The organism is Ligilactobacillus sp. JN-6 (Y).1 (assembly GCF_058111525.1).
Genome location: NZ_CM176599.1, coordinates 1,211,102 through 1,326,444 on the forward strand (window position 1 = coordinate 1,211,102; position 115,343 = coordinate 1,326,444).

A 115,343-nucleotide genomic window follows, 5' to 3' on the forward strand; every position below is an offset into this window, starting at 1 on the left:
CATTTCAAAATAATTGTGGGATGAACCTGGCCCGCCATGTAATAGTATCAACGGAGAAGTGTTATTTTTTGCCTCACCGATAATGCGATAGTAAGTCTGATAGCTATGAAATGGCATGTAGCCTTCCGTAATTTTCATTTGCGACCTTCACTCCTCGTGTTTTTATTCTATATATATAATTTTTATTCTAAATTAAAATGATCTCATTGCCCAGGCCATTTTATTATTTGCTGAAATTGTGGTAGTTATTCAGTGAGAGTATTAACTTGCCTCTAACAGCAAATTTTCTTTCAACTGTATATTTTTGAAGCCGGCCAGTATTTTTTAACTCTGTTGGTGTGAAGATCAACTCACTATCATGTCGAACTGAGCGGTAAATAGAATATAAAACCAATAAACAAACTATCGTTAAAGGTAAACCAGCCATCACAGACATAGTCTGAATGACTTCAAAACCGCCGACAAGAACTAAACTAAAGGCGAAAAACAAGAAGACAAAGACCCAACTCATTCGATTAAAACGACTGGGTTCTTTACCGTATAAAGGTGTGCTTGTAAAAGAGGAAAGCACATAAGCAGCACCAGAAATAGTAGTTGCTAAGAAAATAAAACAAGAAATAGCATAAAAGATCAGCATTATTTTTTTAAAAGGTAAAGTTGAGATCAAAGCAACGATCACGTCTGCTTGGCTTTTGTTATTTAAAACAGCAACCAGATCCAAGGTACCGTTTTTTTGCAACCATAAACCATAACCACCTAAGACTGCATGGAACAGCAGACATCCCGTGACACCGTAAGTCAACATACCAAATAGTATCTGGCGGATCGTTTTGCCACGAGAGATACGTGAAATAAAGGTTCCCATTAGCGGCATAAAAGTCAGCCACCAGCCCCAATAAAAAATAGTGTCCTGTTGTGTCGGACTAGGTTTCACATTAGTAGAAAGTGGTATAAATTTTTGTACCAGGACTCCAAGGCTTTTTGTCCAGTCCGTGATGAGATCGCGAGTCGGCCCCGCAAATAAAATAACGAGCAAAAACGCAATGGCTAAATAAATATGAGCCATACTTAGGCGGTCGATCCCACCATTTAACCCTTTGTAGACTGTCAGACCGAGAAGAACAAAAAGAACTGAAAATATCCCTAGCTGCAACCAAATGCTGTTTGGAATGTTAGTGATAGCAGAAAAGACCGTTGAAGTCCGAGGTACCTCCATGCCAATGGAAGACCCTAAGCCGCCAATAATTCCGATCACGACAAGGAAATCGATAATAGTACGACTTAATTTTTTAACCTTACTATTTCCCTGCAAGAAAGAAAAATTATCACTCAACTTTTGTGTTGGCTTGTTTTTTCTATAGGTAACGTAGCCGATCAAAATGGCTGCCGGGGCAAACATCATCCATGCCAAAGGTCCCCAATTAAATTGAGATAGTGCACTTGAAGCGATATAGGCGGGATCAGAGTATGGCTTTAAGCCAAAGGGAGGAGTTTGAATAAACTCTAAAGGGTCAGTAATACTTAACATCATGATACTTGCATCAATACCGGTTGCGAAGACCATGGAACCCCATTTGAAATTACTATACATAGGTTTGTCGTTGGGTTTACCTAGCTTAATGTTACCGTAACGGCTGAATGCCAGCCATAGTAGAAAAATAAAATTAACAATGAAAACTAAGAGATAAAGCCAACCAAACCTAATGTTGATCCAGCTTAAGATATGTGCCAATGGTTGTTGTAAGCGGTGGCCACCGAGCATTAAAAATAAAGCAGTTAGTCCAAATAAAGCAATAACGGGTAAAAAAATGTGTTTATCTATGGCTTTATGAGATAAAATAATAGATCCTCCTTAAGATAACAGGGTGAAGTGAAGCGTTTAGAAGGCGAGCATATCGTGCTTGGAACTGATAGTGCGCATTTTGCACTATAAGGCCCAAGTAGGAAAGATGGAGAATTTTAGTAATTTGTTGAATAATTAAACTTTCCTTCATACAGTTTTAGACACACAAATAGCGTTGTTGCATCCGTCCACTGACGACTTGCAACAACGCTATTGCAACAAATTGCCGAGCTTCATCCGTAAATGAATTTCGCTTTTATTATACATCGTTAAACGTTTTTGTTAAGAGATAATAAGAAAAAAGTGATGGGATATTTTAAAATACCGTTTTCTTTTTAGATTTGGTGGAATAATGAACAGAGTGGTTGCTTTTTTACCCGTATGTTTGTTACAACATACATAGAGGGAGAAAGATATGTAGCTCCTTCAGATCATCTAAGGAGGGCTTTTTATGCGTGAGGTAAGAGGATTACCAAATGAGGATGTTAGGACGAAAATCACTGAAAGTAATGTTAGTGAGTATTATGTGGCAGATATGCTAGGTTTGAGTTTTAGTGGTTTTGAAGATTTGATGGCTCGGCCATTAAGTCCGCAAGATCGAAAAGCTGTCTTGGATGCTGTTCGTGAAGCAGAAAAAACGACGATGATCGACGCTTAGAATAAAAAATAATAATAGTTTAGATTTTGAAAGTCCTTCTTTGCAAGCAGCAAGGGAGGACTTTTTTGGCCATACTTCGATCATACTTATTATAGTTGAGGACAGAAAATAAGATCATACAAGAATTGGTTTTTAGCATAGTTTCCTAGTAAAGAAAACTAATTATTGTTTTTTACCTATGTTCCATGATATTTTAAGCGAAATATTGTAAAGTAGAGTTAATTGGTAAAATCAGACAAGATAGGTGAATATTATGAGTGATTATATTAAAGATATCCGCAATAAGGTCGGGCACATGCCTATCATTTTAAATGCTGTCGCAGGTGTGATCGTTAATGATAAACATCAGATCTTATTACAGGAGCGGACTGATACACATAATTGGAGTCTCCCAGGCGGCTACGTGGAATATGGAGAAACCTTTTTAGAGACTCTAGGACGGGAAATGAAAGAAGATAGTGGGTTGGAAGTTGAAGTAGCTGATATGATCGGTACTTTTGAACAGGGATTTACTACATATCCAAATGGAGACCAGGCTCAAGTTATTAGTAGGTTGTATCTAGTAGAGCCGGCTGGCGGAGCACTTTTACAAGAACCAACCGATGAAACTTTGAGTTTGAAATATTTTTCTTTTAGTGACTTACCACCACTCTTGAATCAACAGAATATGGATATGATCAAAGCGGCAGCAAAGTATTTCCATGAAGAATTTTAGGGATGGTTTGAACTAAATAATAAACAGAAAGATAGGCGTATGAAATAAAAATGGTAAAAAAGAAGCATCTAGCTCAATGGCAGAAGAATATGTATATGTTATGGCTTGGGAATTTTGCGACCGGAGCAGGTTCTAGTATGAGTTTGCCTTTTTTGCCCTTGTTTGTCAGTACCTTAGGAAATTTTCCTAAATGGGAATTGACCTTATATGCGGGGCTGGCTTTTTCTAGCACTTTTTTAAGTCAGGCGATAGTTTCTCCTTTATGGGGGAAATTGGCCGATAAGACGGGACGTAAGCCGATGCTGCTGCGGGCGGCGATCGGAATGACGATCACTGCGACATTGACAGGTTTTTCGACTAATGTATGGATGTTGATCGCGTTACGATTGATCCAGGGAGCTTTTTCAGGGTACATAAATAATGCATATGCTTTGATCGCAAGTGAAGTTCCTCGTGAATATAACGGTAAAACGATGGGAACTCTAACAACTGGTGCCGTTGGCGGGCAATTGATCGGACCAATTTTTGGCGGGATAATTGCTGGTGTATTAGGTTATCGGATCCCATTCTTTCTTTTTGGCGCTTTGATGCTTGTTGCTACTTTGGTAACATTATTTGGTGTTAAAGAAGATTTTACTCCTGTTGAAAGTAACAGCCAGCAAGAAAAACATAGTGTCTTTGCAGATATCAAAAACATTCATATTGTGTGGGCAATGTTTATTTCGTCAATGTTGATCCAAGCCGCAACTAATTCTATCAATCCGATAATTAGTCTGTTTGTGCGGCAGCTGATGCATGGTCGTGGTAATGTGGCGTTTGCCAGCGGTGTTGTTGCCGCCTTGCCTGGGATCGCTACACTGTTAGCTGCTCCGAGGTTGGGACAATTGAGCGATCATATTGGTGCAAAAAAAGTTTTGCTTGCTGGTCTCTTCTTATCCGGAGCTTTATTTTTCCCGATGTATTTCGTACAAACCGTCATCGTCTTAGGCGTTTTACGGTTTTTCGTTGGGATTGCTGATGCAGCCTTGATGCCTGTTACTCAAACGGTCATGTCATTAAATACACCACCGACTTCAGTTAGCCGGATATTTAGTTATAACCAGTCCTTTCAAGCTATTGGATCAGTGGTCGGACCGATGCTGGCGTCTGGTGTTGCAGGTATTTTAGATTATCGTTACGTTTTTATTATGACGACATGTTTAGTTTTGATCAATTTAAGTGTAGTAACGTGGGCATATCATAAAGACAGTTAGTGACTTAGTAGTTAGGCATTTTCCAACTTGTTTCACTCTACTTTACGAAAGGATGGATATAAGTATGAAAAAGAAGCTGATTTTGTTCGATGTTGATGGGACTTTGGTGGATAGCTATCCGTATTATGAGAAGATAATGTTAGCTACTTTACCGAAATTTGATATAAACCCAAGCCAAGCACAGCTAAGCCGTGCGTTTACTATGACTGCTAAACAAGAGACTGAGTATTTTAATATTCCAGAAGACAGGATAAATGAATGGTTTGCGGAATATGATCATGCCGCTCAGAGGGTCGAACTACAACCAGAGGCTTACCCTGAAGTGGATGCTATGTTTGAGCATCTCCTATCTGAACCCGAAGTGAAATTGGGCATCGTTACATCGCGGTCCACAAAAGACGCACAAGAAAATTTACAGTCGTTTTGGTGGTTTAAAAAAATGACATTGGTCGTCACTTCAAGTGATACTAAGCATCCCAAACCGTCGGCAGAACCAATTCAGTTTGCTTTAAATAAATTAGGCTATAAAAAAGAAGATGCACTTTATATTGGTGACGCTGATACTGATGAAAGCTCAGCTTTGCAGGCGGATGTTTCGTTTGGCGGAGCTTTATGGGGAACAGGAACCAGGGAAAACTTTAAGTCTGAACCACTGCTGTTCGATTCTCCTACTGATGTAACGCTCATCGTTTAAGTAAACGAGATATATCCTGAATAATGAGATGCTTTCTTTGTGGTAGGTGCAAAAATGGACTTCTACTATGAGGAAAGTTTTTGTATGCGATAATGTTCGATATTGATATTTGGTTAGAGTTTAAGATTATATTGTAAATGGGATACTAAAAGGTTGTTTAGTGGATGTTGAGACGGAGGAGGGATTATAATGTAACAATATTGGAGTTGGGTCCGCAAGATAAGTGATATTGTTTTTCCAACTTCAAGACTACATTGAGAAAAACGCAGTAGGGGGGTTAAACGGGCTTGTTACGTTCTGTTTTCATAGTCAAGCCACGCAAGCCCGGACTTTCCGCCTAATAGCACCCACTATCATGGCGCGAAAACCACAAGCCATAACAGCAGGTCTTGTTAGTGCTCGCTTCTTCTCGCTTGTTTTCGCTCTGTTTATAGTCGAGCTACAGCAAGCAAGAAGTTCCGCCTATCCAGCTCTAGCATCACATCGCTGAAAAGCGCGCTATAATGCCAGAGCTCGATAGTGCTCGCTTCTTCCCGCTTGCTTTCGCTCTGTGTTTTAAATTGGAGGTTTTTTTATGAAGGCAATTGTGATCGATCATTATGGTGAACCTGAAGAGTTGCATGAAATGGAACTGCCGACTCCTGAGCTTGCTGAAGATGAAGTGTTGATAGAAACTAAGGCAACGAGTGTTAACCCGATCGATTGGAAGAGTCGGCGTGGTTACTTGCAGGAAAAATATCCGTGGAAATTTCCGGTCGTGCTTGGCTGGGATATCGCAGGAGCTATTACCCAACTTGGTTCGGAAGTCACAGGATTTCATGTCGGTGATGAAGTTTTTGCGCGGCCAGATATTTATACCGATGGTACCCGAGGAACATATGCAGAATTCGCAGCGGTAAAAGCTGATAAAGTAGTCTTAAAACCTCAAAATATCTCTTTTGATGAAGCAGCAGCAATTCCTTTAGCTGGTTTAACAGCTTGGCAAGTGATAGTCGATCGTTTGCAGGTGAAAAGCGGAGACAAGGTTTTGGTTGAGGCAGGAGCTGGCGGTGTAGGCATGTTTGCCATTCAAATTGCCAAACATGTTGGAGCTTACGTAGCCACGACTGCCAGTGCACAAAGCAAAGAACTCTTAGAAAAATTAGGTGCAGATGAAGTGATCGATTATCATAAGAACAAAATCACTGATGTTTTATCTAATTATGACGCAGTGTTTGATACTATTGGTAATCTATCTGAAGGGCTAGAAATTTTGAAGCCAACTGGTCAACTGGTTACGATCGACGGGGATCCAACTGAAGAACAACAAAGTGGTAAACCTTTTGCCTCAGACTGGTGGTTACAAACAAATGGTCCGGAGTTGGAAAAACTTGCTGAGTTAGTTAGAAATAACGACTTAAAAGTCGTCATCGACAGTGTCTTTCCATTAACAACAGAAGGTCTCAGAAGTGCGCATGAAAGAAGTGAAACAGGTCATGCTCATGGCAAGATAGTTATAGAAAATTAACTTGGCAAAAAGAAATAATTATGATTTGTTCAGTGAGCTGAATATATTGTAAAAATTGAAAGCAATGCTTAATTTAGCATGGATAGCATTTAGAAATTATCACAAAATTTCTAAATGCTATTTTTATGGAATTACTAGAAAATAGTTGACATGCAAGTTGGATTTATTAGAAAATAGTTGACATGCAAGTTGGATTTATTAGAAAATAGTTGTATGTAAATTAGGTTAAGATTAAAATCGTAATTTTTAGAATTTGAAGGGAATGTTATGAATGACAAAGGCGCAAGACTATGTTGCAACTGTTAAGAAAACTATCGAGCAACGTGATCCGGAACAAACAGAATTTCAAGAGGCCGTTTTTGTCGTATTGGATACATTGGTCCCAGTGATGGAAAAACATCCTGAATATATTCAGGAAAATTTGTTAGGAAGGATCGTTGAGCCAGAGAGAGTGATCGAATTTCGTGTCCCGTGGCAAGATGATGATGGAAATTTCCAAGTTAACCGTGGTTACAGGGTACAATTTAATTCGGCAATTGGGCCCTACAAAGGCGGCCTACGTTTCCACCCGAGTGTTAGTTTAAGTACAGTCAAATTTTTAGGGTTTGAACAAATTTTTAAAAACAGTTTGACTGGATTACCGATCGGTGGAGGTAAAGGCGGTAGTGATTTTGATCCTAAAGGCAAGTCTGATAGTGAAGTCATGCGCTTTTGTCAAAGCTTTATGACCGAATTAGCTCGTCATATTGGCCCAGATCTTGATGTGCCTGCAGGTGATATCGGTGTTGGCGGACGTGAAGTTGGTTATTTGTTTGGAGCTTACAAACGGTTGCGTGGATTTGAAAATGGTATTTTGACAGGTAAGGGCCTGACCTTTGGTGGTAGTGCCGCACGTGTCGAAGCCACTGGATTTGGATTGTTGTACTATACTCAGTCCATGCTGGATGCCCATAATGATAGTTTGAAAGGTAAGAAGATCAAAATTTCCGGCTCAGGTAACGTGGCTTTATATGCTTTGCAAAAGGCAAATGAATTGGGGGCCAAAGTTTTAACTGTTTCAGATTCTGATGGCTTTGTTTATGACCCAGTGGGGATCGACTTTTCGATCGTTAAGGAGATCAAAGAAGTTGAGCGCGGACGTATCAAGGAATACGCGCAGAAAATTTCTACCGCAAAATATATAGAAGGCTCTGTTTGGGACTATGATCTCGATTATGATATTGCTTTGCCATGCGCTACGCAAAATGAGATCGCTCCTAAGCAAGCAGAATTGATGGTAAAAGAGCACGTAAAGTATATTTGCGAAGGTGCCAATATGCCGAGTGAACCGGAAGCAATTAAGGTTTATAGTGCAAATGGGATTTATTATGGTCCGGCCAAGGCTGCTAATGCAGGCGGCGTGGCAGTTTCGGCACTTGAAATGAGTCAAAATAGTGAACGTTTGTCGTGGAGTTTTGAAGAGGTCAATAGAAAACTTGAAACCATTATGCATTATATCTTTAGTAAATCAGAAAATGCTGCCAAAGAATATGGTGTAGAAGGTAATTATCAAGCTGGAGCCAACATTGCTGGATTTGAAAAAGTCGCAACAGCGATGATGTCTCAAGGATTAGTTTAATAGAGTAAACAGGCTTTTATTACACTCATAGTGATAAATTCAAAAACCGTTAGCTACAGGAATGATCTGTAAACTAACGGTTTTTCTATAATTTTTTGAGTTCAGCGGCAACTATTTTTTGTAGAGCCTCTTTAGTTTCATTTGCACCGAATAAGGGACTACCCGGTTCTAAGCCCCTGCCTTTGGCGAGTTTAATGGCAAAAGATCAAAGCCAAAAAGTGGAAAAGATTCAGTATATGAATCACGTCCCAATATAATTTGGGCTCTACAGTCTAATAGTAGGATTGTGCATACTTTTTGTTGGCTTATTGCAACTCTAATTTACTGGATCTCCATGACTAAATTAAGCGATTTTTTAAGATAGATAAATTGTGCGCAATTTATTTTTTAAAAATTGAATCTCTTAGTTGATAGAATGGTACTAATTATAATATGATTAACTCAGTTTAGGATAATATACCATCGTAGCAAAAAAAGACTGTAATGCGCATCTCTTAAGCGGCTTGTTACGGCTCTGTATTTAGTCGAGCTACGAAACTCAGACAACTCTGCTTATCAACTTAGACCTCATAGTGCCAAGACCGCACTATAAGGTTTAAGTCCGATAATGCTCGTTGTCTTTCGAGTTTCTTCGCTCTGTGTTCATAGTTAAGCTCCAGCAAGCAAGAAGTTGCGTCTATCGAGCTTCTTCCCGCTTGCTTCCGTTCTGTGTTTTTTAGTTGAGCTCCGTGAAGCAGAAAGTTCCGCCTATCCCAGTCTAACCACACAGCGCCAAGATCGCTCTATAGGGTTAGACTACGATAGTGCTCACTTTCTCCCACTTCACTCTGCTCTGTTTTTAGTCGAGCTGCGCATGGCAGAAGGTTGCGTCTAACCAACTTTCACACTACAATGCTGAAAGGCGCATTATAGTGTGAAAGTCAGGTAGTGCTCGCCTTCTGGATGTCATGCTGCGCTTTGTGTTTTTAATTGGAGGAATTTTGATGAAAATTGTAGTTTTGGATGGGTATGCTTTAAATCCGGGTGATATTGATTGGTCGCCTTTAAAAAAAGTTGGTGAGTGTGAGATTTATGATCGAACTTCATTTACCGATCAGAAAGAAATCTTGAGCAGGATCGGTGATGCACGTATAGTTTTGACAAATAAAACTCCCATAAATGAAGAAATAATTAAAAGTGCTCCTAACTTGGAATATATCGGAGTATTGGCAACTGGCTATAATGTGATCGACGTGGCTGCCGCAGTTAAAGCTGGGATCTCCGTCACAAATATCCCATCGTATGGTACACAGGCTGTGGCACAGTTTACCTTCGCTTTACTGTTAGAGATCACAAGTCATGTCGGATTGCACGATCAATTGGTTCATGAAGGTAAATGGTCAAGTAACCCTGACTTTAGTTTCTTTGCTAAACCGTTGACTGAATTGCAAGGAAAGACACTTGGATTAGTCGGCTACGGTAGGATCGCCCAAAAGGTTGCTGAGATCGGCCATGTGTTTGGAATGCAAGTAATTTTTTACAACCACCGTACAAAAGAAATTAAAAAAGATTGGCTACAACAGGTAAGTTTAGACGCTCTATTAAAGAAGTCTGACGTTTTGAGCTTGCATGTCCCGCAAACTCCAGATACTACTGAAATGATCAATAGCTCTTCTTTGAAAAAAATGAAAGACACTGCTATTTTGCTCAATACTGCCAGAGGTGGGCTACTTAATGAACAAGATGTCGCAGATGCTTTGAATAGCGGGCAAATCGCTGCCGCTGCTGTTGACGTTGCACAGCACGAACCATTGAATGAAGACAGCCCTTTGTTAAAAGCAAGTAACTGTTATATTACTCCACATATTGCTTGGGCACCGCAAGAAACAAGAGCTCGTTTATTAGGGATCGCAGTTGATAATTTAACCGAATTTCTAGCGGGCCGGAAGAAAAATGTCATTAACAAATAAAAATTAGGTCAAAATGCCAAGGAACTTTCTTTATATTAAAGTTCACTTGGTTATTTTATTGCAAAAAGTCAAAAAATATTTGACTTTTATTGACTAAAATAAGTTAAATTTTACGGTTTGACCTCTTTAAGTGCTTATATGTCGGCATTTATGCGAATTATATAACATAAAACCCCAAGTTTGACTAACTTTGATCAATGGTGTATTATATAAAATGTAAAGAAGGAAAGGGGAACTAAATAATATGAATAACGAATTAGCAAATAACTTGAATCAATTGATGAACATCGGTGATAGCTTCTTTGGAGACTTTGGTGAACCATTCCTTACAATGGACTTAGCGAATAATATGAAGAGCGATGTCACTGAGACTGACAAAAGCTATCAAGTAACAGTTGATATACCTGGTGTCGATAAGGATGATGTTGATCTTTCATATGATAAGGATGTCTTGAGTATTAAGGCTAAAAGGGATTCTTCGCTTGATCGCAAAGACGAAAAAGATAATGTTATAGCAAGTGAACGTTCATATGGTGAATATGTACGGAATTATCGCTTGCCAAATGTCGATGCTGATGAGATCTCAGCTAAGTCCGACAATGGTGTATTAACGATAGATTTGCCAAAAGCAGAAAAGAAGGAAACCGGTCATAAGATTGAAATTGGGTAAAAGCAATTGCTTGATCGGAAGAACAGAATAGCACAAAAAAGCCAGCGAGATAATTCGCTGGCTTTTTTGTTTTGGATTGTTAAACTAAGTGAACTGACTAACAGGTTTGAAGGTGAGAACATTAAAATAAAGGTAATATCAGGGGCATTTTCTTTGTGATATTTGCCTCCTTTGGTAAAATTAAATTAAAGGGGGGAGGTTGTTTTGTTGATCAGGCCTTTAGAAAGACAAGACCCTAAGGATGTGCATGGTGTCCGTAACGAACAAGATACCATGGCTTATTGGTTTGAAGAGCCATATGAATCTTATGATGAGTTAGAAGAATTATATGATAAACATATACACGATACACATGAACGTCGCTTTGTGATCGAAGAAGCAGGCGAGTTTGCAGGAGTAGTAGAATTAATGAATATTGATTACATACCACGAACATGTGAGATCCAGGTCATCGTTTTGAGTAAATTTCGTGGTAGAAAACTAGCACAACAAGCAATGGAAAGTGCCTTGGAACATGCCTTTTATATTTTAAATATGCATAAGGTTTATTTATTCGTGGATACTGTAAACAAACCGGCGATCCATGTTTATAAGAAGCTGGGTTTTCAGTTGGAGGGAACTATGAGAGAGCAATTTTATGCTCGTGGTAGTTATCGCGACAGCTATTTTATGGGTATTTTAAAACATGATTTCATGAGAGATTGACAGCATTAGTAATGGCTTAGGCTGTGAAGCAAAGGAGTTGAGTAAATGACACATGACTTAGATAGTGATATTATGGGATATAAGTTATTGGTGGATTTTCCTGACTTTGCTCTTTATGCCGATGAACATGATAATGTAGTACAAAGATATAGTATGGATATGGTCGCAAAATATGGCTTCGAAGATAAGAAGTATAAATTTTCGCCCGAAATGATGGCATATCTAAAAAATTATATTAACCAGTACAAAAGCGCCGAGCTGGAAAAGAAACCAATTATCAAACGTTACATCAAACAACAGTTTTTGAATAGGTAGATAATTAGTTTAAGGACATTTGAGTTGATAGTAGAAGTGAAAGGGTATTAGTTGATGGCTAGTGCTTTATTTTGCTTTGTGAAAATTGACCGAATATTTTGAAAAGTTTCATTTAAAAGGACTATACTGGAGATAAAGGAGGGGATTTTTTGGCAAAAAATGATTTGATTGCAGAGTTTCAGGATTATGATCTATATGTAGGACCTAAACGTAAGATCTTGAAAAAGTATCATGCGGATCAGAAAACGGCAGATAGCTCTTATCAATTATCGTTATTAGATTTTAGTAATCTAATGGGGCAAATTCGGCGTTATAATGCTGACCAAGAAAAAGATAATGCTGAAGAAGAACTAAGTACGTTGCAAGATAAAATAGAAAGTCGCTTTTTACAAAAAAATAATCAAGTGTAAAAGCTATTATTAATTATGAGAATGAGAATTTTCGCCAAGGTATTTTAGTATAAAAAACAGCTAGCAGTCAGATCTTTCAAATAAGAATCTAGACTGCTAGCTGTTTTTATAGTTAGAGGAAAACTTTTGCTTCAACAAAATCTTTTTTGGCGAGGTTATCTGCCGCGATCATTCCTCTATATGAACGTTTTTATAGTTATACATAACACCAGCGGAGTTTACGATCAAACCTTTTACTTTTGGCCTGATCATTTCCGGTGAGTTTTGCTGGTACAATGGAGAAACTCCCATATCTTTACTTAAAATTTTGGAAGCCTGGACCATATCATCCCAACGTTTGTCAGGGTCAGCAGCATCAGTGGTTTTGGCTGCTTTGATCAACTGATCATATTGAGAATTGGACCATGAGCCATCATTATATTCATTGCCAGTAGTAAAGAGTTCCATAAATGAAATAGGGTCTGTGTAATCTGCAACCCAATTAGCTGCAACTACATCAAAGTTACCTGCACGCGAACGTGAAAGGCGAGTCTTCAAAGGAACATTCGAAACATCAACTCTGATATTATCAGAACCTAAATGCTGTTCAAGTTGGCTTTGAATATAGGCAGTGACATCTTTACTTTGGTCTGTATCAGCGCCTAAAAGCGTAAAGCGTAATTTTGATTGTCCGATCTCCTTTAATCCTTCACGGAACAAGCGCTTGGCTTCACTGCTGCTATAACGTAAATCGTTCGTCTTGGCCTCTTTTGAAAAATCTTTTCCTTTATTCTCAGCTAAACCATTTGGCACGATACCGGTTGGGATCTCTGTTCCTTCTCCCATGATCTTTCCTGCCAACTGTTTACGGTTGATCGCTAAAGAAATAGCTCGACGGATCTTAGCATTTTTAAAAGCAGCTTGCTTTTGGTTAAACTCGAGATAGGTCATTTGCCCACTCTTTTCAACTGTAAAGCCAGGCTTTTTGTTTAACTGCCGTGCTTGTTCCGTACTTAGCTGAGTCATATCGCTTTTACCAGACTGATAGAGATTATAGGCTGTTGACGGGCTCTTATTGACTTTGAAGTTGATCTCGGATAGCTTAACATTTTTCTTATCCCAGTAGTCTTTGTTTTTCTCAAATTTCCAACTTAAGTTAGAACCTGTCCAATTTTTCATGATAAATGGACCATTGTATACCATGTATTTAGATTCTGTGCCGTATTTATCACCGTATTTTTTAACCGCATTTTCATTTTGGGGGAAGAATACGGGGAAGCCCATTAATAACTTAAAATATGGTACTTGTTTATCTAAAGTGACGTCTAACTTGTATTTTCCGTCAGCTTTGATCCCTAATGTTGAGGGAGCTTTTTTACCGTTGATAATGTCGTTAGCGTTCGCTACGCCATCGAATAAGTATGAATAAGATGAACCTGTTTTAGGATCGATCGTTCTTTTCCAAGAGTAAACGAAATCTTTGGCAGTGACTTCATCCCCATTACTCCATTTAACTCCTTTACGGAGTGTAAATGCATAGTGCAATTTATTTTTACTGACTTTTGTCGAACGGGCAATACCAGGTCCTACTTTCGAATTCTTTCCTAGGCGGTACAGTCCTTCCATTGAATTACCCAGCATATCGAAACTTTCAGAATCAGTTGCCTTAGAAGGGTCGATCGATGAAAGCTCAGTTGCTTCACTCCAATTGAGGACTTGCTTATTGTCATTGCTGCCTGATTTTGAACCACACGCGGCCAGTGAAAGACTGAGCGCTATCAGAGTGGCTGCAATTGACACTGTTTTTTTAGCTGTCATAGCCATCTTCCTTTTCTTTAAAATAAAGCCATTATCTAATTATATTCTATATTAGAAAAAATGACAAAAGTTAAAACATAAATTAAAAAAATTAACTGGTTATCATTTGATTTTAAACTTGTTTTACAATGGCTCAATACTTTAAAAGACGATGCAAAAATATAGCTATTACATAAAAAAGACACTGGCCTTTTTAACAGATCAGTGTCCATAGAAGGTGGTAGTAAAACTTAGGCGATTTACGTCTCGCTACCTTCTGTTATTGATTATTTGGTTCAAATACTAAGTGTTGGTTAACGAATGCGTCGAGACCTAATTCACTCAATTCACGGCCGTAACCGGAATTTTTGACCCCACCAAACGGTAATTCGGGTAGTGATGTCCAACCTGAGTTGATAAATGACATACCTGTTTCGATCTTTTCAGCAACTTGTTGTGCATGTTCGCGGTTGCTTGAGAAGATGGTATTACCAAGGCCATAGCTAGAATCATTCGCAAGGTCGATCGCTTCTTGTTCAGAATTGACCTTATAAACAACAGCAACTGGGCCAAACATTTCTTGGTTATAAACAGGGTTGTCTTTAGTAATATCAGTTAAGATCGTAGGCTGGAAGAAGAAGCCTTCGCCATTGATCGGTTCGTTACCATAGACCAGCGTAGCACCGCCGGCGATAGCTGAATCAACTTGTTTCTGTAATTTCTCTTGTGCACTCTTTGAGGAGAGTGGTGCAACGACAGTTTCTGGGTCCATCGGATCCCCAATTTTTGCCTTAGAAAAGGCATCTTTGAGACTTTCTACGAATTCATCATACTTGTCGGCTACTACGATAAAACGTTTGGAAGATGTGCAGACTTGACCGGCGTTGGACAAACGAGCATTAGGAGATACTTTTTTGACTTTATCCATGTCAGCGTCATCTAAAACGATAAAGGCATCATTACCGCCAAGTTCCAAGGTCGATTTCTTCAAAGCAGCACCAGCTTCTTTAGCCACTGAAGCACCGCCACGTTCCGAACCTGTCAGGCAAACGCCAGCAACTCGTGGGTCATGAATAGCTTTAGTTACTAAGTCATAACTGACAAACAGGCTAGTCAAAGCGCCTTTAGGAGCTCCTGCATCGATCGTCAAGTCGGCAAACTTTTTTGCAGACGTCGGACAGATCGAAGCATGTTTTAAAATCATCGGATTTCCAACAATAAAGTTCGGGGCAAAAACACGAACTACTTGATAAAGAGGAAAGTTCCATGGTTCAACAGCGACGATCACACCGGTTGATTGCTTTGCATAGTAAGCACGGCCGGAAGGACTTTCTACCGGTACTGATTCCATGAATTTTTCACCATTTTTAGCATAGTATTCCATGATCGAAACACACAGGTCAACTTCAGCTTGAGATTCAGTCAAAAGCTTACCCATGTCATACGTCATAGCTTCGGCTAAGTCTTCTTTTCTTTCTTTCATTAAATCTGCAATTTTTTGTAAACTTTGTGCGCGTTCAGAAACGGCTGACTTACGCCAAGTTTTATAGAGCTGATGCCCAGTTTCTAGGGCTTGTTCTAGATCCGCCTCGGTGTTATTGTCATATTCCTTTAAAACTTCACCAGTGAATGGATAGGTTGTTTTGTAAGCCATAAATTTCGCACTCCTTATTTGTATTTGCAGTTATAAATAAACCGCTTTCTTACTCAATATAACACGATGCTCCCAAGATGCAAAAAAATAACCCTCAAAATTTACAATTTTAAAGGTTACGTAAATCGGGGAGTTTTATTCGTCTCAATGAAGTTGGCGGACCCTGCTGCTATTGTATTCAACGGGGGTTTGTTCTGAGCCTAAGAAATTAATATATTAGCTCTGTAATACTCTTAGTTGCTCTCAGTATTTGTGTTGAAACTGTTCAAGACGATCATTAAAGAACCTTGAACGTGCATCAAGTGTTGATTGATATCGCTGATCATATCATCTTGTTGGCGCGTTAGCTTAACTCTGGCATATCTTTGTAAGTGCATTAAGTGTGAGATTATCAAATCGATAAATTGATCGGTAAAAGTTAAGTCATTGATCGCAGTTGAATAGTCGCCTTGATCGATCAAACGAATATCATACTCTAAATCTAACATTGAATCTAAATCTGACGAGATCTTGGTTAAAGGAGCATTTAAAGAGTGTTGTTCAAATTTCAAAGAGTTTGTCAGTGTCTTTATCTTGTCTTCGATACTATTGAGTTCTTTTTGCATATTTTTAATACTTTGCATAGCTTTTCCCATGCTGAACACTCCTTTCCTTCATAATTTAAATAACAGCTACATATCATCTAGTCAGGTAAATTCGTACACAAAACTGGATATTCCTGCTCTTTTTGTATACGTTTACCACAATTAAATATATCATATTGTCCCGCATATATCTATGTTTAGGTATCAAAACTAAAACTTAATTTTTTTACTATATTCCTGAATTATTCATACTTTTCCCTTAAGGACTACTTTTTGTTGTTGTCATGCTAGTTCGCATCTTTTTCGTTTTTCACCTGTTGGGTGTACAAAAAGAGCACATCCTGTGCTATTGTAAAGTCGATGAAAACCACAAAGAACAGGAGTGCTCCTTATGTCAACTTTACATCATGAAAAACTTTTATTCAATGACCAGATCAACATTTCTAATGACGGTGGTGAGTTAGCGAACGATGCCGGAACTTTATTAATTGCTGAATTTCTGCACCAAATTCACTTTGACCAGCTCTTAGAAGATAACTTGCATTTTAAAGATGACCGTAAATATTGTACCTTTCCCTTGAACAATTTATTTAAGCAGTTGCTGTTGCAATTGCTGGCAGGATACTGCCAAGATCAGTCGGCTAATACCTTGTCACACGCCGTTGATTTTAAGCTGGTCTTGTCTCAAGCGGTCGCTTCCCAGCCGACACTTTCACGCTTTATCAATCACATTTCAGCGTCTGGGCTCTTTTCAGTCAAATCATTGCTCGGCTCGGTAGCTCACTTTGTTCTTGGGCAGCTAAATCAACATCAGCTGATCCTTGATCTAGATTCGACACATGCCGATACGTTTGGTGACCAAGAAAAGAGTGCTTATAACGGTCACTACCAGACCAACGGTTATCATCCTTTACTAGCCTTTGATGCTTTATCGGGCTGCTTGTTGAATGCTCAATTACGCCCCGGCAATCGCTATACTTCCCAAGGTGCGACTAAATTTTTATTACGGAGCTTACGGGCCTATGACGGATCTTCCCTGGATGTCTTAGTGCGGGGAGATTCTGGTTTCGCAGCTCCAGGGATCTACCATGCGTGTGATAAAAAGCAGGCTAAGTTCGTGATTCGTTTAAAAGCGAACTACCAGCTCCAAAGTCGGGCTGAAAACCTGATCCAAGTGGGTGACCAGGACTTCACCGAAGCTGAAGTCCAATGGCATGTCCTGCGAGACTATTGTCCTCAAAGTTGGTCACGACCTTATCGTGTGATTATTAAATCAACGCGGCCGGCGGGCAACTTTCTGTTTGACCATGAGTTTATCGTGACCAACTTGGAAGAATTAAGCGGTCCACAAGTCTTTGCCCTCTATCACCAACGCGGTTCCATGGAAGACTTGATCAAAGAAGTTAAACGTGGCTTTCACTTTGATAAAACGGACAGTTCTAGTTTTGAGGCCAATGAGTTCCGGATGCTGGTAGCTGGGGTCGCTTATAATATACTGCAAGCCATGAAGAACTTAGTTTTACCAACAAAGCTTAAACACGCTCAGGTCGGGACGATCCGTTTTAAATTACTCCATGTGGCAGCTAAGGTCACGCACCATGCGCGTCAAGTCTGGGTCCATTTATCTCAGACCAATGTGTTCGATAAATTATTTTGGCAGACACTGTTCAAGATTCAAAATCTAAAAATATATCCGCTGTGAACTCACAAAATAAAAAATGTTTTTCTTAGGGAAAGGGTGAAGTCTGTCCTTTTTTAAACAGTCCGACAACAAAACTAACAAAAAGCTGCTTTTTTTACACACTAAAGTAACTTTGCACAAAGTTTTAACTGCAACGAAAAGTATGAATAATTCAGGAGTATATTAAAAGAAGAATTGTTGTTAGATGAAAAGCAAGACTTTGTAAATTGAGTTGTTAACATTGAAGAGAAGGGAGTTTTGGTATAATCTAGAAAACAAAATTTACAGTAGGGAGTTGGAATGAATTGTGTCATTGATCATTGAAGCTTTACAAAGTGTGGTTGTTTTATTGATCATTATGATAGTTGGTTTTCTTTTGATGCGATTAGACTTAGTAACGAATTATTTTTCTATGGATGTGTCTAAGGTCATTACGCTGATCAGTTTACCTGCAATTATATTTTATTCGGTTTTGACAAACATTTCTCAGAACGGGCTATTGACGTTATTTCAAAAGGTATTGGTCCCGATAGCAGCAACATTGTTAAATTATTTGGTTAGTTGGATGATAGCACGCTTACCAATGTTCAAGGATGGGGATCGCGGCGTTTTCATTAATGGAAGTGTTAATCCTAATACGACGTTTATTGGCTTAGCTATCAATAACATTTTGTTTGGGCGAGCAGGATTGGCAAGTTTTCTCGTTTATTTTTTAACTAATAATATCTCTATTTGGGCATTTGGTCAGTATTTCATAGAGTCTGGTGCACATGATGAGAAGGAAGATCAAGAAGTTGAAAAATTTAATCTGTTGGCTTTACTTAAATCGCCACCGTTATTAGCTTTTTTAGTTAGTTTTGTCGTGGTGGCATTGGGAATTGGCATGCCACTGTTTGTCATGAATACTACTCAGTTGTTAGGGGCTTTGGTTACCCCGCTGGCATTATTATATAGTGGTATGATGCTTTATAGCGCCGGGTTGTTAAAGAGTTTAAAACTCAATAAAGCAAAGGTTCTTGGCATAATTGGAAGATTTATTTTAGGCCCTTTATTGATGTATGTCACTATAATAGTAACAAAACAACTTTTTCCGGGCCTGATAACTTCGATAGACAGCCAGGTTTGGCTGGTTCAATCAGCGACGCCAACAATGGCCATTCTACCAGTTTTAGCCACGCAAAAGAACGCTAATGCTAAACTAGGCAATGATTTAGTAGTACTGACAACAGTTTTGTTCATCTTTGTTTTACCGATTATTTATGTGATCGCAAAAGCTCTATTTTAAATAAAACAATTTCGATAATTTATTTAACAAAGAAGGCTGAATTCCTTATCGAACATTGATAAAACAGCGTTTTGTTTGACAATTTAGTGAGTTTATTGGAAACTTACTGTAGATAAAATTGATAGTTTTACCATTTAGATGTGGAAGCAGTGACGAATTTTCTATAAGTTAAAACAACTATTTTATATGTTTTATTGTATATGTGAGCAACAGTAAGCAAGAAATTTGTATATTCATTTTTCAAGTTTTATCATGTACTTGCGTTTTAAAGAAGAAGGGCAACAGTACTGCTTTTTACTGGCCTTCGCTCTGGTCTTTCAAAGGAGGAATTTTGAGTATGTCTAAGCAGTTTATTAATGGTAAATTTGTTGAAAGTAACTCAAACGAAACCATTGAAGTTTTAAATCCGGCTAATAATAAGCCAATTGGAGAAGTTGCTAAGGGCAATGAGCAAGATGTAAATGATGCTGTAACTGGTACGATCGAGGCACAAAAGTCTTGGGCAGCTGTTAATCGTGTAAAGCGTGCAGATATCGTTTTACAGCTGGCCGATCAATTAGAAGAAAATAAAGAAGAGATCGCTAAGATCTATCAACAAGAACAAGGTAAGGTATATTCAGCTGCTCTTGGTGAAGTTGAAACTTCAATTGACTATATTAAATATATGACAGGTCTAGCTCAGTCAGACAAGGGTGAGGTTTTACAAAATCAAGTTGACCATGAAACGATCATGCTGATCAAGAAGCCTGTCGGAGTAACTGCTGGCATTATTCCGTGGAATGCCCCGATTTTCATTTTAATGCGTAAGATGATCCCCGCTTTGGTCACTGGTTGTTCAATTATTGTTAAACCTAGTGGTGAAACACCATTTGGAACATTTAAGATCGCAGAATTGATTCAAAAGACTGATATACCTGCAGGCTTAGTTCAAATAATCACTGGCCCAGGTTCTTCAGTTGGTAATTTACTTGCTAAGAATGAAAAAATTGACTTAATTTCTATCACGGGTAGTACAGGAGCTGGTAAATCAGTGATGGAAGCCGCCGCAGCTAATGTTAAAAAGGTCAATTTAGAGCTTGGTGGTAAAGCGCCTGCAATTGTTACTAATAAAGCCGATGTTGAGAAGGCTGTAAAATATATTGTGATGGCTCGTATCAAGAATAGTGGCCAGGTATGTACTTGTCCTGAAAGGATCTATGTACAAAGTGGTATCTATGATGAGTTCGTAGAGAAAGTTACAGATGCAATGAGTAAAGTAGTAACTGGTGATCCAACTTCATCTGATACCGATATGGGTCCGATCATTAACAAAACACAATTAGAGTCCATCGATCAAAAAGTTAAGGATGCTGTTAGCGAAGGTGCTAAAGTCCTAACTGGTGGTCATATTATCGACAGTGCAGGTAACTTTTACGAACCAACAGTGCTTATTAACGTTGATGATGATTCTAAGATCATGAAGGATGAAATTTTTGGACCAGTGTTACCAATTGCTAAATTTGATACTATCGATGAAGTGATCGATAAGGCTAATGATTCTCCATACGGGCTTTCATCATATGTATATACGGATGACTTGAAAGAATCCATGGAATTTAGTAATCGTCTGAATATTGGCGAAGTTTACGTTAACTGTGAAGCTGAAGAGGCTCTTACTGGTTATCACGCTGGTTGGCGTCAATCCGGCTTAGGCGGTGCTGATGGACAACATGGTTTTGAAGAGTATCTAAATACAACTGTCAGCTACCTTCGTTACGAGTAAAAATAGCTGCAGTTAAGTGGAGCTTTCTGTTTTATGAGATCTGGTCAATAGAATAGTTAAGAAAAGATTGAATTGTAATTTTTACAATTCAATCTTTTTTTGTGAGTGATAGTGTGGCGGTAATGGGTAACTAGGAATTCAAATTTATGAAAGTTTATGAAAAAAGCGGTGCGAACAGTTGACATATTGTTAAGGTACCTGTATGATGTTCAAAGTAATTTTAAATAAGTTATTTGGCTTACTTAGTGAATTAAAGTCAATTTATGATAATTTTGTTTTATTAATAAGCTGAGTTTCATAGTCGAGCTGCGAAACTCGGGCAATTCCGCTTATCTAACATAGACCTCGCAGTGCTCAGGCCGCACTATAAGGCCTAAGTCCGATAGTGCTTGTTGTCTCCCGAGTTTCTCCGCTTTGTTTTGTAGTCGAGTTCCGCAAACTTGGACTTTTCGCCTAACGAGACCAACTATCATAGCACGAAAACCGTACGCCATAATAGTCGGTCTCGTTAATGCTCGAGTCCAAAGCGGCATGCTTCCGCTTTGTTTTTGTAGTCGAGCTACAGCAAGCAAGAAATTCCGCCTATCCACCACTGGCATCACGTCGCTGAAGCCCGCGACATAATGCCAGTGCCTGATAGTGCTCGCTTCTTTGCGCTTGCTTCCGCTCTGTTTTATAGTCGAGTTTCGTGAAGCAGAAAGTTCCGCCTATCCCAGTCTAGCCACACAGCGCCAAATCCGCGCTCTATGACTAGACTACGATAGTGCTCGCTTTCTGTTGTTTCACTCTACCCTGTTTTTAGGAGGACTTCCAATGGATGAGATCACCGAACGATTTTTAATTTTTGTTAAATTGTTCCAGAGATATACAAGCTACCATCATAAGGATCTTGGGAAATATGGCAATTTTTTACAGGGACAGGGACGTATTTTATCTGTACTTAAGATGAGGCCGGATATTTCTCAAAAAGATCTGACGTATTTATTAGCAATTAGGCCACAATCGTTGGGAGAATTACTAGCCAAGTTGGAAAAAAATCAGTTGATAAATCGCCATCCGGCTGAATCGGATCGAAGGATCATGATGATCCATTTGACATCTAAGGGGAAAGCAGTTTCTAAGAAGATGGATGAAGCACATAATATTGCCTTATTTGACAAATTGACCGAAGAAGAGCAAAAACAGTTTGGCCATATTTTAGTTAAGTTAAGTGAAACTATGCAAGATGAGTTACCTGAAAGTGACAAGAGTGAAGACTTCTATGAAGATCCAAAGAAGCATTTTGAAATTTTCAAACAATTTCAAGAAGCCCATGGAGATTTACCAGTAGATTTTTTTGAAACAGCAGATAAAAACAAATAATTTTAAAAGTATAAATAGCTAAATGAAAATAAACGGGCAAGATCCTATGTGTGCCTATAGGGTTTATGTTGAAAGGGGTAGTATGAATGTTTAAGCTCGCCAAAGGGCGAATGTCGATTTGGGCAGTTGTTGGTGCGGTACTTTTTATGATCGTTCAAGTAGCTGCTAACTTGAACCTTCCAAGTCTTACGTCCGACATTGTTAATAATGGGGTCGTTAATGGAGATATCGATTACATATGGAAGGTCGGATTAAAGATGATCGGCTTTTCATTACTAAGCATCGCTGCAGCCACGGGTAATGTCTTTATAGCTTCCAGGGCGTCGATGAAGCTTGGTTCTAGGTTGCGTAATGATGTTTACAGTAAAGTTATCAATATGTCTAATGATGAATACGATCAAATCGAAACATCGTCTATGATCACAAGAACAACTAATGACGTGATCCAGATTCAGAATGTTTATATCATGATGTTACGGATGATGTTGATGTCACCTGTGATGTTGATCGGGGCAAGTTTTTTGGCTTACAACAAAAACCATCGTTTGACCTTGGTTTTTTTGGTTGTTTTACCGATCATGCTAATTTTCGTGGCGGTCTTATTATACATGGCAGTTCCTAAATTTAAAGCTATGCAGACTAAGACAGACCGATTAAATCGTGTTTTCCGTGAAGGACTAACAGGGGTTCGTGTTATCCGTGCTTTTCGCCGTGACAAATTTGAACAAGATCGTTTTGAAGATGCCAACCAAGATTTCACACGAAATGCAATCAACGTTAACATCATTATGGCTTTTTCATTCCCAGTCATTCAGTTGATCATTAGTGGAACAAACGTTGCGATCGTTTGGTTTGGAGCTAAATTGATCGGCGCACAAGCCATGCCTGTTGGTAATTTGATTTCATTTATGGCATATGCAGCCCAGATACTAGTTAGTTTTATGATGCTGTCAATGGTCTTTATTATGATCCCTCGTGCGCAGGCTTCGGCTAAACGTATTCAAGAAGTCTTTGATCTACGTTCAACTCTGAAAGAGGCTCCGGCCCCTGTTCAGGCTGATAATACTCCTGGAGACCATTCTTTAGAATTTTCTCAGGTCGACTATCGTTATACTAATGCGGAAAAGCCAGTCCTTACGGATGTTGACTTTAAGGCGTTGAGCGGACAAACACTAGGTATTATTGGTGGGACTGGCTCTGGTAAGACATCCTTAGTCAATCTTATCCCTCGTTTTTACGATGTAGAAAAAGGACAAGTCTTGTTGGATGGTCAAAATTTACAACAGTATGCTTTGAATGATTTGCGTGATATGATCTCTTTTGTTCCTCAAAAAGCCGTCCTGTTTAGAGGAAGTTTACGTGAGAATATGAAATTTGGTAAATCAGACGCTACTGATGATGAAATTTGGCATGCGTTGGATATTGCTCAAGCAAGTGATTTTGTTAAAGAAGATCCTGAAGGACTGGACCAATATGTCGAGCAAAACGGTGATAATTATTCTGGTGGTCAAAGACAACGTTTGACGATCGCTCGTGCTTTGGTCAAACAAGCAGCAGTTTATGTTTTTGATGACTCATTTTCAGCGTTGGATTTCAAGACGGATTCAGTTTTGCGTCAGGCTTTAAAAGACGATGATCATATGAAACAAAGTATTATCATTATCGTTGCTGAACGGATCGCTACCGTTGCAGATGCTGATAATATTTTGGTATTAGATGAAGGACAGGTTGTTGGCCAAGGGACCCATGATCAATTAAAAGGCAGCAATGAGGTATATCAGGAAATTATCAATTCTCAGATCAAAAAGGGGGATGAAGATTAATGGCTCAAAATTCACATTCAATCGAACGTCGTCGTAAGCCGAAGAATTTTTGGAAAACGACACGTCGTCTATTGGGCTATATGTCCAATCGGATAATAGGCTTGATCTTTGTTATGATCTTTGCGATCGTCAGTGTTATTTTTCAGATCAGGACACCTAAGGTTTTAGGTCGAGCAACGACTGAGATTTATAAGGGTGTTATGAAGGGTACTTCGCAACAAAAAGCGGGGATCGACATTCATGGCTTACCGATCAATTACGAAAAAATAATTCACATTATTATTATTGTGATCTTGATGTATTTAACAGCAGCGTTTTTTGCTTTTATGCAACAATTGATCATGACTTACATTTCCCAAAATACTGTTTATAAAATGAGAAAAGATCTCAAGGGGAAAATGGAACGTTTGCCGATCAACTATTATGATACACATAGTAATGGTGACATTATGAGTCGTGCCGTAAATGATATGGATAACGTTGCGAATATCTTGCAGCAAAATTTAACACAGGCAGTGACAAGTATCGTCCAGTTTGTCGGCACTTTGTGGATGATGGTCACTATCAGCTGGAAATTGACACTGATCGCTTTGATCACGATCCCTGTTAGTCTACTTGTGGTCGGGTTCGTTGCACCTAAATCCCAGAAGTATTTTGCAGCACAACAAAAAAGTTTAGGCTTGATCAATGACCAAGTTGAAGAAAACTTTGCTGGACAACAAGTATTGAAAAGTTTTAATAAGCAAGCTGATACGATCAAGGCGTTCAAGAAGGAAAATGACAATTATTACCAGTCATCATGGAAAGCACAATTTGTTGCTGGTGTAGTTATGCCATTGATGATCTTCTTGAATAATATTGGTTATGTGTTTGTTGCTATTATTGGCGGGATCCAGGTTGCTAACGGGACAGTTACTTTGGGTAACATTCAGGCTTTCTTGCAGTATATGAACCAGTTCTCACAACCGATCTCACAAATGGCTAATTTGATGAATACCATTCAGATGACGATCGCATCTGCAGAACGGATCTTCGAAGTTATAGACGAAGAAGAAATGAAAGATACTAAAGATGATCGTCCTGTTGAATCAACTTCTAACTTGATAGAATTACAACACGTTAAATTTGGTTATGAAGGTAAAGATCTTTTGATGACCGATTACAATTTGCAAGTCAAGCAAGGTCAAGAGGTCGCGATCGTTGGACCAACCGGAGCTGGTAAAACGACGATCATTAATTTATTAGAGCGTTTCTATGATATTAAGGGTGGAAATATTCGTCTGAATGGTGTCGATACCAGGGATATTGATCGCGAAGATGTTCGTTCTCATTTTGCGATGGTCCTCCAAGATACTTGGTTATTCTCGGGCTCAATTTACGAAAATATTAGGTACGGTCGTGAAGATGCAACTGATGAAGAGATCATGGACGCCTCTAAAGCCGCTCACGTTGACAACTTTGTTCGTCGTTTGCCTGATGGCTATGATACTGTATTGAATGAATCTGGTTCCAATGTTTCCCAAGGACAGCGGCAGTTGATCACTATCGCTCGTGCCTTCTTGGCTGACCCTGAGATCTTGATCTTGGATGAAGCAACGAGTTCTGTTGATACCAGAACGGAACTGCATATTCAACATGCGATGGAGCGTTTGTTAAAGGGTCGGACTAGTTTCGTTGTTGCCCACCGTTTATCTACGATTCAAAATGCCGATAATATTATCGTTATGAATCATGGCTCTGTAGTTGAAACCGGGACCCATGATCAATTATTGAAATTGGGCGGATTCTACGCCGACTTGTATAATAGTCAGTTTACCAGCGGTTTATCATTTTAGTCAGGAGGCAATGTGAAATATGAAAAAACTTAGTAGGTTAGCTTTAGTGCTTGCATTTGCTGCATTGTTCCTGACAGGTTGTGGTCAAGATAAGCTCTCGGTTTCTGACCATCATTTGGAAGCAGACGGTTTAGCAGTCGTCATCAAAGGAAAAACAAACCAGGATCGTGTAAGTTATCAAATAGATAATGGTCCGAAAAAATCAGTTAAATCTGATAGTTCAGCGTATACGGTGATGGTACCAGTCCAAGAAAAAGAGCAAACAGTTCATTTAACAGCTGGTTCGCAAAAAGAAACTGTTAAAGTTGCCAAAACCAAGCCTTTGGGAAGTTATTCCCAGATAAAGCAGAAATATGATCAAGGACTGGTAATAACTAAATTATCTGCCAAGGATCAAAAAGCTGTAATGGCAATGCAAAAGCAAGGACAGCAATTAAAAGAACAACAAGCAAGGATTCAAAAAAAGGTAGCAGCTGATCAAAAAGCTGTTGCTCAAAGTCAAGACCAAAAAGCTGCTGCTGATTTGCAAAAACAGGCTCAAGCTGGAGCAAAGCTGAAACAAGAAGCTCGGGAGCTGCAACAACAGCAAAAAGATTTAAAACCAAAATTGGCTCAGGCCGAAAAAGCGGCTAAGAAAGATCAGCTTCCGGCAAAAGCAAAAGATGGGATCCATGATTTACAACAGCAAAAAGATTTTCGACTACGGGCTAACGTTACAGGAGACAAAGTCAATGCCTTAGCAGTGATCGTCCCTGTTAAAACTATGAAGAATAAAACACAAGCGCGTGACTTTATTTTGAAATTTTCTACACTTGCCTCGGTAGTTGGTGCTGACCCTAAGGAAGTTTTGAAACAATTTAAAAAGCAAATGAATACAGACAGATCTACGAAAACAACTACTAAGTCGATCCACTCTAAGGGAGTAGATTTTAGAATTGGTATTTCAGCTGATCACTTATATATCTATTTATTGAAAGTTAATTTCAACGTTTAAGTGATTATTGGATCCCAAAGGGTTTTTAAAAATAAACGTAAAAATATTAACTTTTTATATTTTATGTGTTACGTTGGGTGCGTAATCCAATATAAGGAGATGAATAATTATGACAACGTGGGCATTTTGGCTTTCGATCGTAGCAATTGTTCTTTCTGTATATGCTTGTTATGCTGCAAGTAAAAAGGATTAGTGCAATTTCGTTTGCGTGACCAGTAAGAAGACGTGGTTTTCCGTGTCTGTTTGGTCAGGGGTGTGAGGGATCATTCAATTCCCTTGCACCTTTTTGTCTATGTGTTGTCTGAAGGAGCAACTCTTGCTTCCCTATGAGCGGACTTAAATTTTGAAATATAAAAAAGTGAAAGAAATTATTTAAGTTCTGGCAGTGTGGATGATAGTTATCTTACTAAACTGTGATGGTCGTGCTAAATTTGCTAAAGGTTGCTTTTTTCTCATATTTAGCGAGCGTTTTGGATTACAATTCGAGCCTTTTTAGTGTATAATATTATTTGTATTAAAAACTATGGAGGTGCTAGAGTATGCGTAAGTTCTTATTAGGGGTAAGCTTGACAGCTAATGTAGTTCTTGGTTACTTATTATTAAAAGATGAGGATACTGTTGAAGAATTAAGGGAACGTTTGGAACATGCTGGCGATGAAGTAGTCGGCAAGGTACAACAGGTCAAGGGCAGCTTTACTGGAGACACTAAAGATAAAGTCGAAGGTGCTGCTCAAGAAGCTAAAGGTACTGTAGAAGATAAGGTGCAAGACTTCAAAGATGCAGCTGAAGATGCAGCTGAATAATCTTCTTTTATAAATTTATAATTGCCTCGAAAGTGAAAGCTCTCGAGGCTTTTTTCTTTTCGAGCAAAATAACTTAACTATACTATAGTAATTGAAGTGCTAAGATAGGGGAAAATAAGGATGAGTGGGACTTTAAAGAAAATCGGAAAAGACAAAATGTTCTTAATTTCGGCTGCAGTTGCGTTATTAAGCATGTTTGTCAGCCGTCCACGCGTAGCGGATATTGATTGGAAAACGATGATCTCTTTAGCATCTTTACTAGCGTTGATAGCGGTTTATGAACATTTACAGGTCCTAAGTTACGGTGCAAAATTACTGGTGAAGTTAGCTAGTACTAAGAGACTTTTAGTACAAATTATGGTAGCCAGCTCTTTTTTTGCGTCAATGTTTTTGACAAATGACGCAGCGATCATTGCGTTGACACCGATCTTGATCATAGTTGCCCGCAGAGTCGATTTGCCAGTTGTCTTGCCTATTGTCTTAGTCAATGTTGCTGCAAATTTGGGGAGTATGGTAACTCCATTTGGCAATCCGCAAAATTTATACTTATTAAACCGATTTAATTTAAGTTTTAGCAATTTTATTCAGATGTCCTTACCGATCGCCGTTGCTAGTATATTGGTGCTCTGGTTATTTACCTTTAAGATCCCACGTAAAAAAATAGAAAATATCAGACTACCTGAATTTAAGCTTAACTGGACCAAGCTTATTATGGCCCTTATTGCCACTGTTGTTATTTTAACCGGCATTTTTTCTCTTTTACCTCCTTATGTTATGTTAGTGGCAGCGATCGCTATAGTCGTGTTGGTGGATCCAAAAATATTTGGGCAGATCGATTATGCACTTTTGTTAACTTTTTTGATGTTTTTTATAGCTGTTGGCGATGTCGGGAGAGCCCCACTCATTCACGATTTTATGAGTATGTTGGGTGCAACTTCTTTAGGAACTTATTTTAGCGGCTTGGCTGTTAGTCAGGTCATCAGTAATGTACCAGCCGTGATCATATTAGCGCCTTATACGAAGTACGTGTACTCGTTGTTTCTTGGAGTCAATATTGGTGGTTTAGGCACTTTAGTTGCTTCTTTAGCAAACCTACTCGCTTATAAATTGTATTTTGCACGCGTTGGTTCTCCAGGCAAAAGCTATTTCAAAGTCTTTATTCAGGTCAATTTGATGAGTTTGCTGGCTTTGGGCTCAGTAGGGTTGTTATTAGTTCTGCTACAGTAGCGATCTATCAGGGCGTCAGAGTTAATCTTAGCAACTCTTTTTGTTAGAATAACCATATAGTATTATTAATGGAAGAGGGAGCTCATTATGAAAGACGATCCACGTTGGAAAACAGCTTTGTACACGACCGAAACATACAATGAAGAAGGGTTAGAAGGTCATGCTTATGTTCCGGGAGGTTTAAATTTACAAACTAGCAGCCCATTAAACAACCATCCGGGTACAAACCCAGAGCAATTATTAGGGATGTCATTATGCACTTGCTTGGTAGCAACGGTGCAGGCAGTCGAAAAAGAGCATCATTTGGAACATCACGCCAAAGTGAGAGCTAAGGTCGCATATATTGGTGAAAAAGCGCATTACGAATTTTTAGTTCACGCGCAAATTTGTGTGCCACAGGTCGATTTTGAGACAGCAAAGCAGCTTGTAGCTGAAACTGAGAAAAGATGTTGTGTATCGCAGTTATTGAGCGGCAGTGACAACTATAGTGTCGAAGCGGTCGAAGGCTGGGATAATTAAAAAAATTTGATATTTGAAAGAAAGCCTTATGTGTTGTTTTTGATAAGGCTTTTTTGTTATAGTCAATAACATATTGAAACTATGCCTTGCACAATTTTATGCAAAAACATTACCGTTTTTTTGAAACATAAGTAAAAATTTTTGAGAATAAAAATGTTGAGCTAAATGAATAGCGTTCTTGGTTTATGTATAATGGGAAATGTTACAAAGAGCTCAATTTTGTGTATTTGTGTAATTACATATTAAAAGATATTAGAGTAAGACCATAGGGGTCTATTGAGCAAAGGGCCTTGATAATTTGTAGGTAGCTGTCACATAAGCGTGGTTTAGAAGCAGCTATCGGGCATTAGGCCTTTATTTAGGGGAAAATGAGGGGAGCACACGATCATGACGTGGCTCCCCTCATTTTTTATATGAATTTGTTCCTTTCTAAATGAAATCCGACGATCAACGACCTTAATAATTGCCAGTCCTGCGGTGTCGGCGGACAATTCCAAGTCAGTTGCTTAACTTTGACACCGGGGTTGAATTTATCTGAGATAAATAAATCAGTTTGCTTATTAATTTTAGGATCGATCACAACATTAGCAGCTGTCAATTTTAATAACTGTGTTTGGATAAAACGATTATAGGTCCGACCAACTGAAAAGTCGACAACTATATGTATCTGATCTTGTAAAAACGTTGCGGGGAGTTCATTTAAAATCAATACTAAATATTGATAGAAAAGTTGCAAGCGTGATTGCAAAGAAAGATAGGGAGGCCCCGTCTTTTCGCGTGTTTCGACAAATCTCACTGCTAAACTACTGCTTACAGGATATGATTCCAGGAAGTAGTTTACTGTCTTTTGATCAATATAAGTATTAATAAAGAAAAAAGGCGAGAGAGTTTGTGTGTTGATCTTGTTGAGTTTCTTAGTAAACTTGGGAAACTTAATACAACAGTGTGCTTCTATTAAATTAGCTTCAATGATTTTTAGTTGTTGTTCCGTCAACTTGTCTACTTCATTTTTACGTTTAAGAGAAGGCTGACCACCCAGTGGAGTAGCGTCATAAATTAAAATATAGGCATTAAAAAATAAAGCTTCATGGTAAGCTTGTTCCTCACTGAGAGCTAAGGCTTTTTTCAAATAAGATTTTGTGCGTTCGAAATTCTGATTAAATGGCTTGCTTAACAAGTCATCCACACTAGATAAAATCGTTTGTTTATTTTTGACTCTTAGAAATTGAATAGTTATAAAGAAAGCAAACTGTCTTTTTTCTGTGAATGTCGGCTTAAGCTGCCAGTTTAGGATCAGAAAGTTTAATGTATCATGGACTTGTTTACTGGACTCCTTTAAGGATGGAGTACTATTTCCAAAGAAGAAGAAAATGATGTGTTGTAATAAACTGCGGTATTCTACTTCATTGGACATTGTTTGGTCAGGGAATTCTTGTTTGAGATCGTAAAACATTTTTTCTTGCTACGATAATAAGTTGACTGACTGATCCCGTTTTTTTTTATAAAGTTATCGCGTGAACCGCCTAGACCCAAAGCATCATTTAACAAAACTTTGATATTCAGGGAGTTTTTAGCAATGAGTATTGTCAGTAGATCGATCGTTTGAGATGTGACATTGTTTAGAGTCAGTCCATGATCTTTGTCAAAACTAAAGGAAAAATGATCATCACAATTACCGATCGCTGCAAGCTGATCACATGCAATATTGGCCTGATAAGCACTAATAGCTAACTCTTTTTTTAATTTGAGTAGTGAAATATTAGCAATATTGTGTTGGTAAAAATATTGTACGATATTGATGAGCAGCTGTTCGTTTTCGTCGAATAAGCAATAAAATCCCTTTTGCACGTAATAATCCCCCTCAATGTTTATACAAACTAAAATCATTATAAAATACTTAGCTATTAAAAGCATGTAATTTGCAAGGAGGATGCCCTTATGTGATCAGCGGTCAAAATCTAGGTTTTGATGTTGTAATTTTGGAAAAATGATCTTGTCACTTAAACCCACAAAATATCCTTGGAACAAGAAAGAAAACACGGTCCCGATATTTATCGCCCATATATTATGGTTTCCTAGCACACATAAAGCGATTATTGTGACAGGGACTAAAAAAGAGATCGTTTGGGCTAAAGCTGCGTTACCATGGAAAAATTTGAAACGGATGATCTGCATGAAGTCATCATTGGGATGTAAGATTATGTTGACCCGTTGATAAATTGAGATGCCAGCGGCAATGAATAAAATACCGCATAAATCTAAAATAACTTTAACTACTAATGGTAAAGTATTTAGGCCAGTATGGGAAAGTAAATTCGTTATCATGCCAACTAAATAACTAAAAGGGATCATGAAGACAAAATTACCCAAGATACGACGTGGATCGAATTTATGGATGATCAAGGCGTTTGATAAAACGACAGCGACTCCTTCCCAAAATAAAACACCAGTCAGACTGAAGTCAAAAAGATGTGCTAAATTAACTGAAGAAGCTGTCCATAGTGCACTCCCTAAATTTAGAGACACAGTCAGCGCATTTCCAAAAGAATTGATCATAATAGAAATGATCAAGAAAATAACGTCTCCGCTGACAGTCAAAGAACCATTGTTACGATACATAGTAATTAAGAACCCCTTAAAAGTAAAAAACAGACTATATTATAATAAAGATATGTACAATCTACATTATAAGGCAAAATGCGGGACTAGGTAAAATTGTTTTTAAGTCCTTGTACTCTCAGTTAATTTATGAAATTTCTAAGATACAAAACAAACTTTTATATGACCTTGAAAAAATTACCAATAGATGCTATGTTGCAGATAAGGAAAGATTTGATCATCACAGTCAGATGTTAAAGTGAAACTAGATGTGTTGGGCCTTAAAAATTGGTTGGCGTTTCGATAAGGGAAGATGATTTTTATCATGATAGTCTTAAAGTTTAACGTTCCATCTCCAAAGGATGTCTATAAGGAAGCCAAGGAAAAACTCAAAAAGCAAAAAAAGAAGAAGAAAACAAAAGAAAAGGGACCAATTGCTGTACCTGTCTAGGACAGCAAAATAATTTAGAGACTTAAAATTTGAATCTCAGTTGTAATGGCACTATCCTATTCATGGGTAGTGTTATTATTTTTGACAAGATAATAGGAAATTGGTTATATTGAAAAAGATTTTAAAAATGGTGGTGTTATTTGATGGATAAAACATGGATCGAACAGTTGCCTTTAAGTGGGATCAGCCAGATCCAGCCTATGGCGGGTGGAGATGTTAATTTGGCCTATCGGGTCGATACTTCTGAGGGGCCGTATTTTTTGTTAGTGCAAAAGGATCAAACAGCAGACTTTTATACGGGCGAAATAGCCGGTTTGAAAGCATTGTCAGCAGCCGACGTTGAAGCACCGAGAGTGATCTCTAACGGGCAGATCGACGGTGATGCGTATTTATTGCTTAACTATCTGAAACAAGGAAATCGCGGCAGTCAAGCTCAATTAGGCCGTCTAGTCGCTAAGATGCATCACTACTATAGTCCGAATAATAAATATGGCTTTTCTGAACCATATCAGGGAGCTAGTATGACTTTCGAAAATAAATGGACTAAAACCTGGTCTGAACTTTTTGTTGATCAAAGGTTGGATCAATTAAGAGATGCCTTGGTCGATAAACATCTATGGTCTAACTCATCTTTGACTGAATATGAACAAGTTCGTGCGATCATTGTGGATGCTTTGGCTCATCATAACAGTAAACCAAGTTTATTACATGGTGATTTTTGGGGCGGTAATCATATGTTTCTAGAAGATGGCCGGCCGGCATTGATCGACCCATCTGCATTCTATGGGGATCGTGAGTTTGATATTGGTTGCAGCTTAGTATTTGGGGCTTATGATCAAGAATTTTATTCCGCCTATCAAGAAGCATATCCATTGGCGGAGGGATATCAGAAACGCTTGAATTTTTATAGTCTGTATTTGTTGATGGTTCATTTAGATAAGTTTGGCGGGATGTACGCTACGGCAGTCGACAATACTATGAAACGTATTATTGCTGATGCATAGCTGCCTTTAGCTAGAAAGATATTTAATTTTAGCAAATTTATAAGTTTTAATTTCGACATTTTCTGCGTGGCAATGTATAATGAGAATGTACTGGAAATGGTTAACCGGTATAAATTTATTCGCGTCAAATTTGATGTTTAGTAATGCACACAGAAGTTCCCAGCCGGTTACTGGGGACTTATTTTTTTAACATGTAGTTATTAGTAGACATAATAATATTTTATAATAATGAAAAATGATTTGGAAAAGAGGAATAACAATGGACGGAAAAGGGCAAAAAGCGTCTGGAAAGAGTCAAGAAAAAAAATGGTCGGCTTCGTGGTTTTTTAGTTGGGTGATAAATAGTCGCTTTGCTGTTGCAATGTTAGTTATTTTATTAGTGGCCTTGATCATATTGGTTTTGAGTAAAATGCGCTGGGTCTTTAGTCCACTCACTATTATTCTAAACACTGTAGCCTTGCCGATCATTATTGCGGGGGTCTTTTACTATTTACTAAATCCGTTAGTAGATTGGGCTGAAAACAAATTTCAAGCCAAACGTTCGCTGATAGTAACGATCGTTTTCATTGTCTTAGCATTGTTGATCGCATGGGGAGTTGGTTCACTGATCCCAGTGATCCAAAGCCAAATTAAAGATCTGTTAGCTAACTGGCCAGATTATTGGTCTAAATTAGAAGATTTTGTTGTTAGCCTTTTCTCTGCCGATGGTCTCAAGGATCTGCAAAATAAACTAAGTACGATCAATGGCGATATGGGAGAATTTTTCAAGCCTGGTAAAGCACTGAACTTCTTACCTAAATCTCTTGATTCGATCGGTAGTATTATTTCGCGGATCACCTCAGTGGTTATTGCTATCGTAACGGCACCGTTGATCTTATTTTACTTATTGAAAGATGGACACGAATTGCCTGATTATTTAGTTGGGTTCTTACCTAACCGGTACCGCCTAAATGTTAAAGATATTTTTAAAAGTATGAATTCGCAGCTGAGTAACTATATTCGTGGCCAACTTGGCGTAGCATTTTTTGTTGCCTTGATGTTTTGGATCGGTTATATGGTCATTGGGCTTAAGTTTGCTTTGTTATTAGGAATAATTGCCGGACTTTTGAACTTGATCCCGTACTTGGGTTCATTTTTGGCGATGGTACCTGCGATCGCCGTTGGGTTGTTCACTTCTCCGTTTATGTTGGTCAAAGTTTTGATCGTATTTGTAATTGAGCAGACTTTAGAAGGACGCTTGATCTCACCATTGATCTTAGGTAATAGTATGAAGTTCCATCCCTTAACAGTTCTGTTTGTGTTACTTGTTTCTGGTAAGATCTTTGGTTTACCCGGTGTCATCCTGGGGGTGCCAGGCTATGCCGTTATCAAGGTCGTTGTTTCAACATACTTTACTTGGTTTAAACGTAGTCATCCAGATCTTTATGTCTCAGAACAGACGAGTCTACACGATATCTCCAATGAAGACGAAAAGTAGCAAGCGGTATCCTTTGACTTGACCTTTAGCTGAATATTAGAATTAATAATATATGATTAGGCTTTAGTATCAGAATAACTTTGAAAGGAAGATCATTCAATGAAAGTTTTCGTAATAGGTGCTGGTGGAAATGTCGGTCGCTTAGTTGTTGAGCATCTAAAAGATGAAGGTGACCAAGTCACTGCTGGTGCACATAGACAAGAACAAGTTGATAGTTTTCGTCAACAAGATGTTCAGTCTGAGGTTTTTGATTTGTTAAAACAACCTGAAGAAATGGCCGACCAGTTAAAGGGGTTCGATGCTATTGTATTTTCAGCTGGTTCTGGTGGTAAGACCGGCGATGATATGACTATGTTAGTTGACCTTGATGGTGCTGTTAAAAGTATGGAAGCAGCCGAACTTGCTGGTGTAAAAAGATTTGTAATGGTCAGTGCTATTTTTGCTGAAGACCGGTCTAAGTGGGTCACTATCAAACCATATTATGCTGCTAAATACTATGCCGATGAGTGGCTGCGGAGCAGGACATCGCTGGATTATACTATCCTAGAACCAGGTGGTTTAACCTTTGATGAAGAAACAGGTAAGGTCACGACTGATGTTCCAGAAAAAGGGGGATCGATCAGTCGGGCAGACGTTGCTGCTGCAGTTACAGCTAGTCTACACACTGATTCATCGATCGGGAGGATCATTCCATTGATCAACGGTGAGACACCGATCGCAGAGGCAATTGAAAAAGCTAAGTAAAAATTTGGTTATTAAAAAGTCGTGTCTGACTTCCACAAGAGGAGGTACCGACACGACTCTTTTTTATTAATTTTCGTTAAATTCTTGATCGAAATTATTAACGGCATCTACTGAACCAATTACCGCCAACATGTCCTTGTAATGAATAATACTGCGGGCATCTGGATAAACATCGACGTGATCCTTTTGGATGATGGCGATCACGTTGACATCAAAGTTATTCCTTAATGAGAGTTCTCCAAGTGTTCTTTCAGTGTATTGGTTTTTGTTGACTTCCACTTCGGCTAAAGTTACATCTTCACTGAGATCCAAGTAGTCAATGATATGAGGTTGACGATGATGCATAACGATCCTTTTTGCCATATCGGATTCGGGTTGCACGATTTGATCTGCTCCGATCCGCTCCAATATCCGAGCATGGCTGCGGTCTTGCGCTTTACATATCAAGTCTTTCACTCCTAGGTCCTTACAGTTTAGAGCCGATAAGACACTAGCCTGAATGTCAGAACCAATAGTAATAAAGACATGATCAAAGGCTTCGATGTTTAATTTACGTAATGCTTCTTCATCTTGAGCATCCGCGATAACCGCCTTGTTGGCAATGTTCATGTAGCGGTTGACCAGTTTTTCCTTGGTATCGATCGCCAAAATCTCCTGGTTTTCAGCAGCAAGCTGTTTACATAAGGCTCCGCCAAATTTGCCCAATCCAATGATCGCGTAGTTTTCGTCAGCACGTGTGACATGATTTTTATTTTTAAACTTATCCATTTCAGAAACAGGGTTTCAGCTCCTCTCAATGATGTATAAATTGCCGGTATATCAACATTTAACATTTTTAATTGTGCAATGGTTTGTAGCTTTTTGCAACTTCTGTTAGTCAAAAGTTAGTCAAAAATGATTTAGAAATCCACATAGGCAGTAAACTTTTCAGGTATACCAATTTTCTGTTGATCAGTGACCGCGGTATAGATATTTAGGGTCGTTTCAATCTTACGATGTCCGAGCTGAGTTTGCAACTCTTTGGGCGTCATACCGCCATATATTGCCAATGTGGCATAAGTGTGACGGAAGCCATGCGGAGTTATCCGTTTAATTTCAGCAGCCTTAGCAATAGCTTTATTCTGTTTTGCAACGCTAGTCAGTTGTAACAGACTATTGTGCATGTTGGTAAAAACCAACTGTTCAGGCTTCAAAGTATTATAACCAAGAATAAGCATTATTTTTCGTTGATCAAGTTGCCACTGTTTCAAAATGTTGGCCGTCTTTTGATCAATGCCGATCATTCTGTTACTCTGTTCAGTCTTAGGACGTTGAATCATAACGCCATGTACACCGTTAGCACGTGTTTTACTAATGCTTAGGGTATTTGTACTAAAATCAATATCAGACCACGAGAGGGCACATATTTCGCCAATACGAGCGCCTGTGAACGCCAATAACCTAAAAAGCGGGTAGGCTTGCTTATTTTGATATTGCTTAGCAGAAACCATAAACTTTTCTAGTTCCTCTTTGGTGTAATAATTATCCTCGGGCGCTATTCTTTTAACGATTTTATTTTGTTGGCGTTTGCTCGGGATAGTGACAGCGTCCAACGGATTATCTGTGATATATTTCAGGCGGATCGCATACTTGAATACTCGTGACATGTAATTGATCACAGCTTGATAACTTTGATATGAGCTATTGAACCAGTCGTTTATCACATCTTGACATTGCGTAACAGTGATCTTACATATTAGACTATCTCCAAAGATTGGCAGAACTCTTTTACTGAAATAATACATAATAGTTTGGTAAGTCGATTCTTTAACCGTTAGCTTGTAATTTTCGAGCCAAGCAAGGTATACTTGATTAAAAGTTAGATATTGATTATTCAAGAGGCTTTCACGCTGTAACTGCTTTTCTAAGGCAGCCGCAGCAGTGGAGGCCTCTTTTTTTGTGTCAAAACCGCGACGGGTTTTAATGAGCTGTTTACCGTTATCATCTCGACCGGTAAAGAGCTGAAATTTCCATTTAGTGCCTTTTTTAGTTTGGTACTTGCTGTATGATGCCATAATACATTTTCCTTTCATAACGCGCAGCTGGCTGGCAAGCGGTTATCTATAGAAGATGTAGTTATTTGTTATTGAGTCTATCTAAAATGTCATTCAATTTTTTTAATTTTTCAATGTCAGATTCAAGCATTGTTGATTTACCAGGCTTGAAATATTTTGAAGTGTCTAACATTTCATCTAAAAAATTGGTCCAACTAATAACATACTTTTCTCTTTGCTTTTGTGTTTCTTTTTTTTGTTCCTTGAATAAGTTAATAGTTTCTTGATTGATATGTTTTCTTTCCTCATCAACTATTTTCGACATTTCTTTTTCATCCTGGTATTGATCGTACGGAACTTGCATCAGTTGTATAAATATTTTAACCATGCCAGAAAAGATTACTTTTTGATTGTCGTTATCTGCTTTAATAACGTCAGAATATTTTTCATCAAACTCATTTATTAAGTGATTAAATACCTCGTTTTTGTCGTGTGTATTAAAATCAGAAACTCCCTGTAAATATGGAACATTCACATCAAAATATTTTGCAAGTTTCATCCACGTTAGTAGTTTAGGCTCTCTTTTTCCATTTTCATATCTACTAATAGTATTATCACTAACCCCCACCGCCTTTGCGACTTGTTTTAGTGTTACATTTTTTTCTTTTCTCAATTCAGCAATTCTATTTTTCAAAAGCAAACACCTCTTTTCCTACAAAATAATAATAACATGTTCCAACCGATTTGGGAGAAAAAAGATTTGACATTCTCCATTTTGTTTGGTTATAATGACCACATTGGGAGTGACCAAAACGGGAGAGAGGTGATTTATATGAAACTTACCAATGATCAAATTGTTGCTATAAAGCGTAAAAGAGGGGAATTAGGGCTTTCCATAAGTCAATTAGCTCAAGAAGTCGGAGTTAGCCGCTGGACACTAAACAATATTTTTAAGCATGAACAATCTAATGTTCGGTTAAGTACATTCAAAAAACTCAACGACTGGTTAATAAAAGAGTATGCAAATTAATAATACGAGGGGTTGTTTATATGCAAATGAATTTTGAAATGCCGGCAGAATTTGAAATAGAACTTCAAAACTCTGTCAGTAAAGTTGTTGCTGAAGTATTAAGCGGTACTGATCTAAGTAAACAAGTTCCTGAATATATGGGAAAAGGCGAGGTTTGCAAGTATCTCAATATTTCGCGGAACACGCTTGATACATGGATCCGCAAGGGCAAGGCACCAAGATATACGCTTATCGGTGGCACGTATCGTTTTAAGCGTTCTGAGATAGATAAATTTATGTTAGATCATTCAAAATAAAAAATAAACGCAGCTGGCTGGCAAGCGTGATCTAACAATTTTAAGGAGGTGATCAAAATGGTAACTATTTCAATGACAAAACTAATTTTTGCCCTGGTACTTTTAAGTATTGGTTGTTTTATAACAGGCGGTTGTTTTTGGCAAGAAGTTAATAAGAAAGGACGATAGCAATGCTTACCACATTAGTAATTGGGTTTGATGCTGGTTTTTTGGTGGCAATGCTAATCATTTATATACGTGATCGAAAACAAGTTGCGAAACTCAAACGTGAATTTGAAGAGTATGAAACAAGAAAGGATGTTAAATAATGGCAGACACAAAAAAAGCCTTGCTTGCCGACCAAAGCAAAAGCAAGGAACATCAAAAATTGTATCAACATCATGATACCACCGTTCAAGGCGGTGTTCCAGTCACAAGCGATTTTTTAGCAGATGAATCTAGCCAAGTCTTGAATGCTATAAACCAGGTCAAAATGATTTTTAATTATTTAGATCTAGTCGCCACATGCAATAGACGGGGCGACAAGGAAATAGGCTATTTCTTTTTAAATAGCGGCTTAGGTGATGTCTTGGATAATATCGAAGACATTCGAGGAAGCCTAGCAAAGATCTCTGATGATCTTTGCCCAGATGAATAGTAAAAACAGTTAAAGAACATCATATTGCGTAGATGTAAAAACGCAAGCACATAAAAATATCGTGACACCACACTTAAAAAGCTTAAAGGAGCATTTTTGTATGAAAGAAAAAAATAAGGGGGATGATTTCATCCTCTTAACGAAAGAAGATTTTTTTATTGAAAAACCAAGAGTTCAAAAATTTAGATGCAGCATTAGAACTTGCTAACAACGGTATAGCGGTTTATCCGACTGTACCAGGTAAGAAAGCACCGTTCAAAGGCACACACGCCCAGAAGGACGCTTCAAATGATCCTGAGCGGGTGTTTGAAATGTTTCAGGCACATCCTGAAGCAGATGTATCAATTAAGCTAGATGGCCTGATCGTGTTAGATATTGACAATCATCAAGGCCAACAAGAAGGCTTAACTTCACTCGGCCAAGCTAGCATTGAAGTACCAACTAATACGAGGATAGAGCGGACACCAAACAACGGCTTGCATGTTTTCTTCAAGTATAACGGTGAAAAATTCAATCATCTTGACATACTGAAAGGTGTTGAAGTTCGTGGTGATCAAATCAAGACGGTTCCTAGTGTTGGTTATGAGCTCACTAAGAGCAATGATATAGCTGAGGCGCCCGAATGGTTGTTAGAATACGTTTCTCAGGCACTGAAACCGAGATATAAGCCGACAAATGGCCATGTTCCTGGAGAAATAACTTTTGTTGGTAAAACGATCAATAGATTATTAGATGGCGCACCGGAAGGAAGCCGTAACAGTTGGCTCACAAAAGAAATTGGTTTTTTGATCGGTCAAGGTGTGCAGCCTTCAAAAATATATGAATTGATGTGGTGGGTCACAAAAAGCAAGTTGACCGGTCACGATCCAATTAAAAAGACCGAGTTTGATAATACGTTTAAGAGTGTCCTCAAGCTTGAACAAAGTAAGTTAGGGGGCGGCTTAAATGGATGATGAAGAGATCACACCGAAAGAGCTTGATGAGATAGATCAAAAATGGGCTGGGATACGTAGTGACGCTATTTTAAGCCTTAAAGCAAAAGCGTCTAGGTTTGATATAAATGAAGGCTTAAAGCCATATAACATTTATTCTGAAGAACTGCCTGAAAATTTTACCGGCACTGATTTTAAAGATGTGAATGACACAATAAAAACCAAAACACCAAGCTGGCTAAACGCATATTGGACAGCTAAAACGAAGGGCAAGGGCGAAAACGCAGTCACAGTCAATGTTTTCGTTGTTGATGTTAAATATTACAATTTAGCCAAAGCATTCATGAAGGCTAATCCTATGACAAGGTTTGATGATATGCCTGAGGGGGCTCAATACAAGCCGGAAACAGGAACGTGGGACATCATCAAAGGCAAAATGTTCACATTAGTTAAGCCAATGATAGATCAAGCTTTAGATAAGTGGAACATTCAAAATCAAAAACTAGAGTACAACGCCACTGACAAAGTAAAAAGTATGACCTACAACGGTGATATATATGGCAACCCTTTTAATGATCGTAACCCCGCATTGGCATCATTCAAAAATGGTGTGTTTGATATGGAAACAGGCAAGCTGTTAAGCAAAGACCCTAAATATTATCTTACGGCGCAGCATGATTACAATATTGAACTCTCACATGAACCAACGCCGGAAACAGAACGCTACATCAAAGCAATTTTAGGTGATGCTTATAACTTATTTTGCGAGTTTGTTGGATATGGTTTTTATGGTAGTTATCCAATTAACCAAGCGCTATTTATCCATGGTAAAGGTGGAAACGGTAAAACACAACTGCTCAATTGGCTAATCAAAAAAATATATAATGTCGAAAATGTGGCCACGATTGCGCCACAAGATTATAGCGGAGCTGGCTCGCAGTTCGTTTCCGCTGATTTATATGGTAAAGATGTGGATATCGTCAACGAATTAAGAAAAGGCATGATATACAATACCGAATCATTTAAAAGTCAATTAGGTGATGACCTTATAACAGGGCAATTAAAAGGCGGGCAAAGATTTAATTTTACTTCACACGCTACAACTTTTGTTGCCTCAAACTTTTATCCACAGTACAACGATAGTTCAGAAGGCATGGCCGACCGTTTTATTATTGTTGAAACAGTCAGTCCTAACTTTAGACGCAACCGTCAAGCTTGGGAAAATTTAAACATTAACTTTAAAACCATAGAACAGGAAAAACCACGCTTTGTATATCAATGTATGTTAAAAGCTATTCGAGCTATTAAGAATGGATTATTTACGATACCTGAGAGTGCTAAAAAGTCTACAAAAGAATTTCTTGCTAACAATGATAATCTAGGTCAATGGCTGGAAGAATATACTGATCAAACAAAAATCAATGATGATCGTGGTGAAACTGTTGAGGCAGCGTTTAATTCTTATCGTGAGTATGAAAAGAAAGTCTTGTCCACAAGTGTAGCCGATAAACTAACCAATATGAAAGAGTTCAGAAGTCAGCTAAAAACTCGAGGCTATACGATTGATAGGAGTTATAAAGGTTGGAACAAAAATGACAAAAGACAGCTTAGTAGAGTGATCGGCCTTAAATTAACAGCAACCTCATATATAAATAGTTAAAATATTAAAGGCAATGAACCAGTTCATAAGATGGCAAATAAGATGGCAAATATCCCATAACACCGCCGTTTAAGTGAGTAAGATACTTTTTTTTGATTTTAAATAGGGGGGTCAAAAAATTAAAAATAATAAAAAGGTGTGAGAGGTGTTAAATAATTTACTTTTTCCCATCTTATTCCCTTAAAGTGTTATGAACGTCGATATAACAATGTTTTTTATGAACCAGTAACCCGTCTTACAAGATGGAAGCTCCCGTCTTGTTCGTAGAAGAAGACCCTAACAGAATGGTATTTCAAGGAAACCTTTAGGATGGTATTTCATGAACTTACCGAAATGAGAAAGGTAGCCGATAGGCGAACAGAGATATTAAATTAAATGGAGATGTAATTATGACCGAAGAAACATTAAATAAGCTGCTTAGGATGATTATAGAGCAACAGCAAGAAATAGATGAACTGCTAAAGAAAACTACTCTGTTAGTGTGTGCCATACAAGAAATTGCAGACGATATAAACCGTCCATTTTTGAATAAGATCCCAGTTTTTGGAAGTTATCGTTTAACTAGATTGTACTTTGAATATGAGCATGCCATGGGTGAATACAAAAAGCTAGAACAAAAATGTGATACGCTGGTGTCTGTTAATCATGGCTGGTTATTGGATATTATGGAACATTGGCTTGAGGTAAGGCCACAGGATAAAAAATATTATGCAGCTTTAAAGCAACAAGCTAAAGACCAGGATGTATTTTCGAAAGAAGAATGGCGACAGATTGAAGCCGAGGAACAAGAAGAAATGACTGTCCACAGATAGGAGATTATGAATAACGATCTAAAATAAAATAGTCTTTTTGGGAGTGTTGTTAGAAATAGCAGCACTCTTTTATTAATTCAAGCTATAATTCAAGCTATAATTCAAGCTATTTTTGTGTATGCTAGGGCGATTTAAGCATGACAAACGCATAATTGCACCAAAGCATATTAAAAGCTCTTAGAACGCAAAATAAAGCCGTATATGAGTATGTATGAATTATAGCAATATTACTGAAATAAATCGGAAAGTTTATTTTACAGTTTTTGTATACTACAAGTCTGAAAATATGCTATAATGTATTTATAATATCAATACGACATCAATATGATATTAGGAGGTGGAGCAATGAAGATCTTTTATAATATCGAGATCAGGAAACTAATGCTAGAAAGTGGCATGACCCAGTCAGATGTGGCAAATGCGCTTGGTGTTTCTCCACAACGTATTTCAGCTATTATGGCTCAAGATATGAATGAACGACAAAAGCAGCGTTTCATTGACTTATTAGAGCCTTTGGCAGTCAAGAACAGGTATGAAATAGAGCGTATACGATAACGGAAGGGGGTACAGCATGACAGATCAACGGCGAGAACAATATAACCAGTTAGTTACCGAAGTTCAGCAGCAGCTGCAGACTGAAAAAGAACTTAACAGTCGTGTAGATGAGTTTCTTGATAATAATTGGACCTGGTGCATAGAAACATTAGCTCCGCAAGAAGTCAGTGATCTATTAGGTATTTCTGTGGAAGAGTTGTTTGAGATCGGTAAAGGCTAAAATGGCCGTTTTATCCTAAAAATAAGCTGAAACAGTACAAAAATAAGCAAAAACAACATGAAAGAGGGTGTAAAAATCAGTACGAATATTGATAAATTAAAGCCAAAACAAGAACGTTTGTTAGTGGCCTTGTTCACCGAAAACACCAACGAAGCAGCATATAAGAAAGCCGGTATCACTCATAATACAGGCTATAAATATTTAAACGATCCGACCTTTCAAAAACGTTATAACGAAATGAAACGTCTGATCATGCAAGAAACAACTCAGGCCATTCAACAGGCCAGCACAAGCGCTGTGAAAGTCCTTGTTGGTATTTTGAATGATACAGAGGCCAATAACAGCGATAAGATCCGTGTTGCGTCTATCATTCTTGACAACGCTTATAAGGCGCTTGAATTAGACGACATAACGGAGCGTATCGACAAATTAGAGCGTATGACAGATCAAGAGGGCGGATAGTATGAAATGGAGCACAAACAGCATACAGGCGCGTTTAAAGGACCTTGAAAGCAAGAATAAGGTTGATCTACCTGACATTTTTTTGATCCAGCCTTTAATTGACGGTGGTATTATTCTTATCGGTCAGCCTGACATTATCTTTAAAAACGAAAAAGATTTTAACCGTTATTGTGAAGACTATGAGGCAAATAAGAATCACATTTCTACGATCATCAATAATAGTATGGCGGTATTTGAGTGTACTAATGAGCCGGTCAGTAAGTTGCTTGAAGCCTCTGTTTATAGTGGTAGACATATTCGATCAATGACTAAAAAAGAGCGAGCCTACCGCAAGCAGCAATACGAACTGGGGCAAAGCAATAAACATGAATATTTTGCAGCTGACCGTGAGAAACGCAAGGACTTCTTTAAGTGATCCTTACATTTCTGAGGTCCTAAAAAAGGAAAGTATGGCAAGATTGGCAAGGCCCTAAAAAAAACAGGCGTTTGGGGTCCATTTATTACAAATAGCCCCTTGCAAATGCTTTTAGAATGGTATTTAAAATTAAGCTAGTATTTAAAGGGCAAATATTAGCATTATTCAAAGAAATAGACCATAAAATTATCTAAAAGAAATGAGGCAATTAAACATGAAAGATAAAAAGTTATTTCATGAAGATTTTTACAAAAAAGCAGTTAAAGACTATGAAGGTGCGTTACAGCATGCTAACACTAACATTCACCAAGGTACTTTAAAGAAGAGTGCTATTGCAGCTCAATTTGAGGAAGAACGTCAAAGTATTCAGGACGGCTTAGACCAAGGCTTTAATGACTTAATACAAGACCTTAACGAACGGCTCACTGCAAAGGTTAGTGACTATGAAAATGAGATCACACAGCAACAGCAAAATGACGGTGCAGGAGAACTTATCCGCCGACAGAACTTAAACGCTAAAATCAGTAATGCGGATCCGCAAGAGTTAAGTGATCTGATCAACGAACAAGCTCAAAAAGAAGTCGTTTCAGATTATGACTATTCTATTTTGAAAAAAGCTGTTGATGAACAGGGCAACGAAGAACATGCTTTTGCTGGTTTAACTAATCTTAGAAAGAAGTTGCCGGCCAATGTAGCCAAAAGCAAAAGTGAATATAAAGACTTAGAGCAACAACTTTTTGACGCTAAGTTCACGCTACCTACTAACCTATATATTCAAGATCAATCGGGCGAATATATCGGCCATGACATGCAGAGCGAATTTAATTTTTTGCTTAATGACTATGAATAAGTTGGTATTTCGGTAGGAGGTGGCAACGCTTGTTAGAAAGTAGCCTGAGAAGTCCATATGAGCCACAAAACGACTTAGTAAGGCCAATAGAGGCAGAGCGTTACGAAGAGGCTCTAACGGTGTATATGCACATGGACCGGCGTATTAAACAAGTGGCACGAGATAAAGCCACTATGATAGAGAGCTACCAAGCTCAGCCGGCTATACATTCTACTTGGAATTGGGATGAGAACGGCAACAAGGTTACTTACACCTCAATGGAAACACGTATTATAAATTATGTTGATCTAACGACCGCCTATGATGACCTACTGAATAGTTTGGTGTTTCGCAGGGAATCATTCCAAGACTGGCTAGAAACGCTCACAGAGTACGAGAAGGCCATTTTAGGGCGTGGGGTTGATGTGCTGTTAGATCATCAGGCCTATTTGAAGATTGAGGAGTTAGAAAGGCAAGTACCGGCTAAATATAGATTTTAGAAGGTTGCTTTTGTTAGCAGCCTTTTTGTTTTGCAATCTTTTATGTAAAATATACATATGAAAGGGTGATATTGTTGAACTGTAAAAAGGAAAAATGGAATAAGGTTATTGCTTCTATCGTTGTTATTATTGTTATAATAGTGCCATATGTATTAACAAAATGGTTTCCGTCTCTAATTGGGTACTTTGGAAGTATTATTGGAGCTATTATTGGAATTTGGGGCATTTATTGGCAAATAAGTAAGCAAAATAAAAAAGATCAGAAAAAGGCTAAAGATAGGCAGTTAGAAATAGCTAGTTCTTTAAAAATGAAAAAACAACATGAAATAGAATCATACCGCCCTTATTGGAAACTTAATGAGGATAATACTTGTTTCTTTTTTACTAGAGACGGTAAAAAGACGGTTGTTGATACAGTTAGATTTTTTAGATTTACAGTTAATAATGAATGCGAGCTTCCAGGCAAACCTAAATGCACATTACCAGAGGACGAAGATGGAAAGCAAAACAATGCAATTTGTTTCTATGGAGAAAATTATAAGCTACCAAACTCAACCGTTAAAAAAGGTGAGTCAGACGTGACAGTTATCAAGTCTAATACAATTTATGAAACTACATATATGATTGAAGGTGGTGGAATAGAGGACAATTTTGTAAGGGATAAGGATAACAAAATAAAACCATATCCAACCAACCATAGTAATTTTGAAGACGAAGAGATAAATGATAAGGTTCAGGAGTACATACGTAATGTGGACGAAGTACAACAGAATTAGTAATATGCTTTGTAAAATAGGCTGTTTTCATTGATATTTTGGCTAATAAAAGATATTATAAGGTGGGATTAGGATTTTAAGGGGGAGTCGTTATGTACGACGTAATGAAGGTAGTGAATTGGTTAAGAGTACGGAATAATGCTGATATGCGTCAAAATGAGTATGCGGAAGAACTAACTCAAATGAAGGCAATGAAGCTTTTATATTATATACAGGGTGTTAGTTTGGTTTACTTACAACATAGGTTATTTAATGAACCAATAGTTGCCTGGAAATACGGTCCAGCTGTTGAAGAAGTCCATAATAAATATAATGGAAAGAGAGAAATAGTTGGTAGTGAAATCACTGAAGCAGATCTTAAAGATTATACAGAATTAGAAGATAACCCAGATGCTTCAATGGTGTTAAATACAGTTTATGAACAGTTTAGTGATAAATCCGCTATAGAGTTAATGAAACTCACACACAAAGAATCACCTTGGAGAGACACAGCCCAAAGTGAAGAAATAACAGATGACAAAATGAAAAGCTTTTTTAATACGATTGTAGAAGTCGGGTAACTATGAGTAAGAAAAATTTAAAAATAAAAGAAGCGAACCAGCAAGGTACGGTTAATAATATAAAAGTGAGTAGAGAATACAATCCTTCGAAAATGGTTTTTAATTTCTCTTTTTTAACTCAGGATAATAAATATAATTTTTCTAAAAAGAATGCTCCTAAAGAAGTGAAAGCAAAAGTATTAGACAAGATTTCTTATTTATCTCAAGAGGATTTTGTTGCTGTTCTAGGTTATTCTAGGGAAGAAGGACTAGAAAATTTAGCTGAATCTGAAGTTTCGTTAAGAAAAAATACGGATTTTATAAAAAGTGGTAGAGATAAGAAATGTAGTCAAGGTTATTGGGTTTTTAGACTCGCCGATAAGGGTAGAGTTATTGGCAAAATGATTGATATGACTTTTTTTGTACTAAGTATTGATACTAAGTTCAAGCAGTATGATCACTAATTAAGAAGCAAAAAAATTCGAATTTTATTTTTTTCAGTTGATTGACTTTGAACAAGACAATATTTATTATTGGTTTAGATATTGATGTTCATTTGTAACGGAGCTGATTGCTCCGACACATTAGGCGCTGGCTGTTATGGCTGGTGTCTTTTTTTGTGGGACTTTGTCAAATAGTGTTGATGGTCCATGGAACTCTATCTTTATGGTAGGGTTCTTTTTTTACTGCCATAGCTAGATTAAAGTGTTTAGGTTGGGAGGCGGGTGCGGGTCCGAAGCGTAGCGAAATGGGCCCGCACCTGCCTCCCACAGTGTTGACCTAAATTTTTTATCTTAGGCATGGATCAATTTGATGCGGATAAAGAAATGCCTTAAGTTACTGAATCCGTAACAGCTACGTTTAAGTTCTTTGATCTTGCGATTGATCCCCTCTAACGGCCCATTAGAGTAGTCATAGAGACAAGCGTTCCTGATCCCTAAGTAGTTCTTTTGAATGGTCCTCATGACGGTATCCATTTCAGTACCATTGGGACGGTAGTTCATAACTAATTGTTGTAAAGTAGCCCGATCGCGGTTGCGAATAAAGGTTAAGATCGTTTGATAGGTCTGATAGTTTTCTGCGAACTGTGGAAAATTCTTGAGTCCCAGATCGACCACATTTTGGGCAGTCGTGTATTCATTTAATCCCCGATAATATTTAACCTGGGAGGTCTCAAGTTGATTTTCAGCTAAGTGGAATAAGCGCCAGTTGCTTTTTAAAACTTTATAGTTGCGGTCGTGGTGGTCGTTGATCCCTTTTAAAACACGCAGCCGTTCATGGTCAAGTGCCCGACCCGCTAACTGAACAATATGGAAACGGTCAAAGACGATCAGGGCGTTAGGAAAAAGACGACGGACGAAAGTCTGATACTGCGCATTCAGATCCATGGTCACCAGTTGAACTTTTTGACGCTCAGAAAGTGTATAAGTATTGGTGAAATACTCGCGGATCGTCTGCGAGAGACGATCTGGCAATAAGGTGACCAAATCATGGGTTTTTGCGTCAATGCAGATAAAAGAAAAGCAGTTCTTAGTTGAACGAAATTCGTCAAAACTGAGAGCTGTCGGCAGCTCTTTGGGCGTTACTAAAGCTCGCTGATCCTTATACAAGATCCGTTGAACCGAGGAAGCTGAGATTCCCACGGTCTGGCTGATCGTTTTGACTGGCAGTGAGTTCTTAGCCAAAGTCGCGATTTCGTGGACTGCTTGACGGGTGATCGAGTGCCGAGGTGGAGCGAGTTGCGTCTGCGCGCTAAAAGTATGGTGGCAAGTTCGGCACAGATAACGCTGTTTGCGCAAGTTCATGCGGAGCGGTTGTTCACCTAGGCTGGGTAGTCTCATCTTGGTCAGGCGGGTCCCATTCTGAACGATATTCGTGGAACCACAATTAACACAGCGTTCGACGGGGTAAGTCAGCGTAGCTGAAAGCAGTTTTTCGTGAACTCCGGCCTGTGAAAAATCAGTACAAGCTGAAATTTTGATATTTGGGTCTTGGATATTGAGTAAATTTAGGATAGAATCAGTTTGGGACATCATTTATACCTCGCTTTGATTTGGTTTTGTCGCTTTAATCGTAGCATATGAGGACAAATGATGTCCTTTTTTGTACAAAAATAGTGCTGATGAACGCTCATCAACACTAAAAAGTGTAGACCCTAAAAAAGCTGCTCATTCCATTCAGGAACAAGCAGCTTGACCAAGTAGACCAATTGCTTATTATTTTTAATAATTCATTTCATCAGTACCACTTGATAAAGAACCCGGTTTTTTTAAATTACTTATTTGCTAAGTAACACGATAAAGATTGGTCCCATTAAGGTTAAGAAAATATTACCAATAGCATATGCAGGTGCAACTGCAGCGGCAAAGAATGGGCTAGCATCAGAACCAACACGTTCTGAGACAGCATTCAAAGCAGCTGACAATGTATCAGCACCAGTTTGTGCCCCAATAATTGAGATGGGTTCCATTTTCATTAAATAGTAACAAATTACGAAAGTAATGATATGTGGCAAGATAGAAATTACTGCACCAATTAATAATACAGAGATTCCCATTGATTGGATAGCGCTAATAAATGTCTTAGCAGCTGATAAACCAACCGTAGCGATAAATAAGTTCAAACCAATACTTTGGAAGAATTCCAATAAACTATCAGGAATCGTGTCCATATAAGCATGTTTATCACGGTAAATACTTTGTACTAAACCGACGATTAAACTAGCAGTCCCACCACCTAAGGCGATTGGCACACCACTAACTTTAGTTCCAACTATCCCAAGGGCAGCACTCAAAGCAATCCCAAGTGCAAACCATGAATAGTTAATAATATTCTCAGCAGCACGGAGACGACCTAATTGGCTTTGGACTTCACTAACGGCGTCTTTTTGACCAACTAATGTTACACTTTCAGCAGGTTTTAAAGTACTGAACTGTGCTGGATCCATTACGTCACCGGCCAACGTCGCCACTAAAACCCCTTTGTCTTGAGCGTTTTTTAGAACGTCAGCAGAAAAGTTCTTCTTCAAGACAACTTGTTTTGAAACATAAGCTTTTGTCTTACCAGTTACTTCAAGCAAGTTAAATTCTTGCACAGCACGACCGATTTCATCAATCCCACCACTAATTGCAAGAACATCGCCGGCATTAATAACTGATGCCATATCAGCAGAATCATTCAAGCCAGCTGCTACTAAACCTTTAGCAAATTTAGTGTTAACAGTACCTAAGGTTTGACCAATTAATGATGAACCATCGTTAATTGTGTAGAAATGCGTGCTAGCAACGATAACAGGCTCAGGAATCATATCCAATTCCTTGGCTGTTTTAACGCCTTGTTTCTTTAAATCGATGTGCATTAATTTTGGCATAATATCACGTAAGAAGATTAAAACCCCGATAGTCCCAAAAACATATGTTAAAGCATATACGATTGGAATTTGGTTTGAGTATAAAGTCTTCAAATGATCTGAAATTTGCAATTTAGAAATTGTTTCTAAAGAACTACCAATAACAGCAGATTGTGTTAATCCACCAGCAATAATCCCAGCTGCAATTCCGGGTCCGATGTGGAACATTTTGAAACATGCGTATGCAACGATAAACGCTGATACTAAGAAAATTAATGTCGCATAAACAATCTTGGCCCCAAATTTCTTCATACTTGAGATGAAGCTAGGCCCAACACGGTAACCAATTGCAAACATAAAGAAGTCGAAGAAGATATCACCTAAAAGTGTATCACGGGTGAAGACACCTAATTGGCCAATTAATAAAGCAACAATCAAAACACCGACGGTTGCGCCAAGTGTAAATGAACCAATTTTCAACTTACCTAACAAATAACCTAATGCCAAACAAATGAAAATAGCAAAGACAGGAGTTCCCACAAGGAAATTACCAATTGCATTCATCGTTTAAAACCACCTTAATATTATATTATTTTTGTTGGAATTTATCATAGTATTCAGCTAATAATTCAGCAATCCGTTTACCTGTAATTGTATAGTTTTCAGCTGGTTGGTTAGCCAATGATACTCGTAAGTAGCCTTCTTCAGTACCCATACCAGCGCCGTCCATAGCGACAACACCATATTTGCCGGCCAATTCGCCTTCAAATTCAAGGTAGCTAAAGTTATTTTCGAAGTAATCACGGAAGTCTTTGCCATAATTCTTTTCAGCAAGTTCATAAATATTAAATACTGTATAATATTCTGCATTTTCAGCTGAATGACCGCCTTCTATACCCATTGATTTCCAGAATGCGTTGTAGCGAACGTCAACAACTTTCTTAGAAGCTTCGATGTATGGATCTTTTTCGCCTTCATGGATTAAGTTCGTTAAACTGAACAATGCCATTAAGACTTGTTGTGGTGTTGAAAGACCTGCAGTATGATACAAGCCGATTTCACGACTATCAGCAACAGTTCTGTCGATGAACTTCATGTCTAATGGGTTAGCTACTACTAATGAATAACGTTTTTCAAATTCTTCTTTGATTGCGGCGTTTTCAGCAGTCCGTTTAGCGATGATTTCGTCAAAGACGTTATCTTCGTGAGCTGCAATTAGGCCTAGACGGTGGCCTGTTGCACCATAAAGTTTTGAATATGAGTAAACTAATAAAGTATTCTTTGGTGCTACTGAGTAAATTGTTTGGAAATTATTAACAAATGTGCCATAAACATCATCAGTAATAATGATAATTTCTGGGTTAGCTGCAACAACTTCCTTGATTTTGTCTAAAGCATGTTGGCTAAAGGCACGTGATGTTGGGTTAGTTGGGTTAACAACGAAGAATGCTTTAACTGAAGGATCTTTCAATTCTTCAAATTTAGCATCTAGCATTTGCCAGTTATCATCTTCAACTGAGCTAACATCAAATTCTTTTAATTTGAATTCACTTAATTCAGGAATTTGTAAATATGGTGTGAAGATTGGTGTATTGATTGCAATCGTGTCACCAGCTTCTAAGATGTGACTGATTTTCAATTCGTTGAATAAGTAAACCATAGCTGCTGTCCCCCCTTCAGTAGGGAAAACATTGGTATGATCGGCTAATTTTTCGCCATTATAAAGTGATACTTCAAGATACTTGTTCAAGATTTTTTCAACATTAACAAGACTTCTTGATGGGACTGGATAATGGTTACCAATAGCGCCATTAACAAATTCATGAACTAAATCATCTTGGTTTAAGTGCATATTATTTTCTGTATATGCTAAGAAATCTAAGATAAATTTATCAGTTTTGTCGTTTGCATCTAAATAATCATGAAGACGTTGTGCGATGCCTTCTTTTTCAACATAGCCAGCCATATCGCCATCAGCTTCATCAATTGTTTTTGCTGATTCGTCAATACCGAATTCAACAATTTTGTTAAATGCTAAACGCGCACGTGTGTTAATCCAGTTAGGGTTCCCACGACCAACGTTAATTGGTGTATTGTGCATTGTGTTTTTTTCTGAATTTTCCAAGAAAAGGGCAGCAACTTCAAAGTTCGACATACCTTTTAATTGTTCAATATCTAATGATTCCATTATTCTCCCACCTTTTTGTTTATTTAGTACAGCAGTATCAACCGCTTACGAATTTGTTTTAACATAGACCAACGGGAGTGTCAAGAAGTTTGTGTAAAAAGGGATTGCCCTTTCTCCATAAAATTAAATCTTTTCAGTCGAAAAGTGATTCTAATGTATCCTTAACTTGTCCGAATCCACGATGAATTCGATTAAAGTTCTTTTCGTTGTAACTAATTACTTGCACTCCAATGAAATTGTCTAATGATTTTTCATTGGGAAACTTTTCTTTTGCTTTAGTCTTGCGTTTAATCTTTTTATTAGCGATTCTATAATATTTGTTGAATAAATGGTTGGGCGTATTGCGGCTGGAAAAGCCAAAAAAGCTAATAATTCCTTTTCAATTGACCTAATGTGACTAATCAGATTTGTGTATTGCTTTTCCCAAGTACTATAAAAAGCGGCAAGCATTTTATGAGCTTCAGTTTTATTAGTTACCGAATGAAGCTGTTTGAAATCATTTAAAATGACCTCACGGTCTTTTAAACGGACATGTGTACTAATATTACGCATAACATGAACTAAACATCTTTGAAATTTTGCTTTAGGAAAAGCATGTAACAGCGTTGGTTGAAGTCCGACCATTCCGTCCGCAATAATTAATTGAACCTGTTTAAGCCCTCGCTGCTTAAGATCTGCTGCCATTTCCGACCAGACTTCAGCATTTTCACTGGGTGCAATGCGATAATCAAGAACTTCCTTAATTCCAGTGGGTGTAATTCCTAAGGCAATATAAACCGCTTCTCTTTGAACTGTGTCACGACGCAAAGGTAAATAAGTTGCATCTAAGAATAAGCAAACATAGTTTGCTTTAATGGTTCGTTGATGAAAAGCTTCAATCTGCTCAGTTACTTGAGCAGTAATGTTAGAAACAGTTGTAGCTGAATAATAAGAACCATACATTTTCTCAATCAAATCAGCGATTTCACGAGTGGTAACACCTTTAGAGTAAAGTTGAATAATTGTAGTTTCTAAAGCATCTTGACGACGAGAATAAGCTGGAAGCAGGTGGTTATGAAAATGGCCTTTACGGTCACGCGGCACAGCAATTTTCAACTTACCATATTCGGAATCAATTAACCGAAAGTATTGACCATTCCGATAATTGTTAGCCTTAAAACCATTACGTTCATAAGGATCATAACCGAGTAACGAAGTTAACTCAGCTTGTAAGATTTGATTAATAGCTTTTTCAAGTTGTTGGCGAAAAAGTTCTTTAACATCGCCATTTGACAATAGAGTTTTGGTTAGATTTTTGGTAAACTGATCCATGGGGAATCCCTCCGTTTTGGTTTGATTTGGATGATTTAATCATACGGGGAAGGGATTCTCTTTTCAATAGGATTTTATTTATTTACACAAACTATTTTATACTCTCAGACCAACACTCGAAAGAAATAATTTATTCAAATTTCTTATCTAAAGATAATTTTTTCTCATTCAATCCCTTTTATTATGAGATTTTTTTAATAATTATCAGTCTAATATTACAAATGTAATATTTATTTTAAAACAGCAAAAAGACACCATCCATACCTTTAGATGTTCTACCCTCTACAGCTTCACAATGAAAGGAATTTGAATGATGTCCCTAAGTCCTAAATTATTCATACTTTTCCCTTAAGGACTACTTTTTGTTGTTGTCATGCTAGTTCGCATCTTTTTCGTTTTTCACCTGTTGGGTGTACAAAAAGAGCACATCCTGTGCTATTGTAAAGTCGATGAAAACCACAAAGAACAGGAGTGCTCCTTATGTCAACTTTACATCATGAAAAACTTTTATTCAATGACCAGATCAACATTTCTAATGACGGTGGTGAGTTAGCGAACGATGCCGGAACTTTATTAATTGCTGAATTTCTGCACCAAATTCACTTTGACCAGCTCTTAGAAGATAACTTGCATTTTAAAGATGACCGTAAATATTGTACCTTTCCCTTGAACAATTTATTTAAGCAGTTGCTGTTGCAATTGCTGGCAGGATACTGCCAAGATCAGTCGGCTAATACCTTGTCACACGCCGTTGATTTTAAGCTGGTCTTGTCTCAAGCGGTCGCTTCCCAGCCGACACTTTCACGCTTTATCAATCACATTTCAGCGTCTGGGCTCTTTTCAGTCAAATCATTGCTCGGCTCGGTAGCTCACTTTGTTCTTGGGCAGCTAAATCAACATCAGCTGATCCTTGATCTAGATTCGACACATGCCGATACGTTTGGTGACCAAGAAAAGAGTGCTTATAACGGTCACTACCAGACCAACGGTTATCATCCTTTACTAGCCTTTGATGCTTTATCGGGCTGCTTGTTGAATGCTCAATTACGCCCCGGCAATCGCTATACTTCCCAAGGTGCGACTAAATTTTTATTACGGAGCTTACGGGCCTATGACGGATCTTCCCTGGATGTCTTAGTGCGGGGAGATTCTGGTTTCGCAGCTCCAGGGATCTACCATGCGTGTGATAAAAAGCAGGCTAAGTTCGTGATTCGTTTAAAAGCGAACTACCAGCTCCAAAGTCGGGCTGAGCACCTGATCCAAGTGGGTGACCAGGACTTCACCGAAGCTGAAGTCCAATGGCATGTCCTGCGAGACTATTGTCCTCAAAGTTGGTCACGACCTTATCGTGTGATTATTAAATCAACGCGGCCGGCGGGCAACTTTCTGTTTGACCATGAGTTTATCGTGACCAACTTGGAAGAATTAAGCGGTCCACAAGTCTTTGCCCTCTATCACCAACGCGGTTCCATGGAAGACTTGATCAAAGAAGTTAAACGTGGCTTTCACTTTGATAAAACGGACAGTTCTAGTTTTGAGGCCAATGAGTTCCGGATGCTGGTAGCTGGGGTCGCTTATAATATACTGCAAGCCATGAAGAACTTAGTTTTACCAACAAAGCTTAAACACGCTCAGGTCGGGACGATCCGTTTTAAATTACTCCATGTGGCAGCTAAGGTCACGCACCATGCGCGTCAAGTCTGGGTCCATTTATCTCAGACCAATGTGTTCGATAAATTATTTTGGCAGACACTGTTCAAGATTCAAAATCTAAAAATATATCCGCTGTGAACTCACAAAATAAAAAATGTTTTTCTTAGGGAAAGGGTGAAGTCTGTCCTTTTTTAAACAGTCCGACAACAAAACTAACAAAAAGCTGCTTTTTTTACACACTAAAGTAACTTTGCACAAAGTTTTAACTGCAACGAAAAGTATGAATAATTCAGGTAAGTAATAAGTCCCTCAATTGTCAAGTTAAGTGCAACACTAATGGCCTATTCTTATAATTGGTCTAGAAAGTTAAACCAGTTGTGGCATAACATCCGCTGGACAACTATAGCTTAAACAGCGGCGGGGACGGTGATTCAGCGTGTCTTGAACCAACTGCAGATCCACTAATGAGAGGTTTTTAAAGGAATGCCCCTTTGGGAAGAACTCTCTTAATTGACCATTCACATTCTCATTAGTGCCCCGTTCCCAGGGAGAATATGGATGGGCAAAGTAGATTTCCGTTCCTTGAACCTGATTTAAACTAGCGAATTCCGAGCCGTTGTCAAACGTGATCGTCCGAAAGTTTTCTGCACCGTAATCATCAATCGTATCTTGGAGGGCTTGCCGGCAAGTCTCTGCCCGGTAATCAGGCAATTTAACGATAATTTCCATCCGGCTAACTCGCTCGGTTAACGTCATTAAAGCTGGTTCGGACTCAACCCGTTTGGCTTTCACTAAGTCGCCTTCCCAATGGCCCAACTCCTGACGTTTCCGAACCACTGCGGGCCGGTCTTCAATGGACTGTCCAAGCCGTTTTTTATTCAGGCGGGCATGTCGGTGATTCGGGCGTTTAACGCGGCGACGTAGCTTCATGGGTAAATCATAGTTGTGAAGCTCCGGGAGCTTGCCAGCCTCGATATACCGATAGACCGTAGCCGTTGATGGGCAGGGAAAGCCCGGGTAATGAGCTTTGAAATAGTGGACATACGTATCGACACTGAAAACTCGTGGCTTAGCTTTTAAAGCTTTCGGCAGGGACTTGAAGAACACGGCAGCCCGCTGCAGTAAACCTTTGGGGTGACACTTGGCCCGCTGTTCTCGATAGTAAGCCGCCCCGCGCTCGGCAAAGTAGCCCTGATATGACCGACGTTTCTGGGAATCAATCTGGGTGGTTAACCCGCGTTTTAATTCGCGAGAAATGGTGCTGGGACTCTGGTGAAGCCGGCTGGCAATCTGACGAACGCCAAATCCTAATCGAGTCAGGGACTCAATTTGACCGCGTTCAAAAGATTGGAGTTGTTGGTAATGCTTAGGCATGATATTCTTAGTTTGGGTCATGAAGACACCTATCCTTATCTGTTGATTTTGTCGTTAATAATAAGAATAGGCCTTCATGGCCTTTTAAGCTAGTCTAATTGGTCTAGTTATCAAGTGTTGCACTTCAATTTTAAATCGGGGTAAGTAATAAGTCTATACGAAACGCTCTTGAAATGAAAGATGAGAATATTATCTTTACTGAAGACTCAAAATTTATGTTAGTTAATGGCATCAAGTCCTTAGTCTATTTTGCAATGCTAACTAAACAGATTGACCGTTGTCTTAACTGTGGCCTTGCAGGCCACTTAGTTAAGAATGGATTTAATAAAAATATGATAGTCGCTCCATCATTATCATTACGTCCAACGTATATAAGTCTGAAACGTCAAAAGTATAAATGTAAATCTTGTAACTCTATCTTTGTAGCCAAAACTAGTTATGTTTGGGAATATTGTCAAATCGCACAACCTGTTAGACAAATGATCTTATCAGAAACTGCTTTTAATACATCATTGAAGGATATCGGCAGACGTTTTAACGTCTCCGATAAGACCGTTCAACGTATCATCGATGAAGAAGCCAAGATGCACAAGAAATCACTTCCTGAACATCTTCCTAAGCACATGGCATTTGATGAATTTATGTCTACTGACAAGATGAGCTTTATTTGGTTAGATAGCGATAATCATCGTACGGGTGATATCTTGCCCAGAAGAACTTTATATCAAATCAGTAAATACTTCAGTCGATTTCCTTTGAAAGTCAGAAGACAGGTAAAAACTATTTCTTTGGATTTAAATGCCGGATACATTAATTTAGTACCAAAGTTGTTTCCAAAGGCCAAAGTCGTTGTTGATAGATTTCATATCGTTCAGATGATGAATCGTTCTCTCAATTCAACTAGAATACAGGTAATGAAACGAATGCCTAAAAGAAGTAAAGAATACTTGTTCATGAAGAGAGATTGGAAAAAATTCTTGGAATCATTCGATTCCATCGAAAAGATAAACCCTAAGTATCAGTACAGTGTTGGTTATTATGAAACGGATCTAAATTTAATCACAAAGTGTTTAGATTTGGACGAAGGTTTCGCCAAGTCCTACGAAGTATATCAAGATATTTTAAAGGCTATTAGAACAGGCGATACTGATACAATGAATCAGATACTACTCAATTATCATCCACTCAATACCGCTATGGATCAAACAATGACATCATTAAGAAAATATCGTAAACAAGTATTAAATGCACTGAAGCTTAAATATTCCAACGGATTTTTAGAGGGAATCATTGGAAGAATAAAAAAGATAAAAAGTAGTGCCTATGGATATCGTAGTTGGAACAACTTTACTGAACGTATAAATATTCAAATGTTTTGGCTTCTAGCAAGCTCATCAGCCAAATAAAAAAAGCTAGACCATTTATGGTCTAACTGTTAACTTGAACCGCCATCAACTTGATTTGACGAACAGCCATTATTCTTTGTTTTCTTTGAAAAATTTATTGAAATTCTTCCGGTAATTATGCAACATCCACTTGATTAATAGCCAGCGTCTAAAATTCATATCCTTGCTGTATTCAAAGGTTGTTCCATAACGTTTTCGCTTAATGAGTGCCATCGCTTTGGTTTTTTCTTCGTTATTACGTGCATATTTTTCAAAAACATCCGCTGAAACACCCATCCAAAGAGCTGGATTTTCATCGTCTTTGTTGGCCCAAACAACCGGCTGGTCTTTAAGATCTTTGGTAACATAATCTTTAACAACCCATTGAGCTAAGTTGTAACCATTCAAGGTAACAAAGAAACTGCTTCGCCCCATGCGTAAATTGATATCAAACAATTTATAAGTATGATCCCGTTCATCGTATTTCATATCCAAGTTGGCATACCCAGTGTATTCAATATCTTCGAGGAACTTCTGAATTTGTTGATAAATTTGTTCGTTATACTCTGGCAAGATTGCCACGTAATTTCCGATAGCCGCTGGTGCCGGATCTTCCAACAATGGATGGCCCAAACACATCATTTTAACCTTATGATATTGATCAACGTAGATGTTAATTACGTGCATTCGACTGTCGTCACCAGGAATGAAGTCTTGTAAAATCATATCTGATTGGTAGCCATTATCATAAACTTTTTTCATGATATCTTGGAATTCAGCTTCCGTTTTAATGGTGAAAGCTTTTTTACGACCTTCAAATTGAACATCAAGCCATTCTACTGAATCAGCTGGTTTTAAAGCCACTGGATATTCAAATGGTTGTTCAACTTTATTTTCTTCAACCATTTGTTTCGTAATAATTTGCGTCTTAGGATAAGGTAAGCCATACTTTTCACAAATTTCATAGAACGTTTCTTTATAAGTTAAATCTTCTAATAACTTATGATCGATGTATGGACAAACGAAAACGTCTTCCAATTCAGCTTTATGTTCTGAAATTAAACTCGCATAGCCATCACCACAGCCAATTAAAATTACAGGGCCATCGCTGTCACGATAAACCTCTTTCAATCGACGCATTTCAGTGATAAAGCCTGGATCTTCACTAAAACCTGGTAAAATTTCTAGATCGACAATTTTTGTAAAACGAGTAGGTGCTAATTCCTTACTTGCATAGGCCCTTACTGGTTCATGATACATTTCATAAAATGACCGCGCCATACCGTAGACGTTAAAGTCGCTCCCCAATAAAATGGGGGTGAAATTTTTGCCATTTGCTTGCATGCTATTCACCTTCTATATCAGTTTTTAACGTTATTAAGTATAACATTTTAGCTAGATGTGTAGCTGATAACCCCTTAATGTTTATTAAAATTTAACATGCGCTATTACCTAATTAACCTTCACGATAATCGCGTGCTACTTTAGTTGTACAACCCATCAACGATATTTTGACTCACGACCTTCATCGGATCAATCACTTTTTCGGTATACAATGGATATTCTTCTTGTGCCACACTCAATTCAGTACAGCCCAAGATGACCGCATCACAATCATAATCATTCAACATCGTATCGACGATATGCTTGTACTTTTCGTGACTAAATTTACCAGTTGCTTTGATGTCATCATAGATCAAGCTCATGGTCGCATCTTGAATTTCTTGATTTGGAACCACACTTTCAAGGCCAAAATTCTCAATGGCTTTTTGATAAATACCTGCTTGTCGTGTGCCAGTTGTGCTTAAAACGCCAATTTTCTTGAGGCCCGGAATATTTTTTTTCATGTGTTTAACCGTTTCTCTTGGCATGTGGATAATATCAAAATCAGCGGCGGCTTGTAATTCATCGTAAAAATAATGGGCCGTGTTGCACGTCATGATCATGAATTTTGGTGCTAATAAATTCATTTGTTGAACGTCTTTTAACATAATTGGTAATGGATTTTCCGTGCTATTACCAAGAATGTAGGCCGTTCTGTCAGGAATCGTTGCGTGATTAAAAACGATATAATTCAGATAGTCTTGATCTTTTTCGGCGGGGGTTAGTTCATCAATCATATGAACAAAGGTTTCGGTTGCTGCCGTCCCCATACCACCTAGAATTGTAAACATATCTTCCATTCAAATTCTCCTTTGCGGTTGCATAATGCTTTTTTAACGCATTATTTAGTTTTTATTTTGAGGAATAACTTCAATGCCTAATTCGTCTAATTGTTCTTTTGTAACTTCACTTGGTGCATTGGTCATTGGTTCTGTTGCCCGTGAATTCTTAGGGAAAGCAATCACGTCACGAATATTGTCACGACCGGCAAGTAACATCGCAAAACGATCTAATCCGATTGCGATACCGCCTGATGGTGGGAAACCAAATTTCATGGCATTTAATAAATGACCAAAGCGTTCTTGGGCTTTTTCTGGTGAGACCCCTAATACGGATAACATTTTACGTTGAACATCTGGATCAAAGATACGAAGTGAACCGCCGCCCAATTCATAACCGTTTAAGATGATATCGTATGAAATCGCATGTGCCTTATGCGGATCAGTATCTAACAATGGAATATCTTCATCTCTTGGACGGGTGAATGGATGGTGAGCTGCAATCCATTTGCCAAAGCCTTCATCATATTCAAATAATGGCCAGTCCACAATCCATGCATAAGCATATCGATTCTTGTCAATCATGTCCATTTCTTTGGCAAATTGTTTCCGCAAGTAGCCTAAGCTATCACAAACAACTTGGAATTTACCTGCAACAATTAAAATTAAGTCATCATCGGTTAAATTTAAGCGTTCAACTAATGCTTCTTTAACATCTGCTAAGCCTTTGGCTGCCGCACCCGTTAATTCATCATCATTGTATTTAGCCCATAATAATGATTTGGCACCATACCGTTCGATATATTTTTGTTGAGCGTCTAAATCTTTACGTGAGTATTTAGCGGCCGCATGATTCACAACAATGGCTCGGACAAATTGTCCTTCACCCGCTGCTTCAGCAAATGGCTTGAATTCAGAGTCTTTGACAACTTCTGAAATATCTTGGATTTCCATGCCAAACCGTAAGTCTGGTTTGTCTGAGCCGTATTTATCCATTGCATCTTGCCATTTCAAACGAGGGAATGGTGTTTGGACATCGATGCCTTTTACATCCTTCATAACTTGTTTGAACAGACCTTCTGTTTCAGTTTGAATTTCAACATCTGATAAGAAAGTTGTTTCAATATCAATCTGTGTAAATTCTGGTTGCCGGTCACCACGTAAATCTTCATCTCTAAAGCAACGAGCAATTTGATAATATTTATCAAATCCAGCGGCCATTAATAATTGTTTAAATAATTGGGGTGATTGTGGTAATGCATAAAAGCTACCTGGGTAAACCCGTGAAGGTACCAAGTAATCACGGGCCCCTTCCGGCGTTGAACTTGTTAAATCAGGTGTTTCAATATCTAAATAGCCATGATTATCATAGTAACTATGCACTGCCCGTGTGATCGCTGAACGAGTTCTAATGGCTTTTTGCATTTCTGGTCTTCTAAGATCTAAATAACGATATTTTAATTTAACATCTTCAGATGCCGTGTTGTTATCTGAAATTTCAAATGGGAGTGCCTCTGACTTATTTAAAACAACTAAGTCATTCACGATGACTTCAATCTTCCCAGTCTTCATGTCTGGGTTAACAGTTGCTGTATCACGAGCCATTACGGTTCCTTGGATTTCAACAACATATTCGCTCTTTAATTCACTTGCTAATTGGAAGATTGCTGCATCAGTGTCTTGATTAAACACTAATTGAACAATTCCTTCACGGTCTCTTAAATCAACAAAGATTAAATTCCCGAAGTTACGTTTATTTTGAACCCAACCATGTAAAATAACTTCTTTATTGATTAATTCTTCTCCTACTAATCCACAATACGTTGTTCTCGTTCTTGTTTTCATACCCAACATTCCCCTCTATATACAATTTATTATAAATAAAAAAAGCACCCTCGTCTTTCGACAAGGGTGCTTTATGCACGGTACCACCTTTAATTTCAGCTGTTGTTAACGCTATCTGCTAGCGGGATTTTCATCCAAGCCTCAAAAGCTGTCACAACTGATAATCAATAAGTAACTTTCAGCTAGGTTACTCTCTCTGCAATTGATTGTAAAATTAAATACTTTATCGATGGCTACTTTTATTATAATGATTACAATATATCACAAGGTATTTTATCTGTCAAGAATTTATTATTAATTAAATTAATTGCGGCGTTTCGGGTATCATCCCTTGCGCTCCAACCGTTCAAATACTTAATGCTATTTGGTCTTAAATTACCATACAAACAATCCCACAGTTGCTGCTGAAAGGAGTGATACTAAGATTCCTGATAGCAACATGTAGCCGACGTTTTTGGCAATCATGTCGTTCTTTTCACGGTCCACAAGGCCTTTGAAGGCGCCGATGATCATGCCGACTGTTGAGAAGTTGGCAAATGATGTCACGAAGACCGTTAAGACAGCTTGGTAATGTGGTGCGAAGCTCCCGATTGAATGTTGGACTTTACCCATGACAACGAATTCGTTGGTCGCCAACTTCGTCCCCATGAATTGTGCAAATTCAAAAGCGTGGTGCACATCAAGTCCCATTAACCATGCGAATGGGAACATCACGATTCCAAGTAAATGTTCAAGGGTAATCCAAGGGTTCACTAATTGAAGCACCTTGTCGATCAAGGCAGCCAACGCAACAAAGGCGATGACGTTTGCCGTGATAATTAAAACTAATTTACCAGCATTTAAGATTGAATCACCTAAGAATGAGAAGAATGGTTCACGTTCCACTTTGCCTTCAACCATTTCGGTTGCTTCAACAGCTGCGGAACCACTCCCACCCATTTTAGCAATCGTATCTTCTTCGGGTGTGACTTTCACTGGGTTTAAAATATTGGTGACAATAATAGCGTTAATAATGTTGACCGGAATCGCCGTTAAAATAAATTGGCCCGGCATCATTTGTGTATATGCGCCGATGATGGAAGCTGTCACACAGCTCATTGACATCATCGCAAGTGTTAATGTTCGTTCTGCTTTCATTTGTTTCAATTGTAAGCTTGAAACAGCTAATGCTTCGGTATTACCTAAAAACATCATTTCAACTGCAAAGAATGATTCAAACTTTGGTTGTCCCGTAATCTTAGCTAACCCACGGCCTAACCATTTAATCACCCAAGGCAAGACCCCGATATACGTTAAGATATCGAATAATGGGATAATCATCAAGATTGGTAATAACACGCTAGCAACGAAATCCATTTGTTTCACATTGACCCAACTTGGTAGTGCAAAAGCAATCCCAGTATAGGCAACTTGCACTAACCAGTTAAAGCCGTTTGCTGCACCTAAAACAATATCCCGCCCGATTGAAAAACTCGTTAAAAACCAAGCAAGCACTAAGTTAATCACTAACATGATTAAGACGGAGCGCCAATCGATTTCTTTCTTTTTCTTTGAGAACAGAAAGCCGACTCCAATAAAAATCAGTAATCCAACAACATTTACAAGCAAATACACGACACGCCACATCCTTCATTTGTCTTTTTCGTACCGCTTTAAATAATACCGTTCCCCCCTGTAAATGTAAACTATTGTTCACCCCCTAATTGCATAAATAATCACTTGTTAAACGCAACTAATTTAGTCCACAAAAAAAGCGGTCCCCTTTTGCAAAGGACCGCTTTTCCATTCATTTTTAATAGCCCGCATTCCACTGATTTGTCGACTGTTGCGTTTGCCAAGTATTGGTGGTGTTACTGTAATCGTTGTTACCACTATAAGTTGCACTGTTCGAGTAGCCATAGTTACTTTGCGTCGTCGTTGCAGCACTCTTTTCACCATTCATGACACTTTCAGAATAAACCGTAAACTCTTGATGATTTTCTTCACCTGTAAAATACGTGTTCAAATCATTTTGTTTGGTTTCTGCGTTGTAATCGGGGAGTGTCAAGAAGTTTGTGTAAATGAAAATCCCTTCTCCTGGCAAAATAAAGTATTAATCGAAAAGTGATTCTAACGTGTCTTTGACTTGACCAAATCCGCGATGGCTACGATTGAAGTACTTTTCGTTATAGCTTATGACTTGAACTCCAATGAAATTGTCTAAAGATTTTTCGTTTGGAAATTGTTCCTTTGGTTTGGTCTTGCGTTTGATTCTTTTGTTCAGTGATTCTAAGATATTGGTTGAATAAATTGTTGGTCGAATGGCCGGGGGAAAACTCAGGAAAGCTAATAGTTCATTTTCAATGGATTTAAGTTGCTGGATCAGATTGGAATACGATTTCCCCCATGCACCATAAAAATCATTTAAGATCTTGTGTGCTGCAGTTACATCGGTCGCTGAATGCAACTCTTTAAAGTCATTTAAGATCGCCTCACGATCTTTTAAACGCACATGCGAACCAATATTGCGCATAACATGTACTAGGCATCTTTGAAATTTAGCTTTCGGGAAAGCGTGCAATAATGCTGGCTGCAGACCAACCATTCCATCTGCAATGATCAACTGGACTTGTTCTAATCCACGTTTTTTAAGATCTTCTGCCATTTCTGACCAAACTCCTGTATTTTCACTTGGAGCGATTCGATAATCAAGAACTTCTTTGATGCCGACAGATGTAATACCTAAAGCAATATAGACCGCTTCTCTTTGAACTGAATCGCGGCGCAAAGGTAAGTAAGTTGCATCTAAGAAAAGACAAACATAGTTTGCCTTAATAGTTCGTTGATGAAAAGCTTCAATCTGTTTTGTTACCTGAGCAGTGATATTAGAAACAGTACTAGGTGAATAATAAGAGCCATACATTTTTTCAATCAAATCTGCAATTTCACGGGTCGTAACGCCCTTGGAATAAAGCTGAATGATTGTTGTTTCTAAAGCGTCCTGACGACGAGAATAAGCTGGAAGCAGGTGGTTATGAAAATGGCCTTTACGGTCACGCGGCACAGCAATTTTCAACTTACCATATTCAGAGTCAATTAAACGATAATACTGGCCATTACGAGAATTGCCAGTATTAAAGCCACTGCGGTCATAAGGATCATAACCAAGTAAGGCAGTCAGTTCAGCTTGCAAGATGTGATTAATAGCCGTTTCGAGTTGTTGACGAAAAAGTTCTTTAACATCGCCATTTGACAATAGAGTTTTGGTTAGATTTTTGGTAAACTGATCCATGGGGAATCCCTCCGTTTTGGTTTGATTTGGATGATTTAATCATACGGGGAAGGGATTCCCTTTTCAACAGGACTTTTATTCATTTACACAAACTATTTTATACTCTCCTCTTAGGCATGGATCAATTTGATGCGGATAAAGAAATGCCTTAAGTTACTGAATCCGTAACAGCTACGTTTAAGTTCTTTGATCTTGCGATTGATCCCCTCTAACGGCCCATTAGAGTAGTCATAGAGACAAGCGTTCCTGATCCCTAAGTAGTTCTTTTGAATGGTCCTCATGACGGTATCCATTTCAGTACCATTGGGACGGTAGTTCATAACTAATTGTTGTAAAGTAGCCCGATCGCGGTTGCGAATAAAGGTTAAGATCGTTTGATAGGTCTGATAGTTTTCTGCGAACTGTGGAAAATTCTTGAGTCCCAGATCGACCACATTTTGGGCAGTCGTGTATTCATTTAATCCCCGATAATATTTAACCTGGGAGGTCTCAAGTTGATTTTCAGCTAAGTGGAATAAGCGCCAGTTGCTTTTTAAAACTTTATAGTTGCGGTCGTGGTGGTCGTTGATCCCTTTTAAAACACGCAGCCGTTCATGGTCAAGTGCCCGACCCGCTAACTGAACAATATGGAAACGGTCAAAGACGATCAGGGCGTTAGGAAAAAGACGACGGACGAAAGTCTGATACTGCGCATTCAGATCCATGATCACCAGTTGAACTTTTTGACGCTCAGAAAGTGTATAAGTATTGGTGAAATACTCGCGGATCGTCTGCGAGAGACGATCTGGCAATAAGGTGACCAAATCATGGGTTTTTGCGTCAATGCAGATAAAAGAAAAGCAGTTCTTAGTTGAACGAAATTCGTCAAAACTGAGAGCTGTCGGCAGCTCTTTGGGCGTTACTAAAGCTCGCTGATCCTTATACAAGATCCGTTGAACCGAGGAAGCTGAGATTCCCACGGTCTGGCTGATCGTTTTGACTGGCAGTGAGTTCTTAGCCAAAGTCGCGATTTCGTGGACTGCTTGGCGAGTGATCGAGTGCCGAGGTGGAGCGAGCTGCGTCTGCGCGCTAAAAGTATGGTGGCAAGCCCGGCACAGATAACGCTGTTTGCGCAAGTTCATGCGGAGCGGTTGTTCACCTAGGCTGGGTAGTCTCATCTTGGTCAGGCGGGTCCCATTCTGAACGATATTCGTGGAACCACAATTAACACAGCGTTCGACGGGGTAAGTCAGCGTAGCTGAAAGCAGTTTTTCGTGAACTCCGGCCTGTGAAAAATCAGTACAAGCTGAAATTTTGATATTTGGGTCTTGGATATTGAGTAAATTTAGGATAGAATCAGTTTGGGACATCATTTATACCTCGCTTTGATTTGGTTTTGTCGCTTTAATCGTAGCATATGAGGACAAATGATGTCCTTTTTTGTACAAAAATAGTGCTGATGAACGCTCATCAACACTAAAAAGTTTAGACCCTTTTTTGTACAGTGGGACATTTTTGTCCATTACGGAGTAATAGGGTGTAAATTAGTTTACGCCCTATTTTTTGTGCTGAGAGACGTATTCTATAGCTATTTAAATTAATTAATTGGAGAAGTGTCCGTTTAATTGACTAGAATGAGTGTGTTAAAGTATGAAAATTAAATAGGTAGTGTATGAAATCTGACGAGCGCAAATCTGCGCTGGTGGTTGTAAGGGTATGTAAATTCAGTAGGTAGTATATTAAATGTTGCACCGGTTCATCATTTATCCAGGTTGTAAGGGTATGTAAATTAAGTAGGCAGTATGTGAAATCTTGAGAACGCAGATTTGCGTTTTCGGTTGTAAGGGTGTGCAAATTAAGCAGGTAGTGTATTCGCTGTCGTTTAGAACGATAGCGAAATTCGGTTGTAAGGGTATGTAAATTAAGTAGATTGAGACAAACAAAAAACGCCATTCAATTAAGAATAGCGATCACTTGCCAACCAGCTATTTATTTTTTGTTAGTCAAAAGTTAGTCAAAATTAAACTCGTATTTTTAAGAATGCTGTTATATCAATACTTAGAGAGCTTACTATTATCGTACTTTTGAATTTATCCAATGAGTACACTCTCCTCTGGGTAACGAATGTTACTTTGATCATTTTTTGCGTTCAGTACAGCATACATAACGTTAAAAATACCAACTCTTCCAATGAACATCATTAGCATGATCACGATCTTACCAAATAAGGTCAAATGAACAGTTAGACCTAAACTGATCCCGGTCGTTCCAAATGCGGCTAGCACTTCGAAAATAATATACTCCATCCCCATTTTTTCGGCTAGCGGTTGGGTCATACACAAAACAAAGGTCGCAAGCGAGACTATCAGGAAGGCGACAATTATTAAAGTTAGTGCGCGATAGATATTTTCTCTGGGAAAACGACGATTGCTGAAATTTACATCGTGGTGGCCGCGTAAAGTAGCCCAGGTTTGGACTGCTAATAGACCGATCGTAGTGCTTTTAACACCGCCGGCAGTTGAACCAGGTGTGCCACCGATAAACATCAAAAGCATGGTTAAAAATATTCCAGCCATTGAAAGATGCGTGTAGTCGAAAGTTACTAAGCCTGCTGTCCGAGGTGTGATCGCCATAAAAATAATGTTAATTATTTTGTGAAAGACCGATGTATTTGCTGAGATATTACTGAAACCATCTTCAGTTAAAGCATAAAGAAAAACACTGCCGGCTGAAATGACAAGACCAGTTCTGACAGACAATTTTGTATGCAGTGAAAGATGATGGCGTTTATGATATGTTAGCAGGTCACGCCATACTAAAAAACCGACAGATCCGCACAAGATCAATATTCCAAGGACAATTAGAATATAAGTGTTATCTTTAAATGTAGCAATACTATTGCCAAATAGTGAAAATCCAGCGTTACAAAAAGCAGATACTGAGTGAAAAAGACTATACCATATTCCCTTTAATAGGCCGTATTTTGGATACAGATCAAAGAATAACAACAGTGCCCCCACACTTTGGATCCCCAAAGAGAGGCTAACGATCATTCTAACCAATTTAATTTGCGATAGATGTTGCAGATTTAAAGATTCTTGTGCTAATAATTGTGTTGATAAACGTAATTTTCTCCTAGCGGAAGTAAACATCAAGACCATGAAAGTCATGAAACCTAAACCACCGATCTCACTAAGCATCATGATCACAAATTGCCCAAAAAACGACCAGTATGTGCCGGTCTCTACTAAAGTTAATCCGGTCACACATGTTGCACTTGTTGATGTAAATAATGCAGTTATAAAGGATGATTTGATCCCGTGTACCGTTGCGACCGGCAAGGTCAATAGTAAAGCTCCAATTAAAATGACCGTCACGAAACCAATTGTCAAAGTACTGGACAAAGAGAAGTGACGGTTGGCAAAAGTAAACAAGAAAAACCCTCCCTTACTAATTCGATTTGATTATACACTTTTATCGGCTGTTTTGAAATAAATGGAGCAACAAAGAATAATATGATGCATAAAAGTGGCGCAAAAGTTATTATGACATAGTACGAGATAAGTTAACTAATTTGGCAAACAAATTGTTTGACTATTAAAATGAAAAGGTTAGCTGTTGTTTTAAAGGATCGTGACAGACGGTGATTTAGTTAGTGTTTTTGGCCTTTATATTGTGTGGTAAACTAATAATATTGGGGGGTTAAACATGTCAACAAAACGTAGTGATAAATTGTTAGAGATCGTTAATCAGAAGCAAAAAATTGCTGTCAATGATTTAAGCGATATGCTAAATGTTTCAAAGGTAACGATACGTAAAGATCTGTCTGATTTAGAAAAAAAAGGCTTGCTTGTCAGAAAACATGGCTACGCGATCATTAACGACCCTACTAAATTGAACTATCGTTTGGCTCAAAACTATGACGTTAAACAACAAATTGCACAGGCTGCTGCAAGCTTAGTAGGTGAGCAAGAAACGATCATGGTTGAATCGGGATCAACTTGTGCCTTGATGGTTCAAGAATTAGGAAGACAAAAAAGACATGTCACTGTGATCACTAATTCTTATTTTATTGCAGATTATGTTGCGGATTATTCTAATATCACGGTTTTTGTTTTAGGTGGTAAGTATCAAGCTGAAGCTGAAGTTGTAGTCGGACCGCTCGCCAAAAGTGTTTTGGCCAACTTTCATGTGGATAAACTTTTTGTGGGAATAGATGGCTTTGATCCACAACGAGGATTTTTTTGTCGTGATATCATGCGAGCCGATATTGTAGAGGCTATGGTACAAAATGCAAACAAAGTGATAATATTGAGTGATTCAAGTAAGTTTGCTAGATATAGTTTGGTAAAATTAAGTGGTTTCGAGCAAACTAACATGGTTATTACTGACGATTCTATTCCAGCAAGTGCCAAGAAAGTTTTACAGGACAATAAGATCCAATTAGAAGAGATTCGCCCTCGTTGATGAGCAGGGATGGGGAATATAACTGGAGGCAAGAAGATGTGTGGTCGTTTCATGTTTCAACCAGAAACTAGTCCGGAAATCGATCGGATATACCGTTTGGCGCAAAAGTCAGGTTATTCACCAAAGGTGGGAGAAATTTTTCCTAGCGACCAAACAGCATTGATAGTCGCGGGACAAAAACAAGTCCAAGTAGTTTCAATGAAGTGGGGGTTTCCTGGCTTTGACTCAAAACAGCTTTTGATCAATGCTCGGTCAGAAACTGTGCAAAACAAAGCAATGTTTTCTCAGCATTTTGCTGCCAACCGTTGCGTATATCCAACTACTGGTTTTTTTGAATGGTCGAAGCAAAAGGATAAAGTTTGGTTTAATTATCATGAGACTCCACAGCCTTTATATATTGCTGGGTTTTATGGAGAATTTAAGGACGAGAAGCGCAGTATATTACTAACTACCGCGCCAAATAAATCAATGGAGGAAGTCCATGATAGGATGCCCTTGATACTAGCCAAAGACCAAATCAACCGCTGGATATATCGGCAAAATTTTGCGCAGTACTTTTTGACAAAAAAAATGCCGCAATTAATCGCTAAAAAATGGGAGAAATGATTTTTAAATTATACATGAGGCGCATTCTAGACAATAACTATCTGTATAGAGTGGTGCTGATCTCTTTACATATGTTAGTGTTTCAATATTGTAAGTTTAAACTAGAGGAAGGTAAGAATTTTTGAAGAAACAAGGAAAGTTATTGATCATTGGGATCATTTTGTTTGCAGGTTGTATGCGGACACCGATCGGGATGGTATCACCTCTGTTAAGTAATATTCAACAGACATTAGGTGTCCCAGCGGGTTTGTTGGGGAGTATTACCACTATTCCGTTACTATGTTTTGCCTTATTTTCACCGTTCGTACCAAAATTGGGCAAAAAGTTTGGTAATGAGCTGATTATGTTTATTGCCGTTTTGGTATTAGCGATCGGGAACTATTTGCGGGTCTTTTCCACAGTTTCGTTATTGGCAGGCACGTTACTGATCGGTTTATCGATCGCCATTTTGAATGTTTTGATGCCCGTAACGATCGCTGAAAAATACCCACAACGTGTGGGAGTAATGACTAGTGTTTATACTTTTTCGATGACGTTATTTAGTGCGCTGGCATCTGGTCAAAGTGTGGCTTTAGCCGATCAGGTCGGTTGGCAAAAGGCGATGCAAAGCGTCTCGATTTTGGCTGTTTTAGGAATGATCTTTTGGTTACCGGCATTAAAGAATATTCATAAAGCAAAAACTGGCAAAAAAAAGGGTAATTCTGTTTGGAAGGCACGAGGGGCGTGGTACATGTCTGCTTTTATGGGGTTACAGTCTTTGTTATTTTATACGACTTTGACCTGGGTCCCGACTATCTTGGTCTCGCATGGTATGTCACGCGGACAGGCAAGCCAATTGTTCGGTCTAATGCAGTTGGCTTCGCTGGTTACAAGCTATTTTGTACCGATCTTAGCTTATCGGTTCAAAAGAACGCGTGGGATCATTTTGACTATGTCAGTGGGATTCTTAGCCGGATTAGGGTTGTTAATGATTCCTACAGCTAGTGTTTCACTGACGGTTGTAGTTGTAGTCGTTTTAGGATTGGCGTCTAACATGGCCTTTAGTTTGGCGATGGCATTGTTCAATATCAAAACAGATACACCGGAACAGACAGCTGAGATCTCCGGAATGGCACAGGCAGTGGGATATATTTTGGCAGCGTTTGGTCCAGTAGGTTTAGGCTATTTGCAGCAATTAACTGGTTCTTGGGATCTTCCATTGATACTTCTGCTAATAGTGGTAGTTATTTTGATGTTGGCTGGATTAGCAGTCGATCATCGTAGAACGATCTTTGATTAGACTGATGAGGACGTCGTTGTTCTGTCAGTGGGTCTGATTTTGACCTGACTAAGTAAAAGGCATTTTAAATTTAGTGGTGTCGTAATATAAAAAGACGTTTATATCTTAAGTTGTTTTTGAGTCGACTTTAAGAATAAACGCCTTTTTTATACTTTTTATTATTGATCATTGGTGAATAAATTCTTATATTCGCCATAACCTGCTTTATCTAGTTCAGCAACAGGGATAAATTTTAAGGCTGCCGAATTGATACAATAACGGAGACCGCCCGTTTCACTTGGCCCATCTGGGAAAACGTGACCTAAATGAGAATTAGCTTTTTTGCTGCGGACTTCTGTGCGATGCATAAAATGTGAAAAGTCATTTTTCTCAGAGACATTCTTTTCTTCGAGGGTTTGAGTAAATGAAGGCCAGCCGCAACCAGCATTGTATTTGTCTTGAGATGAAAATAGGGGCTCGCCACTGACAACATCTACATAGATACCGTCTTCATAAAAATCATCATATTTCCCAGAAAATGGCATTTCCGTTGCGGCATTTTGTGTCACATTATATTGTTCCTTACTTAATTTTGCTTTTAGATCATTTTTAGTTTCCATAAATGAACACTCCTTTAAACACAGAGCGTAAACAAGCGGAAAGGCTTGGCTTGTGAAGCTCGACTAATAACACAGAGCGGAGAAACTCGGGAGACAACGAGCATTATCGGACTTAGACCGTATAGAGCGGTCTTGGCACTATGAGGTCTAAGTTGGATAAGCGGAGTGGTCAGAGTTTCGCAGCTCGACTAAACACAGAGATAATCATGACGTCCAGAAGGCGAGCACTAGCTGAATTTCACGCTATAATGTGTCCTTCAGCATTGTAGTGTGGACGGAACTTCTTGCTTGCTGGAGCTCGACTATGAACACAGCGGAGAGAAGCAAGCTCTTCTGCCACACGCAAACTGACTAAAATCACAGTTATCTACGTACACACTTTTCTTGCAAAGCAAAGATCGATCGTGCGCAATCGATTCAGGTAGAATTATCATATATTCGTAAAAAAAATGCAAAGATATTGCCTATAGGTACTGCAACTATATACCAGTTGACATTTATATAGGTGTGTACTAGTGTAGTAGTACACTGTTTAGTTTTATTCGATGTTAGTGTAATAAATGAGTGTTGTAAGTTTTAATTGGTTTAGTTTTGTTTAACGAGGCTAAATGTATTTTAAGGCAAAATTATAGTTATAACTACTTATTTCACTGTAAAAAGGAGGGTGTCCGGTGAAGTTTACTGATGATATACCTATTTATCGTCAAATTGAACAGTATATTGCTGAAGAAATTATTAGCGGACATTTCCGATCGGGGCAGCAAGTTCCTTCTGTTCGTCAGTTAGCACTGCAATTTTCGGTCAATACTAATACAGTACAAAGAGCTTTAAGAGAGATGATCAATAAAAATATTCTTGAATCTCGACGAGGATTGGGTAATTTTGTAACTTCTGATCAAATTGTTATTGACGATCTTCGGCAAGAGATGATCAATAAGATCTTGCTGGTAATGTATAAACAACTACATGCTTTAAATATCAGTGATACTGAGATCAAAGAATGTTTGGATGATTTTCTGGAGAAAAGGAGAAGTGAAGATGAAAAACACGATCGAACTGAAAGATGTCTCTTATAAGCGAAACCAACGAGTGATTTTGTCAAATATTAATTTAGACATTGAAAAAGGGACAACAATTGGCCTACTTGGTGAAAACGGTGCTGGTAAGACTACGTTGATGCGCAGTATTGCTGGAGTTGCTAAGGGTGCTAGAGGCACGATCAAAATTAAAGGTCAAGCGGGTATAGTTGAACGCAAGGCACTTGTTAGTTACACGGATTCTTTGGAAGGATTCTCTAACGGAACCAAGATTGAAGACATTGTTGAGTTTTATTCGTTAGTCTACCAGGACTTTAGTGATAATAAGTACCGTGAACTCAGCGATTTCTTGGATTTTGGCAGCGACCAGCAAAAGTTGGGTGAATTATCCAAGGGGATGAAAGAAAAACTAGTTATTAGTTTGACGTTAGCACGCCAAGCGTCCGTTTATTTATTAGACGAGCCATTTGAAGGTATAGACAGTATGACCCGTAAGAAAATTGTTAATAGTTTGATCCAATGGAAATCGCCTGAAGCCATGATGGTTATCAGTGATCATTATATTTCAGAGATTTCTGGTCTATTAGACGAGATAGCGATCATTAAGGATGATAAATTGATTGCCCATGAGAAGGCAGAAACGATCAGGGAACAAGGGAATAGTATAGAAGATTATTACGAAGGTTTATATGAAAAGGGAGGTACAGACTAATGACAAGCTTAAGAAAAATGAGTAGAGTTTTGCTCACAGATAAGATCAAGACTGTTGGGTGGATAATTGCGCTGTATCTTGCGGCTATACTGGTTTCATTACTTCCTGATGTTTTCAACGGGAATTTATTTTCTAAACAATGGAGCTCTCTGTTGTTACAACATTCGATGACATGGGCAGGACTTGCGACCTTGCTTGCTTTTATCTTTTTGACTTGGACAAGTGAGAAGGTTTATACGTCAAATAGATACCGGTTGATCCCGATCAGCGATACTAAGCTGTATTTAAGCAATTTTTTAAGTTCATTAGTTGCTTTTATCTTAGTGTCTCTAGTTGAATTCATTTTTATCTTGATTTATTATTTGTTCAACATGAAACAGATCAGTATGATGTTAAGAACTAGTTTTGCTGGTGTAGAGTCTCGTTTATGGCTCTTTTTATTGGCGCTGGTTTTAGTTTCACTTGCAGGGATCTTGTTTTGGTGGGCTATGATCAGTTTGATCCACCTATTAACTACAGCAATTTCCCGTGCCTTGCCGGCAAACCATCAGACATTATATAAAATTATAATTTATATCGTCTTGATCTATATTGCAATTTGGATGTTTGGTAAACTTCAAGGTTGGCTTTCTCAACTTGCCTATCTACAATATATGCTATATTCTTCAAGTGTATATACTGGCCCGATGTGGACGGCCTTGATAATGTTCTTATTGGCAGTTGTGATCTCAATATTCAATGTTTTATTAATCAATAAACAAGTTGAAAGTAAACAATAAAATTAAAACAAAGTCATTATCTGAAATGAATGATGGCTTTTTTGGGAGATTTAATAACAGTAAGCAGCCTTGGCAATGACCGTGGCTGCTTTTTTTCTTTCAAAGCTGTGAACTTTCGGGTAAAATTAACTTGTTATAAAAGCATACACGATAAAAAATGGACGTGGTCTGTAGAAAATCAATGCCATGTGTTGGCAGAGTGATGTGTATCTTCATGATAGTCGAATGGATTTTTTGTCATGTGTGATCTGAGTAAAAACGGAGGAATAAGGATGGGAAATGAACGGAAAACCGTTAATGGAAAAAGAAGGTTAGGTACGGGCTGGATCGTAACGATCATCCTGGTGGTCTTATTACTTGTATTTGGTGGAAGCTATATTCATTATTCAAATAGCTTAAATAGTGCTAAGCAGGATTATCAGCAACAACAAGGAGACTTACAAAGTGCCCTTCAGCGACGTTACGACCTCGTTCCTAATTTAGTTAACAGTGTTAAAGGTTCAATGGGTCAGGAAAGAAAAGTTTTTGGAGATATTGCTCAAGCACGTAAAGATTACAGCAGTGCCGCAAAGTCAGGTAACACGAAAGATCAAGCAAACGCCAGTGCTCAACTTTCGGCTACTACTGCAAATTTGCTCAATGTGATCAATGAGCGCTATCCTAAACTCACCTCCAATGGTAATGTTAGGCGACTAATGGACCAATTAGAAGGTTCAGAAAACCGGATCAATTTAGCCCGGAGAAGGTATAATGGAGCCATAAAAACATATAATAATAAGGTAGTTCGTTTTCCTTCGTCGATGGTAGCTAACATGAAGAATATGAAGACTAAGTCATATTTTAGCGCAGATAAAAACGCGCAGAAGGCTCCAAAAGTCGACTTCGATAATTAAGCAGAGGTAAGGTATGAAAGGTAAACATAAGTTTATTCTTGTGATTTTTTTGGCTGTTATTTTAGGAGTGTTTTGGGAAAATAGCAAGATCCATGCTGAAGACCCGCAAAAAATACGGCCAGATGAACAACATGCAGTTTTGACTGACCGAGCTGACGTATTATCACAAAAAACCAAGGAATTAGTATTAAAGCAAGAAGACTATTACCAGTCAACAAAACCTAAACCACAAGTTGCTTTGGTAACGATCAGATCAAGTCAAGGTGAAGAATTAAATGATTATGTCAACGATATGTATTTAACGAACAAGTGGAATGTTGGCAATGCTAAACGGGATAATGGAGTACTGATACTATTTGCTGAAAATAAAGGAAAAAACAATGTTTTTATTTCAACTGGAGAGGGTGCTGAAACATACCTGACCGATGGACAAACTTCCGACATTTTGAATGATAATAAGTCACTGCTGAAAAGTAAAAAGCAAGCAGAAGTTGACCGTGGCCTGCAACAGACATTTCAAGCAGTCGTCAAAGTCACAAACGCACACTACAAATTAAAAGACCAATTTGGTTCGAAAGATTACCAAAAAGATCAAGGCAGCTCTGATGATAAGTTTGGTTATGCCATTATAGCCATAGTAGTTATCGGCTTTTTTATTTATCTGATCGGCGGTTCTGGCGGTGGTCGTGGTGGCGGTGGCAAAAGGCGTGCTATCAGACGTGGCCTTTATATAGGGGGCTTCGGTGGCGGTTCTTTTGGTCATGGTTCATCATCCGGTGGCTTTGGCGGCGGTTTTGGCGGTGGTTCATCCAGCGGTGGTGGTTCTGGGATCTAACTTTGAATAATAGTTTCCGGAAAGTGGTACACTTATAATATTGATAGAATAGACTAGAGGAGTGTTAGTCAGTGGTTTTAACGAATCAAACGCCCGAAAAAGAAGTAGAAGACCTATTTGATAGGATCTCAAATAAATATGATTCTATGAATAACGTGATCACTTTGGGTATGCACAAACGTTGGCGTCAAGAAACAATGAAGACCTTACATGTTCAGCCAGGAGCAGTGGTGTTGGATCTTTGCTGCGGAACTGGCGATTGGACTTTAGATCTTGCTCAAAGCGTTGGCACGAGTGGACATGTTTATGCGTTGGATTTTAGTGTAGATATGCTAAAAATCGCGGAAAGAAAAATTGAGGCTGCTGGTATGGAGAGTCGTGTGACTTTAGTCCAGGGCGATGCAATGAATTTGCCGTTTGATAATGAGATCTTTAGTTGTGTTACTATCGGATTTGGTCTACGCAACGTTCCTGATGCTAAAAAAGTGTTACAAGAAATGCAGAGGGTAACTCGGCGTGAAGGGGTAGTAGCTTGCCTGGAAACTTCACAGCCTGAAAACCCGACGATCCACAAGTTGTGGGGGGTGTATTTTAAAATAGTTCCTGTAATGGCTAAGATGGTTACCGATCATTATGATGATTACAATTATCTGCAACAAACCAGCAAGAATTTTTTGCCCGCACGACAACTGTTGCACTTGTTCAATGAAGTTGGCTTACAGCCAGCATCATACAGGATGTTTTTCTTTGGGGCAGCGGCATTGCATATTGGTTTTAAGAGGTGATCAAGAACCTATAGTGAGAAGCTGATTTTGGCCAAAAAAATATTACATGTCTTTTTTAAAAAGTTAGATATTTTTGTTATAATCAAATATGAAAGCATGAGAATTGAATGCTGATGTTCCATAAATTCAGGGAGGTAATATGTAATGAAGATAGTTAACGTATCATTCACAGTTAGACCAGGTTGGCAACCATATTATGAACATTTTATTTCGGAAATGGTCGCTCGTTCACGCAAAGAGAGTGGTAATGTTTCTTATGACCACTATAAAAAAATGGACGTTGGTAATGAGTATGAAATAATTGAGCATTGGGCTGACGACGAGGCTTTGCAAGCTCATAAAGATAGTGCTAGTTATAAAGAGTTTTGGCGCGGTATCGGACACTACGTTAAAGACGAACCAACAGTTACTGTTTTGGACCATTAGATCGATGTGTGAGACGTTTCTATTTTTGAAACGTCTTTTCTTTTTCAAAATGTTGAAGAACGACAACAAAATTGGTAAAACATTTCCTGGAGGAAAATAGTATGGAAAAAACGGATTATTATATTGTTAGTACTCGTAACGGCAAAGTCAAAAGAGTTTTTGAAGCAACCAAAGCTAATTTAAAAAAAGCGCAACAAATGCTCAAGGGGATCAATGAGCATCTAGCAAGTGGGACGATCGTTATGACAAGAGATGATATTGATCCTAACGGTGCTGGTTTTTTGATCCTGATCAATGGCCAACTCAAAGACAAAGTGGTCGACTTTGATGAAGCTCAGGAAAATGCACACACCTATCAGGCGGCTTTAGATTCACTCGACGCCTCTAGTAGTGTGCAAATCGTCCAAATCAAACGTAACAGTCCTGGAAGAAAACCTGTTCGTTTGCCGTTTGAAGGTTTAGATGAATTGACATTAAAGAGATTCCATATGAACCATAAAAAGCAGCAAAATTGTGAATACTGCCATCCAACTTATCCTGCCCAACCGTATCAGGACTTTAATTTTTGTCCACATTGCGGGCGTTATTTGCACTAATTTCGAATACAAGTAAGGGGTGTAGGTATGACGAATTGGAAACGATGGTATAAGGTATTATTTTTGTTTATTTTATTTCATATTATTTATTTTGGGGGACAGTATTTAGTTGGACTTCCCGCCGCACAAGGCGATAGTACTTGGCAAGGGATATTACAGGTCGTGGTCGTTTTTGCTATGCTATTATTTTTCTTTGGCAGCTACGCTTGGTATGTAGAACATAAGGTAAAGCTGGCGTCACACTATCAGGCCCTAGTTCATATTGGGCATATGATTTCTTCAGTCAGTACAGGATTGTTATTGATAGTATTGTTAAATATGGTACTGCAAGTTATCCTTCAGCTATTGGGTATCGTTCCTGAAACGGCTCAAAATCAGGCAGGGATCAACCGAATGCTTGAACTAAATACGATGAGTAAGTTTGTTACTTTGTTTTTGGCAGTTATCGTAGCTCCAATTTGCGAGGAGACTATATATCGCCTCTTGTTGATAGGACCAATTAAGACTAAGCAAGTTAAACCAACTACAAGTCATCGTAAAAGATTGGCTGCCCTAAGTTGGATATTATTTATTTTGGCGCATATGGGGCAACAGCTTTATGGAGTAATAGCGGCTCCTTCTTGGAATGGAATGGTTGCTGCTATAACGGCGAGTTTAACGTATGGGATTTTATCTTTTGTGCTTGTTTGTGAATATTATTTGCATGGAAGTTTAGCACGTTCGATAGCGATCCATATGAGCTGGAATGCGATAGCTGCTGGTACATTATTCTTTAATTAAAAATCGTAAATGGATTTGACTTACAAGGATACTTGCGGCCTGTGTTACAATGTTAGTTGTTAACTTTTCGTAAGTGTGAATTTTAAAAACAATTATTTAGATAAGGAGTGTTTTGATGGGTCAGAGTGATTCAAATCACGTCCTTGATCAAAATGGCAAGCCCTATAACCGACTGGCGTTAGTGTTTACGATGTTGATCGGGACATTTAGTACTTTTATAACTTCTACCATGTTGACAACGGCGTTTCCGTCATTGATGGCGTCTTTTAATATTTCTGCTAACACGGTTCAGTGGTTAACTACTGGTTTTATGCTGGTCATGGGGATCACCATGCCAATTACTGGTTTTTTTATTAAACGTTTCGACTCACGAAAGTTATATTTGACCGCAGTTGCGCTTTTCTTAACAGGTACGATCATTTGTTTTTTCGCGCAGTCGTTTGCTGTTATTTTAGTTGGACGTTTAGTTCAGGCTACTGGAGTAGGTATCACAGCTCCAGTTTATCAAACGATCATGGCCTCGATATATCCGCCAAATAAACGTGGATCTGCGATGGGCATGGCGGGATTAGTGATCGGGTTAGCACCAGCGATTGGCCCAACTTTTTCCGGCTGGCTTTTACTGCATTATTCTTGGAGAATGTTGTTTCTTTCCATCATGCCGATCTCGATCATTGTGTTAGTGATGGGCTATTTTACTTTGAGAAAGGTTTTGCCGACTGAAAAGGCACCAGTTGATTGGAATTCCGTTTTAATGTCAGTTATCGGTTTCGGTTCGATGTTGTTTGGTTTCTCGTCAGTTGGTAATTACAGCTGGGGTGACCCAGTGGTTTACGTAACTTTGATAATTGGGGCAATTTTTGTGGCTTTCTTTGTTTGGCGGTCGCTAAAAATCAAGAACCCACTATTGGAGTTTAAAGTTTTCCAACATTCAGATTATACTCTTTCTGTTATTTTAGTAGCTGTGGCTTTTATGTCAATGAATGGTTTTACATTGATCTTGCCATTATATTTGCAAACTATCAGAGGAGAGTCGCCTTTAGTTTCAGGTTTAACGTTATTGCCTGGTGCAATTGTGATCGGTCTGATGAACCCTGTTACTGGCCGGATCTTTGACCAAATGGGCGGCCGCAATATGGCGATCACCGGTATGTTCTTATTGACAGTAACAACAGCCACCTTTATCCCTGTAACTGATAAAACACCTGTCTCATATTTGGTAGTGTTTTATATGGTGCGGATGTTTGGGATATCGATGGTCACAATGCCAACAACGACAACGGGTATCAATGCTTTGCCGCTTAACCTGATCGGTTCGGGGACCGTGGTCAATAATACGATCCGCCAGGTCTTTGCCTCAATGGGGACAGCTATTTTAGTTTCAGTGATGTCAAACGTCACTTTAAATAATTCACCAGCACATACAATGATGGCACAGACACCTATTTTATTTAAGAAGTTGTCACTACAAGCCAATATTGTGGGCTTTAGATATGCTTTTGTGATCTCTACATCTTTTGCTTTGATCGGTTTTATACTGGCATTCTTCTTGAAATCTGATAAGGAGGCGCTTTAAATGGGGATCGCATTACTTTTTATCAGTGTTTTGTTGTTTGCTTGTTCTATGATTTTTATTCAAAGTGGATTAGTCAAACATTTGTGGGTTGCAGGCAGTGTGATTTTATTAGTTGTAGTATCGGTAATATTGATTTTAAATGATACAGAGCATTTTGGCATGAAGCAAGTTGATGAATCGCAAGAACAAAGTTTGTTGTCGAGTAGTAAAAATTCCAAGTCAAAGAAATTATTTTATAAAAATTTAGGGAATGGCAAAGAAAAAATATATTACTATCGGACAAGTGACAATGATCCTGCCAAATTAAAGAAAACTGATCCAATGACGACCCAAGTTCGTGTTAAACGAAGCTCATCTAATAAATTAAAGGTAGTTAAAAAGTATTGGGTATACACAAATGACTTCGCGAAGCTTTTTTTTGCCGGCGGACAACCAAATCATCAGTTTATCGAACAGCATTTTACATTTCAAGTTGACGAAAACTGGAAAATATTACAACGTAAATAAAAATGTGTAATGTAGTGCTCATTTGAAAGAGAGACGAAATTTTCGTCTCTTTTTTGTTTACCTTGAACGTACTTCTAACCGCTATGGCGTTTGCGATCGTAACTTTTGCCGATTTCTAATCGCAAATGCTGGAGTAAGTCCGCCAAAGTAGCACCGACAAATGCAAATACTAGAGCAGGTCAAACAAAGTAGTAGCTGTAAATAAAATACTATCGTCTAGAGGGTCTAGGTCGCGTAGAATAGGTGAAAAAGTGTACAATATTAGTAGTAACAGCTGTGAAAGGGGCACATATGATGGTAGGAACTTATTTTGGGATCCATAATCATACAGCAATGGGATCCAATAACCGATTTTTAGATTCGATCAATGAAGTGGGCGAAATTATTGAAGCTGCTCATGACAAAGGGCTAGCGGGGATCTCTTTGAGTGATCATCAGTCTCTAAGCAGCCACGTTCAGGCGGAAAAATATTTAGCTGCACATCAAGATAAATTAGGTAATTTTAAGGTAGCTTATGGCGATGAAATTTATTTGGTCGACCGGCAAGCGGTTGATCAGGCTAGAGAGAATAAGGCAACAGTTCCTTTTTATCATTTTTTATTGACTGCAAAAAATGAACATGGATATCAATTTTTAAGAAGGCTAACGACCCAAGCGTGGAAAGATAGTTTTTTTGCAAAAGGAATGCGACGTTTGCCAACCTATTGGGATTGGTTAGAAGCCAATCTCCCCGATTATCGTGGAGATATTATCGCCTCGACGGCTTGCTTAGGTTCGGAACTATCTCAAACTATCCTGAATGGGAGCAAAGGCCAGGTTCAAGCACTAGTGAAAAGACTTAGTGATCTATTTGGAGTGGAAAACTTATATTTTGAGATCATGCCTGCTAAAACACCCGAACAAATTACCGTTAACCAGGCTTTGGTCAAACTTTCCACACAAACGCAGATCAAGTATTTGATCTCAACAGATGCGCATTATGTCGATCTGCGTGATCAAAATAGTCATGAAACATTTTTGAAATCAGAAAATCGGGAACGTGACGTCAAAGATTTTTATTCGTATGCTTATTTGTTTTCATTAGAAGATTTAAAAAAGTATTTGCCGGAAGATGTGATCAATGTTGGAACTGCTAATTCCTTAGAGTTGTTGGCCGAGATAGACACATACAGTTTAAAACATACTCAAGAGATCCCAGCTACTCTTCTACCGGATTTTCAGACTGTTGCTCTTGATGAATTCGGTGTGAATGTTGAGCAATACCCGGCAATCAAATATTTTGCTGATTCTGATGATGCTGCTGACCAGTATTTTTTGCGTTTGTTAGTGGATGCATTGCAGGCAAAAAATCAGCCGCGAGACGAAGTTCATTTACGAAGGATCGACGAAGAATTAAATGCTATTAAGGCAGTCAGTGAATATTTAGGTGCGCCATTATCGCAATATTTCTTGACCATGCGTCGCTTGCTGCAAATCGTGTGGGATACGGGCTCGTTAGTCGGTCCGGGTAGGGGCTCCGTTGGATGTTTTTATACTGCTTATCTGCTCGACATCACTCAAGTTGACCCGATCAAATATGAACTTCCTTACTGGCGTTTCTTATCTGCTGAACGTTCAAATGATCTCCCCGATGTTGACACGGATACTGAAGGAGCAAAACGGGCCGATATTATTGAGGCTTTTAAAAACTACTTTGGTAATGATCATGTTTTGAACTTCTGTACTTTTAATACTCAAGCCCCAGCTTCTACTGTGCTGACTGCTTGTCGGGGATTAGGAGTTGATCTGCGTGAATCACGCAATATCGTAAATCTATTGCCAAAAGAACGCATGGTAGCTTGGCCGATCAAGGATGCCATATATGGCAATAAAGAAAAAGGTCGTCATCCAGCTCAGGACTTCATTATGGCAATTGAAAAAGTTCCTCATTTAAAGGAAACAATGTTGCAGATCGAAGGTTCGGTGCGAGGAATATCTCAACACGCTTCCGGTGTGCTGATCACAAATGAACCTTATACAGAGCATAATGCCATGATGAAGACGCAGTCGGGGTTAGAAATTACGCAGTATGATGCGGATGATAGCGCTTATCAAGGCGGATTGAAGTATGATATCTTGACTTTGAATGCTCTCGACCGGATCCATGAAGCAATGCGGTTATTGTTACGTGATCATAAGATCGAATGGCAAGGTGATCTGAAATCGACCTATGACAAATATTTTGCGGTGGATAAGTTAGAAATGGATGCTCCCGAGATGTATGACATGTTGTTTAACGGTGATGTGATCAATGCCTTCGAATTTAGCAGTTTAACGGGAAGAAGAACTTTATTAAAAATGAATGCTCGTTCTTTTGATCAACTTGTTGCTGCTAACGCACTTATGCGCCTGACAGTTGCCGAAGGAGAACAGCCGCTCGACCGTTATTTGCGTTACCGTGATGACATTTCTCAATGGGACGCAGACATGCAAGCATACGGTTTGCAGCCGGATGAGAGCGACCTGATGAAACGGCACTTACAGAAATTTTATGAGGTTTGTTATTCTCAAGAAACACTGATGGCTTTAACGATGGACCCGAAGATCACAGGCTTTTCTTTGTTAGAAGCCAACCGTTTGCGCAAATCAATAGCTAAGAAAAACCAAGAACTTTACCAACAAGAAAAGGAACATTTTTATGCAAAAGGTCATGAACTAGGGACCTCAGAGGCTTTATTGAAGTATGTGTGGGATACGTGCGCAGAGCCGGCCAAATATTACAGCTTTAATTTGGCCCACGGGACTACCTATACTTTGGTATTGATGGTCGAAATGAACATTGCATATCGTTTTGGGACCGTTTATTGGAAAACGGCTTGTCTGTCTGTTAATAGTGGGATATATGGTGATGTCTTTACAGGCGCAGACTACGCTAAGGTCAGTCGTGCGATCGGTCAAATACCTGGGACAGTTATGAATCCTGATATCAACCGTTCAGATTACGGATTCTTGCCAAATGGAGAAAATGGCAAGATTTTATTTGGACTTTACCCAATAGTCGGTATTGGTAAAGACGATACCCAAACCATCATTGAAAATAGACCCTACGGTTCGCTTGACGAATTTTTAAAGAAGACAGACATGACCGCTAAAAAGACCGTAATTTTAATAAAAGCCGGTTGCTTTGATAGCTTGAATGAAAATCGGCGTAAGGTCATGGAAGAGTTAGTCAGAAAAGTCACTCCGCAAAAGAAAAAGCTGACGACAGTTCAGATTCCTAAAATTGCAGAAAATATTCCTGAAAAATATAAAGAAGAAGTCGATCTGGTATTCTTTCGCAATAAAATAACTGGCAGAAACAAGGTGCCAATGAATGAAGTGTTGCAACAACAATTTTTCGATAAATATGCAAAAAATTATTCTGCCGATTCGACTGATGGCTGGCAAATGAACGATGGCAGATTGAAGATCGATGTTAAACAGTTCGATAAGTGGTATAACAAGCAGATCAAAGATTTAAAAGCTTGGTTAAAAACGACGGAAGCAACCGAAATAGAATCGCGACAGAATATGCGTGAGTTTTGGAAGGAAAATTGCTTAGGAAATGATGCTTCATGGGAAATGGAGGCTTTATCATTTTATGTTAAACGTCATGAGCTAGACTACACTACTATCCCGGAGTTATATCATGCGGTAGATTTTACTCAATTAAGTGATGAACCAAAAACTATTGGTTGGGCGAGTGGCAAGGGCAGTCCGCGGCCTGAGTATCAACGTAATGTGATCGCAGGGACTGTGATAGATAAAGATCCGCGTAAAAATATGATTTTTCTTTTGACAAGGACAGGGATCGTTAACGTTCGGTTAGGCAAATATAATTATCGGAAGTATGACAAACGAACAAAAGAGAGTCCGTCTTGGTTTGAGCGTGGGTCCAAGCTGTTGGTAGTTGGATACAGAAGAAATGGTGACTATTATGCAAGTGCAACCAAAAGTAAGTATAAGGCTCCATTAATGAAGATCCAAGGCTATGGTGAAAAAGCCCGGGTCAAGGAAAAATAGTGAACGAAAGTTAAATATGCAAGAATTTACAAAGGGATATCATAGGAAGATGGTGTAAGCATGGATATTATTAAACCAGCCAGATTAAAGCGGGGTGATGAAATCAGAATAGTGGCACCGAGTGATTCCTTGCAAAGAGTTGGCGGCATGGAGGCTAATTTGGCTGCCAAAGAAAAATTAGAAAATTGGGGCTATCGTGTCAGCTTTGGAGATAATGTTGACGAGATGGATATACAGGGTTCCTCCAGTATTACAGCGCGCGTTGCGGACCTGCACCAAGCATTTGCTGACGATAATGTTAAGGCGGTCCTTTCCGTGATTGGAGGGCAGACTTCAAACGAATTGTTGCCATACATTGATTATGATCTGATCGCCAAATATCCTAAAATTATTTGCGGTTTTTCAGATTTTACAGCGCTTTGTAATGCGATCACAGCTAAGACAGGTCTAGTGACTTATTATGGTCCAGCATATGCTACATTAAAAATGGGCGGAAAACAAGGAGCTTATCAGGATAACTATTGGCGTCAAGTCCTTACTCATAGTGGTAGGATCGAACTGCAGGCATCTGAAACATGGTCGAGTGATGCTTGGTTTGATGATTCTATTGAGCACGAATATCGTCCTAATGAGTGGCAAATTTATAATTCAGGAATTACTGAAGGAATAACTGTTGGCGGGAACTTGAATACTTTGTATTTATTACAAGGTACTGCTTATCAGCCAGTTTTGGATGATCGAATAATACTAGCTGAATTTTCGGAAGAAGGTCATTGGACCGAATTTTCGCGTGATTTGGCGTCACTGCTTCAGGTAGCTTCTCATCCACGTGCTTTAGCTTTAGGAAGATTTCCTAAAGAATCTGAGATGACCCAAGCTCGTCTTTTTTATATTTTGGATAAGTTTCCAGAGTTAAAAAAAATCCCAGTTTTGTATGATGTGAATATTGGTCATACTCAACCGATCATGACCATACCGATCGGTGCAGAAGTTAAAGTGGATACTGACAAGAAAGCGATCACGATTGTTTAAGATAGACATAAAATAAGACATACAGTAAAAGAACATGTTTTTCCTTGCGATAAGTAAAAGGGAGACATGTTTTTTTTTATTGTTTTGCTAAGTTAAAAGTTGAACAAAACGCTAATGAAGTAAGTATTCATTGTGTGAACGGTTGCTAAATAAGAAAATTTAGACATATGTCTTATTTTGGAACAAATAAATAAAAATAACTCTATGTTCTCTTTCCTGAATAATTATAATAGAAAGCACCGTTTCAATTATATAAGCATACATGCTCTAAATATTGGTTTATTTCAAGCGCGTGCTTTAATTGGTCGAACAAATTTTAGAATGGAGGAAGTAGAAGAGTTATGTCTAAGATATTTGGAAAAATAAGTTCTAATGTTCATGATCATGCTAAATGGTGGATCGGAATAATTTTAGCGATGACTGTTATATTGGCCTTTGGTTTACCCAACTTAAAGATGAAAATGGGCAATGATGTGTTCGTTAGCAGTAATTCTGCGATCAGCAAGGATTCTAATAAATATATGCATCATTTTGGCGGAGATTCATATTATGTTATGCGGTCTGGTAAACAATCTGACATTTTGTCGCATAAAAATATGCAAGAATTATATAAGTTTGATAGAAAAATTGAGGAAGTTGATAATGTCCGTGGAACGACCGACCTGGTGACGGTTTTAAATCAAGAGTTAGCAAGCGCTGGTAAGGGTAATTCAGACAACTTGTCTGGTCAATTTAATATGAATGATTCAAAATTACAAAAAGATTTGATGAATTCATTATCGGATAGACAAAAAACTAAGTTACAAAATCAGATCCAAAATAGTCTGACAGATCAACAAAAACAACAGGTGCAAAAATATGCATCTAGCCAATTGAGTAGAGATCAGCAAAAACAGTTACAAAGTAAGATCCAGTCCAGTTTGTCGGGGCATCAAAAGCAGCAGGAGCAAAACTACGTTGTCAAAAACGTTTTAAACGATCAGCAGAAACAACAGATGGCTCAAGCACAACGAACAGGTGTGGCTGATCCTGGAGAATTGCAACAAATGATGCAAAGTTTTTTGAACCACCAACAACAAGTCCAGGTTCAAAAATATACTCAATCAATTTTGACGCAACAGCAGCAAGGTATGGTGCAAGGAGCATTAAATAAGCGTCAACAAGAAAAATTGCAGAAATATACCTTGGGATCATTGAATGAGCAACAAAAACAGGCAATGGTCAAAACAGTAGTACCTATGCTGCCTCAGGTTCAAAATATGTCGACTGCATTATTACATGATATTTTCTTGAGTGATAATGGCAAGGTCCCTGGTCAAATGAAACAAATGCTACCTAAGAATGGCAAGATGAACTTAGTTTTGATCAACACAAGTGAGAAAGCTTCTAATATGGATACAGATGTTCAGCTGAACCATGATATCAATAAAATTATCAAAAACGCTGATTTTGGTCCTGGTGTCAAAGTTAAGTTGGCTGGACAGCCCGGGATACTAGGACAGATCCGGACGGAAGTTTTGAATAGTATGTTGACAATGTTTGCAATTGCTATCGTGATCATGGTCATTGTTTTGGCTTTAATTTTCCAGGTTCGTCGTCGTTTATTAGCACTACTGTTTGTTGTACCAAGTTTGATTTGGACCTTTGGTTTGATGGGCTGGTTCAACTTACCGATCACTTTAGCCACCATGGCAACTTTACCGATCATCATCGGCTTAGGTACTGATTTCGGGGTCCAGTTCCATAATCGTTACGAAGAAGAATTTAGAAAACGCAAAAATGCAAAAGAGGCTGCTAAAGAGTCGATCAAGAAAATGGGTCCTGCAGTTGGTGTGGCTTTAGTTGTAATGACGTTTAGTTTTCTAACACTTTTCTTATCTAAAGCTCCGTTGATGCAACAATTTGGGTTAACTTTGGCTATGGGTGTTATCAGTAGTTACATTGTTGAGTTTAGTCTGATGTTTGGAAGTTTAAGTCTTTTAGACTCCGACAAGCGTAAAAAGTATCAGACTAAAAAAGAACAGCATGTTAAATTTAAACAACCAAGTATGTTGGCTAAAGTTTTAGCAAGATATGCCAACTTTGTTACGCGTCATGCGGGGATCGTTATGGCTGTTGGCGTAATTTTGGGAGTTTTTGGATTTTCAGTAGAGAAAAATATTGATGTCGAAACTGATATCACTAAATTTATTCCACAAGATATGTCCGTTTTGAAAAACACTAAGTCTTTGCAAAATAATATTGGGTCGACTACCTATATTACCTATCTCGTAGATGCAGGTAATTCTGATGTTCGTTCACAAGAAAATATGCAGACGCTGAATAAGTTAGGTAAGAAAGTTAATGATAAATATTCTGGTGTAACTGATGTCCAAAGCATCTCTACTCAGTATAAGACAGCTGGCGGTAAATTTGATGCTAGTCAAGCGGATATCAATAAGCAGATCAAATTATTGCCATCTGCTTTAACAAGTACCATGATCAGTGGAGATCACCACTATGCTACGATGCAATTTAAAGTTAAAAAGGGTACTTCTTCGGCAGATCAGTTGACGATGATGAACAAAATAACTAAGACACTGAGGAAAGATAATAGTCATTTGAAGATCGCTCCGGCTGGCGCTCAGTCAATGATGTTGGTAGCTATTGATAATATCTCAGCTAACCATACACTGATCGAACTAGTTGGTTTAGCGGTGATTTTCTTGATTTTATTCTTGATTTACAGAAATTGGCGTGTTGCGTTGTATCCAATAGTCCCGATATTGATCGTACTTGGTATATCACCACTGACTTTGTGGGCAATAGGTACTCCGTATAATCCATTAACTATTACACTGAGTGCTTTAGTTCTTGGGATCGGGACGGAATTTACGATTTTGATATTAGAAAGATACCGAGAAGAATTTGAAAAGAGTCATAATACCAGGAAGTCTATCGTGCAATCAGTCTCATCTGTTGGTTCTGCGATCACTGTTTCTGGTTTGACAGTTGTTGGAGGTTTCACGGCGATCATGTTCTCAAGTTTTCCTATATTGCGGCAATTTGGATTGATCACGGTACTTGATACTGCTTATGCTTTGATCAGTGCTTTGACCATTTTACCAGCATTTATCTATTTGCTCAGAAATCGCAAAGAAGAAAAACAAAATAAAGACACAGCCGATAAATAAGTGCTGCGAGCTTAATAATGCAAAAGAGCCATGGAAAAATATCCATGGCTCTTTTACTACGTTAAATTCAAATTAACTTTTTAAATGTTGCAAACAAAAAATCCTTAACATTTTGTACGTTTTGTTTAGACGGGTCGTCGAACATTTGACTGAGGACGCCCATGACAGAATTAGTGATAAAAGAAACCATTAATTCGGGATAATCGGAGTCGTTTACGATTTTAATGATCATATCATTTTGCAGATTTTTTTCTTCTAAGCGAGAAGTGATCAGATCTTCAAAGATCCGCGTAAATTCAGGGAAAAATTTACTATAGCGGTTAGGGATCAGATGTCGGATCAAGTCTAAATTCCTGATCATAAACCGATCGATCTCAGATAAAGTATCGCGCTGTTTTTTATTAGCCTCACGACTTAAATCGTTAGCTAATTCCTCGAGCAGATTTTCGGCTAAATCAAATTTATCATTGAAGTAACGGTAAAAGGTGCTTCGATGGATCAGTGCTTGATCACAAATCTCATTAACGGTGATCTCAGTGAAGTTCTTAGATTCAAGCAGATCAAAAAGAGCAAGAATAATTTCTTTTCTGGTCCTTTTTTGTGTTTGTGACAGCATGGGTAACTCCTTGGTGGTACAAATATTGGGCATTCTATGCCATACGATAGAGATGAAAGCATAAGACGACTACAGATGAGTATAGAGCATAATTATTCGCTAGTCTATAAAAAACTACCTCAAACTAAATGGTAAATAGTTATTAAGGTGTTAATCCCTTGATCAAAAATTCCACCAAATGTTTTCGTGCCTGCTCAGTATCTTCCCAGTTTTTGTGAAAAATCACGAAATAATTTAGTACAAAACCTGCTAAGTTACTAGCTATGAAACTTAAAATAGCACTATTAGGCCAATTGACCATGCTATTTTTAGCTTTGAGCTCATCGAGTACACTAAAAAATTTTATAAGGTCTTGGTGCGAAAGAGCTTGAAGTATTTTTGCACGAACGACTGGCGTATATAAAGCTTCACTAATAAAGATCTTAAAGATCGACAAATTGTCGTTAATAAATTGGGAACGATCTTCAATCAACAAAGTAACAAAATCGCTAAGCTGAAGTTCTGACGAATGAAACATTTTGTTTGTCAAAGTATTTATTTCAGATGGAAGGATCGTACTCGTTAATGGGTCAAGAATTGTCAGTAAAAGGTGCTCCTTATTTTGAAAACGGCGGAAGATACTGCCTTCCGAAACTCCAGCTTGGCGGGCTATTTCTCCAGTACTGGTGTTGGCGTACCCTTTTTGAGCAAAAAGATCAATTGCTGCATCTACTACTGCGGCTTGTTTTTTAGTCAAACTTTTTTTAACATCTGTTTTAACATTAGTATTATTTTGATTCGTCAACATTTTATCTCGCCTCTTTTATGAAATAGTCAAATTTGACCAAATTGGTTTTAAAAGTTTCTTTTTTAAAATGCAGTTATAGAACTAATAATTTATTTTACCATTTTAAATCAAATAAAAGGAGCCTACTTTAACATATAGTAGCAGACTCCTTTTTGGCTATTTAGTTGTTCACATGAACTTCTGGCTGGTCAATTATGCCGTTTGATTATGGTTCGACCCACTAGTGCTGTAACCATAATAAAATTGAAGGATGGCTACCACGATGTTTGCGATATTGACTGCTAACAGCCAGCCTGTCAACCCTGCGACAGATGCTGCACCGAAGTATACCCACCAACCCCAAATTAATGCAATCACATTGATCCAGGCAAAGGTTTTCTGATAGTTTTCTTGGTCACGAACAAACCACATCCAAATTACGTTTACTACGAACCAGACTGCTAAGATCCAAAATGTCCAAGTATATAACATAATTACTTCCTTCTTAGGAATGGCGACTTTAGCTTGTTGAATTATAGTGAGAACTTACTATCTATCTACAATTTTATTATAACGTCTCTCGTTGAATTGTCAAACGATTGTGCTTTTTGAGCGAAGAATACTTCAGGAATAAACTTAACGATCGTTGATATGAAAGCTTTCCTAGTAAATTTACGTTTAAAATTGAAAGTAGTTCACTTAAAATTAAAAATGATTCGTGTGACATTTTAGATAATAAAGTTATTATTATTCTAAGATGTTTTTAATTTTATTGATCTGAAAGGTGTAAAGGTTTAGCCAATTAGTTCTTCAAGACTTTAAAAACTAGCTGATTTTGTCTGCGTCAGTTGAGCCAGCAGGATCAAAACTGAACTACAGAAATAAGTATTATATTGATTACTTTTCCGGCTTGTTTCACTCTGTTTTTATAGTCGAGTTCCGCAAGCCAAGCCTTTCTGCTTATCCACGCCAGGCACTGCACCGCCGAAAAACGCGCTGTAGTGTCAGGCTCCGATAATGCTCGAGGCTTAACCGGCTTGTTTCACTCTGTTTTTATAGTCGAGCTGCGAAACTCAGACAACTCCGCTTATCCAACTTAGGCCTCACAGTGCCAAGACCGCACTATAAGGCCTAAGTCCGATAATGCTCATTGTCTCCCGAGTTTCTCCGCTCTGTTTTTAGGAGGTCCTATATATGCATTTTTCTAAACATAAAATTGTTGCAGTTACAACTCTTTGTCTGTGTTCTTTGCTAGCAGCCTGTGGGTCAGATGGCAAGGACGGCAAGGATGATAAGCAAGTTTTAAATTGGAACCAGAAAACCGAATTGCCTACCATTGACCCTTCGTTAGCTACGGATGGATCAAGTTTTGACATGTTGAATAATAGTATGGATGGTCTTTATCGCTTAGGGAAAAAGTCGAAGATCACTCCAGGATTGGCAAAATCGTCCAAGGTTTCAAATAATGGTTTGAAATATACTTTTCAACTTAGAAAGGGGGCCAAGTGGAGTAATGGGGATACTGTAACTGCCCAAGATTTTGTTTATGGTTGGCGACGAACGGTTGATCCTAAAACAAATTCCAGCTATGCCTATTTGTTCGATGGGATCAAAAATGCAATGGATGTTGCAAATGATAAGAAACCTGTTAAGTCACTTGGGATCAAAGCCACAGGAAAATACAAACTTGAAGTGACTTTGGATAAACAGATCCCTTATTTTAAACTTTTGATGGGATTTCCCGTATTTTTCCCACAAAATGAAAATGCCGTACAAAAATATGGCAACAAATATGGTACTGCTTCAAAATATATGGTCTATAATGGTCCATTCAAAATGTCTGGTTGGACAGGTACAAATTTAAACTGGAAATTGGTCAAAAATCCAACATATTGGGATAAAAAAGCCGTCAAACTTTCACAGATCAATTTTAAGGTCAATAAAAGCACGACGACATCTTATAACCTCTATCAATCTCATAAGTTGGATGAGACAGAATTAAGTGCTGAGCAGTCTAAAGCATTAAACAAAAAGGAAGGCTATCGTGTCTTACCTTCTGCCACAACATATTATTTAGGATTCAATAAAGAAAATCATAGCGGGCTGGAAAATAAAAAAATCCGTCAAGCGATCTCTTATTCGATCGACCGCAAACAATTTGTTAATAAAGTTTTGGGGAATACAGGTATGGTTTCTAAAGGAATCGTCAGTTCTAAGTTAGCTAGTTACCAGGGAAAAGATTTTGCAGATGCCGCTCAAACAACTGCAGGTGTTACTTATGACAAAGCAAAGGCTAAAAGGTTGTTAAAAGAAGGGCTGAATGAGATCGGTAAGAGTGAGTTAAAATTAAACTTATTGACAGATGATACAGATGCAAATAAGAAAAATGTTGAATTTCTCCAAAGTCAGATCGAGGAGCATCTTGACGGAAAAGTGAAGATCTCGACAACGAGTGTACCTTTTAAAACTAGACTTTCACGTTCGACCGCTGGTGATTATGATTTAGTCTTACAATATTGGGGTGCTGATTTTGCCGATCCGATCACTTTCTTACAGATTTTTTCCGGAGATAATCCAACGAAAACTGGTGGGTGGAAAGATCCAGCTTTTGATAAGCTGATCAAAGATTCGATGACGATCCACTCGATGGATAAGGGCAAACGTTGGAATGATATGGTTCAGGCTTCGAAAATAATAAGCGAGCAGCAAGTTATAGCACCACTTTATCAGGAAAAAACTCCTGCAATGATCGATCCGAAAGTCAAAGGTTTGATCATGAATACTGCCGGTGTGTCTAATAACTGGAAATACACTTATATCAGCGAATAAAACAGGCAGTTCTTTCTTTCAATTTGTTATGTTAAGATATGCTTATTTAAAAAGAGAACATTTTGGAGGGAATTTAAATGGGTTTGGACAAGGCTTTTTTGGATCAGATCAGTGACACTAAGCCAGGGAAGAATAATTTGATCACCGATGTACCTGGTGTGACAGTGGGCCACCAGACGATCATAACTGACCGCTTAAAGACAGGGGTCACTGCCATAATCCCGACACCGGATAATATATTTGAGCACAAACTTGCCGCTGCTGGTCACGTGATCAATGGTTTTGGTAAGAGTACGGGATTGACCCAAGTTGATGAACTCGGGACGCTCGAAACGCCGATCGTGTTAACCAATACCTTATCGGTTGGAGTGGGATACAATTATTTGGTGAAAAAAGCTTTAAGTGAAAACCCGGAGATCGGTTTATCAACAGGAACGGTTGACCCGCTTGTGATGGAATGCAACGACGGGGCGGTCAATAATATTCGTGATCTTGGAGTAACTGAAAATGATGTTGCGCAAGCATTTTCTAATAGCGGGCAACAGTTTGAAGAAGGTTGTGTTGGCGGTGGAACTGGTATGTGCTGTTATGATCTTAAGGGTGGGATCGGCTCCGCTTCTCGTCAGATAGAAATAGACGGTCAGGCTTTCACAATGGGGGTGTTAGTCATGTCAAATTACGGCTCTGTTTCTGACTTGGATATCTATGATCACCAAGTTGGACATAAGATCAGTCAGCTTCCAGAGTATCACAAGCGTGATGAGGACGGCAGTATTATTACGGTCATTGCGACAGATATCCCGTTTGATCCGAGACAATTGAAACGGATCGCCAAACGCTCTAGTGTGGGGATCACCCGTACAGGTTCTTTTATTGGCAATGATTCTGGTGAGATCACTTTAGCTTTTTCGACTGCTAATAAAATCGAACATTCACCTAAAAGCCAATTATCCACACAGCAGGCCATCTCTGATGATCAAATGGATCGTTACTTCAGGATGACGGTTTCAGTGGTTGAAGAAGCAATTTTAAGTTCTTTGGTCCATGCCAAGACAACTATCGATCGTAAGGGTCAACAGCGTTTAAGTTTGTCAGCTGCACTGGCAAAGGTGCGTGATCAAGCAGATGAAAATACTAATGATGTGGCTGAATTACGATCAATGTTGGGGTTGGCATAGGCAAAATAATAAGGTCCGCTGTTTTTAAATAGACAGCGGGCCTTACATGCTTATTTAAGTGGCCAAAAAATGAGATGGCTTTTCAAATTGATCTCGAAGTTGAGTGATCTTTTCAAAATCATCTGTAATGATCCCTGTTATCCCATGACTTAACAGAAGTTTAGCTTTACGTTCATCATTGACAGTCCAGACTCTTTGAGGAAAACCGGCTGATTGATAGTGTTTTAAATGCAAACCGCTCAATCCCTCTTTTTTGATCGTTTTTTCAGGGTGGAAGATCCGATGAGATGAGAGAAAGTTATAATTTTGATGAGGGTCGATCTTACGGCAGTTTCGTAAAGTTTGTAAGTCAAAAGAGGAGTAGATCATTGGATGGACTAGATCTGTATTGTTTACCATCTGTAAAACTATTTCCTCTATCTTGGGATAATGGATCTTATTGGTTTTAAGTTCTAAATTTGCATAAACGTCTTTATTAGATAACAAGTTAAGGACCTCTGCTAGAGTGGGGATCGGTTCTCCATTAGTGAGGTGAAAATTACGCAATTGTCTAAATGTATAGTTATGAACACGGCCCTTCCCATTCGTTGTTCTGTCCAGTGTTTCGTCATGGATCACTACGGGGATCTGATCTTTGGATAAGTGGACGTCAAATTCGAGTCCGTCGATGTGATGTGCTAACGCATATTTAAACCCAGCTAAGGAATTTTCTGGGAAAACAGTGGGAGCACCACGGTGTCCAAAAACCAGGGTATGGTCAGTCATTTTAGCTCTCCTTTTAGAATAGTATTTGGTAACTTTATTGTACTTGGTTATTGTAATGCTCGAGTGATAAGATCGTAACGAATATGTCAAGATAGATAAGGCCCTCTCACTCAATAAGAGCACATTCTAACACAGCCTTTTGTAGAATTAAACTCATTAGTTTGACATAAAATAGTCTGCTTTCAATGGCATTTTATGGGGAGCAGCTGATTGAAATATCTGCCGGTAGATTATAGTTGATTTGGCTCTTGATAGCTGATTTTTTTAGTTAAAAATGGTAAATTTATATTATGCAAATTTAAAAGGATCTTTTTGAGAGAGTCAAAAACAGAGAGGAGTTTACAATGTTAGACCTCAAACATATCAAAAAATATTATACAGTGGGTGATACCACCACCAAAGCTTTAGATGATGTTTCATTATCTTTTCGTGAAAAAGAGTTTGTTTCTGTTTTGGGTACGAGTGGTTCTGGAAAAACAACTATGTTAAATGTGATCGGTGGACTAGACCGTTATGATTCTGGGGACCTAGTGATCAACGGTCAATCGACAAAAACGTTTAAAGATGCTGACTGGGATGCCTACCGTAATAATTCGATCGGTTTTATTTTCCAAGACTATAACATCATTACTCATTTGAGCATTATTGATAATGTCACGATGGGTATGACATTAAGTGGTGTTTCTAATGAAGAAAAACTCAAGAAAGCGAAAGAATCACTTGAGCGTGTGGGCTTGAAAAAGCATATGAATAAGAAGCCGGCTCAGTTATCTGGCGGACAAATGCAGCGAGTGGCGATCGCACGAGCTTTAGCTAATGATCCTGAGATCTTGTTAGCTGACGAACCCACTGGGGCTTTAGATACACAAACAAGCCATGAGATCATGGACCTGATCAAAGAACTAGCTAAAGATAGGTTGGTTATCATGGTCACACATAACCCAGACATCGCTGAGGAATATTCAGACCGGATCGTTAAATTTAATGATGGCCAAGTCCTTGATGACTCGGATCCGTACCAAAGTGGAGAGGTCAATAATGATTTTGAACTTAAGCGGACTAAGATGAGTTTTTGGACGGCGCTCAAACTATCTTTTACAAACATAAAAACAAAAAAAGGCCGGACATTTTTAACAATGTTTGCTTCGAGTATCGGTATCATCGGTATCGGTATTGTTTTGGCTTTGTCCAATGGTTTTCAAAAACAGATCGATAGCACGCAAGCGGAGACTTTGTCACAATTTCCGGTCACTATCTCCCGTGTTGGTTTGGATTCGCAAGCAGCTGCGAAAAACTCACAGTCTAACGGCAAAAATAATTTTGCAAGTGGTCAAACGGTTACTGCTAAAAGAAGCACAGCAGAATCAGCCCAACATGTAAATAAAATTGATGATAAGTATGTCGATTACGTCAAGGACATAAAAAAATCAGCGGCTAAAGACATTGCCTATAACTATACAACAGGCTTCAACTTGATCCGCCAAGTCAATGACAAATATCAGTCGGTAACTTTTTCCAATATGGATGAGTCCCAGACACAAGAAGGGGCTGGCAATGACGCCTCTTCTTCAGTCGGAGTAGGCGGAGCAGTTTATCCAACTGATCGTGATGGCAAAATGAGCTTTTTAAAACAAAATTACAAGGCTTTAGCGGGAAAATATCCGACTAAGAAAACAGATATCGTTTTGATTGCCGACCAGCATAATAATGTGAATATCAATGCTTTGAAGAACCTTGGTTTTGATGTTAAAAATAACCAAAACCTAAAAACATCTGATTTGATCGGTACTAAGGTCAAATTAGTGGCCAATGATGATTTCTACAAGAAATTGCCAACTGGGACGTTTGTTCCAGGAAAAGATTATAGTCAAATGGCAGCTTCATCTAAGACTAAAACTTTGACCGTTACGGGTATCTTACGAACTAAGTCTAAGAATTCCGATGGTCTTTTGGCAAATGGTGTAGCGTATAATGATCGTTTAACTAAAGATGTTGTTGATCAGAATAAGGATTCCGCAGTTGCAAATGCGCAACGTGCTAGCAAACAAAATGTTTTGACCGGACAGTCGATCAAAGATGCAAACCGACCTGATCTGATGACTTATCTAGGTGCTGCCAGTGTTCCAAGTACTATTCAGATCTATCCTAACAGCTTTGACAAAAAAGATCGTGTGACGGATTATTTGGATAAATATAACAATGGCAAATCAAACGAGAACAAAGTCGTATATAATGACCTTGCCGGAAACATTAGTTCGCTAACGGGTGGATTGATGGACGCGATCACTTATGTTTTAGTAGGTTTTGCAGCGATCTCCCTGGTTACCTCGATGATCATGATCGCGATCATTACGTATACTTCCGTTTTGGAACGGACTAAAGAGATCGGAGTTTTAAAAGCACTCGGGGCTCGTAAAAAAGATATTACCCGTGTTTTTGATGCAGAAACTACGATCTTAGGACTTGGTTCTGGTATTTTAGGAGTTGTCATTGCTTGGTTATTGACTTTCCCAGCCAATATTCTTTTGGAAAAAGTTACTGATTTAAGCAACGTAGCACAATTGAATCCATGGCACGCAGTTTTGTTGGTGATCATCAGCACGATCCTAACTGTCTTAGGTGGACACGTTCCCGCAAGAATGGGCTCTAAGAAGGATGCTGCGATAGCTTTGAGATCTGAATAAGGTAGTAAGTATTATAAATAAAGTCGTGTGGTTAGCACTTAACTGTGTGCCACACAGATACATAGAGTTAGATAGAAATGTAGGGAGACAAGATGGCAGAAAATAGGCTTAAACATAGTATTAGTACCGTAGGATTGATCGCGCTCGGTTCAGGTGGAGTGATCGGAAGTAGTTGGATCTATACCAATAGTCAGTTTTTTGGGCAATATGGTGCAGGTGGAGAAATTTTTGGTTTGTTGGCCGCCGCAGTCTTGGCAGTTTTTGTTTCTTTATCATTTGCGGAATTATCGACGATCTATCCTAAAGCTGGTGGGGAAGTTGTGTATGGCTACGAAGCCTTTGGTAAAAAAGGCGGCTTATTTGCTGGCTGGGCCCTATTGGGTTCGTATTTAAGTGCTTTAGCGTTTTACGTCACAGCGTCTAGTTTTTTGCTTGCAGAGATCTTTCCTAAAATTGCGACGGACCCAGCGTATTCGTTTGCTGGAGCCAAGGTCCATTATAGTGAATTGATCTTGGGAGTTTTGATCACGCTCTTTATTTTTGCGATCAACTACTTGGGAGCACAATTGACCAGTAATGTCCAAATTGTTTTGTTTGCTCTGTTGATTATTTTGGGTTTGGCTTTAGTGGTCGTTGGTTTTTCTCAAGGGAAAGCCGGGAACTTTTCACCTTCCTTCTATCAGGGACAGCCTAAAATACCGGCAATTTTTCGGTTTATTTTGCCAGCCATGACTTTCCTAACAGGCTGGGAGTCGATCGGTGTAATGGCTGAAGAGGTTAAAACACCGGCACACAATATAGGTAGGATCGTCATTCTTTCGATTTTTATCGCTGCTGCTTATTATATTTTAGTTTTGTTATCGTCAGCCTGGGTCTTTCCGTGGAAAGAAACGGCGCAGATGCAAATGGGCTCGATCGATGCGTTTAAATCCGCCGGTTTTCCTAAATTAGGGACAGCAGCGTTTGTAATTGCTTTTCTTGGACTGGGGACTAGTTTCCTCTCTTTGTTTTCAGCAGCTCCACGGTTGATTTATTCATTAGCTGAAAAAGAGATCTTGCCAAAATACTTTGCCAAGATCCATCCTAAATACGGAACGCCTTCACGTGCCGTATGTCTGACACTTGTCTTGGTTCTTGGATTAGGCTGGATGGGCAAGGGAGCCTTGACTTACTTTTTGGATATTGGTGGTTTTTTAACAGCTCTGGCTTGGGGGCTCAATGCCTTTAATTTAGCGGCTATCCGTAAGAAATATCCAGAACTAAAAGGCGGTTTCCATAATAAACGCTTAACTTTACCGATCATCGGTGGTGTAGTCGCAATTGTGATCGCTTTGGCAACAGTTATTCCTGGAACTTCAGTGTCATTGGTTTGGCCATATGAGTACATCGTACTCGGAGTCTGGATCGTGATCGGTCTGGTAAGTTATTTTAGCAGCAAAGGTGAATAGCAATAATCAAAGCTTTACTGACAAGGAGATCAAATGGTGGTAAAGCTTGGTCCTTTATCAAGTGGTACTGATGAAATGAATTATTAAAAATAACTAGAAAAAGGGGCAACATTCATTGCAGTTCAGCATGAATGTTGCCCTTTTAAAAGATGAGTCTATTAAATTTTACTTTAGAATAATTTCAAATCATGTGTTGTATCAAATGACGGGTCATAAGGATTGTCACGTAATTCAAAGTGTTTGATGTCTTCGATGGTTTGTGTGCCGGCCAACTGCATAACTAGTTCCAATTCGGCTTGCAACTTCTCGAAGACTTGCTTAACACCTACACTACCACCTAGCGCCAAACCATAAATCACTGGTCGTCCCAACGCAACTACGTCGGCACCGGAAGCGATAGCTTTGAAGATATGTTGACCACAACGGATACCTGAGTCAAAGATAACTGGGACACGATGGTCAACCGCTTTTGCAACTTCTTGCAATGAGTCAAAGGCTGCTGGACCGCCATCTAATTGACGACCACCGTGGTTTGAGACCCAAATACCTGCGGCTCCAGCGGACAATGCACGATCGACATCAGATTTGCCTTGTGGTCCCTTAACATAAACTGGTAATCCAGAGTACTCAGCAATAAATTCGACATCTTTTGGAGAAAGTTTTTGCTTAGCTGATTTGTATACATAATCCATTGTTTTACCGACACTGTCTGGTAAATATTCTTGTACGATAGGTAATGCGACAGGAAATGTAAAACCGTTGCGAGCATCCGTTTCACGGTTGCCGCCGACCATCGCATCAGCAGTTAAGACGATCGCCTTTATTCCTTGTTCTTTTACTCGGTCTATAATATGACGGTTGACTCCGTTGTCTTTGCTGAAATAAAATTGGAACCATTGTGGACTGCCATTCAATGCCTGTGTTACTTCTGGTAAGTCAACTGAAGAATACGAGCTGACAGTATAGATCGAACCATAATCTGCCACCCCTTTGGCACTAGCGACCTCGCCTTGTTCATTGGCCAATTTATGTGCTGCAACTGGGGCCATGATCATTGGTGCAGTTAATTCTTCGCCAGCGAAAACAGTTTTTGTCTCGGGTTCTTCAACATCCATTAACGTATGTGGTACGATCAATTTATGGTTAAAAGAGCGAAAGTTTTCGTGTAGTGTAAATGTATCCCCAGCGCCACTGGCAATGTAACCAAAAGCACCCTTTGGTACCACCTTTTGTGCCATTCTTTCCAGGTCATCGGCATTGATAAAGTCTACAGGGCCTTGAGCGTTACTTGTTTTAAAATCCATTGTAAGATCCCCCTAAAGTATTGTATATTGATCCAACAGATTTTGTGAATATAGCCATAGCCTGCGAATACATGTCGAAATTGACAAATAATATGTAAGAATTACTTACTATCTTCAAATTATTTATGGATACATAGCAAAAAGTTCGTTGAACCAATTAAATTGAATTATCATTTTTAATCAACAGTATATATTATAAACGCATGGAGAAATCGTTTTCAATAGTTTCCGCGAAATTAATTGTGCAAAACTTAAAGTTTTTTGTTTGGTTAGATGCTTGATGTTGCTTATTAGATCGTAATTGAATAATTTAGTTAAAAAGTAGTTAGGGTGCGATATTCGTAATCTGTGGTATAGCACATGCATTAAAAATTAGCTATACTAGTAGAAAGAACGTTTAGTTCTAAGGGAGTGAGAGTTTGAAAGGTACTTATTTGAAATCAACATTTCGTGATATTCGCTTTTCCGTGGGCAGGTTTATTGCGATCATCTTGATTATTTTTATGGGTGTTTTATTATTTGTCGGAGTGAAAAGTGTCGGCCCTGATTTGACGGCAAGCGCTCAAAATAAAATTGAAGAAAATAATATGGCCGACCTGCAAATTACCTCTACGGGTGGTCTGACTAAGAGGGATCAAAAAGATGTTGAAAAAATTGCTAAAAGCAAAGTACAGCTTAGTAAGGGCTTCGATTACTTAGAGAAGAAAAAACAAAATAACCTAAAAGTTTATTCTTATTCCAAGTCTGACAAACAAAATAAGCTGGACGTAATTAAGGGACATTTGCCAAAACAAGCCAATCAAGTTGTGGTCGATAATAAACTGGCAAGTGATTATCCACTTGGTTCAAAGATCACATTGGATAACAACTCCTTAAAAAAGAAACAGTTTAAAGTAGTAGGCCTTGTGAATTCTCCATTGTATATCGCAAACGCAGAACGTGGTAATACGACTGTTGGGGATGGCCAAGCTAATGGATTTGTTTACGCTCCTTTAAAGACATTCTCGACAGATGTTTATTCACAGATGTATGTCTCTTTTGATGATCTACAAGGGAAAACATATTCTTCAGATAGCTATAAAAGCAAGTTAAATCAGCACACTAAAAAGTTGGATAAGGTTTTAGACAAACGAAAAGGGCAGCGGCAAACTGAGCTGCAAAATGAGGCAAGTAAGAAAAGCGCTCCGGCTAGAGAAAAACTGGCTGGCCAACAGCAAAAACTCACGCAAGCTAAACAGAAGCTAAGTGGCGGACAGGCACAGTTGGCAAAACAAGAACAGCAATTAAAACAGCAAGAGCAAAGTATGTCTGCTCAAATAGGCCAAGAACAGGCCGAACAGCAGTTAACTCAGCCCAAGCAGCAATTAGCTGCCTCAAAGAACAAACTGCAACAACAAGAACAACAACTACAACAGTCTCAAGAGAAAATAACAGCTGGCAAGGAGAAACTGCAAAAACAAACTAAGATCTCCAAACCGACCTACCTGACAGATAAGCGGACAGACTTACCAGGTTTTAATGACTATGCTAGCTTGTCTGACAGGATCGATGCGATCGCTAATATTTTCCCAGTCTTCTTCTTCTTTATCGCTATTTTGATCACTTTCACAACGATGACTAGAATGATCTCTGAAGACCGACGTCAAATCGGTACCTTACTTTCGTTAGGGTATAATAAAATAGAAATTTCTATGAAATATGTGCTTTATGCTCTGTTAACGGCAGTTATCGGTACAGTGTTGGGGGTATTGGTCGGCAGTAAGGCATTGCCGTTGGTAGTTTTTAAATTAACTTTCCCCATGTATATTTTCAAAGATTTGACGTCCAATTTTTATCCAGCGTTGATTTTAATGGCCAGTATAGCTGCATTAATAGCTACGCTTGGTTCGGTAATTTTGGTCTTGTTCCGCGATCTCCGTGAAAAACCGATGAATTTGTTAGTTGAAAAGGCGCCTAAAGCAGGTAAGCGGATCATAATGGAACGGATCACACCACTTTGGAAGAGATTGAATTTTACGCAGAAAGTTACTTTCCGTAATCTTTTTAGGTATAAGTCACGAATGATTTTGACGATTATTGGGATAGCAGGTTGTACCGGCTTAATGTTGGCTGGTTTTGGTTTGAACGACTCGATCCCAGCGCCAGGAACTAAGCAATTTAGCCAGATCGATCGTTATCAGGCAATGGTCACTTTAAAATCTACAAACAAAAATAAAGTAGAACAAGTGTTAAATGATGACAAGCAGGTAACTGGAAAATTGCCAGTCCGTATGGACCAGGTAACGTTTAGACAGAATGGATCTAGTAATCAGGATGCATCCTTGTATACTGTTAAAGATACTAAAAAGATGCCTAATTATATTTCGTTGAACGACCCAAATAATAAAAAGAGAGTAACTGTTCCTAAAGATGGTGCGGTCGTTAGCCAACGTTTGGCAAAGACTTATGATCTGAAGAAGGGCGATAAACTTCATTTTGAAGATGAAAAGGGCCATGAATATACGATCAAATTAGCCAAGATCGCTGAAAACTATGTGGGTCATAATGTTTATTTAAGCACTTCTTACTATCACAAAGCACTTGGTAAAAAGGCACAGTTAAATTCGTTTCTTGTAAATACTAAAAAGCAGAGCTCAAAACAGCGTGATCAATTAGCCAAAAAATTGTCTGATACTGGACAGGCTTTGAATACTAATTACACGAAGACTCAACGTTCAAAACTCGAAAAATCGGTCCAAGGAATGAATTCGATCGTAATAATATTCATTGTTTTGTCTGGGACACTGGCTTTTGTTGTATTGTATAACTTAACAAACATCAATATTTCTGAGCGGAAACGTGAACTAGCGACATTTAAGGTGCTAGGTTTCTTTGACAAGGAAGTCACGATGTTTATTGTCAGAGAGAATATAATTTTCACTATATTTGGTATTTTATTTGGCTTTGTGATCGGTTGGTTCTTAAATTGGTTTATCTTGGTATATGCTTCTAGCAATATGATGGTCTTCCCAGTCGTTATCAAATGGCCAGGATATGTTATCTCAGCCATCATGACTGTAATTTTCTCTTCTATTGTCATGTGGGTCACACATCGTAAATTGCAACAGATCGATATGATAAGTGCGTTAAACTCGAGTGAATAAGCTTCACTTTTAGTAATTTATATGAAAACATTCATTAGCTAATGTTTTTGAGAATGGGGATCCCCATGCATTTGCTAATAAAGATTAAAAAGCAATGTAGCTGCCACATTGCTTTTTTGCATACTAAATGGAACTGTTTGATTTGATAGTAAGGGAGGAATGGAGGCGCAAGTTAGACAAAGTAACTTCAGTAAACTGGTATGCAAAAGGCTGCTAATTAAATATCTCTAGCTTGAAATAATTCTACAGTAAAAATGCGTTATAGTTTGTTTTTCGCTATAGCGCATTTTTACTGACGAGATTACTTCGGAGATAAAAAGTACTCGTTTTTTTCTATTTGACATACTGATGACGAAATTCGGGAACAAAACTGTTTTCTAATCCAAGTCCTTCATGGAGATAATTAGCAAAGTCACCAAAAGTTTTTATAATCGTTTCGTTAGCACGATTTAGGTATTCTGGAGCAACGTTTAGTGCGATCTCTAATTGTTCTAAGTCTTCCGCCGTCATAGTACCTTTAAAATAAGCGAGGATCTTTTCGTTAGCTTGCTTACGCAGTTCATTAGTCTTTAAGTAGTCTGCCATTACCTGTTGGTCGCTAGCACCAGCAATTTTTAAGATCAATGCGGCAGCAAATCCGGTACGGTCTTTGCCAGCGAAGCAGTGAAACAAAAGTGGATCGTTATTTGTAATTAGATCAGTCAAGAACTTGGCATATCCAGTACGAGCCGACGCACTGGTTACCATTTGTTCATAAGTTGCCAGCATATTTTCGTGAGCATCCCCCGTTCCGTCTACCATTTCGTCCATTGAGGCTTGATTTGCTTTGGCAGTTTGCAGGATATCTAAATGTGTGAAGGTTACACTAGGGATTTTTGTATCCGGCATTTTTTGGACTTCTTCGTCACTTCTAAAATCATAGATCCTTTTGACTGAGCAAGAATTTTGCAAAAAATCAACCGTATTGGCAGGGATGTCAACGACTTGTCCGCTACGAAAGAAAACATTTGAAGCTAAGGTTCCTGTTGCTACCGGAATACCGCCGATATCTCTAAAATTAACTGGCTGAATTTGTGTCATGCTGATCTCCTCTTTCGAAATAATTATTGTTTATGCTAATAATTATATGGGTCTTGAGGTAATTTAGTAAATACGTTTTTCGAAATGTTTATACGTAAAAAAGCCAAGCCGCAGTTTGCCAACAGCTTGACTTCTAATATTCTAATAGTAAATTAGTTATTCATCACGTAGTTTTTCATTTGGATAAATGATAACTTTCAACGAATCACTTTTTGCATTTTTTGTTCGCTCAAACGCGTCCTTAGTATGATCTAGATCATAAAAGTCAGTCAATAAATTTTCTGCTTCATCCATATGGTCATGCAAAACTTGGATGGCCAGTGGATAAGTATTAGCATAACGAAAGACACCAAAGATTTGCGGCTCGTAAGTAGTCATGAACATGATGTCCAATGGAGCAGTATCATGAGAGGGCATCCCGACATATGCAATTTTTCCGCCACGACGTAAAGTCAAAAGAGCATCGCTTTCTGCCTGGTTATTTCCTGAAGCTTCGATCACATAGTCTGCTCCACGACCATCAGTTGCTTTTTTAACAGCCTCTTTGACATCTTCTTTAGTAACGTCAACTGTAATTTTAGCACCTAATTTTTTGGCGACCTCCAAACGGCTTGGTTCTGCGTCGCTGATAATGATTTTTTCTGCATTGAAAGCGCGCGCTGCTATGATCCCCATTAACCCTACAGGACCAGCACCGGAAATAAAGACGGTCGAACCAGGCTGAATGTCCATTAACTGAGAGGCATGGATCGAGACAGAAAAAGGTTCACTCAAAGAACCAATTTCGTATGACATATCATCAGGAATGTGGTAAACGAAATCTGCTGGCCAAGTAATGTATTGTGTTAAATCACCATCGACCGGTGGAGTTGCCATGAATTGTACGTTAGGGCATAAATTATAGCGGCCCGTACGACAGTACTCGCATTCTCCACAAGGAACGCCAGGCTCCAGAGCAACTCTGTCTCCTACTTTAAAATCTGTGACCTCATCGCCGACCGCAATGATCTGTCCGGAGCTTTCATGACCTAAAATAAGAGGGTCATTAACTACAAAGTCGCCTATTCTACCGGAATCATAAAAATGAACATCGGAACCGCAGATCCCGACAGCCATTACTTTGACCAAAACGTCTGTTGATTTCATCTTTTTGACCAGAGTTTCTTTGATCTGCATATCATAAACTTTATTTAAAACAGCACTTTTCGTGGAAGTTGGTAATTTTTCTGTATTTGCCATAAAAATCCTCCTAATGTGAAAGCACACGAAGCTTCCTAAAGTTTTGTAGCTCAATAACAAATCGATCATGTTTAATGACTACACAATAATAGTAACACGTTATTGACTGGCTTGTGCAATATTTTACTTGTGGATCGATCACCAGTAGCTAGTATGAGTGTGGTGCTTATTTTAGCTTGCGTTTGTTTTTGCGTGACCTTTCAGATAGAATTAGGATATGTAATGAGGTCATTTGAACGAAATAAAATGTTTCACGAATAATAGAGGTGTTTCCAAATGAAACCAGAGCTAACTATCACTAAAGATTTGATCACCATTGATACAAGATCTGCATTGAATGGGGAAGATGTTTTACATTTGACAAATGCTCATGCAATTGATGAGCGTACGGGGCAAGACTTAACGGCAAAGCTGTTAGTCAACATGGCCAATGTACAACTGGGTCAAGTTGGGATCTACGATGCAACTATTTCTATCTTAGATGAAAATGGCAGCTTACAACCGTTGCGCCAAATATCGATCAAGATCGTAGCGTCTAATAATGAACAAAATGGGTTTGCTCAACAAACAAGTCAACCGATGCAAACATCGCGACGCCAGGCAACTCCAGCAAATGAACAAGAACAGCCTGTTCAAAGGGATACTGAACAGGAAAAAACAGGCTCTAAAAAGCCACGTAAAAAGAAAAGACATTGGTTCAAGAGGATCATTTATGCCCTCTTGGCGATTTTGACAATTTACCTTGTTTGGACAGGGATCAGTTATTATCAGACACGACAACAAGTCGATGATCAGGGCAGACAGATAGGTGAATTACAAAGAAAAAATGATTCTTTGGGTGACCAGCTAGATACTGCCAATACACAGATCAAGGAACTACGTCGAAACTATAAGACTACTAAAAATGCTGTCAAAAATTATAAAAAAGATGAAGACGGCTACCGTCAACAATACCTCGCCCAAATGCAGCAAGTTTCACAAAGCTTAGCTTCATTAAAGCAGCAGCTGGATAGCCAGACGCAGCAAAATGGGATTATTTACAATATAATGAATGATCGCTTGGGTAACCTGCAAACTACCGTCAATCAAATGTTAAGCGCACGATCAGCGGATCAGGCGCAGGATGTATTAGATAATTATAAATGGTATAAATAAACGAGTCTTAAAGAAAACAGTGTAGCTTAACGGCTTTGCAGTAAATATTTTGCCTTGTATCCATGTCGAAATTAGACTATATTAGCGGTAATAATTGAAATTTATTTAGATAAATCAGCGCAGCAGAGTAGCTAGTGAGCGAATATTCAGAGAATCTGCGGTCGGTGAAAGTAGATATTTGCTAATAGTGAAAATGAACTTCAATTATTTTTTAACAGTTCAACGCTTGTTAAACGGTAGGAACTGTTATTTTCCCTGACTTGCACTAGTTGTGTAAGCTGTTGAGTCATTGTATGCAAATATGATGAAAAATTGGGTGGTAACACGAAGCATTCGTCCCTACATGAAGAAATTTGTGCGGGAATGGGTGTTTTTTGATTATAATGACAAATAATTTTAATGGAGAGGTGTCTTTGATGACAGCGAGAAAACATCAGTATTTTTATACGTACGATACAGTAGGGAGTTTTTTAAGGACCAATGATCTGAAAGATGCTTATGATCAGGCTGATAGTGGTCAGATAAGCCAGGACGAGTTCAAACAAATTCAGCACTCTGCAACAAAAGACTTGGTTCAAAAAGAAATTTCGCATGGTCTTCATGTTGTTTCAGACGGTGAATATAACCGTAAAAACTTTTTTATTGATTTTTTGGCAGGTTTAAAGGGTGTCAAAGTTATCCCTGACGGTTTCAAGCTGAATTTTAGTGGACAAGAATTGATCGCTGATGGTTTGCGGTTAGAAGGGAAACTGGAATATAATGCCGACCATCCTTTCTTTAGTGATCTTGAGTTCTTGCAAAGTATTATTCCAGCCGACGTCCAAGCGAAAGTTACTATTCCAGCCCCGACACCATTGTTGTTTACGGGTAACTTTGCGGTGATCGATAATTATAGTGATTTTTATGCAAGCCGGGAAGAGTATTTGTCTGATATTTTAAAAGTTTATCAGCAAACGATCGCACATTTTTATGAATTGGGGTTACGTTATATCCAACTTGATGACCCATGGTTATTAGGGGTGACATTGCCTATTGCTGGTTTACAAGGTGACGAAAACACTGAGCGTGTTGAAAAACTGGAAAAAGAAATCAGTAGTTTGATTCAAAAAATTATCGCTGCTGCACCTGATGATTTGATTTTTGCGACACATATTTGTCGGGGTAATTTTCACTCGGCCTCTTTAGGAGGAGGAACTTATGCTTCGATCACGAATGTGTTGCAAGAACTTCCGTATGATGCATTTTTTATGGAATATGATGATTTAAAGATCGATGGTGACTTTGAACCGTTGGCAAAGATCCATCGTGCTCAGCCGCAGGCGGTTTTCGTTTTGGGTTTAGTAACAACTAAATCTTCTCACATGGAATTGGAAAGAGAATTGCAACATCGTATTTTGCAAGCTGCGGATATCGTTCCATTAAGGAATTTAAGTCTGTCTCCACAGTGTGGTTTTGCATCTACTAAAGAAGGTAATGACCTAAACGAACAGCAACAATGGGACAAAATAGATTTGGTCGTTCAAACTGCCAGAGATACTTGGAAGACAGATGCATGTCGGTTTGGTCGATAATGCCTTAGCTAAAATTTTAATAATTTGAAAGCCAGCCGCTCCATCAAGCGGTTGTTTTTTGCTTTGCCTTCGCGGTAATACCATTGAAAGCAACAAGGATCGTCTTAGGATCGATAACATATAGTGAAAGACAGTAGTAAAATTTAACGGGTTGTCTTTTTTTTAACGCAATGATGTTTATTCGTGGTAAAATTAACAGTGGATAACGAAAAAGAACTTATATTTGGAGTGATCTAGTTGGCTAAATTTATCGATTATTATCATAAAATACCCGCGACGTTCGCCATCGTCAGTATGTTTGAATTTGTACTGTCGCTGGCGCTAATGATTTATTTGCCGCGGGAAATACCCATACGAATGACTTTAAACGCACTAAGTTTGTATGGACGACCAAAATTATTGGTCTTTATCTTCCCGGTACTTACGCTTTTGTTGTCATGGCTAGGTAATGATGAAAGGATCGGAAAAATTCAGTCACCGGTTAAAGCAATGACTTTCGGTGGTATATTGAGTTTGATTCAACTGATCTTGACTATCGAAGCAGTAGTTTTCTACTTCGCAGTCTTTAATGTAATATAAATGAATATTTTGTCGTGGTGACTTCTGCGTGAGGCAGAGGTCTTTTTTTATACAAGATGAAGTGAACCGGTTAAAAGTTGAGCACTAGCGGACTTTGACATCATATCGCCTTCTTGGCGATGTGGTGTTGAGTTGGCTAGGCGCAGACTTTTGGTTCACGTAACCGGACTAAAAATAAGAAGATGAAATGAGTGTATCAATCTTTTGCCTTGAGGAACTGTCCTAAATTCAGAGCGGAACATCCCGATACAAGCACGCCAGATATTTATGGGCGATGAGCCAATCGATACATTTGCTGCTTTTAGGAGCAAATTGAATTTACAAAGCAGAGAGGTTACGTTATAATATCAATGTGACATTAAAAAGATAAAGAGGGTGATGGCCGTGTCGATGAAAATGACAACCATTAGGTTTCCACAAGATGTATATGACAAATTAAAAGAACAAGCAGCTTCTAGGCATATCAGTATTAATCAAATGGTTGTCGAAAGTGTTCAGCAATTTATAGAAGACTCAGCCACAACGAGTTCGACAATGGAAAGTCGCTTGGTATTGAATCAAGTAGTCACTCCGGATAAAATTTTCGCGGATAGTGGGTTAGTTCTGGTCAATGGGATCTACTATCGTTACTTAACTAGTGACAACCAAACGATACAAGCGGATACTCCATACTTAGTAATTGAAGCAGTGGGAAATATTTTAACGATCAAGCCAATTCAGAAGTGAGGTAATCATATGCCATTTGGAATTAAAATCGTACCCCAAAATTGTCAGGGGTTAGTAGAATTGTTTGGAAAATATAAACATACAGTTGAATCAGGGATACATTTTTATATCCCCTTTATTCAGGGGATCAGAACAGTCAGCTTAGCAATGCAGCCGATCGAATTACCGCATTATTCGATCATTACGAAGGATAATGCTGAAGTATCGACTTCTGTTACATTAAACTATCATGTTACTGACTCAATGAAGTATGAATATAATAATACGGACTCAGTCGAATCAATGGCTCAATTGGTTCGTGGACACTTACGTGATATTATTGGGCGAATGGAATTGAATGATGCATTAGGTTCGACCGCTCGGATCAACGCTGATTTGGCTGCTGCGATCGGAGATCTGACTAATACTTATGGGATCAATGTTGACCGAATCAACATTGATGAATTGTTGCCTTCATCTGAGATCCAGCGCGCAATGGACAAACAATTAACAGCGGATCGTGAACGGATCGCGGCCATTGCACAGGCACAAGGGGAAGCCGAATCGATTCGCTTAACTAACGAAGCACAAAATAATGCTTTGATGGCGACTGCTAGTGCCAAAGCTCAAGCTACTAAAACACGTGCAGATGCTGAAAAGTACAGGATCTCTACTGTTCAAGCTGGGTTGAGCGATACTGATGATCGCTACTTTAAGAATCAGTCGATCGCGGCTTATAATCAATTGGCAAAATCTCGGGCAAACATGGTCGTCGTTCCTAATAATGACAGCAGCGACTTTGGGCAAACGGCGATTTTAGCACAGGCAGTGAAGGAAAAAAATAGTGTTGGCTTGCCTAAGAAGGTTGATCAAGAAGAGCAAAATGATCAAGTAAGCGATGACTAAAAACCTGTGAAAAGCAAGGAGGTTGACTAAATGTCAGTGCTCAGTATAATTTTTGTATTACTATTGATTTTTGCGATTTTTGGCATTGTGATTTGGTTGCTTCAAAAATTAGGAAAGTTATTTCAAAAGTGGAATGATGTATCTGGTATGCCAACTAATTTATCTCAAATGACCTCCAAAGATAAGTCTCGAGCCACTTCCAAAAAAACTGCAAAAAATTTAAATAGTGAAAATTTTGCTGGTAAAATGGTGAAGCGGCAAAACCGCAATAGCAAGCTGCGGCGCACTAAAATCGTCCCAGCCGAGAGTGACGAAAAGGGTGTGCAGTATAGTCCAGATGGTCCACTATTTCATACGAGACATTATCGTAGCTCGCATTTTACGGATGAGCTTGTTAGTGAGCCCAACAGTTATCGTGCAAGCGCTAAAACCTATGGTAATAAAAATTTTGATAATTACCACAGCACGAAACAAAAAGGAAAAAGCACCAAGCAAGCTGATAAGAAGTCTGATAAAAACCAGACGATGATGGATTCGATCGCAAATTCCTATGCAGAAAATATGAAATATTCCGCAGGGTATCAGCAGGCTATGAAGCGTAGTAAAAAATAGTAAAAAACTCTGGTTGCATGACATCACACTTTTAATGTGAGTCAGTACCAGAGTTTTTTACTATTCATTTTTGTTGTCTTCAAGTGGGACCAGTTTTGCCTTACCATAGTAATGTCTAGCCAGCTTATTTGTTGGTTTCAATGTATAAGACTTAGCGGATCTTTGGATCTCGAAGTTCTTAGTCGGAGCACGGTGTGAAACACCACTCTTTCCTCCCATGATGAGGTGAGTAGATCCATTTGGTTTCTTCTTTATCTTATAACCATATATCTTACAATCGTCGTTCTTAACGAATATTGCGTGTTTCCCGTCGAAACGGACTGTCGATGAGGCTGGGCGAGCGACTTTTTGTGCAGTAAATCCCCATTTTTGGCTTTCTAGGTCTTTTGAAATCGAAGTGCCGCAGCCCGTTAAATTGACTACCAACATTAACATAACAAAAAGTTTTAGATAAACCAATTTATCACATCCTTAATTTGATAGAGCTGTTTTGGCTTCTTTATTTAAATGCCAACGTTTATTGATCTCTAGTAAGATACTTGGGATGAAAATGCTAATTATGACCAGGGACCAAGCGGAAGCCGATAATGCTGTAAATCCAAATACCTCTCTGAGTCCAGGTACGGTGGCCAGTGAGACGACTACCAGCATAGTTAAGCCTAATCCGAGATTTAATGCGGTGTTGTTGGTAAATGTTTGGAGCGAAAGACGCTGACGTGATTTGATCACGTAAATATCTATCATCGAACCTAATGCCAAGACTAAGAACAGCATTGTCCGTGCGAAACGGATATTTGAGTTTGTAAGAACAAACATTCCAATACTAAAGATAACTAAAGTCAAGATGGTAAAGACAACGGCTCGGAAACCGACTCTTTGAGCTAATCCATCGGCAAAGATACTTGTGTTTCTGTTGACTGGCGCTTTTTCCATGTTGTTGCCTTCAGATGGTTCACGACAAATATAGAATCCAGGAATACCATCTGCTAAAACGTTGATCAATAGGAGCTCTTCTGCCAACAGTGGTGAGCCCCAGCCCATTGCAACGGCGAAGATCATCATAAATAGTTGAGCAAAGTTGACCCCGATCAAGAATTCAACAGCTTTAAGAATGTTTTGGTAGATCGTTCGTCCTTCTTCAATGGCCGCAACGATCGTTTCGAAGTTGTCATCAGTTAAGATCATGTCAGCAGACTGTTTAGAAACATCTGTCCCGGTGATTCCCATCGCGATCCCGACGTCAGCAGCCTTAATAGCCGGAGCATCATTGACTCCATCGCCTGTCATGGCAATAGTCGAACCGTTTGCTTGCCAGGCTTTGACGATCCTGATCTTATCTTCGGGTGAGACGCGGGCGTAGACTTTAATGTCGGAGATATTCTCACGCAAATCTTTGTCACTAAGGTCGTTTAAATGACTACCAGTCATAACCCGATCATTTTTATCTGCGATGCCCATTTGTACCGCAATTGCTTTAGCAGTTTCTGGATGGTCACCAGTGATCATTAGAGTAGTGACTCCTGCATTTTTGGCTTTTTTAATTGCGGAGATCGCAGCTGAACGCGGTGGGTCAATGATCCCGATCAGGCCGGCTAATTTAACGGGGATCTTTGTTGCGTCTAATGGTTCAGTTGGCTTTTCGTCTAGCAGAGTATAGCCAACAGACAAGACACGTAATGCTTGTCTGGCAAATTGTTTGTTAACACTTTGAACTTGTCTATTCTCGTCTTCAGATAATTGAACAGGAAGACGATCGATCGCTCCTTTAACGATCAAGAGATATTTACCATAAGGTGTTTTATGCAAGGTTGCCATTAACTTTTTCGTGGAGTCAAATGGGTCTTCATCCACACGCGGGTAATCTTTTTCTAGTTCGGCACGATTTGTTTTTGCATTTTGCATCCAGTGAATAATAGCTAATTCAGTTGAGTCTCCGATCTCTACTTTCTGACCGTCAACTTCTTTGATCTGTGCATCGGTAGCTAATCCCATAAATCTCATTAATTGAAATTCTTTGGAATCTTCAGAGATGTCAGTTGAAGTGTCGGTTGGCTCATTTTGAGGGACCCAGTATTTTGTGACGGTCATTTGGTTTTGGGTCAAAGTACCGGTTTTATCAGAAGCAATAACATCAATGCTGCCAACGGTTTCTACAGAATTGACACGGCGCATTATGGCATTTCTCTTTGACATTTTGATAACGCCGTAGGATAGGCTGATAGTTACGATGATCGGCAATGTCTCAGGAACGGCAGCAACGGCTAATGAAACACCCATGATCAGACCAGATGAAAGGTTAAATCCACGGAAGAAAAAGCCGATGATGAAAATCAAGACGCCGCCAACTAGTGCAACAGATGTTAATTTTTTAGAAAGAGAATCTAACTTTTCTTGAAGAGGAGTTTTTTTCTTTTCAGTTGCGTTTAATAGGTCCGCAATGGCACCTAATTCTGTGTCCATACCTATTGCAGTCACTACCATTAATGCGTTACCCGAAACGACCCCGGTCCC

Annotated in this window: 104 protein-coding genes and 1 pseudogene (2 of these 105 running past the window's edge); 71 read left to right on the forward strand and 34 right to left on the reverse strand. The window is 38.7% G+C overall.

The annotated features are described in order from the left end of the window. On the reverse strand, positions 1-138 hold the start of the coding sequence (pepI, locus tag AC3XNE_RS05625) for a proline iminopeptidase (RefSeq protein ID WP_489833333.1). 741 nt of this gene lie to the left of the window's left edge; the window shows 138 of its 879 coding nt (coding positions 1-138); it begins with the start codon at positions 136-138; the stop codon falls past the left edge of the window. An 85-nt stretch (positions 139-223) separates the two neighbouring features. After that, the gene (locus tag AC3XNE_RS05630; RefSeq protein WP_489833376.1) at positions 224-1,843 is read right to left on the reverse strand and encodes a BCCT family transporter; all 1,620 of its coding nucleotides are present in this window, start codon (positions 1,841-1,843) and stop codon (positions 224-226) included. 451 nt (positions 1,844-2,294) lie between these two features. Here AC3XNE_RS05630 and AC3XNE_RS05635 point away from each other — a divergent pair, with 451 nt between their 5' ends. The 11 genes from AC3XNE_RS05635 to AC3XNE_RS05685 all read left to right on the forward strand — a co-directional run bounded on the left by AC3XNE_RS05635 (position 2,295) and on the right by AC3XNE_RS05685 (position 12,337). Then, complete coding sequence (locus AC3XNE_RS05635) at positions 2,295-2,501, forward strand: hypothetical protein (protein ID WP_489833335.1); 207 nt, start codon at positions 2,295-2,297, stop codon at positions 2,499-2,501. Positions 2,502-2,754: 253 nt separating this feature from the next. Beyond that, positions 2,755-3,216 carry an NUDIX hydrolase gene (locus AC3XNE_RS05640; RefSeq protein WP_489833336.1) on the forward strand — a complete coding sequence of 154 codons (462 nt, stop codon included), beginning with the start codon at positions 2,755-2,757 and terminating at the stop codon, positions 3,214-3,216. A gap of 50 nt (positions 3,217-3,266) precedes the next feature. Next, a complete protein-coding gene (locus AC3XNE_RS05645; protein WP_489833338.1) occupies positions 3,267-4,469 on the forward strand; it encodes an MFS transporter in 1,203 nt (400 codons plus the stop codon). Positions 4,470-4,533: 64 nt separating this feature from the next. Further along, on the forward strand, positions 4,534-5,163 hold the full coding sequence (locus AC3XNE_RS05650) for an HAD family hydrolase (protein ID WP_489833339.1): 630 nt from the start codon (positions 4,534-4,536) through the stop codon (positions 5,161-5,163). 574 nt (positions 5,164-5,737) lie between these two features. Continuing rightward, a complete protein-coding gene (locus AC3XNE_RS05655) occupies positions 5,738-6,670 on the forward strand; it encodes an NADP-dependent oxidoreductase (RefSeq protein WP_489833340.1) in 933 nt (310 codons plus the stop codon). 271 nt (positions 6,671-6,941) lie between these two features. Next, entirely contained in the window at positions 6,942-8,288 is a 1,347-nt protein-coding gene (gene gdhA / locus AC3XNE_RS05660; RefSeq protein ID WP_489833341.1) for an NADP-specific glutamate dehydrogenase, read from the forward strand. A 983-nt stretch (positions 8,289-9,271) separates the two neighbouring features. Further along, positions 9,272-10,237 carry a D-2-hydroxyacid dehydrogenase gene (locus tag AC3XNE_RS05665; protein WP_489833342.1) on the forward strand — a complete coding sequence of 322 codons (966 nt, stop codon included), beginning with the start codon at positions 9,272-9,274 and terminating at the stop codon, positions 10,235-10,237. Between the two features lie 244 nt (positions 10,238-10,481). Continuing rightward, entirely contained in the window at positions 10,482-10,907 is a 426-nt protein-coding gene (locus AC3XNE_RS05670) for an Hsp20/alpha crystallin family protein (RefSeq protein ID WP_489833343.1), read from the forward strand. Positions 10,908-11,111: 204 nt separating this feature from the next. Further along, positions 11,112-11,612 (forward strand): GNAT family N-acetyltransferase, encoded by a 501-nt coding sequence (locus AC3XNE_RS05675; RefSeq protein WP_489833344.1) that lies wholly within the window; start codon positions 11,112-11,114, stop codon positions 11,610-11,612. A gap of 45 nt (positions 11,613-11,657) precedes the next feature. Next, on the forward strand, positions 11,658-11,927 hold the full coding sequence (locus AC3XNE_RS05680) for a hypothetical protein (protein WP_489833345.1): 270 nt from the start codon (positions 11,658-11,660) through the stop codon (positions 11,925-11,927). A 149-nt stretch (positions 11,928-12,076) separates the two neighbouring features. Next, complete coding sequence (locus AC3XNE_RS05685; RefSeq protein ID WP_489833347.1) at positions 12,077-12,337, forward strand: hypothetical protein; 261 nt, start codon at positions 12,077-12,079, stop codon at positions 12,335-12,337. 168 nt (positions 12,338-12,505) lie between these two features. Here the strand turns inward: AC3XNE_RS05685 and AC3XNE_RS05690 are convergent, their stop codons facing one another. The 3 genes from AC3XNE_RS05690 to AC3XNE_RS05700 all read right to left on the reverse strand — a co-directional run bounded on the left by AC3XNE_RS05690 (position 12,506) and on the right by AC3XNE_RS05700 (position 16,402). Beyond that, positions 12,506-14,134, reverse strand: a complete 1,629-nt coding sequence (locus AC3XNE_RS05690; protein ID WP_489833348.1) for a peptide ABC transporter substrate-binding protein — start codon at positions 14,132-14,134, stop codon at positions 12,506-12,508. 259 nt (positions 14,135-14,393) lie between these two features. After that, on the reverse strand, positions 14,394-15,767 hold the full coding sequence (locus AC3XNE_RS05695; RefSeq protein ID WP_489831152.1) for an NAD-dependent succinate-semialdehyde dehydrogenase: 1,374 nt from the start codon (positions 15,765-15,767) through the stop codon (positions 14,394-14,396). Positions 15,768-16,000: 233 nt separating this feature from the next. Continuing rightward, complete coding sequence (locus AC3XNE_RS05700; RefSeq protein ID WP_489831153.1) at positions 16,001-16,402, reverse strand: hypothetical protein; 402 nt, start codon at positions 16,400-16,402, stop codon at positions 16,001-16,003. 340 nt (positions 16,403-16,742) lie between these two features. Between AC3XNE_RS05700 and AC3XNE_RS05705 the strand changes: the two genes are divergently transcribed. From AC3XNE_RS05705 to AC3XNE_RS05750, 10 genes are all read left to right on the forward strand, one after another. Then, on the forward strand, positions 16,743-18,053 hold the full coding sequence (locus tag AC3XNE_RS05705; RefSeq protein WP_010499933.1) for an IS1380 family transposase: 1,311 nt from the start codon (positions 16,743-16,745) through the stop codon (positions 18,051-18,053). Positions 18,054-18,339: 286 nt separating this feature from the next. Beyond that, on the forward strand, positions 18,340-19,317 hold the full coding sequence (locus AC3XNE_RS05710) for an AEC family transporter (RefSeq protein WP_489831154.1): 978 nt from the start codon (positions 18,340-18,342) through the stop codon (positions 19,315-19,317). A gap of 337 nt (positions 19,318-19,654) precedes the next feature. After that, positions 19,655-21,079, forward strand: coding sequence for an aldehyde dehydrogenase (gene aldA / locus AC3XNE_RS05715; protein ID WP_489831155.1), 1,425 nt, complete (start codon positions 19,655-19,657; stop codon positions 21,077-21,079). Between the two features lie 813 nt (positions 21,080-21,892). Further along, complete coding sequence (locus AC3XNE_RS05720) at positions 21,893-22,441, forward strand: MarR family winged helix-turn-helix transcriptional regulator (protein ID WP_489831156.1); 549 nt, start codon at positions 21,893-21,895, stop codon at positions 22,439-22,441. Positions 22,442-22,527: 86 nt separating this feature from the next. Next, entirely contained in the window at positions 22,528-24,264 is a 1,737-nt protein-coding gene (locus AC3XNE_RS05725; RefSeq protein WP_489831157.1) for an ABC transporter ATP-binding protein, read from the forward strand. Beyond that, positions 24,264-26,099, forward strand: coding sequence for an ABC transporter ATP-binding protein (locus tag AC3XNE_RS05730; protein WP_489831158.1), 1,836 nt, complete (start codon positions 24,264-24,266; stop codon positions 26,097-26,099). Before AC3XNE_RS05725 ends, AC3XNE_RS05730 begins: the two co-directional genes overlap by 1 nt. A 19-nt stretch (positions 26,100-26,118) precedes the next feature. Further along, entirely contained in the window at positions 26,119-27,093 is a 975-nt protein-coding gene (locus AC3XNE_RS05735; RefSeq protein WP_489831159.1) for a GAS domain-containing protein, read from the forward strand. A 539-nt stretch (positions 27,094-27,632) separates the two neighbouring features. Beyond that, positions 27,633-27,896, forward strand: coding sequence for a CsbD family protein (locus AC3XNE_RS05740; RefSeq protein WP_489831160.1), 264 nt, complete (start codon positions 27,633-27,635; stop codon positions 27,894-27,896). Positions 27,897-28,016: 120 nt separating this feature from the next. Beyond that, on the forward strand, positions 28,017-29,123 hold the full coding sequence (locus tag AC3XNE_RS05745; RefSeq protein ID WP_489831161.1) for an SLC13 family permease: 1,107 nt from the start codon (positions 28,017-28,019) through the stop codon (positions 29,121-29,123). Positions 29,124-29,210: 87 nt separating this feature from the next. Beyond that, complete coding sequence (locus AC3XNE_RS05750; RefSeq protein ID WP_489831162.1) at positions 29,211-29,642, forward strand: OsmC family protein; 432 nt, start codon at positions 29,211-29,213, stop codon at positions 29,640-29,642. A gap of 409 nt (positions 29,643-30,051) precedes the next feature. Here the strand turns inward: AC3XNE_RS05750 and AC3XNE_RS05755 are convergent, their stop codons facing one another. The 3 genes from AC3XNE_RS05755 to AC3XNE_RS05765 all read right to left on the reverse strand — a co-directional run bounded on the left by AC3XNE_RS05755 (position 30,052) and on the right by AC3XNE_RS05765 (position 32,261). Continuing rightward, on the reverse strand, positions 30,052-31,095 hold the full coding sequence (locus AC3XNE_RS05755) for a hypothetical protein (protein WP_489831163.1): 1,044 nt from the start codon (positions 31,093-31,095) through the stop codon (positions 30,052-30,054). Further along, positions 31,041-31,490, reverse strand: a complete 450-nt coding sequence (locus AC3XNE_RS05760) for a hypothetical protein (RefSeq protein WP_489831164.1) — start codon at positions 31,488-31,490, stop codon at positions 31,041-31,043. The genes AC3XNE_RS05755 and AC3XNE_RS05760 overlap by 55 nt, the downstream gene beginning before the upstream one ends. Positions 31,491-31,586: 96 nt before the next feature. Beyond that, positions 31,587-32,261, reverse strand: a complete 675-nt coding sequence (locus AC3XNE_RS05765) for a YczE/YyaS/YitT family protein (RefSeq protein WP_489831165.1) — start codon at positions 32,259-32,261, stop codon at positions 31,587-31,589. Positions 32,262-32,565: 304 nt separating this feature from the next. On the opposite strand from AC3XNE_RS05765, the gene AC3XNE_RS05770 reads away from it, so the two are divergent. From AC3XNE_RS05770 to AC3XNE_RS05785, 4 genes are all read left to right on the forward strand, one after another. Further along, positions 32,566-32,691: a hypothetical protein gene (locus tag AC3XNE_RS05770; protein ID WP_489831166.1), complete on the forward strand. Its 126-nt coding sequence runs from the start codon at positions 32,566-32,568 to the stop codon at positions 32,689-32,691. 143 nt (positions 32,692-32,834) lie between these two features. Beyond that, on the forward strand, positions 32,835-33,695 hold the full coding sequence (locus AC3XNE_RS05775; RefSeq protein WP_489831167.1) for a fructosamine kinase family protein: 861 nt from the start codon (positions 32,835-32,837) through the stop codon (positions 33,693-33,695). A gap of 259 nt (positions 33,696-33,954) precedes the next feature. After that, entirely contained in the window at positions 33,955-35,172 is a 1,218-nt protein-coding gene (locus AC3XNE_RS05780) for an AI-2E family transporter (RefSeq protein WP_489831168.1), read from the forward strand. Positions 35,173-35,271: 99 nt separating this feature from the next. Continuing rightward, positions 35,272-35,916, forward strand: coding sequence for an SDR family oxidoreductase (locus AC3XNE_RS05785; protein WP_489831169.1), 645 nt, complete (start codon positions 35,272-35,274; stop codon positions 35,914-35,916). Between the two features lie 66 nt (positions 35,917-35,982). Here AC3XNE_RS05785 and AC3XNE_RS05790 read toward each other — a convergent pair whose 3' ends face one another. The 3 genes from AC3XNE_RS05790 to AC3XNE_RS05800 all read right to left on the reverse strand — a co-directional run bounded on the left by AC3XNE_RS05790 (position 35,983) and on the right by AC3XNE_RS05800 (position 38,643). Beyond that, positions 35,983-36,684, reverse strand: a complete 702-nt coding sequence (locus AC3XNE_RS05790) for a potassium channel family protein (RefSeq protein WP_489831170.1) — start codon at positions 36,682-36,684, stop codon at positions 35,983-35,985. Positions 36,685-36,815: 131 nt separating this feature from the next. Continuing rightward, the gene (locus tag AC3XNE_RS05795) at positions 36,816-37,970 is read right to left on the reverse strand and encodes a site-specific integrase (protein WP_489831171.1); all 1,155 of its coding nucleotides are present in this window, start codon (positions 37,968-37,970) and stop codon (positions 36,816-36,818) included. A 61-nt stretch (positions 37,971-38,031) separates the two neighbouring features. Then, positions 38,032-38,643: a helix-turn-helix domain-containing protein gene (locus tag AC3XNE_RS05800; RefSeq protein ID WP_489831172.1), complete on the reverse strand. Its 612-nt coding sequence runs from the start codon at positions 38,641-38,643 to the stop codon at positions 38,032-38,034. A gap of 138 nt (positions 38,644-38,781) precedes the next feature. Between AC3XNE_RS05800 and AC3XNE_RS05805 the strand changes: the two genes are divergently transcribed. From AC3XNE_RS05805 to AC3XNE_RS05880, 16 genes are all read left to right on the forward strand, one after another. Next, entirely contained in the window at positions 38,782-38,979 is a 198-nt protein-coding gene (locus tag AC3XNE_RS05805) for a helix-turn-helix domain-containing protein (RefSeq protein WP_489831173.1), read from the forward strand. Positions 38,980-38,999: 20 nt separating this feature from the next. Then, positions 39,000-39,275: a helix-turn-helix domain-containing protein gene (locus AC3XNE_RS05810; RefSeq protein ID WP_489831174.1), complete on the forward strand. Its 276-nt coding sequence runs from the start codon at positions 39,000-39,002 to the stop codon at positions 39,273-39,275. Positions 39,276-39,445: 170 nt separating this feature from the next. Then, complete coding sequence (locus AC3XNE_RS05815) at positions 39,446-39,583, forward strand: hypothetical protein (RefSeq protein WP_489831175.1); 138 nt, start codon at positions 39,446-39,448, stop codon at positions 39,581-39,583. Beyond that, positions 39,583-39,912: a hypothetical protein gene (locus AC3XNE_RS05820; RefSeq protein ID WP_489831176.1), complete on the forward strand. Its 330-nt coding sequence runs from the start codon at positions 39,583-39,585 to the stop codon at positions 39,910-39,912. Before AC3XNE_RS05815 ends, AC3XNE_RS05820 begins: the two co-directional genes overlap by 1 nt. A 158-nt stretch (positions 39,913-40,070) precedes the next feature. Then, on the forward strand, positions 40,071-40,865 hold the full coding sequence (locus tag AC3XNE_RS05825) for a bifunctional DNA primase/polymerase (protein ID WP_489831177.1): 795 nt from the start codon (positions 40,071-40,073) through the stop codon (positions 40,863-40,865). Then, positions 40,858-42,504: a phage/plasmid primase, P4 family gene (locus tag AC3XNE_RS05830; protein ID WP_489831178.1), complete on the forward strand. Its 1,647-nt coding sequence runs from the start codon at positions 40,858-40,860 to the stop codon at positions 42,502-42,504. The genes AC3XNE_RS05825 and AC3XNE_RS05830 overlap by 8 nt, the downstream gene beginning before the upstream one ends. A 389-nt stretch (positions 42,505-42,893) precedes the next feature. Next, positions 42,894-43,316, forward strand: a complete 423-nt coding sequence (locus AC3XNE_RS05835) for a hypothetical protein (protein ID WP_489831179.1) — start codon at positions 42,894-42,896, stop codon at positions 43,314-43,316. A gap of 345 nt (positions 43,317-43,661) precedes the next feature. After that, positions 43,662-43,871: a helix-turn-helix domain-containing protein gene (locus AC3XNE_RS05840; RefSeq protein ID WP_489831180.1), complete on the forward strand. Its 210-nt coding sequence runs from the start codon at positions 43,662-43,664 to the stop codon at positions 43,869-43,871. A gap of 16 nt (positions 43,872-43,887) precedes the next feature. Then, positions 43,888-44,091 (forward strand): hypothetical protein, encoded by a 204-nt coding sequence (locus tag AC3XNE_RS05845; RefSeq protein ID WP_489831181.1) that lies wholly within the window; start codon positions 43,888-43,890, stop codon positions 44,089-44,091. A gap of 57 nt (positions 44,092-44,148) precedes the next feature. Continuing rightward, positions 44,149-44,553 carry a phage replication protein gene (locus AC3XNE_RS05850; protein ID WP_489831182.1) on the forward strand — a complete coding sequence of 135 codons (405 nt, stop codon included), beginning with the start codon at positions 44,149-44,151 and terminating at the stop codon, positions 44,551-44,553. Between the two features lies 1 nt (position 44,554). Next, positions 44,555-44,968, forward strand: a complete 414-nt coding sequence (locus tag AC3XNE_RS05855) for a hypothetical protein (protein WP_489831183.1) — start codon at positions 44,555-44,557, stop codon at positions 44,966-44,968. 214 nt (positions 44,969-45,182) lie between these two features. Further along, positions 45,183-45,818: a hypothetical protein gene (locus AC3XNE_RS05860; RefSeq protein ID WP_489831184.1), complete on the forward strand. Its 636-nt coding sequence runs from the start codon at positions 45,183-45,185 to the stop codon at positions 45,816-45,818. 29 nt (positions 45,819-45,847) lie between these two features. Further along, positions 45,848-46,297, forward strand: coding sequence for a hypothetical protein (locus tag AC3XNE_RS05865; protein ID WP_489831185.1), 450 nt, complete (start codon positions 45,848-45,850; stop codon positions 46,295-46,297). A gap of 74 nt (positions 46,298-46,371) precedes the next feature. Then, the gene (locus AC3XNE_RS05870; protein ID WP_489831186.1) at positions 46,372-47,073 is read left to right on the forward strand and encodes a hypothetical protein; all 702 of its coding nucleotides are present in this window, start codon (positions 46,372-46,374) and stop codon (positions 47,071-47,073) included. Between the two features lie 92 nt (positions 47,074-47,165). After that, on the forward strand, positions 47,166-47,633 hold the full coding sequence (locus AC3XNE_RS05875) for a Panacea domain-containing protein (protein ID WP_489831187.1): 468 nt from the start codon (positions 47,166-47,168) through the stop codon (positions 47,631-47,633). 2 nt (positions 47,634-47,635) lie between these two features. Beyond that, positions 47,636-48,076, forward strand: a complete 441-nt coding sequence (locus AC3XNE_RS05880) for a hypothetical protein (RefSeq protein ID WP_489831188.1) — start codon at positions 47,636-47,638, stop codon at positions 48,074-48,076. Positions 48,077-48,406: 330 nt separating this feature from the next. Here AC3XNE_RS05880 and AC3XNE_RS05885 read toward each other — a convergent pair whose 3' ends face one another. The 4 genes and pseudogenes from AC3XNE_RS05885 to AC3XNE_RS05900 all read right to left on the reverse strand — a co-directional run bounded on the left by AC3XNE_RS05885 (position 48,407) and on the right by AC3XNE_RS05900 (position 54,460). Continuing rightward, the gene (locus AC3XNE_RS05885) at positions 48,407-49,648 is read right to left on the reverse strand and encodes an ISL3 family transposase (protein ID WP_079578646.1); all 1,242 of its coding nucleotides are present in this window, start codon (positions 49,646-49,648) and stop codon (positions 48,407-48,409) included. A 242-nt stretch (positions 49,649-49,890) separates the two neighbouring features. Then, positions 49,891-51,525: an aspartate-alanine antiporter gene (gene aspT / locus AC3XNE_RS05890; protein ID WP_489831189.1), complete on the reverse strand. Its 1,635-nt coding sequence runs from the start codon at positions 51,523-51,525 to the stop codon at positions 49,891-49,893. A 25-nt stretch (positions 51,526-51,550) separates the two neighbouring features. Further along, entirely contained in the window at positions 51,551-53,149 is a 1,599-nt protein-coding gene (locus AC3XNE_RS05895; RefSeq protein WP_489831190.1) for a bifunctional aspartate transaminase/aspartate 4-decarboxylase, read from the reverse strand. A 133-nt stretch (positions 53,150-53,282) separates the two neighbouring features. Further along, positions 53,283-54,460 (reverse strand): annotated as a pseudogene (locus AC3XNE_RS05900) (IS256 family transposase). A gap of 480 nt (positions 54,461-54,940) precedes the next feature. Here AC3XNE_RS05900 and AC3XNE_RS05905 point away from each other — a divergent pair. Then, positions 54,941-56,251, forward strand: coding sequence for an IS1380 family transposase (locus AC3XNE_RS05905; RefSeq protein WP_079578404.1), 1,311 nt, complete (start codon positions 54,941-54,943; stop codon positions 56,249-56,251). A gap of 228 nt (positions 56,252-56,479) precedes the next feature. On the opposite strand, the gene AC3XNE_RS05910 is transcribed toward AC3XNE_RS05905, so the two are convergent. Continuing rightward, positions 56,480-57,508: an IS30 family transposase gene (locus tag AC3XNE_RS05910; RefSeq protein ID WP_489831191.1), complete on the reverse strand. Its 1,029-nt coding sequence runs from the start codon at positions 57,506-57,508 to the stop codon at positions 56,480-56,482. Positions 57,509-57,621: 113 nt separating this feature from the next. Between AC3XNE_RS05910 and AC3XNE_RS05915 the strand changes: the two genes are divergently transcribed. Next, a complete protein-coding gene (locus AC3XNE_RS05915) occupies positions 57,622-58,893 on the forward strand; it encodes an ISL3 family transposase (protein WP_489833377.1) in 1,272 nt (423 codons plus the stop codon). 69 nt (positions 58,894-58,962) lie between these two features. Here the strand turns inward: AC3XNE_RS05915 and AC3XNE_RS05920 are convergent, their stop codons facing one another. From AC3XNE_RS05920 to AC3XNE_RS05955, 8 genes are all read right to left on the reverse strand, one after another. After that, positions 58,963-60,216 carry a carboxylate--amine ligase gene (locus AC3XNE_RS05920; RefSeq protein ID WP_489831192.1) on the reverse strand — a complete coding sequence of 418 codons (1,254 nt, stop codon included), beginning with the start codon at positions 60,214-60,216 and terminating at the stop codon, positions 58,963-58,965. 140 nt (positions 60,217-60,356) lie between these two features. Further along, positions 60,357-61,055 (reverse strand): aspartate/glutamate racemase family protein, encoded by a 699-nt coding sequence (locus AC3XNE_RS05925; RefSeq protein ID WP_126133149.1) that lies wholly within the window; start codon positions 61,053-61,055, stop codon positions 60,357-60,359. A 45-nt stretch (positions 61,056-61,100) separates the two neighbouring features. Then, the gene (aspS, locus tag AC3XNE_RS05930) at positions 61,101-62,879 is read right to left on the reverse strand and encodes an aspartate--tRNA ligase (RefSeq protein ID WP_126133148.1); all 1,779 of its coding nucleotides are present in this window, start codon (positions 62,877-62,879) and stop codon (positions 61,101-61,103) included. A 375-nt stretch (positions 62,880-63,254) separates the two neighbouring features. Next, positions 63,255-64,493: a NupC/NupG family nucleoside CNT transporter gene (locus AC3XNE_RS05935; RefSeq protein ID WP_489831193.1), complete on the reverse strand. Its 1,239-nt coding sequence runs from the start codon at positions 64,491-64,493 to the stop codon at positions 63,255-63,257. A gap of 178 nt (positions 64,494-64,671) precedes the next feature. Further along, entirely contained in the window at positions 64,672-64,962 is a 291-nt protein-coding gene (locus AC3XNE_RS05940; protein ID WP_489831194.1) for a hypothetical protein, read from the reverse strand. Positions 64,963-64,971: 9 nt separating this feature from the next. Then, positions 64,972-66,150: an IS256 family transposase gene (locus AC3XNE_RS05945; protein WP_079578928.1), complete on the reverse strand. Its 1,179-nt coding sequence runs from the start codon at positions 66,148-66,150 to the stop codon at positions 64,972-64,974. A 110-nt stretch (positions 66,151-66,260) separates the two neighbouring features. Then, entirely contained in the window at positions 66,261-67,502 is a 1,242-nt protein-coding gene (locus AC3XNE_RS05950) for an ISL3 family transposase (RefSeq protein ID WP_489831195.1), read from the reverse strand. A gap of 717 nt (positions 67,503-68,219) precedes the next feature. Next, on the reverse strand, positions 68,220-69,563 hold the full coding sequence (locus AC3XNE_RS05955; protein WP_489831196.1) for a TrkH family potassium uptake protein: 1,344 nt from the start codon (positions 69,561-69,563) through the stop codon (positions 68,220-68,222). A gap of 274 nt (positions 69,564-69,837) precedes the next feature. Here AC3XNE_RS05955 and AC3XNE_RS05960 point away from each other — a divergent pair, with 274 nt between their 5' ends. From AC3XNE_RS05960 to AC3XNE_RS05970, 3 genes are all read left to right on the forward strand, one after another. Beyond that, positions 69,838-70,596 carry a DeoR/GlpR family DNA-binding transcription regulator gene (locus AC3XNE_RS05960; RefSeq protein ID WP_489831197.1) on the forward strand — a complete coding sequence of 253 codons (759 nt, stop codon included), beginning with the start codon at positions 69,838-69,840 and terminating at the stop codon, positions 70,594-70,596. A 36-nt stretch (positions 70,597-70,632) separates the two neighbouring features. Further along, complete coding sequence (locus AC3XNE_RS05965) at positions 70,633-71,202, forward strand: SOS response-associated peptidase family protein (protein ID WP_489833378.1); 570 nt, start codon at positions 70,633-70,635, stop codon at positions 71,200-71,202. 121 nt (positions 71,203-71,323) lie between these two features. Beyond that, complete coding sequence (locus tag AC3XNE_RS05970; protein WP_489831198.1) at positions 71,324-72,481, forward strand: CynX/NimT family MFS transporter; 1,158 nt, start codon at positions 71,324-71,326, stop codon at positions 72,479-72,481. Between the two features lie 158 nt (positions 72,482-72,639). Here AC3XNE_RS05970 and msrB read toward each other — a convergent pair whose 3' ends face one another. Beyond that, positions 72,640-73,080 (reverse strand): peptide-methionine (R)-S-oxide reductase MsrB, encoded by a 441-nt coding sequence (gene msrB / locus AC3XNE_RS05975; protein ID WP_489831199.1) that lies wholly within the window; start codon positions 73,078-73,080, stop codon positions 72,640-72,642. A 671-nt stretch (positions 73,081-73,751) separates the two neighbouring features. Between msrB and AC3XNE_RS05980 the strand changes: the two genes are divergently transcribed. The 14 genes from AC3XNE_RS05980 to AC3XNE_RS06045 all read left to right on the forward strand — a co-directional run bounded on the left by AC3XNE_RS05980 (position 73,752) and on the right by AC3XNE_RS06045 (position 90,252). Continuing rightward, positions 73,752-74,156 carry a GntR family transcriptional regulator gene (locus tag AC3XNE_RS05980; RefSeq protein WP_489831200.1) on the forward strand — a complete coding sequence of 135 codons (405 nt, stop codon included), beginning with the start codon at positions 73,752-73,754 and terminating at the stop codon, positions 74,154-74,156. Further along, positions 74,119-74,829, forward strand: a complete 711-nt coding sequence (locus tag AC3XNE_RS05985) for an ATP-binding cassette domain-containing protein (RefSeq protein ID WP_489831201.1) — start codon at positions 74,119-74,121, stop codon at positions 74,827-74,829. Before AC3XNE_RS05980 ends, AC3XNE_RS05985 begins: the two co-directional genes overlap by 38 nt. Further along, entirely contained in the window at positions 74,829-75,608 is a 780-nt protein-coding gene (locus AC3XNE_RS05990; RefSeq protein ID WP_489831202.1) for a hypothetical protein, read from the forward strand. Before AC3XNE_RS05985 ends, AC3XNE_RS05990 begins: the two co-directional genes overlap by 1 nt. A 272-nt stretch (positions 75,609-75,880) precedes the next feature. Further along, positions 75,881-76,501, forward strand: coding sequence for a LemA family protein (locus AC3XNE_RS05995; RefSeq protein ID WP_489831204.1), 621 nt, complete (start codon positions 75,881-75,883; stop codon positions 76,499-76,501). Between the two features lie 13 nt (positions 76,502-76,514). After that, positions 76,515-77,336, forward strand: coding sequence for a TPM domain-containing protein (locus AC3XNE_RS06000; RefSeq protein ID WP_489831205.1), 822 nt, complete (start codon positions 76,515-76,517; stop codon positions 77,334-77,336). 71 nt (positions 77,337-77,407) lie between these two features. Continuing rightward, positions 77,408-78,121, forward strand: coding sequence for a demethylmenaquinone methyltransferase (locus tag AC3XNE_RS06005; protein WP_489831206.1), 714 nt, complete (start codon positions 77,408-77,410; stop codon positions 78,119-78,121). A gap of 144 nt (positions 78,122-78,265) precedes the next feature. Then, complete coding sequence (locus tag AC3XNE_RS06010; protein WP_489831207.1) at positions 78,266-78,547, forward strand: putative quinol monooxygenase; 282 nt, start codon at positions 78,266-78,268, stop codon at positions 78,545-78,547. 101 nt (positions 78,548-78,648) lie between these two features. Then, on the forward strand, positions 78,649-79,143 hold the full coding sequence (locus AC3XNE_RS06015; RefSeq protein WP_489831208.1) for a hypothetical protein: 495 nt from the start codon (positions 78,649-78,651) through the stop codon (positions 79,141-79,143). A 27-nt stretch (positions 79,144-79,170) separates the two neighbouring features. After that, complete coding sequence (locus tag AC3XNE_RS06020; RefSeq protein WP_489831209.1) at positions 79,171-79,923, forward strand: CPBP family glutamic-type intramembrane protease; 753 nt, start codon at positions 79,171-79,173, stop codon at positions 79,921-79,923. Positions 79,924-80,038: 115 nt separating this feature from the next. After that, the gene (locus AC3XNE_RS06025; RefSeq protein ID WP_489831210.1) at positions 80,039-81,499 is read left to right on the forward strand and encodes an MDR family MFS transporter; all 1,461 of its coding nucleotides are present in this window, start codon (positions 80,039-80,041) and stop codon (positions 81,497-81,499) included. Continuing rightward, positions 81,500-82,006, forward strand: a complete 507-nt coding sequence (locus AC3XNE_RS06030) for a DUF4811 domain-containing protein (RefSeq protein WP_489831211.1) — start codon at positions 81,500-81,502, stop codon at positions 82,004-82,006. A gap of 291 nt (positions 82,007-82,297) precedes the next feature. Beyond that, positions 82,298-86,047 (forward strand): PHP domain-containing protein, encoded by a 3,750-nt coding sequence (locus AC3XNE_RS06035; protein ID WP_489831212.1) that lies wholly within the window; start codon positions 82,298-82,300, stop codon positions 86,045-86,047. Between the two features lie 60 nt (positions 86,048-86,107). After that, entirely contained in the window at positions 86,108-87,079 is a 972-nt protein-coding gene (locus AC3XNE_RS06040; protein ID WP_489831213.1) for a S66 family peptidase, read from the forward strand. Between the two features lie 341 nt (positions 87,080-87,420). Next, complete coding sequence (locus AC3XNE_RS06045; protein WP_489831214.1) at positions 87,421-90,252, forward strand: hydrophobe/amphiphile efflux-3 (HAE3) family transporter; 2,832 nt, start codon at positions 87,421-87,423, stop codon at positions 90,250-90,252. Between the two features lie 67 nt (positions 90,253-90,319). Here the strand turns inward: AC3XNE_RS06045 and AC3XNE_RS06050 are convergent, their stop codons facing one another. From AC3XNE_RS06050 to AC3XNE_RS06060, 3 genes are all read right to left on the reverse strand, one after another. Then, on the reverse strand, positions 90,320-90,868 hold the full coding sequence (locus tag AC3XNE_RS06050; protein WP_489831215.1) for a TetR/AcrR family transcriptional regulator: 549 nt from the start codon (positions 90,866-90,868) through the stop codon (positions 90,320-90,322). Positions 90,869-91,010: 142 nt separating this feature from the next. Further along, positions 91,011-91,655, reverse strand: coding sequence for a TetR/AcrR family transcriptional regulator (locus AC3XNE_RS06055; RefSeq protein ID WP_489831216.1), 645 nt, complete (start codon positions 91,653-91,655; stop codon positions 91,011-91,013). Between the two features lie 192 nt (positions 91,656-91,847). After that, positions 91,848-92,126, reverse strand: a complete 279-nt coding sequence (locus tag AC3XNE_RS06060; RefSeq protein WP_489831217.1) for a hypothetical protein — start codon at positions 92,124-92,126, stop codon at positions 91,848-91,850. 702 nt (positions 92,127-92,828) lie between these two features. Between AC3XNE_RS06060 and AC3XNE_RS06065 the strand changes: the two genes are divergently transcribed. Both AC3XNE_RS06065 and AC3XNE_RS06070 read left to right on the forward strand, forming a co-directional pair. Beyond that, positions 92,829-94,463, forward strand: coding sequence for a peptide ABC transporter substrate-binding protein (locus AC3XNE_RS06065; RefSeq protein ID WP_489831218.1), 1,635 nt, complete (start codon positions 92,829-92,831; stop codon positions 94,461-94,463). Between the two features lie 77 nt (positions 94,464-94,540). Beyond that, positions 94,541-95,641: a DmpA family aminopeptidase gene (locus tag AC3XNE_RS06070; protein WP_489831219.1), complete on the forward strand. Its 1,101-nt coding sequence runs from the start codon at positions 94,541-94,543 to the stop codon at positions 95,639-95,641. Between the two features lie 54 nt (positions 95,642-95,695). On the opposite strand, the gene AC3XNE_RS06075 is transcribed toward AC3XNE_RS06070, so the two are convergent. Beyond that, on the reverse strand, positions 95,696-96,406 hold the full coding sequence (locus tag AC3XNE_RS06075; RefSeq protein ID WP_489831220.1) for a glycerophosphodiester phosphodiesterase family protein: 711 nt from the start codon (positions 96,404-96,406) through the stop codon (positions 95,696-95,698). Between the two features lie 344 nt (positions 96,407-96,750). Here AC3XNE_RS06075 and AC3XNE_RS06080 point away from each other — a divergent pair, with 344 nt between their 5' ends. Together AC3XNE_RS06080 and AC3XNE_RS06085 are read left to right on the forward strand one after the other, a co-directional pair. Then, positions 96,751-99,090, forward strand: coding sequence for an ABC transporter ATP-binding protein/permease (locus tag AC3XNE_RS06080; RefSeq protein ID WP_489831221.1), 2,340 nt, complete (start codon positions 96,751-96,753; stop codon positions 99,088-99,090). Positions 99,091-99,182: 92 nt separating this feature from the next. After that, the gene (locus AC3XNE_RS06085) at positions 99,183-100,538 is read left to right on the forward strand and encodes an APC family permease (protein WP_489831222.1); all 1,356 of its coding nucleotides are present in this window, start codon (positions 99,183-99,185) and stop codon (positions 100,536-100,538) included. Between the two features lie 170 nt (positions 100,539-100,708). Here the strand turns inward: AC3XNE_RS06085 and lctO are convergent, their stop codons facing one another. Next, positions 100,709-101,842, reverse strand: coding sequence for an L-lactate oxidase (gene lctO / locus AC3XNE_RS06090; RefSeq protein ID WP_489831223.1), 1,134 nt, complete (start codon positions 101,840-101,842; stop codon positions 100,709-100,711). Between the two features lie 419 nt (positions 101,843-102,261). On the opposite strand from lctO, the gene AC3XNE_RS06095 reads away from it, so the two are divergent. Further along, positions 102,262-104,985: an ABC transporter permease gene (locus AC3XNE_RS06095; RefSeq protein ID WP_489831224.1), complete on the forward strand. Its 2,724-nt coding sequence runs from the start codon at positions 102,262-102,264 to the stop codon at positions 104,983-104,985. A gap of 333 nt (positions 104,986-105,318) precedes the next feature. Here the strand turns inward: AC3XNE_RS06095 and AC3XNE_RS06100 are convergent, their stop codons facing one another. Both AC3XNE_RS06100 and AC3XNE_RS06105 read right to left on the reverse strand, forming a co-directional pair. After that, positions 105,319-106,065, reverse strand: coding sequence for a tyrosine-protein phosphatase (locus AC3XNE_RS06100; RefSeq protein WP_489831225.1), 747 nt, complete (start codon positions 106,063-106,065; stop codon positions 105,319-105,321). A gap of 156 nt (positions 106,066-106,221) precedes the next feature. Continuing rightward, complete coding sequence (locus AC3XNE_RS06105) at positions 106,222-107,304, reverse strand: NAD(P)-dependent alcohol dehydrogenase (protein WP_489831226.1); 1,083 nt, start codon at positions 107,302-107,304, stop codon at positions 106,222-106,224. A 276-nt stretch (positions 107,305-107,580) separates the two neighbouring features. Between AC3XNE_RS06105 and AC3XNE_RS06110 the strand changes: the two genes are divergently transcribed. The 6 genes from AC3XNE_RS06110 (at position 107,581) to AC3XNE_RS06135 (ending at position 112,832) form a co-directional block, all read left to right on the forward strand. Beyond that, positions 107,581-108,459, forward strand: coding sequence for a hypothetical protein (locus AC3XNE_RS06110; protein WP_489831227.1), 879 nt, complete (start codon positions 107,581-107,583; stop codon positions 108,457-108,459). Positions 108,460-108,875: 416 nt separating this feature from the next. Beyond that, entirely contained in the window at positions 108,876-110,030 is a 1,155-nt protein-coding gene (locus tag AC3XNE_RS06115) for a uroporphyrinogen decarboxylase/cobalamine-independent methonine synthase family protein (RefSeq protein ID WP_489831228.1), read from the forward strand. Positions 110,031-110,387: 357 nt separating this feature from the next. Then, entirely contained in the window at positions 110,388-110,609 is a 222-nt protein-coding gene (locus AC3XNE_RS06120) for a hypothetical protein (RefSeq protein ID WP_489831229.1), read from the forward strand. A gap of 390 nt (positions 110,610-110,999) precedes the next feature. Continuing rightward, positions 111,000-111,335 (forward strand): Arc family DNA-binding protein, encoded by a 336-nt coding sequence (locus tag AC3XNE_RS06125; protein ID WP_489833379.1) that lies wholly within the window; start codon positions 111,000-111,002, stop codon positions 111,333-111,335. A 9-nt stretch (positions 111,336-111,344) separates the two neighbouring features. Beyond that, positions 111,345-112,220 (forward strand): SPFH domain-containing protein, encoded by an 876-nt coding sequence (locus tag AC3XNE_RS06130; protein WP_489831230.1) that lies wholly within the window; start codon positions 111,345-111,347, stop codon positions 112,218-112,220. A 30-nt stretch (positions 112,221-112,250) separates the two neighbouring features. Continuing rightward, positions 112,251-112,832 carry a hypothetical protein gene (locus AC3XNE_RS06135; protein ID WP_489831231.1) on the forward strand — a complete coding sequence of 194 codons (582 nt, stop codon included), beginning with the start codon at positions 112,251-112,253 and terminating at the stop codon, positions 112,830-112,832. A 60-nt stretch (positions 112,833-112,892) separates the two neighbouring features. Here AC3XNE_RS06135 and AC3XNE_RS06140 read toward each other — a convergent pair whose 3' ends face one another. Both AC3XNE_RS06140 and AC3XNE_RS06145 read right to left on the reverse strand, forming a co-directional pair. Further along, the gene (locus tag AC3XNE_RS06140; RefSeq protein WP_489831232.1) at positions 112,893-113,291 is read right to left on the reverse strand and encodes a hypothetical protein; all 399 of its coding nucleotides are present in this window, start codon (positions 113,289-113,291) and stop codon (positions 112,893-112,895) included. 12 nt (positions 113,292-113,303) lie between these two features. Then, positions 113,304-115,343: the 3' portion of a cation-translocating P-type ATPase gene (locus AC3XNE_RS06145; protein WP_489831233.1), read on the reverse strand. Its footprint extends 591 nt past the window's final position; only the last 2,040 of its 2,631 coding nucleotides appear in the window; its start codon lies beyond the right edge, outside the window; its stop codon occupies positions 113,304-113,306.

Excerpts from the sequence above, each read along its gene's own strand:
- AC3XNE_RS06030 (WP_489831211.1), top strand. The coding sequence starts at position 81,500 with ATGGGGATCGCATTACTTTTTATCAGTGTTTTGTTGTTTGCTTGTTCT.
- AC3XNE_RS05650 (WP_489833339.1), top strand. The coding sequence starts at position 4,534 with ATGAAAAAGAAGCTGATTTTGTTCGATGTTGATGGGACTTTGGTGGAT.
- AC3XNE_RS05780 (WP_489831168.1), top strand. The coding sequence starts at position 33,955 with ATGGACGGAAAAGGGCAAAAAGCGTCTGGAAAGAGTCAAGAAAAAAAA.
- aspT (WP_489831189.1), bottom strand. The coding sequence starts at position 51,525 with ATGAATGCAATTGGTAATTTCCTTGTGGGAACTCCTGTCTTTGCTATT.
- AC3XNE_RS05860 (WP_489831184.1), top strand. The coding sequence starts at position 45,183 with ATGAAAGATAAAAAGTTATTTCATGAAGATTTTTACAAAAAAGCAGTT.
- AC3XNE_RS05690 (WP_489833348.1), bottom strand. The coding sequence starts at position 14,134 with ATGACAGCTAAAAAAACAGTGTCAATTGCAGCCACTCTGATAGCGCTC.
- aspS (WP_126133148.1), bottom strand. The coding sequence starts at position 62,879 with ATGAAAACAAGAACGAGAACAACGTATTGTGGATTAGTAGGAGAAGAA.
- AC3XNE_RS05840 (WP_489831180.1), top strand. The coding sequence starts at position 43,662 with ATGAAGATCTTTTATAATATCGAGATCAGGAAACTAATGCTAGAAAGT.
- AC3XNE_RS06055 (WP_489831216.1), bottom strand. The coding sequence starts at position 91,655 with ATGTTGACGAATCAAAATAATACTAATGTTAAAACAGATGTTAAAAAA.
- AC3XNE_RS05640 (WP_489833336.1), top strand. The coding sequence starts at position 2,755 with ATGAGTGATTATATTAAAGATATCCGCAATAAGGTCGGGCACATGCCT.
- AC3XNE_RS06010 (WP_489831207.1), top strand. The coding sequence starts at position 78,266 with ATGAAGATAGTTAACGTATCATTCACAGTTAGACCAGGTTGGCAACCA.
- AC3XNE_RS05845 (WP_489831181.1), top strand. The coding sequence starts at position 43,888 with ATGACAGATCAACGGCGAGAACAATATAACCAGTTAGTTACCGAAGTT.
- AC3XNE_RS05965 (WP_489833378.1), top strand. The coding sequence starts at position 70,633 with ATGTGTGGTCGTTTCATGTTTCAACCAGAAACTAGTCCGGAAATCGAT.
- AC3XNE_RS06135 (WP_489831231.1), top strand. The coding sequence starts at position 112,251 with ATGTCAGTGCTCAGTATAATTTTTGTATTACTATTGATTTTTGCGATT.
- AC3XNE_RS05885 (WP_079578646.1), bottom strand. The coding sequence starts at position 49,648 with ATGATGTCCCAAACTGATTCTATCCTAAATTTACTCAATATCCAAGAC.
- AC3XNE_RS05925 (WP_126133149.1), bottom strand. The coding sequence starts at position 61,055 with ATGGAAGATATGTTTACAATTCTAGGTGGTATGGGGACGGCAGCAACC.
- msrB (WP_489831199.1), bottom strand. The coding sequence starts at position 73,080 with ATGGAAACTAAAAATGATCTAAAAGCAAAATTAAGTAAGGAACAATAT.
- AC3XNE_RS05700 (WP_489831153.1), bottom strand. The coding sequence starts at position 16,402 with ATGGGAAAAGCTATGCAAAGTATTAAAAATATGCAAAAAGAACTCAAT.
- AC3XNE_RS05960 (WP_489831197.1), top strand. The coding sequence starts at position 69,838 with ATGTCAACAAAACGTAGTGATAAATTGTTAGAGATCGTTAATCAGAAG.
- lctO (WP_489831223.1), bottom strand. The coding sequence starts at position 101,842 with ATGGATTTTAAAACAAGTAACGCTCAAGGCCCTGTAGACTTTATCAAT.
- AC3XNE_RS05905 (WP_079578404.1), top strand. The coding sequence starts at position 54,941 with ATGTCAACTTTACATCATGAAAAACTTTTATTCAATGACCAGATCAAC.
- AC3XNE_RS06060 (WP_489831217.1), bottom strand. The coding sequence starts at position 92,126 with ATGTTATATACTTGGACATTTTGGATCTTAGCAGTCTGGTTCGTAGTA.
- AC3XNE_RS05910 (WP_489831191.1), bottom strand. The coding sequence starts at position 57,508 with ATGACCCAAACTAAGAATATCATGCCTAAGCATTACCAACAACTCCAA.
- AC3XNE_RS05880 (WP_489831188.1), top strand. The coding sequence starts at position 47,636 with ATGAGTAAGAAAAATTTAAAAATAAAAGAAGCGAACCAGCAAGGTACG.
- AC3XNE_RS06120 (WP_489831229.1), top strand. The coding sequence starts at position 110,388 with ATGACTTTAAACGCACTAAGTTTGTATGGACGACCAAAATTATTGGTC.
- AC3XNE_RS05895 (WP_489831190.1), bottom strand. The coding sequence starts at position 53,149 with ATGGAATCATTAGATATTGAACAATTAAAAGGTATGTCGAACTTTGAA.
- aldA (WP_489831155.1), top strand. The coding sequence starts at position 19,655 with ATGTCTAAGCAGTTTATTAATGGTAAATTTGTTGAAAGTAACTCAAAC.
- AC3XNE_RS06100 (WP_489831225.1), bottom strand. The coding sequence starts at position 106,065 with ATGACACAAATTCAGCCAGTTAATTTTAGAGATATCGGCGGTATTCCG.
- AC3XNE_RS06045 (WP_489831214.1), top strand. The coding sequence starts at position 87,421 with ATGTCTAAGATATTTGGAAAAATAAGTTCTAATGTTCATGATCATGCT.
- AC3XNE_RS06025 (WP_489831210.1), top strand. The coding sequence starts at position 80,039 with ATGGGTCAGAGTGATTCAAATCACGTCCTTGATCAAAATGGCAAGCCC.
- AC3XNE_RS05750 (WP_489831162.1), top strand. The coding sequence starts at position 29,211 with ATGAAAGACGATCCACGTTGGAAAACAGCTTTGTACACGACCGAAACA.
- AC3XNE_RS05855 (WP_489831183.1), top strand. The coding sequence starts at position 44,555 with ATGAAATGGAGCACAAACAGCATACAGGCGCGTTTAAAGGACCTTGAA.
- AC3XNE_RS06075 (WP_489831220.1), bottom strand. The coding sequence starts at position 96,406 with ATGACTGACCATACCCTGGTTTTTGGACACCGTGGTGCTCCCACTGTT.
- AC3XNE_RS05835 (WP_489831179.1), top strand. The coding sequence starts at position 42,894 with ATGACCGAAGAAACATTAAATAAGCTGCTTAGGATGATTATAGAGCAA.
- AC3XNE_RS06105 (WP_489831226.1), bottom strand. The coding sequence starts at position 107,304 with ATGGCAAATACAGAAAAATTACCAACTTCCACGAAAAGTGCTGTTTTA.
- AC3XNE_RS05810 (WP_489831174.1), top strand. The coding sequence starts at position 39,000 with ATGCAAATGAATTTTGAAATGCCGGCAGAATTTGAAATAGAACTTCAA.
- AC3XNE_RS06050 (WP_489831215.1), bottom strand. The coding sequence starts at position 90,868 with ATGCTGTCACAAACACAAAAAAGGACCAGAAAAGAAATTATTCTTGCT.
- AC3XNE_RS05770 (WP_489831166.1), top strand. The coding sequence starts at position 32,566 with ATGATAGTCTTAAAGTTTAACGTTCCATCTCCAAAGGATGTCTATAAG.
- AC3XNE_RS06020 (WP_489831209.1), top strand. The coding sequence starts at position 79,171 with ATGACGAATTGGAAACGATGGTATAAGGTATTATTTTTGTTTATTTTA.
- AC3XNE_RS05850 (WP_489831182.1), top strand. The coding sequence starts at position 44,149 with ATGAAAGAGGGTGTAAAAATCAGTACGAATATTGATAAATTAAAGCCA.
- AC3XNE_RS06080 (WP_489831221.1), top strand. The coding sequence starts at position 96,751 with ATGTTAGACCTCAAACATATCAAAAAATATTATACAGTGGGTGATACC.
- AC3XNE_RS05875 (WP_489831187.1), top strand. The coding sequence starts at position 47,166 with ATGTACGACGTAATGAAGGTAGTGAATTGGTTAAGAGTACGGAATAAT.
- AC3XNE_RS05815 (WP_489831175.1), top strand. The coding sequence starts at position 39,446 with ATGCTTACCACATTAGTAATTGGGTTTGATGCTGGTTTTTTGGTGGCA.
- AC3XNE_RS05645 (WP_489833338.1), top strand. The coding sequence starts at position 3,267 with ATGGTAAAAAAGAAGCATCTAGCTCAATGGCAGAAGAATATGTATATG.
- AC3XNE_RS05995 (WP_489831204.1), top strand. The coding sequence starts at position 75,881 with ATGGGAAATGAACGGAAAACCGTTAATGGAAAAAGAAGGTTAGGTACG.
- AC3XNE_RS06015 (WP_489831208.1), top strand. The coding sequence starts at position 78,649 with ATGGAAAAAACGGATTATTATATTGTTAGTACTCGTAACGGCAAAGTC.
- AC3XNE_RS05790 (WP_489831170.1), bottom strand. The coding sequence starts at position 36,684 with ATGGATAAGTTTAAAAATAAAAATCATGTCACACGTGCTGACGAAAAC.
- AC3XNE_RS05775 (WP_489831167.1), top strand. The coding sequence starts at position 32,835 with ATGGATAAAACATGGATCGAACAGTTGCCTTTAAGTGGGATCAGCCAG.
- AC3XNE_RS06040 (WP_489831213.1), top strand. The coding sequence starts at position 86,108 with ATGGATATTATTAAACCAGCCAGATTAAAGCGGGGTGATGAAATCAGA.
- AC3XNE_RS05990 (WP_489831202.1), top strand. The coding sequence starts at position 74,829 with ATGACAAGCTTAAGAAAAATGAGTAGAGTTTTGCTCACAGATAAGATC.
- AC3XNE_RS05730 (WP_489831158.1), top strand. The coding sequence starts at position 24,264 with ATGGCTCAAAATTCACATTCAATCGAACGTCGTCGTAAGCCGAAGAAT.
- AC3XNE_RS05830 (WP_489831178.1), top strand. The coding sequence starts at position 40,858 with ATGGATGATGAAGAGATCACACCGAAAGAGCTTGATGAGATAGATCAA.
- AC3XNE_RS05680 (WP_489833345.1), top strand. The coding sequence starts at position 11,658 with ATGACACATGACTTAGATAGTGATATTATGGGATATAAGTTATTGGTG.
- AC3XNE_RS06035 (WP_489831212.1), top strand. The coding sequence starts at position 82,298 with ATGATGGTAGGAACTTATTTTGGGATCCATAATCATACAGCAATGGGA.
- AC3XNE_RS05670 (WP_489833343.1), top strand. The coding sequence starts at position 10,482 with ATGAATAACGAATTAGCAAATAACTTGAATCAATTGATGAACATCGGT.
- AC3XNE_RS05705 (WP_010499933.1), top strand. The coding sequence starts at position 16,743 with ATGTCAACTTTACATCATGAAAAACTTTTATTCAATGACCAGATCAAC.
- AC3XNE_RS05745 (WP_489831161.1), top strand. The coding sequence starts at position 28,017 with ATGAGTGGGACTTTAAAGAAAATCGGAAAAGACAAAATGTTCTTAATT.
- AC3XNE_RS05735 (WP_489831159.1), top strand. The coding sequence starts at position 26,119 with ATGAAAAAACTTAGTAGGTTAGCTTTAGTGCTTGCATTTGCTGCATTG.
- AC3XNE_RS05755 (WP_489831163.1), bottom strand. The coding sequence starts at position 31,095 with ATGTTTTACGATCTCAAACAAGAATTCCCTGACCAAACAATGTCCAAT.
- AC3XNE_RS06125 (WP_489833379.1), top strand. The coding sequence starts at position 111,000 with ATGAAAATGACAACCATTAGGTTTCCACAAGATGTATATGACAAATTA.
- AC3XNE_RS05725 (WP_489831157.1), top strand. The coding sequence starts at position 22,528 with ATGTTTAAGCTCGCCAAAGGGCGAATGTCGATTTGGGCAGTTGTTGGT.
- AC3XNE_RS06130 (WP_489831230.1), top strand. The coding sequence starts at position 111,345 with ATGCCATTTGGAATTAAAATCGTACCCCAAAATTGTCAGGGGTTAGTA.
- AC3XNE_RS05920 (WP_489831192.1), bottom strand. The coding sequence starts at position 60,216 with ATGCAAGCAAATGGCAAAAATTTCACCCCCATTTTATTGGGGAGCGAC.
- AC3XNE_RS06000 (WP_489831205.1), top strand. The coding sequence starts at position 76,515 with ATGAAAGGTAAACATAAGTTTATTCTTGTGATTTTTTTGGCTGTTATT.
- AC3XNE_RS06115 (WP_489831228.1), top strand. The coding sequence starts at position 108,876 with ATGACAGCGAGAAAACATCAGTATTTTTATACGTACGATACAGTAGGG.
- gdhA (WP_489833341.1), top strand. The coding sequence starts at position 6,942 with ATGACAAAGGCGCAAGACTATGTTGCAACTGTTAAGAAAACTATCGAG.
- AC3XNE_RS05805 (WP_489831173.1), top strand. The coding sequence starts at position 38,782 with ATGAAACTTACCAATGATCAAATTGTTGCTATAAAGCGTAAAAGAGGG.
- AC3XNE_RS05945 (WP_079578928.1), bottom strand. The coding sequence starts at position 66,150 with ATGGATCAGTTTACCAAAAATCTAACCAAAACTCTATTGTCAAATGGC.
- AC3XNE_RS05765 (WP_489831165.1), bottom strand. The coding sequence starts at position 32,261 with ATGTATCGTAACAATGGTTCTTTGACTGTCAGCGGAGACGTTATTTTC.
- AC3XNE_RS05795 (WP_489831171.1), bottom strand. The coding sequence starts at position 37,970 with ATGGCATCATACAGCAAGTACCAAACTAAAAAAGGCACTAAATGGAAA.
- AC3XNE_RS05635 (WP_489833335.1), top strand. The coding sequence starts at position 2,295 with ATGCGTGAGGTAAGAGGATTACCAAATGAGGATGTTAGGACGAAAATC.
- AC3XNE_RS06085 (WP_489831222.1), top strand. The coding sequence starts at position 99,183 with ATGGCAGAAAATAGGCTTAAACATAGTATTAGTACCGTAGGATTGATC.
- AC3XNE_RS05785 (WP_489831169.1), top strand. The coding sequence starts at position 35,272 with ATGAAAGTTTTCGTAATAGGTGCTGGTGGAAATGTCGGTCGCTTAGTT.
- AC3XNE_RS05655 (WP_489833340.1), top strand. The coding sequence starts at position 5,738 with ATGAAGGCAATTGTGATCGATCATTATGGTGAACCTGAAGAGTTGCAT.
- AC3XNE_RS05950 (WP_489831195.1), bottom strand. The coding sequence starts at position 67,502 with ATGATGTCCCAAACTGATTCTATCCTAAATTTACTCAATATCCAAGAC.
- AC3XNE_RS05985 (WP_489831201.1), top strand. The coding sequence starts at position 74,119 with ATGAAAAACACGATCGAACTGAAAGATGTCTCTTATAAGCGAAACCAA.
- AC3XNE_RS05740 (WP_489831160.1), top strand. The coding sequence starts at position 27,633 with ATGCGTAAGTTCTTATTAGGGGTAAGCTTGACAGCTAATGTAGTTCTT.
- AC3XNE_RS05665 (WP_489833342.1), top strand. The coding sequence starts at position 9,272 with ATGAAAATTGTAGTTTTGGATGGGTATGCTTTAAATCCGGGTGATATT.
- AC3XNE_RS05695 (WP_489831152.1), bottom strand. The coding sequence starts at position 15,767 with ATGGCTTACAAAACAACCTATCCATTCACTGGTGAAGTTTTAAAGGAA.
- AC3XNE_RS06110 (WP_489831227.1), top strand. The coding sequence starts at position 107,581 with ATGAAACCAGAGCTAACTATCACTAAAGATTTGATCACCATTGATACA.
- AC3XNE_RS05820 (WP_489831176.1), top strand. The coding sequence starts at position 39,583 with ATGGCAGACACAAAAAAAGCCTTGCTTGCCGACCAAAGCAAAAGCAAG.
- AC3XNE_RS06070 (WP_489831219.1), top strand. The coding sequence starts at position 94,541 with ATGGGTTTGGACAAGGCTTTTTTGGATCAGATCAGTGACACTAAGCCA.
- AC3XNE_RS05720 (WP_489831156.1), top strand. The coding sequence starts at position 21,893 with ATGGATGAGATCACCGAACGATTTTTAATTTTTGTTAAATTGTTCCAG.
- AC3XNE_RS06065 (WP_489831218.1), top strand. The coding sequence starts at position 92,829 with ATGCATTTTTCTAAACATAAAATTGTTGCAGTTACAACTCTTTGTCTG.